Below are 111,500 nucleotides of genomic sequence, written 5' to 3' on the forward strand. Positions count from 1 at the left end.
GCGCTCCCAAGGAAGGCGAGCGCTACTTCGCACTCACCAAGGTCAGCCAGATCAATTACGACGATCCCGAGGCGGTCCGCCACCGCGTCAATTTCGACAACCTCACGCCGCTCTATCCGGATTCCAAGCTCGAGCTCGACCCCAAGGATCCGACAATCAAGGACAAATCGGCGCGCGTGATCGACATCGTCGCACCGCTCGGCAAGGGCCAGCGCGCGCTCATCGTCGCTCCTCCGCGGACCGGCAAGACGGTTCTTCTGCAGAATATCGCCCGGTCGATCACCGCCAATCATCCGGAGGTCTTCCTGATCGTGCTGCTCATCGACGAGCGGCCCGAGGAAGTGACCGACATGCAGCGCTCGGTGCAGGGCGAAGTTGTCAGCTCGACGTTCGACGAGCCCGCGTCCCGCCACGTCCAGGTCGCGGAGATGGTCATCGAAAAGGCCAAGCGCCTCGTCGAGCACAAGAAGGATGTCGTCATCCTTCTCGACTCCATCACCCGCCTCGGCCGCGCCTACAACACGGTCGTTCCGAGCTCCGGCAAGGTGCTGACCGGCGGCGTCGACGCCAATGCGCTGCAGCGGCCGAAGCGGTTCTTCGGCGCCGCGCGCAACATCGAGGAAGGTGGATCGCTGTCCATCATCGCTACCGCGCTGATCGATACCGGATCGAAGATGGACGAAGTCATCTTCGAAGAGTTCAAGGGCACCGGCAACAGCGAAATCGTCCTCGACCGGAAGGTTGCCGACAAGCGCATCTTCCCGTCGCTGGACGTCGGCAAGTCCGGCACCCGCAAGGAAGAGCTGCTGGTCGATCAGGGCGTGCTGTCGAAGATGTGGGTCCTGCGCCGCATCCTCATGCAGATGGGCACGGTCGACGCGATGCAGTTCCTCCTCGACAAGATGAAGGACGCCAAGTCCAACGAGGACTTCTTCGCCTCGATGAACCAGTAAGCTGAGCCGGCACACCGACGCGCTTCACGCGTGTCGGTGCGTGGCTCGAATGGTGCCAAGGAGCGTTCTCGGTTCTTCCATGCTCAGCGGGTTCAGCTTCTCCAGCATTGCGACCGCCGGCGGACTGGCCAAGCTCGGCCAGATCATCGTCGGCGACCTCACCATGGCCGGCGACAATGTCGTCATCATGGGCTCGCTCGCATCCGGCCTTCCGGAAAGGGATCGCAGGCGCGTCCTGATGCTGGGCGTCGGGATGGCGCTGGCTTTCCTGATCATCTTCGCCGTGCTCGCGACGCAGCTGTTGAAGATCACGGGCCTGGTCTTCGCGGGCGGTCTGCTGCTGCTCTGGGTCGCCTACAACATGTGGACGGAGCTGCATCCGCGCGAGGCCGTGATCGCGGACGATCCGGACACTGCGGAAGTCGAAGGCCCTACGCGGTCCAAGACGTTCCTGCAGGCCGCGATCCAGATCACGATCGCCGACCTCAGCATGAGCCTCGACAACGTGCTCCTCGTGGCCTCGATCGCGCGCGAGAATCCTGCGCTCCTCGTCGTCGGCCTGACCTTCTCGGTGCTCTTCATGGGCTTTGCGGCGAATTACGTCGCGCGCCTGATCCAGCGTTATCACTGGATCAATTACATCGGCCTCGCCGTCATTCTCTACGTCGCGTGCAACATGATCTACGACGGCTGGGTCGGCGGTGAGCACGTCCTTGGCTTGAGAAACGTTCTCGGCTTCATCTAAGCGGAACAAATTCCGCGGCTCGCACTTGGGCCAGGTAACTGGCGCCGCCCGAGGGGGACGAATTGCTCATACTCTTGCAGACGACGCTTGCGGCGGTAGCCGCTCACTACGGCGCGCCCGCCAATATCTGGGGCGCGATCGTCAACGACTTCTCGAACATCACCGAGCCGACCGCATTTGCAGCGTTCCTGCAGGTTCTGATGATCGACCTGGTGCTCGCCGGCGACAATGCGATCGTCGTTGGTGCGCTAGCGGCGGGCCTGACCGCGGACCAACGGCGGAAGGTCATCCTCATCGGCGTGCTTGCGGCTCTCGTGCTGCGCATAATTTTCGCGCTGATTGTCACCCAACTGCTTCAAATTATTGGACTAATCCTTGTAGGCGGACTGCTTCTGCTATGGGTCGCCTGGAAGATGTGGCGTGAGCTTCGCCACCACGGCGAATCCGCTGGCTCCGATGAAATCGTCGGAGACGAGCATTCCGGGCTGAGGCCGGCGCGGAGCTTCGGCTCTGCGGTCTGGGCCGTCGCCGTGGCCGACGTTTCCATGAGCCTGGACAACGTGCTGGCGGTCGCTGGCGCCGCTCGTGACCATCCCGGCATCCTGATTGTGGGCTTGGTCTTCGCGGTCATCCTGATGGGCGTCGCGGCCAATCTCATTGCCCGCTACATCGAGCGCTACCGCTGGATCGGTTATGTCGGCCTGCTAGTGATCCTCTACGTGGCCGCGAAGATGATCTACGACGGATGGGTGCATCCCGAGGTCGGGCTGGGCAGGCTGTTCGCCTGAGCTCCCAGCTGCGCTAAGCGCGGCGTGTGAGCATCGACACAATCTTCGCCCTTTCGAGCGGCCGCCCGCCGGCGGCGGTGAGCGTCATCCGCGTCAGCGGGCCGCTGGCCCATGCGGCGGGGCTGCAGCTCGCCGGATCACTGCCTGCAGCTCGGCAAGCTGCCCTGCGCACGCTCAGGGGAGAGGATGGCGGCATCCTCGATGATGCGCTCGTGCTGCGGTTCGATGGGCCTGCAAGCTCGACTGGCGAGGACGTGGTCGAGGTTCAGTGTCACGGGGGTAGGGCAGTCGTTGATGCTATACTCGGAGCGCTGGAGCAGATCGCTGGCCTGCGCGGGGCCCGACCGGGAGAATTCACGCGGCGCGCTTTCGAGAATGGCCGCATCGATCTCACCGAGGCGGAAGGCCTGGCCGACCTCATCGAAGCCGAGACCGAGTCTCAGCGAAAGGCGGCGCTCACACTGGCGGAAGGCGGCCTCAGGCGACAGGTCGAACAGTGGCAGGAGCGGTTGCTCCAGCTCTCTGCACGCTCCGAGGCAGCCATCGATTATGCCGACGAGGACGATGTCGGTATCGACCCGGCGCTGATCAGCGATTGCGCGGCTCTAGCGGCCGACTTGTCCGCTTGGCTTGAGCGCCCTCGGGTCGAGCCCCTGAAGGATGGCGTACGCGTCGTGGTCGCGGGCCCACCGAATGCCGGAAAATCCAGTCTTATCAATGCGATCGCCGGACAGGAGCGGGCAATCGTCACCGATATCCCGGGCACGACGCGCGATCACATCGAAGTTCCGCTCTCCCTGGGCGGAGTACCGGTCCTACTGACGGACACCGCGGGTTTGAGGGAGACGGAAGAGCCTGTCGAGCGCATCGGTGTTGAGCGGTCGCAGGTGCTGGTCCAGGCCGCGGATGTATTGCTCTGGTTGGGTGAGCCCGATCAGGCGCCGGTGCATCGACGCCTCATCCGTTTGCATCCGCGAGCCGACCAGTCTGGGCGGACCGCTGGACCGCCTGATACGCTGGCTGTCTCAGCGAAGACCGGCCTGGGTCTTGGCACATTGCTTGAGCAAACTGCGGAGCTCGCGCGGTCTGTTTTGCCGGCCGAAGACGCCGTCGCACTCAATCGCCGCCAGGCTCGCCATCTCGCCGAAGCCCGAGATGCTGTTGCAGCGGTTCAGACGGTTGATGACTTCGTGCTAGTTGCCGAACAACTGCGCGCAGCTCGAAGCGCGTTCGACCGCCTCACTGGACGTGCCGGAGTGGAAGACGTCCTGGACGCGCTCTTCGGCCGCTTCTGCTTGGGTAAGTGATGTTTCACGTGAAACATCGCGAGTCGTCTCAGACGATTTCCAGCGCAGCCGAAATCAACTAAGCGCCTGCCGATGTTCGACGTTCTCGTGATCGGTGCCGGCCATGCCGGGTGCGAAGCTGCGGCCGCCGCGGCTCGCCGCGGTGCGCGCGTGGGGCTGGTCACTTTCCGATCTGAGGACATCGGGCAGATGTCGTGCAATCCGTCCATCGGCGGAGTGGGTAAGGGGCACCTCGTGCGCGAGCTGGACGTTTTCGACGGCCTGATGGCTCGCGCCGCTGATCGCGCGGTGATCCATCGGCGCATGCTCAATCGGAGCAAGGGGCCTGCGGTCCAAGGACCGCGGTTCCAAGCCGACCGCAAGCTCTACCGCGCCGCCATGGCACAGCTGATGGCGGAGAGCGGCGTCGAGATCATCGTGGCGGAGGCCACCTCGATGCGCACTGATGGCGGGCGCCTTACCGGCCTTGAGACCAGCGGCGGCACCCTCGATTGCCGTGCGCTTGTCATCGCGACCGGCACATTCCTTGATGCGCGCATCTTCGTCGGTGAGGAGATCCGCGAGGGCGGTCGCCGAGGCGAGCAGGCTTCCGTCGCACTTGGTCAGCAGGTCCGGGAGATTGGCCTGGCGCAGGGGCGGCTAAAGACGGGTACACCGCCACGTCTCGACGGTCGCACCATCGATTGGTCAAAGCTGGAGCCGCAGCCCAGCGATCAAGATGCTTGGACGATGTCCGCCCTCGATGATGGGTGCCGCATCCCACAGCTCGCCTGCGCCGTTGGACGGACGAATGCCCGGACGCACGAGATCATTAGCTCCAACTTCGATCGGTCGCCGCTGTTTGCGGGTGCGATCGAGGGCAGGGGGCCGCGTTATTGCCCGTCAATCGAGGATAAGGTCAGGCGCTTCGCCGATCGGGACGGCCATCAGATCTTCCTGGAGCCCGAGGGCCTGGACGACCATCTCGTCTATCCCAATGGCATATCCACGTCGTTGCCGGCGGACGTGCAGCTCGACTTCGTTCGGAGCGTAGAAGGACTGGAGCGCGTCGAGATCGTACGGCCGGGCTACGCTGTGGAGTATGAGTTCGTCGATCCACGCCGCTTGAGATGGACACTAGAGGCTCGCGACCTCGAGGGTCTGTTTCTGGCGGGCCAGATCAACGGGACCACTGGCTATGAAGAGGCGGCTGCGCAGGGCCTGGCCGCCGGATTGAACGCCGCGGCCCACGCTCGCGACTTGGAGCCCGTCACCTTCGACCGCCGCACAAGCTACATCGGGGTGATGATCGACGACCTCACCTTGCAGGGCGTCAGCGAGCCCTATCGCATGATGACCGCGCGGGCTGAGTATCGGCTCGCCCTTCGCGCGGACAACGCGACAACGCGTTTGGGGGCGGCGGTGCTTGAAGCGGGCTGCGTGTCTGAACTCAGGCATATGGCGATAACAGAGCACTTCGAGCGACGCTCCAGCCAGGATTGGTCGAGCACCGGGGAAGGGCAAGCGGACGCGCTTTATGCCCCATACGTTGAGCGCCAAGAGCGGGAGTGGGCCGCCGTCCAGCGTGACACGCGCGTCGCGATCCCACCGGCGCTCGATTTCGCTTCTGTCCCAGGAATCTCGACGGAGATGGCTGAGCGTCTGGAGGCAGCGCGTCCGGAGACGCTGGACCAAGCATCCCGCATAAGAGGGGTGAGTCCCGCCGCCCTTTCGGCGCTGTACGTCGCCGCATCTCGCCGGGCCGCATGATCGAGCGCCTCTCGGCCGCCGCCGGCCGCGATGTTTCACGTGAAACATTCGAGCGACTGAAGGCTTATGCGAACCTTCTCCGTGAAGGTGCCGCGGAGCAGAACCTGATCGCTCTTTCGACGCTCGACACCCTCTGGGAACGCCACATCCTCGACTCCGCGCAGCTCGCACGGTTTGAGCCCTTTGCCGGCGCATCATGGGCAGACGTGGGTTCCGGAGCCGGCCTGCCCGGGGTCGTGCTCGCACTTCTAACGGAAGGGCCGATCACCCTGATCGAGCCGCGCCGTCTCCGCGCGGACTTCCTTCAGCACACCATTGAAGCGCTTGGCATCGCCGGTCGTGTGGAGGTGAAGCCCACGAAAGTGGAGCGAGTCGAGGGCAAGTTCGATGTCATCACCGCCCGCGCCGTCGCCAATATGAGCAAAATGCTGCAACTTTCCCAACATCTGTCCACAAGAAAAACCGTGTGGGCGCTTCCGAAGGGGCGGGGGGCGCTTGCGGAACTGGCCGAGGCGCAACGGGCGTGGCAAGGTGTGTTTCACGTGGAACAGAGCGTTACCGACGTTGATTCGTTCATCATCGTCGGCACCGGGGTGAGGGAAAAGACGCGATGATGAGGGTAGCGATCGCGAACCAGAAGGGTGGGGTCGGCAAAACCACCACGGCAATCAACTTGGCTACGGCGCTGGCGGCGATCGGCTGGAAGGTGCTGCTGGTCGACCTGGATCCACAGGGCAACGCATCCACCGGCTTGGGCGTGGGGCACGCTGGGCGCGAGCATACCAGCTACGACGTGCTGATCGGCAATGCGTCGCTCGGGGATAGCGTCGTGCAGACCCGCGTGCCTCGGCTGGAACTGCTCCCGGCCACGATGGACCTCTCCGGTGCTGAAGTTGAGCTCGTTTCCTTGACGGATCGCGCTCGCCGCCTCGAGCGCGCCCTCGATTCTGTGGGGTCAGGGCGGTGGGACATTTGTCTGATTGACTGCCCGCCCTCGCTTGGCCTCCTCACGGTCAACGCGCTGGTTGCGGCTAAGCATCTGCTTGTTCCTCTGCAGTGCGAGTTCTTTGCCTTGGAGGGTTTGAGTCAGCTGTTGCAAACGGTTGAGCGAATTCGCCTGGGTTTCAATCCGGATCTGCAGATCCTGGGCGTGGCGCTGACGATGTTCGACCGCAGGAACAAGCTCTCTCAACAGGTCGCAGACGACGTTCGAGCATGCCTCGGGCGGGCTGTCTTCGAGACGGTCGTGCCGCGCAATGTGCGCCTGTCCGAGGCTCCAAGCCACGGGCTTCCGGCGCTCATCTATGATCTCCGCTGTTCAGGCTCGGAGGCATACGTCCGCCTCGCACGTGAGCTGATGGCCCGTCTGCCGCGCGAGGCGGTTGCCGCATGAGCGCGAACAAGCCCAACTCCGGCCTCGGGCGTGGATTGCAGGCCTTGCTCGGCGAGGCGGCTGTTCCGGTCGCCGGCCAAGATGGTCCGGCTCCGCGGCCGGGGGGAGTTCGCGAAATTGAAATCGGACGCATTCGCCCGAATCCGGACCAGCCGCGTGTCCAGTTCACGGAGGAGGCGATCGACGAGCTAGCCGACTCCATTACGCAGCGCGGTGTGCTGCAGCCGATTTTGCTTCGCCCGCATGGCGAAGGATTTGAAATCGTAGCGGGCGAACGGCGCTGGCGCGCAGCGCAGCGGGCGAGGCTGCATACCATTCCCGCGATCGTGCGAGAGATCGACGATGCGACGACGGCCGAGATCGCGCTGATCGAGAACATCCAGCGCGAGGACCTGAACGCTATCGAAGAGGCCGAGGGCTATCGCCAGCTCATAGAAAAGCATCATCATACCCAAGACGGTGTTGCCAAGCTGGTCCACAAGTCGCGCAGCCACGTAGCCAACCTCTTGAGGTTGTTGGATCTTCCTGAGTTCGTCCGCCAATCGCTCTTGCGAGGCGATATCAGTATGGGTCACGCGAGGGCCGTTGCTACCGCTCCCGACCCGGACGAACTGACGAGGGAAATCGTCGCCAAGGGCCTTTCAGTCCGTCAGGCCGAAGCGCGAGCCCGCAAGGGAAAGCCCGGTGCCAGCACCGGCGTCGTTCGCGCGACTGGTTCGAGCGCGAAGATGCCGATCGATGCAGATCTGCTCGCGCTGGAACGTCAGCTCGGCGACATGCTCGGCCTGCGCGTCCAGGTGGCGCACAATGGGTCGAAGGGCACGGTCACACTAAATTACAGCAGCCTCGACCAGCTCGACATGATTTGCCAGCGGCTCAGCGGCGAGCCCATTTAGCTTCAGCGGCGTCGAGCCTGACGCGCGATCGTTAGGAGCTCTTCGCCTAGCGCTTCGCCTTCTGGGGGAGCGTCGCCTCGCATGAGGCTTCGCTCAAGAGCCCCGGCTCGTTCGGAAACTCGTGCCAGACCAGTTGAATCCCACATTCCCAACAACTTCTCGACCAAGGGTTTTTGCTTCCAGAACAAAGCCTTGCCTAATGACGTCATGACGGCTTGAGGGCTCTCGCCGGCGTCCACTCGCGTTCTCAGCGGAGCGAGCATCAAAAGTCTTCGCTGGAGCGACCGGAGCACGGGGATCGCGTGGTTGCCGCTCGTTTGAAGCCGAGCCAGTTCGTTAGAAAGGCCGCGGACGTCGCCGGAAAGCGCGAGATCGCCAATCTCCGAAAAATCGCCGCCCATGTCCGCTCCCACAGCGTCGAGAGCCTGTGCGTCCAAGTCCTTCGGCACTTCCGGCGAAGCATTGAGATACAGTGCGAGCTTCGAAAGCTCCGCGGCCATCATTCTGCGATCATTTGCGCAACTTTGCGCAATTCGCGCAGCGACACCCTGCTGCGGACGAAGGCCTTCCGTCCGAGCCATCTCGACAACAAGGCGTTCGGCATCGCGGGCGTCCAGCTCATAGGAGATTTGAGACAGAGCCAGCGGATGAGCGTCGGCCAGCTTCATAAGCGCCGAACTCTTCGACAACTTGCCGGCGATGGCGACGACCGGACTTTCCGCTGCGGCCGCCTCGAGCAGGGCCTCGACTGCAGGAACGACGTCCTCGGTTGCGGGCTGCACCCAGATAACCTTCGCGCCCCCGAACATGTCGATGGCACCCGCTTCGTCGGCCAGCAGAGCGGGATCGCCGCGCAGTACGCCTGGGGCAACGGACTGCTTGGAGGCCTTCAGCGCGGAGACAAGCCGCTCACCCAAGGCACTCGACTGCGCCTCATCGTCGCCGTGAAAGAGATAGAAGCGGATCCTGGGATCGGGCTCGTCGACCGAGCGGCCGATGCTGCCCTTCGCGGACTTCACCGGGCCTGCTGCGTTCGCGTCGCAAAAAGGCCGAGGCGCGAAATGATCTGGTCTGAGACGACTTCGGAAAGCCGCTCGGCCGCAGTCTGCTCGGCGGCAACGGTGGCATATTGTGAGCTGACGACGTCGATACCCGCGTCCGAGCCAGCGGTCGCGTCGAGCACGACCTGGCCGGTGCTTAGCTCGACCAGCTGGTACCGCGCACGCAGAGTCCTGCGCTCGCGCGTCACGGCACGGTCGCCGCGGATCCCGAGGCCGATGATGCTGTCGTCGAGAGTCACGTCGAGACGGTAGCGAGCCGTCGAAGCTTCGCCCGTCGCCATTCGCTCCTTGAGATTGTTGTAGACCAGCCAGCCGACCTGGCCCTCGATCGGCGCCACCGTGATTTCCGACAAGGTGGTTGCGACCGTCCCGCCCGAACCACCCGCATAAAGCGGTTGCAGCTGACAGCCGGAGAGGAAAAGCGCGGCCGCTGCGAAGGCGAGCGCCTGCTTCATGCGACGATGTTCACCAGCCGGTCGGGCACGACGATCACCTTGCGCGGCGCATTGCCGCCCAGCTGACGCTGCACCTTTTCAGACCCGAGCGCGAGCGCTTCGGCAGCGGCACGGTCGAGACCACGAGGGGCATTCAGCGTGTCGCGTAGCTTGCCGTTGATCTGGACCGCGAGCGTGACTTGATCGTCGACAAGCATCGACGGGTCGAACGCCGGCCATGCCGCGTCCACGACCATACCCTGCTCGCCCAGCGCGACCCAAGCTTCCTCCGCCAGGTGCGGTGCCGCAGGCCCTGTAAGCTTGACCAGCGTACGAATCGCTTCCGACCGTGTCTTCGACGGCTTGGACTTTTCGATCGCGCTGGTGAGCTCATAGAGCTGCGCGACGGCCTTGTTGAACTGTAGCCCTTCGAGCGCTTCGCCGACCGCCGCGACGGTGCGGTGCACCTTGCGGCTGAGCGCTTCGTCGACGCCTTCGGCGGCCTGGTCCGTCGAGGCCAACCGCCACACGCGCTGGACGAAGCGGGATGCGCCCTCGATTCCGCCTTCAGACCATTCTAGGTCGCGCTCGGGCGGACTGTCGGACAACATGAACCAGCGTACGGCGTCGGCGCCGTAGCGAGCAACGATCGGCTCGGGGTCGATCGTATTGCGCTTGGACTTGGACATTTTCTCGACACGGCCCGGCGTCACCGCCTTGCCGCTTTCGATGTGAATCCAGTCGTCGCCGTCGCGCTTGACCTCGTCGGGGCTCAGCCAGCTGCCGTCGCCTGCACGATAGGTTTCGTGCGTCACCATGCCCTGCGTGAAGAGACCCTTGAACGGCTCGCTCATGCCGAGCCGACCGATGCGATTCAGCGCGCGGGTCCAGAAGCGGGCGTAGAGCAGGTGCAGAATCGCATGCTCTACGCCGCCGATGTATTGATCGACGGGAAGCCATTGCTCGACCTCGCTACGATCGTAAGGGCGGTCCTCGGGCTCGCTGGCGAAGCGGATGAAATACCAGCTCGAATCCACGAACGTGTCGAGCGTGTCGGTTTCCCTGAGCGCGGTACCGCCGCAGGAGGGGCAGCTGACCTTCCGCCAGCCTTCGTGGCGATCGAGAGGGTTGCCAGGCTGATCGAAAGCGACGTCCTCCGGCAGCACGACCGGAAGCTGGTCGCGAGGCACAGGGACTGCGCCGCAGGACTCGCAATGGATGATCGGGATGGGCGTGCCCCAGTAGCGCTGGCGCGATACTCCCCAATCGCGCAGGCGGTAGGTCGTCGTTCCCTTGCCCCATCCGCCGGTCTCTGCCCGCCGGATGACCTCGGCGGTCGCCTGCTCGGTGGTGAGGCCGTTGAGGAAGCTGGAGTTGACCGCGATGCCATCCATAGGTTCGGCCTCGCCGACGATCGGCTGGCCCGCCTCTTCCGCGCTCGCCGCGACGACGCGCTTGATCGGCAGCTTGTACTTCGTCGCGAACTCGTAGTCGCGCTGGTCGTGGCCTGGCACGCCGAAGATGGCGCCGGTCCCGTATTCCATCAGCACGAAGTTCGCGATGTAGACGGGCAGGCGCCAGTCCGGATCCAAGGGGTGCACGGCCTTCAGGCCCGTGTCGAAGCCCTTCTTCTCCGCGGTTTCGATTTCGGCCGCGCTGGTTCCTCCGCGCCGGCAGTCGGCGATGAACTCGGCCACCTTGGGATCGCGTGCGGCGAGCGCTTCGGCGATCGGATGCGTCGGCGCAATTGCGACGAAGCTGGCGCCGAAGATCGTGTCCGGGCGCGTCGTGAAAACCTCGACCTGGTCGGTGCCCTCGATGGCTTCGGCAAGGCGGAATCGGAACTGCAGGCCGCGGCTCTTGCCGATCCAGTTCTCCTGCATCAGCTTGACCTTGTCGGGCCAGTTCTCGAGCTCACCGAGGCCCTGAAGCAGGTCCTCTGCGAAGTCGGTGATCTTCAGGAACCATTGGGAGAGGCGACGCCGTTCGACGGGCGCGCCGGAGCGCCATCCCCTGCCGTCGATCACCTGCTCGTTGGCAAGCACGGTGCAGTCGACGGGGTCCCAATTGACCTCGCTTTCCTTGCGATAGACGAGGCCCGCGTCGAACAGGTCGAGGAAGAGCGCCTGCTCATGGCCGTAATAGTCGGGCTCGCAGGTCGCGAGCTCACGGCTCCAGTCCAGGGCGAAGCCCAGGCGCTTCAGCTGGGCGCGCATGGTAGCGATGTTCTGCCGGGTCCACTCGCCGGGATGAACGCCGCGCTCCATGGCCGCATTTTCCGCGGGCATTCCGAACGCGTCCCAGCCCATCGGGTGAAGGACCTCGCGTCCCTGCATCCGGCGGTAGCGGGCCAGCACGTCGCCCATCGTGTAGTTGCGAACATGGCCCATGTGGATGCGCCCCGATGGATAGGGGAACATCTCGAGCACGTAGGTCTTGGGCTTCGCGCTGGACGTGTCGGCGGCAAAGCACTGCTGCTCGTCCCACCGTGCCTGCCAGCGGACGTCCGCAACGGCCGGATCGAAGCGGCCGGTCATAGTCGGGCCCCTACCTTATCCGCTGACGGTCGTGCGGCGGATGTCGCGGGCACGGGTGAGGATGATGTCCTCCAGCTTCTGCACGGTCGCGGCCGACACCGGAGCTTCCACCCAAACTCCGTTCTGCTGGACCTGCCGCGAAGCTGCGACACGAAGTGCATCGGCCCGAAGATCCTGGTCGAGGATCGTGACGGTCAGCTTGACCCGCTCGCCCGGCGAGTTCGGCGCGGCATACCAGTCGGTGATGATCACGCCCGTGTTGGCATCCGCCTGGAGAAGCGGGGCGAACGAAATGGTGTCGAGTGCCGCGCGCCAAAGGTAGGCATTCACCCCGATCGCGGTCATGCGCGACGGAGCGAGCTGGGTCGGCACTTCGCGGTTGCGCGAGCAGCCTGGGGTGGCCACCGCGATGACCAAAAGCGCAGCGGCGGCTATTTTCAGGCGGGACATCGGGAATCCTCTTGAGACGGTGGCAAGGTCGAAGGGGGCGTTATAGATACTGCGGAAGGAGCCGCAAGCGTCCCAAAACGGGGGGATTCTGTGTTTGCGCTGCAACAATTCGAGACGGAATCGATTCCCGTCATGGAACCTTCAGCTTCCTGTGACTATATCGGACTCGCAACAGGGAGTCGTTGGTGCTGAGTCTCAACCGGTCAAGGAGCGCTAAGCTGCTCGCCGCGGTGTCCGCGGTGGGCCTCTTGCTGTCTCCCGCGGTTGCAGCGCCGGCCAAGAAAGCTCCGGCAATCGCCGTCAGCTTCGATCCTCTCTCGACATTCACTCCGGCAGGCGCCGACCCCAAGCTTGCGGCTTCGTTCGCCAGCAAGGGTATGTCGTTGACGGACTTCAAGTTTACGCCTGCTGCCGCGAAGAGCCGGCCGTCGCAGGTTCGCGTCGCGATCCGTGCACGGCCCGACGCGCCGCTGCGCTCGCGCGTGGTCGACGCCAGCTCCGCTTCGCCGCTCACGGCGCTTACGCCGGCAACTTACAACCTGGGTGTTGCCGTCGGCTGGCGCCAGTTCGCCGTTTCGGGCGACGTCGCCAAGACCGAGTCGCGCGATCCCGCCGTCGGCAACAAGGAAAGCGCGGTCGTCGGCGTCAGCTACTCGCTCAACAAGTTCACCGGCCGCGTTGCGGTGGGGGCGGAGCGCGACAACGACCGCATCCCGGCTCTTAGGGATCGCGAGAATTATTCGCTCGATGTCGGCGGCGCGTACAACGTGACCCGCAACATCGCTCTGACTGGCGGCGTCCGTTACAACGTCGAGCGCGACCGGGCCGCGGTGGTCAGCGATACCCGCCGGGACAGCCAGGCCGTCTACGTAGGCACTGCCTTCAAGTTCTAAGCGTCTTCGCGTCGAGCCACGCGTCGATTCCCGCCCAGCCGTAGAAACCTTCGCGCTGCAGGCGCGCGGATTTCAGCGCGTCCATTCCGCCTAGCGCGATTGCCGGAGCACCGGCCGCCTTCGCGATCTTGAGGGCGGCTGGGCGATAGAGCGCTTTGTGGCCGGGGTGCGAGCTTGTCGGGTAAACCGGCGAGACGAATACTAGCGCCGCGCCCTCTGATCTCGCCGCCTCGGCTTCCACAAGGGAGTGGACTGACCGGGAAAATGGCATGCCGATCGAAAGCTCAGGCGGATTATGGACGAGGTCCGCACTCAAGGTGCGCGCCAGCTCCGCGTCCCCGGCAATCGCTAGCGTCAGGCTCCTCCGACGGCAGATCTCGGCAACTCGGCCGGCCAGCGTGGCGCGGACCTCGGGTGGCGATTGATAGTGGCGAAAGACGACCCCTGAATGCTTGATGGGCAGCCGATCGATGGCTTCCCACAGGCGCTCGCCCATGCGCTCATCGGTCATCAACCATTGGCGCGGCCAAGATCTCTGGCGGGAGGTCATGGTGCTTCCTATAGCCGCGGCCGATGACTGCTGCCGAGCGCCTTCAGGAAATCTCCGGCCAGATCGCCGCCGCTGCAAAGATCGCGCATAGGGAGGCTGCCGGCGTTCAGCTCATCGCGGTCAGCAAGACTCGGCCGGCGGAGGAGATCGAAGAGCTCGTTGCGGCGGGACAGCGCGACTTCGGCGAGAGCCGGGTCCAGGAAGCGTTGGCAAAATGGCCGGAGATCCTCGCGCGCAATCCCGACATACGCCTGCACTGCATCGGCCAGCTTCAGTCGAACAAGGCGGCCGAGGCGGTGAAGCTGTTCGATGTGATTCACTCGGTCGACCGCCTCTCCTTGTTGAGCGCCCTGGCGAAGGAAGCTGAGAAGGCCGGCCGCTCTCCGTCGGTCTACGTTCAGGTCAACATCGGCGAGGAAGAACAGAAAGGTGGATGCGCGATCGCCGAAGTCGCCTCGCTGGTCACCGCAGTTCGCTCTTCGCCTTTGCCGCTACTCGGCTTGATGGCCATTCCGCCGCTGGGCGTGGAGCCGTCGCCCTACTTCGCGCTCCTCGCCAAGCTTGCGCGGGAGAATGGTGTCGAAGGCCTAAGCATGGGCATGTCGGGGGACTTCCGCGCCGCCGTCATGCTCGGCGCCACGGCCGTCCGAATCGGAACGGCCTTGTTCGAGGATTGAGCGCGGCTAGGCTGTTGCGGTGCGCTGGATAGCCGCCCTGTTGCTGATCGCTGCGCCTGCGAGCGCAGCGGACATCGTCTACGCCGGCGGGGCTTGGGCCGCGCTTGATCGCGGCAGCAGCTGCGAGGCAGGGACGCGCGCGATCCGAATTGCCGAGAAGGGGAAGATACAGGCTCGCGCGGGATTCGCCTTCGATGCCACTGGTCCGAGGCGCGGGCAGTTCTTTGCCCAGTTGAGCCGCGTCCCGCGTAGCGGCTCTACCGCGATCCTGACTGTCCGCGATCAACCCTTCATGCTCGTGACCGGGGGCGGCTGGGCATGGAGCCGCAGTCCCGCGCAGGATGCGGCCATCAGCAGTGCGGCGCGCGCCGGCGGCGGGATGCGCATCGAGTCGCGCGACGAGGGCGGTCGACGTTTCATCGACCGCTTCCTGCTCGACGGCGCTCCGACGGCCATCGACGCCGCCGCGGCTCGCTGCGCTGGCAAAATCGCGCGACCTTAACTACATAGGCCGCCTGCCATGAGTGCCGACACCAACCTGATGCCGATTCCCGGCGCCATCGATCCTGTGCCTGTGCCACGGGCCGTGCCACCGCGCGCCGACGGCAAGGTCGAACTGGTCGGGCTCTCCAAGGACAAGATTCGCGCCGCCTTCGAGGAGGCAGGGCTGGAGCCGAAGCAGGCCAAGCTTCGCGCGAAGCAGGTCTGGCCCTGGATCTACAATCGCGGGGTCAGCGACTTCGCCGCGATGAGCGATATCGCCAAGGTGCAGCGCGGGTGGTTCACCGACCGATTCGCGATCACGCGGCCGGAAGTCGTCGAGGCCCAGGTCTCGTCGGACGGCACGCGCAAGTGGCTGCTCAGGACCCACGATGGTCACGATTTCGAGATGGTCTTCATCCCGGACGCGGACCGCGGAACCTTGTGCGTGTCGAGCCAGGTCGGCTGCACGCTCAACTGCCACTTCTGCCACACCGGCACGATGGCGCTGGTGCGCAACCTCGAGTCGTCGGAGATCGTCGGGCAGGTGATGCTGGCCCGGGACGCGCTCGGCGAATGGCCGAGCCAGCCCGAAGGCCGCATGCTCACGAACATCGTGATGATGGGCATGGGCGAGCCGCTCTACAATTTCGAGAATGTCCGCGACGCGTTGAAGATCGTCATGGACGGCGACGGGCTCGGCCTATCGAAGCGGCGCATTACGCTTTCGACCTCGGGCGTCGTGCCGATGATGGAGCGCGCGGGCGAAGAGATTGGCGTCAATCTCGCCGTGTCGCTGCACGCGGTGACAAAGGAAATCCGCGATGAGATCGTGCCGCTCAACCGCAAGTACGGCATCGAGCAGCTTCTCGAGGCCTGCGCGGCTTATCCGGGCGCGAACAATGCTCGCCGAATCACGTTCGAATATGTGATGCTGAAGGACAAGAACGACAGCGACGAGGATGCGCGCGAGCTCGTGCGGCTGATCCGTCATTACAAGCTGCCGGCGAAGGTGAACCTGATCCCCTTCAATCCTTGGGGCGGTGCGCCGTACGAATGTTCGACCGACGAGCGCATCAGGTCGTTCAGCAACATTGTGTTCGAATCGGGCATCTCTGCCCCGGTGCGCACGCCGCGCGGCCGCGACATCGATGCCGCTTGCGGACAGCTGAAGACCGCTGCCGAGCGCAAGCGCCGCTCGCAACGGGACGCGGAGGCGGCTTAGCCTCGACCATGTTCTCGCCCGTTCGTCGTGCGTTGGTGAGGCAGGTTCGGTCGACGTTCAACGATCAGTCGAAGGGTGAGAAGCCGGTCCCCGCATCGGATGAGGCCTTCTTCCCGCGCGGCTCCGTCATTCGGCGCGTGCATGGTGACGTCACGTCGATGATGGTCGGCGGCATTGCCGCTCTCCTGACGCAGATGCTGCACCCGAAAGCCCTAGGCGGGGTCTGGGATCACAGCGACGTTGCTGAGGACCAGCTCGGACGGCTCCGCCGTACGGCGCGCTTCATTGCCGTAACCACTTACGGTCATCGCGATGCTGCGCAGACGGCGATCGATAAGGTAAAGGCCATCCACGAGCACGTGAGCGGAGCGCTGCCGGAAGGTACCCCGTATCGCGCGACCGACCCGTGCTTGCTGGCTTGGGTGCATGTCGCCGGAGCAATCAACTTCCTCGACGGATGGCGGCGCTACGCCGAACCGCGCATGACGCGTGCCGACCAGGACACCTATTTCACCGAGAGCGGCGAAATCGCGCGGATGCTCGACGCCGATCCCGTGCCGCGCACGCGGGCGGAGGCGGAGAAGCTGATCTCGGAGTTCTGTTTCGAGCTTCGCGCGGACGACCGATCCCGAGCATTTCGCGATCTCGTGTTGAACGCGCCGCCGTCCTCGCTCGGCGAAGCGCCCGTCCAGCGACTCCTGTTCAACGCCGCAGTCGACTTGATGCCGCCGTTCGCGCGCGAGATGCACGGTCTCGACAAACCATTGCTCACGCCCGTCGTTCGCGGCGCAACCTACGGTCTGGCGAGCACGATCCGCTGGGCATTCGCCGGCGAACGGTATCGCGCTTCTCATTGATTTGCGGGCGGCCGCGCGTCGTGGCAATTCGTTCGCAGGTTGCAACGGAGTTTCGGAATGTCGCTGATCGGCCGGTTCATCGATCAAATCCTGCCTGTCGGCAGCATCACTCTCGTGCAGCCGGACGGAAGCCGTCAAACCTACGGGCCCGGCGGCGGCAAGCACGTGACGGTCCGTTTCCACGACAAGCGCGTTGGCCTCGAACTGTTCCGAAATCCGCGCCTGCGCATGGGCGAGCTTTACATGAACGGCCGGATCACCGTCGAAAACGGCACCATCCTCGACCTTCTCGAGCTGATCGTCGGTGCGAAGCCCTGGGAGCAGGGCAAACGCAAGGCGCTCGGCAAGGGCAAGTCCAAGTGGCTGAAGCGCTTCTTTCGCCGGAACGACCCGCGCAAGTCGAGGCACAACGTCGCGCATCACTACGACATCGGCAATCAGCTTTACGAACTCTTCCTCGATCGCGACCTTCAGTACAGCTGCGCCTACTTCACCGATATCACCAACACGCTCGAGCAGGCGCAGGAAGACAAGAAGGCTCACATCGCGGCCAAGCTCTTCCTGAAGCCGGGCCAGAAGGTGCTCGATATCGGCTGCGGCTGGGGCGGGATGGCGCTCTACCTGAACCGCGTCGCCGACGTGGAGGTGCTCGGGATCACTTTATCCGAGGAGCAGCTGAAGGTCGCCCGCCGCCGCGCGAAGGAAGCGGGAGTCTCAGATCGCGTTCGGTTCGAGCTAATCGACTACCGCCATCTCGACGGCCGTTTCGACCGCATCGTGTCGGTCGGCATGTTCGAGCATGTCGGTGCTGCTCATTACGAGGAGTTTTACGCCAAGTGCCGGGAGCTTCTGACCGATGACGGTGTCATGCTGCTGCACACGATCGGCAAGCTCGGCGGCGCCGGCCAGCCGGACCCGTTCACCGACAAGTGGATCTTCCCGGGCTACCATCTGCCCAGCCTGTCGCAGATGTGCTCCGCGACCGAGAAGGTGAAGATGATCGTCGGCGACGTGGAGACGCTTCGTCTCCATTACGCGTACACCTTGCGCGAGTGGCTGCGCCGGTTCACCGACGCCCGCGAAAAGGTCCTCAAGCTCTACGACGAGCGCTTCTTCCGCATGTGGGAATTCTATCTCGCCGGCGGAATCGTGATGTTCGAGAGCGGCGCCGCCTGCAATTACCAGGTGCAGTACATTCGCGACCGGAACGCAGTGCCCATCACGCGCGACTACATGGCAGAGGCGGAGGCGCGGTACCGGGAGTTCGGACCTCAGCCGGCCAAAAAAGCCGCTGTGCGGAAGACGCGTGCCGCCAAGGCGGCCGAACCCGCCAAATAAGAAAAGGCCCGACGCACCGGCGCCGGGCCTTTGTTTCACCGAGTTGGGAGGGCTCAGCCCTGGCGGGGCGCGCTCCTCATTCGTTGGTGCATCTGCATCCGCTCTTCCGGCGTGATCTGGCCGTCATGATTGGCGTCGACCATGTCGAAATGCTGAAGCGCCGCAGCCTGCGCCTCCTGCAAGCTCACGCGACCGTCGTGGTTGGCGTCGGCCATCTCGAACATGTGGCCGCCAAAGCCGCCCATGCCGCCGTGATGGAAGCCGGCCTTTTTCGACCCGCGGTCGCCACGGTCGGCGATGCGCTGCTCGCGCTGCGCCTGTCCAGCATCCCACTCACCGCGGCTAACGGCGCCGTCCTTGTTGGTGTCGAGCTTCTCGAACGTGCGGTCGCCGCCGCGTTCATCGCGACGTTCGGCCCACTTGGAGCGGAAAGCCTCCGACGCGGCATCCGCCTCGGCCTTGGTCACGAATCCATCGCGATTGGTGTCCATCCGCGCAAAGTATTCGGCGACCTTGGCCTGCGCTTCAGCCCGCGTCTGAACTTTCTGTGCGAAAGGCGCACGAGGCGCTTGCGGCGTCGGGGCAGGCGCGACCTGTGCGTAGGCGGCTACGGAGACGACCAGCACCGCTCCGCCAATCAAAAGCATCTTCATCCTACTGTCTCCATGGGCAAATCCCGGAGATTGTTAACTTGCTATAGCTGTACCGTGCTTGAATGCTGCGCTTATCCGGTGGCAAGGGGCCGCGCTTCAGCTAAGCGAGCAGGCTGGGAGCTCGCCGGGGGTCAGAGCACGAAGCCAATGCGGCGGGATAAATCATGCAACCGATGAGCGCTGCGCCCCCGCGCCCGCCCGGGCCGCGCCCGTGGTGGGAGACGCGACCGTTCGTCGCCTTTCTCATACTGCTGTCGGTCGTGCCATTGCTCTATCCCCCGGTGCCGCCGCTGGTGGATCTGCTTGGCCACATGGGTCGGTACCGGGTCCAGCTCGACATCCAGACGTCGCCGTGGCTTTCGCAATATTACGACTATCGCTGGCTCCTGGTCGGTAACCTCGGCGTCGATGCCTTGGTGCAGCTGCTCGCCCCGATCGTGGGGCTCGAGCCTGCGGTGAAGCTGATCATCATCTCGATCCCGGCAATGACGGTTGCGGGATTCCTTTGGGTCGCGCGGGAGGTGCACAATCGCTTGCCGCCGACGGCGCTATTCGCTCTGCCGCTGGCGTACAGCCATCCCTTCAACTTCGGCTTCGTGAACTTCGCGCTGGCGATGGCGCTGGCGTTCCTCGCTTTCGGCCTCTGGCTGCGGCTGGGGCGGTTGGGCAAGACTCGACTTCGCGCAGCGCTATTCGTGCCGATCTCCATCCTCATCTTCTTCGCCCATACGTTCGGCTGGGGGATGCTCGGTCTCATGTGCTTTTCGGCGGAAGCCGTACGGCAGCACGACAATGGACGGGGCTGGTTCCGCGCCGGCGTGCATGCCGCGCTGCACGCCTCGTGCCTGGCACTTCCGCTGGTATTCATGGCCGCATGGCGCAGCAGCGCGCCCGCGGGGCTGACGGCGGACTGGTTCAACTGGGGAGCGAAGCTGCACTGGATCGAGACCATCTTCCGCGACCGCTGGAAGCTCTGGGACTTCGCCTCCATGGTGATCACGTTCGTCGTGATCATGCTGGCGTTCGGGAACCCGCGCTTCGGCCTTTCCCGCAACCTCGGCTTCTCGGCCCTCGTGATCGTTGTCGTCTTCCTGGTGTTGCCGCGCATCATCTTTGCGTCGGCCTATGCCGACATGCGGCTCGCGCCGTACCTCTTCGCATTGGCGCTGCTCGCGATCCGTTTCCGCTCCGACACGCACAGGCGCACGGCGACCGTCCTCGCCGTGGTCGGCCTGATCTTCTACCTGGCCCGGATCGCGACCACGACGGCGAGCTACGCGATGGCTGCCGACGATCTGCGTGAGAAGCTCCAGGCGCTGAACCATGTGTCGATGGGCGCGAAGGTGGCGACGTTCGTCGGCCAGGGTTGCGCCGACTGGTGGTCGATGCCGCGCAACAGCCATCTCGGCGCGATGGTCATCGTCCGCCGCCAGGGCTTCTCGAACGACCAGTGGGACATCGTCGGCAGCAACCTGCTGAGCGTCCGCTACGACGCCGGCGCCTATTCGTCGGACCCGTCCGAGATCGTTCGCCCGACCTACTGCCGCATCCCGCGCGCATGGCGGATCGTGAACAACCGTTTGCGCGGCGACTGGCGGGTGGACGATGCTCTTACCGGCTTCCCGCGCGATAAGTTCGACTACATGTGGCTGATCGACGTGTCGCCCTACGACCCGCAATTGACGAGCGGGATGACGCCGGTCTGGAAAGGCTCGCGGTCAATGCTCTATCGTCTGCACTGATGACCGAACTTTCCATCGTCGTTCCCTGCTTCAACGAAGAAGCCTGCCTCCCCGAATTGCACCGGAGGCTGAGCGCCGCTGCCCTGTCTGCGGGAAGCAGCGACTATGAGCTCGTGCTGGTCAATGACGGCTCTCGGGATTCGACCTGGCAGGTGATGCGCGGCCTCGCGGACATGGACCCGCATGTTGTTGCCGTGAACCTCTCGCGGAACCACGGCCACCAGCTTGCTCTGACGGCGGGTCTCGATCTCTGCGGCGGCGAGACGATCCTCATCATTGATGCCGATCTCCAGGATCCGCCAGAGCTGTTGCCCGCGATGCTCGCAGCCATGCACGATCAGGATGCCGACGTGGTCTATGGCGTTCGTCGTAGCCGAGCCGGCGAGACGGCGTTCAAGCGCGCGACCGCGCACGGCTTCTATCGCCTGCTTTCGCGCGCGACGGAGATCGACATCCCCGTGGACACGGGCGACTTCCGCCTGATGAGCCGCCGTGCCCTCAATGCTTTGCTCGCAATGCCGGAACAGTCCCGCTTCATACGCGGCATGGTGGCGTGGATCGGCTTCCGCCAGGTGCCATTCCCCTATGATCGCGACCAGCGCTTCGCCGGCGAGACCAAATATCCTCTGCGCAAGATGATGCGCTTCGCCTTCGACGCGCTGACCGGATTCTCGTCTGCGCCGTTGAAGCTAGCGAGCCATGCGGGTCTTGCGCTGTCGTTCGGATCGCTGCTGATCCTGGCCTACATCGCCTACGCATTTCTCGCCGGCCGCAGCATCCAGGGCTGGACGTCACTGATGCTCGTCGTGGTCTTGCTGGGCGCGGTGCAGATGTTCGTGCTCGCGCTGATGGGCGAATATATTGGCCGCCTCTACAATGAGGCGAAGCGGCGTCCGCTCTACATCGTGCAGGAAGTCGCCGGAGGTGAAGCGAGGACGGGCGTGCGTCCGCTCGGTTACGTCGCCGACGCAATCGCGAAGAGCGACAGTCCTGGCGGAAGCGGAACTCGTCCGACCAGGCCGCGCTCGGCGGCGAAGACGCGTTCCAAAGCCTGATTCAAAGGCTTCGACGGAAGCGACAAGTCGGCGTCCTCCTTGCCGCGCAGCTTCGACGCGAGGCGCTCGGCCACCGCGACGGGGAACAGCAGGCTGTTGAAATAACCGATGGCTTCCAGTTTCAGCGGCGATGCTTCGATCAGGCGCTTGAGTCCCGATTTCGAATAGCGACGTTGATGGTGGTTCACGACGTCGTGCGCGGACCACATCCATTGGTGCGCAGGCACAGTGACGACCAGCTTGCCGCCCGGCTTGAGCAATTTCGCGATGCCGTCGAGCGCCGCCTTGTCGTCGGGGATATGCTCTACGACGTCGAACGCTGCGACCATGTCGTAATGCGCCTGCGGAATGCCGGCGAGCTCCGGCAACGGCGATGAGAAGACCTCGTGCCCCAGCCGCTTCGCCGCTATCGCGCGCGCCGTCTCGTCGACCTCAAGCGCATCCACCGAACCGAACGCGTCGAGCATCTCGAGGTTGTGCCCAGTGCCGCAGCCGATCTCCAGGATTCGCGCATTCGCGGGCGGCTTCACCCGGCGCCGGATCAGGTCGGATAGAACTTTACGACGAGCGACGTACCACCAGTGCTGCTGGTCGAGCGCGGCCATCTGATCGTAGACGACGCGTTCCATCAGCGAAACACCCACTGCCGGTTCAGCGTGAACGTCACCAGTGGCGTGACGAAGAGCATGGGTGCGATCGGCGCAGCGCGTCCGAGATCGAGATGGTTGAACAGCAACCAAACCCAGAAGCTGTTGAGCAGATAGCTGATGATGGAAACGACCGCGAAACGCACCTTCGTCGCATGCGTCCGCTCGCTGCCATGCCCGCGGAAGCTCCACTGGCTGTGCATGAAATAGCCGGTGGCGACAGCGACGACATAGGCGAGGAAGTTGCCCAGCTGCGGATGCCAGCGGAGGACCAGCGCCACCAACGCGTAGACGCCCACGCCCAGCGCGGTGACGAATGCGCCGGTAACGGCGAAGCGCGCCAGCTGCCCAAGCAGTCTGCGGCGGTCAGGATCGAGTGTGGAGATCATTGTTTAGGCGGTTAACTTGCTCTGTAGCCGTGCCCCGCTACAGCAGGGAACCCCTTAAGAAGAGGCAAGGCTTGAACCGCGTACTCGACTTCGTCGATCGGTATTGGAAATGGATCGTGGTCGGGGTGTGGATTGCCTTCTGCATCTACTTCCTGTTCCAGCGCTGGAACGGCATCCGCCTGTTCGCGCTGCCGGATACCGACGACAATATGCGGATCAGCCAGGTGCGCGCGTGGCTGCACGGCCAGGGCTGGTTCGATCTTCGCCAGTACCGCCTGAACCCGCCTGCCGGTGCTAACATTCACTGGTCCCGGTTCGTCGACCTGCCGATTGCTGGGATCATCCTCGCTGCCCGGCCCTTTGTCGGAGGCGCCGAGGCTGAGCGGGCTGCGGTGACCATCGCCCCAATGTTGCCGCTCCTGCTCCTGTTGTTTTCGGTGGCGTTGACCTCGCGCCGGCTGATCGATCGCCGTGCCTATCCCATCGCTTTTATCTGCCTGTTCTTCGCGGGCTCGACGCTGGCGATGTTCATGCCGCTGCGCATCGATCATCACGGCTGGCAGCTGGCGCTACTGACGCTCGCCATTGCAGGCGTCGCCGATCCCAAGCGCGCGCGTGGCGGTGTCGTTGTTGGCCTCGCTTCGGCGATGTCGCTGTGGATCGGCCTCGAAATGCTGATCTACATCGCGCTGCTCGGCATATCGCAGGTTATCTTCTGGGTAACGGACGCGAATGAGCGGCGGCGGCTTGCGGCCTATGCGGTGACGCTGGGCGGTGCCACCGCCTTCGGCTTCGCCGTGTTCACGTCCTACGCGAACCGCCTCGCAGTCTGCGATGCCTTGTCGCCGGTCTGGCTGTCGGATGTCCTGCTGGGCGCAGCACTCCTGCTCGGTCTCGCGATGTTCGTGAAGAGCGCTGACTGGAAGATCCGCCTGGGGGTCGCACTAGGCGCGGGTGCGGTCGTCGCCGGCTTCCACGTTCTCATGTGGCCACACTGCATTACGCGGCTCGAGGGCATCTCGCCGGAGGTCAACAAGCTGTGGTTGAGCCATGTGCGCGAAGCGCGGCCGCTCTATCGGCATGGTTGGCGCACCGCGACCGCCATCGCCTCGCTGCCGGTGACGGGAGTCGTCGGCTGGCTCCTCCTCTCATGGGTGCGTCGGCGCGATCCGAAGCTGCTTCGAGCAACGCTCGCCGCGACGCTACCGCCGCTTACAGCTACGCTCCTGCTCCTGTGGCAAACGCGTACTGGCCCTGCCGCACAGGCAATGAGCGTCGTCGGCGCCGCCGCGCTGACATGGATTGCCGTGCCGTGGGCGGCGAACTCGCGCTTCATGCTGATGCGGGTGCTGGGGACTTCGGTCCTGGCTGTCGTCGGCTTCGGCGCTGCCGTTCCGGCTGCGAGCAATCTGCTGCCTAAGGAGAAGAAGACGGCGACTGAAAAGGCCGTCGACAAGGCGAATTCGCAATGTCCGTCGCTGGCCGCTCTCAAGCCCATCGCGAAGATGCCCAAGGGGACGATCTTCACCTACGTGGACCTCGGACCGCGGATCATCACGGTCACGCATCACAATGCGATCGCAGGCCCTTATCATCGCAATGGCGAGCAGATCGCTGACGTCATGAAGGCATTCCGCGGTACCGAGCCACAAGCGCATCAGATCATTGCGAAATATCGCTCCGACTATCTGCTGATCTGCCCGAACATGTCGACCGCCACGATCTTCGCCGCCGAAGCGAAAGGCGGCTTTTATACGCAGATCGTGCGCGGGAAGGTCCCGGCATGGCTGCAGCCGATCTCACTGCCGAAAGGCTCGCCTTTCAGGATGTGGCGGGTCGTGAAGGCCTAGCGCTTCAACGCCTTCACGGCCGCCAGCGTCTTGGCGACGTGCTGGCTCCAGTCGAGGTCCGAGTGGACGTAGACGATCTTGCCGTCGCGGCCCATCACGTAAGACGTGCGGTCGGTCAGTTCGGGCTTCCGCTTGAGCGATACGTCATATGCCTTGATCACGGCCGGTGTCGCGGTCGCCACCGGGAAGGCGCTCCGGCATTCCTCGACGGAGAATTTCTTCAGGGTCGTGATGTCGTCCGCCGACATGCCGATGACCCGTGCTCCGGCCTTCTTGAAATCGTTCGAGGCTTCGCTGAACGCATGCGCCTCCAGCGTGCAGCCCTTGGTGAAGGCCTTGGGGAAGAAATAGAGAACGACCGGGCCGTGCTTCAGCTGCTCTGCCAGATGCAGCTTGAACTCCTTGCCGCCGACAGCACCGGCGGTCGTGAAGTCCGGCGCCTTTGCTCCGGTCTGGAGCGCGGCGCTTGCCGGCATGGCCACCAAGGCCGTTGCTGCTGCCACGATCAGCCAATTGCGCATGCGACTCTCCTTCGACGGATTTGCTGCTACCTAGCGCAATGCATGGGCAAGATGAACGGTAAGGCAATGGTTCGTTGGATCGCGGGTGCTTCGATCGTGATACTGAGCGCGTGCAGCGGGTCGACCGAGCAGTCGCCGCGGGCTGAACCCGTATCGTCGGCAGGCGCCTGTTTCGATCAGGACTCCCGACCAGTCACCGAGAAGATTAGGGCGGTCGGTACGGAGCCGTTCTGGAGCGCAGAGGTCAGCGGCCGCTGCGTTACTTACGCCACGCCCGATGACCAGAGCGGCACGAGGATCTGGACACGGATCACACAAATTGGCGGTGAGATGAGCTGGGATGGAGCACTGAACAGCAAGCAGTTCAAGCTCGTGGTAAAGCCCGCGAACGCCTGTTCCGACGGCATGTCCGACAAGGTTTATCCTTTTGAGGCGGTATTGAGGGTGAATGGAGAAACGCGCCGCGGATGCGCGGAGCGGAACTAGCCGCGCAGCAGCTCCAGCGTCTGTGCGTCGGGGCCGTCGAAGAAGGCGGCCAGCGCCTGGGCGAAAGATGCCTCGCCGGAGGTCTGCTGAAACAATGTGAGGCTGGAGCGAAGCTTCATCGCGTCGATCGACCCGAGGATTGCGACGGCGTCGCGCTTGCCCGCCCACGCCATCATGGCCTCTACGACCTGGTGATATCGCTGGTCAAGGAGCGGATGCGCCAGATAGGCGCGGGCCTCGTCGAGGGATCGAATCCCGTAGAATGTTGCGGTCAGGCTGCGGCCCAAGGCGCCAAGCTGCGGGAAGATGAACCACATCCAGTGGCTTCTCTTCTCGCCCGCCCGGAGTTCGCTGAGCGCGGCGTTGAAGATGCCTTCCTGGGCATCGACGAAACGCTGAAGATCGAACGGGTCATCAGTCATTTCTCTGAAGCGTAGCGAGTGTCGGCGGCCGATCAACGGTCTGCCGCCAACCACCCGGTCAGCACGTAGAACAGGAGAACCACGGGGCCGCTGATCAGCAGCGCTGCAACAAGCCCGAGGCGGACGAGCAGGACATCGAGGCTCATCCAGTCGGCAAGGCCGGCGGCTACGCCCATGACCTTGCCTTCGGATCGGTTGAGAACAAAACGGTTGTTCACTGACAATTCCTTGTTCTGGATTGTTAGGCGATCGGCAGCAGGCTGGTGGCGGAGCTGACGAAGAGCATCGCGGTGATGAAGGCGGCTGCGAAAGCAGTGGCGGTTTCACGACCCGGAGCGAAGATAGTAAGCATTTGAGGTTTCCCTTTTTGTATCGCGGCCCCCGATTGGGCCACGCCAGATACAATGCAGGGAGCGTGCCAAATGGAAAATGTCGTTGTTTTTCAGGGGCGCGGTGTGGAGCGTGCGAACTTAATGCTGCCCCACGCGCTCACAGTTGGGAAATTTCACCAAGCGAATTTAGCTTTGGGTCGTGTTCCCGCCGTCGGGGTGCAGGATCTGCCCGGTCATGTAGCTGGAATCCTCGCAAGCCAGGAACAGGAAGGACGGCGCAACCTCGTTGGGCTGGCCCGGCCGCTTCATCGGCGTGCTCTTGCCGAATTCGGGGATCTTCTCCGGCGGCTGTCCGCCTGAAGGATTGAGCGGAGTCCAGATCGGGCCCGGGGCGACGCCGTTCACGCGAATGCCCTTTTCGACCAGGTTCTTCGAAAGCGAGCGCGTGAAAGCGGTGATCGCGCCCTTGGTCGCGCTGTAGTCGAGCAGGCCGGGCGAGCCCTTGTACATCGTCTCCGACGTGCAGTTGATGATCGCGGAGCCTTCCTTCAGGTGCGGCATCGCGGCCTGGGTCAGGAAGAACATGCCGAAGACGTTCGTCTGGAAGGTCCGCTTCAGCTGGTCCTCAGTGATGCTCGTTATATCCTCGTCGTAATGCTGCTCGCCGGCATTGTTCACGAGGATGTCGAGCCCGCCGAGCCCATCGACGACCTGCTTGACCGCGCGCTCGCAGAATTGCTTGTCGCCGAGGTCGCCTGCGATGGTCACGGCATTGCGGCCTTCCTTCTCGACGATCTCCTTTGTCTTGGCGGCGTCGTCATGTTCGCAGAGATAGAGGATCGCGACGTCCGCGCCCTCGCGGGCGAAGAGCGCCGCAACCGCGCGCCCGATGCCACTGTCCGCGCCGGTGACCAGCGCGACCTTGCCCTCCAGGCGGCCGGAACCGGGATAGCGCGGCTGCCAATCTGGCTTCGGCTCGAGTTCGCTTTCGTGACCGGGGAGCTGATCCTCGTGGATCATCGGCTCCATGACGTCAGACATGAATTACTCCTTCGTCCCGAACAACTTACGCGTTCGGGCCAGGTTCCTGCGATGGTCTTGGGTTAGGAGCGGGCCGTCTAGCCCTTGAGGGCTACGATGAGCGCCTTCTCATGATCCTTCGAGGCTGCGGCCGGGCGAGCAGAACCCTTCCGGCACTGGGCGACGAGCGTTGGGAAATCGAGGTCGCTGTTCTTCATCAGCACGTCCTGCGTCGCCGCGGCGCACTCCGCTTCACTCGTATATTCGGTCGGCACGGTCGCAACCGGGGCGCATTGGACGGAGCCGTCCCCGCAGCCGAGAATTGCAATGACGTAATAGACCGGGCCCATCGCTTCGTTCCTGCTTCCTACTCACTCGAAAACCGAGATTTAACGAGACGGTTCCACTTGTTTCGCATGCGATGTTTGCGGGGCGGTATCGGCACTCCTACCTAAAGGCGGATGGCGGAAACCGCAGTTCAGGGGGCAAAAGCCAACGCGGGCTTCAAAACGCTCGTGCGCTTCCTGCCGATGCTCTGGCCCAAGGGAGAGTTCGAGCTGAAGGCGCGGGTGGTCGCCGCGGTCGTGCTGGTGCTCGCCGGCAAGGCCGCCACCCTGGTCATGCCCTTCGCCTACAAGGCGGTCATCGACCGCATGTCCGGGCCCGGCGTGGCTTTCGGCGTCGTCGCCATGCTCGTCGCTGCTTACGCCGTCGCGCGCTTCGCCGGAGTGCTGGCCGACAACCTCCGCAATGCCTTGTTCGAAAAGGTCGGGCAGAATGCTGCGCGGCGGCTCGCCGGTGAGGTCTTCCGCCACATCCACGACCTAAGCCTGCGCTTCCACCTGGAACGGCGGACCGGATCGCTCACCAAGATCGTCGAGCGCGGCACGAAGAGCATCGACATGATGCTCTACTTCATTCTCTTCAATATCGCCCCGACGGCGATCGAGCTGATCGCCATCTGCGTCATCTTCTTCGTGAAGTTCGGTGCCGGGCTCGTCGCGGCGACGCTGGCGATGGTCGCGATCTACATCACCTTCACGCGCAAGGTCACCGACTGGCGCGCGCAGATCCAGCGCGACATGAACGACGTCGACAACAAGGCCATCGGCCGTGCCGTCGATTCTCTGCTGAACTACGAGACGGTCAAATATTTCGGGGCCGAGGAGCGGGAGGCGAAGCGCTACGACGAGGCAATCGGCGCCTTCGCGAAAGCCGCCGTCCGTAACGAGACCTCGCTCGCTTGGCTCAACATCGGCCAGTCGCTGATCACCAATCTGATGATGGCCGGGGCGATGATCTTCACCGTCTGGGGCTGGAGCCGCGGCAAGTTCACGCCCGGCGACGTGGTGCTGGTCAACTCGCTCTTGATGCAGCTCTTCCGCCCGCTCGACATGCTCGGCTGGGTCTATCGTTCAATCCGCCAGGGCCTGATCGACATGGAAGCGATGTTCGGCCTGCTCGATACGCCGGCTGAGGTCGTCGACAAGCCTCATGCGCCGGCATTGAGCGTCACGCGCGGCAACGTCCGCTTTGAAGGCGTGCACTTCGGCTACGATCCCGAGCGCGAGATTTTGAAGGGTGTCGACCTGGACATTCCGGCGGGCACGAGCCTGGCGGTTGTCGGGCCGTCGGGGGCAGGCAAGTCGACGCTCGCGCGTCTGCTCTACCGCTTCTACGATCCCACGGAGGGCCGGATCCTGATCGACGGGCAGCCGATCGCGGAGGTCGACCAGCGCTCACTCCGCGCGGCCATCGGGATCGTCCCGCAGGACACGGTGCTGTTCAACGACACGATCGGGTACAACATCGCGTACGGCCGCAGCGAGGCGGCGACCGCGGACGTGGAAGGGGCGGCGAAAGGCGCGGCGATCGATGACTTCGTGAAGGCCCTTCCGCAGGGCTATGAATCGATGGTCGGCGAACGTGGGCTCAAGCTCTCCGGTGGCGAGAAGCAAAGGGTGGCCATCGCTCGGACGCTGCTAAAGAACCCGCCGATCCTGATCCTCGACGAGGCGACCAGCGCGCTCGACAGCCGCACCGAGCAGGCCATCCAGGAAACGCTCGAGCGGATCGCCCGCAACCGCACCACCATCATCATCGCGCACCGCCTGTCGACCGTCGTCGGCGCCGACCGGATTGCCGTGCTCGAGAACGGCAAGGTGGCCGAGCTCGGCACGCATGAGGAGCTGCTGCAGAAGGGGGGTCTCTATGCAGACCTCTGGTACCGCCAGGCCGCGGAGCGAGTTCTCGAAGAAGCTGCCGAAGCGGCCGAGTAGCCGTCGACAAGTCAGCCCCGGACCCTATTGGAAGCGTCGGTGAGTACGGTTCAGGAACTCCTCCACAGCGTCTTCGGCTTCGACCATTTTCGCGGCGTCCAGCAAGACGTAATCGAGCGCGTCATGGCGGGTCGACACACCCTCGCGGTCATGCCGACCGGTGCCGGCAAGTCGCTTTGTTACCAGCTTCCCGCGGTCGCACGTGAAGGCACGGCGCTGGTCATCTCCCCACTGATTGCACTGATGCACGATCAGATCCGCAGCGCGGACGCGATGGGCCTGCGCGCTGCATCGCTGACCTCGGCGGATGCGGACCGCGAGCAGACCGTACAGCGCTTCAAGGCGGGCGAACTGGACCTGCTCTATGTCGCGCCCGAACGCGCGACCGGTGAAGCGTTCCGCCGCCTTATCAGCCGCGTGAACCTGTCGCTGATCGCCATCGACGAGGCGCATTGCGTCAGCGAGTGGGGCCACGATTTCCGCCCCGACTATCGCCAGCTTCGGCCGCTGCTCGACGAGAACCCGGACGTGCCGCGTCTCGCGCTTACCGCGACGGCGGACAAGCGTACGCGCGCGGACATCCTGACACAGCTCGGCATTCCGCAGGACGGGCTGGTGATCGCTGGCTTCGACCGGCCGAACATCCGCTATCATGTCAGGCCCCGCGACGGCCTTAATGCGCAGCTGAAGACGCTGCTCGCGACACATTCCGGCCCTGGCATCGTCTACGCACCCAGCCGCGACAAATCCGAACGGATCGCGGAACAGCTGTCGAGCGGCGAACGCCGGGCGCTCGCCTATCACGCCGGCCTCGACCCGTCCGTTCGCTCCCGCAATCAGGCGGCATTCGTCTCATCCGAAGACATGGTGATCGCCGCGACCGTCGCTTTCGGGATGGGCATCGACAAACCCGACGTCCGCTTCGTGGCGCATGCCGGAATCCCCAAGTCGATCGAGGCCTATTACCAGGAGACCGGCCGGGCGGGCCGCGACGGGGAGCCCGCTGAGGCGTGGCTCTTCTGGGGCGCAGAGGATTTCGTTCGCGCCCGGATGCGCATCGAAGAGGTCGAGCCTAATCGCCGCGCCAGTGAGCGCGAACGGCTCAACGCGCTGGCCGGCTTTGTCGAAGCGTCCGGCTGCCGCCGCGCGATCCTTCTTCGACACTTCGGCGAAGACCCGGCGGAGAGCTGCGGCAATTGCGACAATTGTCTGGATCCGCCGAAGACGATCGATGCGACCGAGATCGCACGCAAGCTGCTGTCCGCCGCCTTTCGTACCGAAATGCGGTTCGGCGTCGGGCATCTCGCGGATGTTCTAGCCGGCAACGACAATGAGAAGGTGCGCAGCTTCGGCCACGACCGGCTATCCGTATTCGGTATCGCGTCGTCCGAAGAAGTCGCGCTCGTCCGGCCCGTCGCACGCGCGCTGATCGCGAGGGATGCGCTGCGGGCCGATGCTTACGGCGGGCTCAGCTTCGGCCCGGCGGCCAAGCCGATCCTCAAGGGCGAGCAGGAACTGACGATCGCCGTGCCACCGCCGCGCAGCCGCGCGTCGCGGAAACGCTATGACGGACCCGCCGATCCCTTGTTCGACGCCTTGCGCGAGGCTCGACGCAGGATCGCGTCCGACGCGGGCGTGCCGCCCTACGTCATCTTCCACGATTCCACCCTTCGCGAGATCGCCGAGAACAAGCCGCGCGACCTCGACGAACTGGGCCGCATCCAGGGGGTTGGAGCCGTGAAGCTCGCCCGCTACGGAGACGCCATGCTTGCGGCGCTCGCTGCGGGCGAATGACATTCAGGGTTGCGAAAGCCGCCATGCTCTTGGGAGCGGCTCAAATCAGCCTTTCATGAGGATTATCAGATGGTTCGTACGCTTCTGCTTGCCAGCGCAGCGCTGGGCATTGCGATGACTCCTGCCGTTGCGGCCCCGGCGCCGAAGAAGGCGACTTCCGCGACCTTGGCCGCGGCGAATCCCTTTGCCAAGCCGAGCACGCTGCCGTTCGAGGCTCCGGACTTCTCCAGGATCAAGGACAGCGATTACCTCCCCGCGATCCTTGCCGGCATGGCCGAGCAGAAGCGCGAAGTGGCGGCTATCGCCAACAATCCGGCGGCTCCGACCTTCAACAATACGATGGTTGCCTTCGAGCGGTCCGGCGCTCTTCTCGAGCGTGCGGAGCTAGCCTTCTCCGCCGTCAGCGGTGCGAACACCAACGACACGATCCAGGCGACCGACACGAAGACCGCGCCGCTGCTCGCGCAGCATCGCGACTACATCTATCTCAACGAGAAGCTCTTCAAGCGGGTCGAGACGCTTTACAACCAGCGCGCGAGCCTCGGCCTCAATGCCGAGCAGTCGCGGCTGCTCCAGGTCCAGTACGACGAGTTTGTGAAGGCGGGCGCCAAGCTCGATCCCGCCAAGCAGGCCGAGCTCAAGAAGCTCAACACGCAACTCTCGACGCTCGAGAGCAAGTTCAACCAGATGCTGCTCGCGGCCGCGAAGAATGGCGCGCTGCATGTGACCGACAAGGCCGCGCTCGCCGGCCTGTCGGAGGACCAGATCGCCTCGGCCGCCGAAGCCGCCAAGGAGCGCAAGGTCGCGGGCTACGTCCTGCCGCTGCAGAACACGACGCAGCAGCCGGCGCTAGAATCGCTGACCAACCGCGCGACCCGCGAGGCGCTGTACAACGCCAGCGTCACCCGCGCGTCGAAGGGCGATGCCAACGACACGCGTAGCCTCATCAGCGAGATCGCGCAGCTCCGCGCCAAGAAGGCAGGGCTACTCGGCTTCCCGAATTATGCGGCTTACACGCTGACCGACCAGATGGCGAAGACGCCGGAAGCGGCGCTGGGCTTCGTCAACAGGCTAGCACCAGCGGTAGCCGCCAAGGAGCGCGCCGAGGCCGCCGACATCCAGAAGTTGATCGATTCCCAGAACGGCGGTTTCAAAGCCAAGCCCTGGGACTGGAACATCTACGCCGAGCAGATCCGCAAGCAGCGATATGCGATCGATAGCGACCAGCTGAAGAACTATTTCGAGTTCAACAAGGTGCTCGAGGATGGCGTGTTCTACGCGGCGAACCAGCTCTACGGCCTGACATTCAAGGAGCGGAAGGACCTGCCGACCTGGAACCCGGACATGCGGGTGTTCGAGGTGCACGACGCCGACGGCAAGGAGCTGGCGCTGTTCTACATCGACCCGTGGAAGCGCGACAACAAGTCGGGCGGCGCCTGGATGTCGAACCTGGTCAACCAGTCGGCTCTGCGCGGCACCAAGCCGGTCGTGTTCAACGTCGAGAATTTCACCAAGCCGGCGCCGGGCAAGCCCGCGCTGATCAGCTGGGATGACGTGACGACGATGTTCCACGAGTTCGGCCACGCGCTGCACGGCATGTTCGCCTCGCAGACCTATCCGACCCTGTCGGGCACGAACGTGGCCCGCGACTTCGTCGAGTTCCCGTCCCAGTTCAACGAGAATTGGGCGCTCGATCCGAAGGTCCTGCCGAACTACGCCGTCCACTATCAGACTAAGCAGCCGATCCCGCAGGACCTCGTCGACAAGATCCTCAAGGCCCGCACCTTCAACCAGGGCTATGAGCTGGGGGAAGCGGTCACGGCCGCGAAGATGGACCTCGACTGGCACTCGCTGGCGCCCGATGCGCCGCGTCAGAACGCCGACGAGTTCCAGGCCAAGTCGCTGGCCAACGGCGGTTTCGACGTGGCTGACGTTCCGCCGCGCTACTTCTCACCCTACTTCCTGCACATCTGGAGCAACGGCTATTCGGCGGGCTACTACGCATACGCTTGGACCGAGATGCTCGACCACGACGTGTTCGACTGGTTCAAGCAGCATGGCGGCCTGACCCGCGAGAACGGACAGCGCTTCCGCGACATGGTGCTGTCGCGCGGCAACACGCAGGACTATGGTGAGATGTACCGCGCCTTCACCGGTCATGATCCGCGGGTCGAGCCGATGCTGGAATTCCGCGGGCTGACCCAGAACACGCAGGGCGAATGAACATGACGATCCGCCAGCTCGACGAGAAAGTCTTCATCGCGGGACAGCTCCGGCCGGAGGAAATCGCCGGGCTGGCGGAGCGTGGACTCACGCTGATCGTCAACAACCGGCCGGACGGCGAGGAGCCGGGCCAGCCGCTCGGGACCGAGATCGAAGAAGCCGCCAGCGCGGCGGGTATCGAGTACCGCTCCGTTCCGATCATCCGCGGCATCGGGCCTGCTGATGCGGATGCGATGAACGAGGCCATCGCCTCGACCGACGGCAAGGTGCTCGCCTTCTGCCGGACGGGCACGCGATCTGGACTGACTTGGGCGGTTGCGCAGTCAAACGAGGGCGTGGCGCGCGAGGAAATCGAACAGAAGCTGATCGGCGCCGGCGTCGACCCGACGCCGATCGCGCACCTGCTCTAGGGCACGGCGAGCAGGCGGCGCGCCTCCGCCAAATCTTCCTCGATCACCATCAGCCTGATCGGCATCAGCGGTCCCCAGCCGAAGCTGTTCATTTCCGCGTCGAACAGGACGGCGTCGAGGCCTTCCGATTCCAAGTTAATGCGAGCCAGTTCGGCTTCGATGCGGTTGTCGAACCGCCCGGCTTCGACGAGCCCACTCACCAGGGTGTCGGGTTGCTCGCAGCGATTTCGTCCGACCGCGATGCGCGGCCGAGCATCGCGTTGCGATGCGGAAAGCGCCCGAAACGCTCGATGATGGCGCGATGCTTCCGGGACGCATCGGCGAACACGTCGTTGCCAGTCGCCGTTTGCAGCAGGACCGACTGGTTCTGATCTGCAAGGCTCTCGCTGTGCTCGAACGGCATGTAGAGGAAATTGCGCTCGATCGGCTTCAGCTGCGCATCGTATTCGCGCGCAACGGCGGCCTTGCTAATTGCCAGCGCGAGATGGTCGGTCGCGAACTGATCGGCGTGGTCGCGGAACAGGTTCCGAGGGAATTGGTCGAACAGGATCACCGCCGCCAGCGCGGTAATCGGATCCTCGAGGAAAGAGTCGACCGGCAGTTCCCGCTTGCGCTCCCATAGCTGCAGGAAGCGATCCCGGATTTCAGCGTCGATTGCAGGGCCGCTCCGCCACCACTCCTCCGGCGTCAGGCCGAACCAGTAGGTGAGGACGTCGTGACGCCAATCGCTCACGCGGTTGCGGTTCCTCCGACGGTGAGACCGTCGATCAGCAAGGTCGGCTGACCCACGCCCGCGGGGACGGACTGTCCGCCCTTGCCGCAGATGCCGACGCCCTCGTCGAGCTCGAGATCGTTGCCGATGCCGCGGATCTTCGTGAGAACCGTCGGCCCATTGCCGATCAGCGTTGCTCCCTTGATCGGCTCGGCGATCCGGCCGCCGCGGATGCGATAGGCTTCGGTGCAGGAGAAGACGAACTTGCCGCTGGTGATGTCCACCTGCCCGCCGCCGAAGCTCTTCGCGTAGATCCCGTCCGGAACGCGGCTGACGAGTTCGTTCGGATCGTCATTTCCCGCGAGCATGAAAGTGTTGGTCATGCGCGGCATGGGCGCATGCGCGAAGCTCTCGCGACGGCCGTTGCCTGTCGGCTCGACGCCCATCAGCCGCGCGTTCAGCCGGTCTTGGATGTAGCCCTTCAGTATGCCGTCCTCGATGAGGACGTTGCGGCGCGTCGGCGTGCCCTCGTCGTCGATGGTCAGCGACCCGCGGCGGCTGCCGATAGCGCCGTCGTCGACGACCGTAACTCCGGGCGCGGCAACCCGCTCGCCGATGCGGCCGGAGAATGCCGACGTGCCCTTGCGGTTGAAGTCGCCCTCGAGCCCGTGGCCGATCGCCTCGTGCAGGAGGACTCCGGGCCAGCCCGGACCAAGCACAACGGACATCTCGCCCGCCGGTGCCGCAACGGACTCAAGGTTCGTGAGTGCCTGGGCAAGCGCGACGTCGATGGCCCGGTTCCAGGTCTCCGGCTTGAACAGGTCATCGTAGAGATAGCGTCCGCCGAGCCCGTGATAGCCCGTCTCCCGCCGGTCTCCGTCCTGCGCGACGATCTGGACGTTGAGGCGCACCAGCGGACGCACGTCGTGTGCAACGAACCCGTCGGCGCGGACGATGTCGATGACGCTCCAACTCGCGGCGAGCGAGACGGCGACCTGCGCCACGCGCGGATCGCGCGCCCGTGCCGCAGCGTCGATCGTCTGGCACAAGGCGACCTTGTCGGCGAAGGGGATAGCCGAGAGCGGATCGTCGCTAGTGTACATCGCCTGGTTGGTGCGCGCGGGCGGCGGTGCGGGTTGGCCTTTTGCCGGATCGAGCAGTTTCAGCGTCGCGGCCGCACGGTCGATCGCGGCCGCGCTGATCTCATTCGCATGGGAGAAAGCGGTCGTTTCGCCGGCAACTCCGCGGAGACCGAAGCCAGAGCCCGTGTTGTAGTCCGCGGTCTTCAGCCGCCCATCGTCGAAGCCGAACGCCTCGCTGGCCGAATATTGCAGGTAAAGCTCGCCGTCATCGCAATGCGCGAGATGCTTCGACGCCAGCCGTTTCGCTTCCTCGGGATCGAGGCTCCTATAAAGGAATTTGCGCGGGTCCAGCATCAGACTGGCTGATCCGCCGGTCCCCCCTCAAGGACAAAGCGCCGGTCGCAATAGCCGCACTCGACGAAGCCGAGGTCAGGCTCGATTCGCAGAAATACGCGCGGGTGGCCGAGCGCGGGGGCCACTTCCCCCGATCCGTCGCAGGCAACCTGCAGCGTGTGCACCTTGAACACTTCGGGCGGCGGCAGTGCGTCGGCGGAATTTGCGTCCTGATCCATCGGGCTCAGGTAGCAACCGCGGCCGCCTGCTTCAATGCGGGCGGCGATTGAATCCCAAAGGTTTAGGGGGCGGAAACCTCTTCAATTGTATTGAAGGTCGACGTCGAACGTGCCGACGTAAGTGCCCTCGGCCTGGTTGGCGTTGACGCGGAGCGTGCCGCCGACGCTGAACGCGAACGGCTCTTTGGCCACTACGTTACGGTTTGCGGCCCCTGAGATGGTGAAGGTATCCACGATCATCGTTTCCGTGCCCCCGACGCGAGTGACGACGATCGACGCCCTTGGGACGCGGATGTGGACGACCGACTTGGTGGGGGCGACCGCTTCGAACATCGCCGAATAAGGCGTACCGCCGACCCAAGTCACACCGCCCGTAGTCGTCATCACGTCCGTATTCGGATTGACGGTCGCCGTGCCCGCAGCGACCACACCGAGCGTAGCGAAGTTCAGGTCCTGAAGCTTGCGGACCGCAATTGGCGGCAGGATGTCGACGACGGCCTTCGCCTGCTTGTTCGCAGTCACGGGCGCGGCAAAAGCCGGCGCGGCCGACCCCATGATCAGCAGCCCAACAACGACAAGGAAGGTACGACCCACTCGGCTCATCCTGCCATGGGGCGTAAACCTTTCTTCTCAAGATGAATCTTACGGGCAGGGTAAAGATCGCATTTACCCATTCGATTTGCGCCTCGCTTGTCCGCGGGGCTCGCCTGCCGCTATGCGCCGATCAATGGACAGCCAGGCCGCCATCCGCATCGAATCGCTGTGCAAGACCTATGCGGGCGGGAAGCGCGCGCTGGACGGCGTCAGCTTCGACGTTCCGCGCGGCCAGATCTTCGGCCTGCTCGGCCCCAACGGCGCCGGCAAGTCGACGCTGATCAACATCCTTGCCGGCCTCGTCGTGAAGAGCAGCGGCAAGGCGAGCATCTGGGGCTTCGACATCGACGAGCATCCGCGCAACGCGAAGCGCTCGATCGGCATCGTCCCGCAGGAAATTCTGTTCGATCCGTTCTTCACGCCGCGCGAGGCGCTGGAGATCCAGGCCGGCCTTTACGGCATCCGTCCCGAGCAGCGCCGGACGATGGAATTGCTCGCCGCGATGCACCTGACGGACAAGGCGGAGGCCTATGCGCGGACTCTCTCAGGCGGAATGAAGCGGCGCCTGCTCGTCGCCAAGGCGATGGTGCATTCGCCGCCGATCCTCGTGCTCGACGAGCCGACCGCAGGCGTGGACATCGAGCTTCGCCGGCAGCTGTGGAATTACGTCCGCGAGCTCAACCACAACGGCGTGACGGTTGTTCTGACGACGCATTACCTGGAGGAGGCCGAGGAGCTCTGCGATCGCATCGCGATCATCAATCACGGTAAGGTCGTCGCTAACGAGCCGACCCGGACGCTCGTGGCCAAAGCGCAGGAGAAAGCGGTGGTCGTTACGTTCGACCACGACCTTGACTCCGTACCGACGCACGACTGCTTCGAGAATATCCGCCTGGTCGACGAGCGGACGATCGAGATCACCTACCGCAAGGACAAGTGCAACGCCGGCGACGTTCTCTCCGCAGTCCAGCGGGAAGGCTTCTCCATCGTCGACGTGCGGACGCGCGATCCCGACCTGGAGGACGTTTTCCTCAGCCTCGTCGCGGAACAGCAGGCGGCGTGAGCGTCACTGCCGACGTCCTCGTCGTCGGATCCGGCGCGGCCGGTCTGACGGCGGCTCTCAACCTTGCCGAGCACCGCAAGGTTGCCGTTATCGCGAAGGGCGCACTCGGTGAAGGCGCGACCGGATGGGCGCAGGGCGGCATCGCGGCAGTCCTCGAGGAGGGCGACAGCTTCGAAGCACACATCAACGACACGATCATCGCCGGCGCGGGTCTGAACGATCCCAAGGTCGTCGAGCATGTGGTCGAATCCGCCCCTCGCGCTATCGCCCGACTGATCGAGCTGGGCGTTCCCTTCGCAACCGAAGGCGATGCGCTGCACCTCACTCGTGAAGGCGGCCACAGCCATCGGCGCATCGTCCACGTCGCCGACGCCACCGGAGCCGCCGTCCAGCAGGCACTCGAGTCCGCCGCGCTCAAGCACCCGAACATCACGCTGGTGCCGGACATGGTCGCGATCGACCTCATCACCGGGCGCCACGCGGCGAACTTCTCGACGAGCGGGGCCGTGCACGGGCTTTACGCCTACAACCGTGCGAGCAGGCGCGTCGAAGCGCTCACCGCACGAGCGACTGTCCTGGCGACAGGCGGCGCCGGCCGCACCTACCTTTATTCGACGGCCCCGCGGGGGGCGACCGGCGATGGCATCGCCATGGCGTGGCGTGCAGGATGCCGCATCTCCAACATGGAGATGATGCAGTTCCATCCGACCTGCCTCTACAATTTGCAGGTCAAGAACTTCCTGATCACGGAGGCCGTCCGCGGCGAGGGCGGACATCTGAAGATTCCCGGGACCGGCGAGCGCTTCATGCCCCGCTTCGACGAGCGCGCCGAGCTCGCTCCTCGCGACATCGTGGCGCGCGCCATCGACCATGAGATCAAGCGGCTCGGGCTCGACTTCGTACATCTCGATATCTCGCATCGCGATCCGGATTTCGTCCGCGGCCACTTCCCGAACATCTATGAGAAGCTCCTGACGCTCGGCGTCGACATGACCAAGGAGCCGATTCCGGTGGTGCCGGCGCAGCATTACACCTGCGGCGGAGTCCTCATCGATCTCGACGGCAAGACCGATGCGCCCGGCCTGTACGCGGCCGGCGAAGTGACGCAGTCGGGCCTTCACGGTGCCAACCGGCTCGCTTCGAACAGCCTGCTCGAATGCCTGGTCTTCGGCGAAGCCGCAGCCCGCGACATCCTCGCCAATTGGGACGGGCTGGGAGACGTGCCCGACGTCCGCGCGTGGGATGAGAGCCGGGTCACCGATTCGGACGAAGAAGTCGTGATCCATCAGATCTGGGGCGAGATCCGCCGCTTCATGTGGAATTATGTCGGCATCGTCCGGACCACCAAGCGGCTCGAACGGGCCAAGCGTCGCATCGATATGATCCGGCAAGAGGTTGCCGACTACTACAGCCACTTCCGAGTGGCGCCGGACCTCATTGAGCTACGCAACCTGGTCGAGGTGGCGGACCTCATCATCCGCTCGGCGCTGTCGCGACACGAGAGCCGCGGCCTTCACTACACGCTCGACTTCCCGAAGACCTTGCCGGAGCCGAAGGACACGATCCTCGTCCCTTGAGGTCAGTGCCCACGCAGGAAATGCAGCAGCTGGCTACGCTGCGCATGGCCATACACACCATCTTGTCGGCGCCGTTCGGCCCCTCGCAGATACTCGTTTACAATGAGGGGCATCGGCAACTGCAACTCGCCGAGCAACTGGCTCGACAATCCGGCCACATTCTGCCAGTCGACGGCGCCGTCGCCCTCTTCTTCTGCGAGGATTTGGCCGAGCCGCAGCTTCAGCTCGTCGATCTTCACGCGCGCATCCTGATACAGCAGTGGCAGCGCGTCGTAAACCTGGGTTAGTTTGCCTACTGCACGGCTTCGGTGCGCGTCCCCAGCCCGTACGACTCATAGAAGGCTGGCAGCGCCGGCGTTTCCTCGGCCGATGGCCGGATACGCGCAAAGCGAGAGCGATATGCCGCCGGGCTAACGCCGAGCCGTTTCGCGAAAGCCTTGCGCATCGCCTCGTAGCTCGAATGGCCGGACTTGTAGGCGACCTGCTCGACCTTCTCGGATGTCTGCTCCAGCAATCTCTTGGCGATCTCGACGCGAGCGGTCTCGACCCAGTCGGCAGGCGACGTTCCTGTCGCGGCCTCGAATGCCCGGTAGAAATTGCGCAGGCTCATGTTTGCGCGGTCTGCCAACGCCTCGGTTCGCAGGTCCTCGCACGGATTCTCGACAATCCAGTTGAGGAGCGACGAAAGCGGGCCTTCGGCGGTCTGCGATTGCAAAGGTGCGCTGAACTGCGACTGCCCGCCGGGACGCTTCAGGAAAACGACGAGATTGCGCGCCACCAGCAGCGCCAGGGCGTGCCCATAATCCTCCTCTATCATGGCCAGTGCCATGTCGATTCCGGACGAGATACCTGCAGCGGTCCAAAGGCGACCGTCCTGGACGTAAATGCAGTCGGGCCGCACCTCGATGTCCTCGAACTCGGCCTGCAGCCGCGCACAATCTTCCCAGTGAGTGGTCGCCGGGTGGCCGCTCAGAATCCCGGCCCCGGCCATCAGGAATGCGCCGCAGCAGACGGACGCGATCCGGCGCGGCTTGTCGTGGTTCCTGGATATCCAGTCGATGAGTCGCGGATCGCAGGTCCTGTGATCGACCAGCCCGCCCGTCACGATTACCGTGTCGAATTCTCCGGGGGCCAATTTGGGAGCCTTGGCGGTCTCGATGCCGACGCCCTGCATGGTGTGGATCAGGCCGCCATCGATCGACAGCGGTTCTATCCGGTACAGGAGAGTGTCGGCTTGGCCGGTCCGGATGAGGTGCCGGGCGGCCGAAAAGAAGGTGGATGACGGACCTGCGAAATCGAGCAGGTCCGACCCTTCGAAGAGTAGCATTCCAACGCGCTTCAATTGCCGATCCATGACGGTTCTCCGTCCTTGCGGCTCTGTCGCTGCGCACCCGGCGGGTGACGGCCAGGAAAATGCCACCCGCCGGGCCTTGAGTCGATTCACCGTGCGGCGACCTTGATCGCTCCGCTGGAGGCGAGCTGCTGTTTGCTGTCCGCAATCGCCCGGTCGAGCTGCGCCTTGGCGCCCATCATCGCGCTGTCATAACAGCGCGACCATGCGACCCGAGTGGCCAAGTCGGTGCGTCCATCCGCAAAGCAGATGCGCGAGGCCGCGCGATGGATGCGCCCGCTCAGCGTCGCAAGGCCGCTCGGAGATCCGATATCGAGATCCGCAAAGGTGACGACGGCGGTCGGAACTCCACCCTCGACGACGACGGGGCTTTCACCCTGGGCGAACGCGGGCGCTGCAACCAGCGCGACACTCATGAGAGCTGCTTTGACCATCTGCATCTTGCGTCTCCTCGGAATGAACGATCGCCATGACCGTCCATTCCCGAAAGCTAAGCCCATGGTCTTCCGTCCAAAATGACAGAACCACCTCGATTCGTGCCAAAGTCGGGCGCAACACTGGCGGTTCCCGCTTCACAGCGCAGGGGAATTGGCGGAAGCTGGCCTCCAGGGGGAGATCCGATATGCCTGTCGAACTGCACATTGCCGCTTGGGGAGCGATCCTGCTCCTCGTTCACATCTTCGCCGCGGTTCACCTCAAGACGAAGCAGTACGGCCGCGACTGGAATGTCGGCGCCCGTGACGAAGCCGTTCCGCCGCTCAATCCTGTGGCCGGCAGGCTCGCGCGGGCGCAGGCGAACTTCCTCGAGACATTTCCCATTGCGATCGTCGCCTTGCTTGGCGTCGTCATCGCCGGCCGGACGAGTGCCTGGACGGCCCTTGGCGGGTGGATATGGCTGGGCGCGCGCACTATCTATCTTCCGCTGTACGGCTTCGGTGTGCCGGTCGTGCGCACGGCGGTTTTCGTGATCAGCCTGGTTGGCCTGCTGATGGTGCTGAAACCGCTTCTGCTGGGCTGACCCGCTCGGCCGCTGGCATCCACCCAACAGCCTGCTAGACCCGCTCGTTCATGTCCGAAATCGAAACTGCCGAAGCGCCCGCGACCGAGAAGACGGTCACCAATCACCTCTACCTCGTCGACGGGTCGAGCTACATCTTCCGTGCCTATCACCGCCTGCCGCCGCTGACCAACCGGCACGGCATGAACGTCGGCGCGGTCTACGGCTATACAGCGATGCTGTGGAAGCTGGCGGACGGGCTGAAGCAGGCCGAGGGCCCGACCCACATGGCCGTCATCCTCGACGCGTCGGAGCATACGCACCGCAACGAGATGTACGACCAGTACAAGGCGCACCGCCCGCCGCCGCCGGAAGACCTCGTCCCGCAATTCCCGCTGATCCGTGTCGCGACGCGGGCCTTCTCGATCCCTTGCATCGAAAAGGCAGGGCTCGAAGCCGACGACATCATCGCCTGCTACGTGATGGCGGCGAAAAAGGCCGGCTGGAAGGTGACGATCGTCAGTTCCGACAAGGACCTGATGCAGCTCGTCGAGGATGGCGCCGTAGACATGCTCGACACGATGAACGACCGCCGGATCGACGAAGCCGCGGTGCATGACAAGTTCGGCGTGGGTCCCGAGAAGGTCGGCGAAGTCCTCGCACTGATGGGCGACAGCGTCGATAACGTCCCGGGCGTTCCAGGCGTTGGTCCGAAGACGGCGACCCAGCTGATTCAGGATTACGGAAGCGTCGAGGGCGTGCTGGCCGCGGTCGAGGAGATCAAGAAGCCGAAGCTCAAGCAGAACCTGATCGAGCACGCGGAAGCGGCGCGCCTGTCTCGCGAGCTCGTTCGGCTGGTCTGCGATGCACCGCTTCCGGAGCCGCTCGACGAGCTGATCTTGAAGGGCATTCCGCCGGAGCCGCTCAAGGAATTCCTAGAGGACCAAGGGTTCAAGACCCTGCTCAACCGCATGGTGGGCGGCGGTCCGACGAACACCGGCGCGACCGTTCGGAATGACGTCATGGCGGCGCTCGACCGCAGACCGGCGTCCAAGATTACCGAGCCGGACGCGCCCGAGAAGATCGAAGTGGACGTCTCTAAATACGAGACGGTGACCGACGAAGCCGCGCTCGACCGCTGGATCGCCGAGGCGCGCGCGCAGGGCTATGTCGCGGTCGACACCGAAACCGATTGCATCGACTGCATCATTGCCAAGCTCGCGGGCATCAGCCTTGCGACGGGGCCGAACCGCGCCTGCTACATTCCGGTGGGACATGTCGGCGGCGACTTGCTCTCCGAAACGCCGAACCAGCTTCCCCTGCAGCTCGTGCTCGACCGGCTCAAGCCGCTCCTCGAAGACCCGGCGGTCCTGAAGATCGGCCACAATCTCAAGTACGACTGGGTGATGTTCGACAAAGCGGGCATCGACGTCGCACCATACGACGACACCATGCTGATGAGCTTCGATCTCGATGCGGGGCGCAGCTTCGGCCACAACCTGACCGACCTCGCGAAGTCGCAGTTCGAGCATGAGTGCATCAGCTTCAAGTCGCTGTGCGGGACGGGCGCGAGGCAGATCACCTTCGACAAGGTGCCGCTGAAGGAAGCGACTGAATATGCGGGCGAGGACGCGGACATCGCGCTGCGCCTCTGGCATCGCTTCAAGCCGCGCATGACCACTGAAAACGCCGAGCGCGTCTACAAGCGGGTCGACCAGCCGCTCATCCCCGTGATCGGGCGGATGGAACGGCGCGGCGTGAAGGTGGACCGCGACTATCTCGCGGGTTTGAGCAAGACATTCTCGGAAGAGATTTCGAAGCTCGAGGAGCGGATCTACGAAGCTGCCTGCGGTCCATTCACCATCGGCTCGCCGCAGCAGCTCGGCGACGTGCTCTACGGCCGGCTCGGCCTGAAGGGCGGGCGCAAGGGCAAGAGCGGGCACTATTCGACCGACGTGAACGAGCTCGAACGGCTCGCGAGTGAAGGCGTCAATTGCGCGCGGCTGGTACTCGACTGGCGCCAGCTGACGAAGCTCCGCTCGACCTACACCGAGGCACTGCAATCGGTGATCAATCCCGAGACGGGTCGTGTCCACACCAGCTTCAGCCTCACCGGCGCGCAGACGGGACGGCTCTCCTCGAACGACCCAAACCTGCAGAACATCCCGATCCGCACCGAGCTGGGCCGCAAGATCCGCGACGCCTTCGTTGCCGAGCCCGGTTACGTGCTGATGAGTGCCGACTACAGCCAGATCGAGCTGCGCATCGCCGCGCACATGGCCGACGTGCCGCAGCTGAAGGAGGCGTTCCGCGAGGGCGCGGACATCCACAACATCACCGCGGAGGAGCTGTTCGGCTCTGCCGATCGTGAGAACCGTAACAAGGCGAAGACGGTCAACTTCGCCATCCTCTACGGCGTCTCCCCTTGGGGACTCGCGTCACGCATGGGCGTCCCGAAGGAGGAGGGGCAGGCGATCATCGCCCGCTACTTCGAGCGCTTCCCGGGCATCCGCCAATATATCGATGACACGCTGCAGTTCGTGCGGTCGCACGGCTACACGAAGACACTGTTCGGCCGGAAGACGCACTTCTATCCGAACATCAAGTCGCCCAACCCCTCCATCCGCGGCGGGGCCGAGCGCGCGGCGATCAATGCTCCCATCCAGGGCACCAGCGCGGACCTCATCAAGCGGGCCATGACGCGTATGGATGGCGCATTGGCAGAGGCGGGTCTCGATGGTGTCCGCATGCTCTTGCAGGTGCACGACGAACTCGTCTTCGAAGTGCCCGACGGGCGGGAGCAGGAAGCGGCCGAAGTGGTTCGGAGGGTCATGGCCACCGCCGCCGAGCCCGCGATCAAGCTGGACGTCCCCCTCGATGTCGAAGTGGGTTGGGGCGAGCATTGGGGCGCGGCGCATTGAGCACAGCGCCTGCAACCGCCCCCGCACCAGCCGCTGACCTTGCAGCGCTGGCCCGTGGAGGGCGGATCAACTTCCTGGGGTTTTGCGTAAGGCTGGCCGCGCGCCTGCCGTTCCTTTTCATCGCGGGCCGCATCTATGGCGCAGCGGTCCTGGGACGCTTCGCTTATGCCATCCTGATCGTCGAGTTCGCCGCGCAGCTCGCGACGCTCGGCCTGAAGCGCGGACTCGCGCGCCAGCTCGCGGAGACCGACAAGCCGCATGCCTGCGTCGCCTGGGACGCCCTGGTCGTTTCCGCCATTGGCGCGGCGATCGCCATGGCCGTGCTGATGCTGTTCCCGCAGGCGATGTTCCCGAACAGCCAGGTCACGGGACTCGACTGGCTGCTGCCGATCACGATCATCGCTCTGGCCTGGTCGGACATCATGTTGGCCGCGCTCGCCTATCGCCATGACGTCACGTCGACCGTGCGCGCCCGCGCGATCGTCGAGCCGATCACGATCAGCGCGGCGGCCTACATCTGGTCGTTCTGGTCGCTAAGGGACGGGCTGATCATCGCCTACGTCCTGTCGATGATCGCCGCGCTCGTCGCCTCGATCATTCCGTTCGTGCGCACATACGGCGTCCCGCATGGCTGGACGCTCAATCCGCGTACTTTGTGGAAGATGGCGAAGCGGAACATCCCCGTCGCGGCTGCCGACGCCGTCGAGTGGGGATCGCGGCGCATCGACATCGCCGTCCTCGGCCTCTTCTTCTCGCCGACGGTGGTCGGCATCTACTACGTGGCGCAGAACGTCGCGTCGCTGCCGGCCAAGCTCAAGACCAGCTTCGATCCGATCCTCGGACCCGTGATCGCCCGCAACCTCCAGGAAGGCGACAAGGCTGCCGTCGCGAAGCAGGTCCGCCAGGTAGGCTTCTGGGTGATCGCCGCGCAGCTCGGCGTCGCGCTCGCCCTGGCGATTCCCGGAGAGGCAGTTATGGGTCTGGTCGGTCCGGCGTTCGTATCCGGCACGGCGGCGCTGGCCTTCTTGCTGGCGGCCGAAGTCGTCGCGGCCATGGCTGCCGTTAGCGAAGCTGCTCTCATCTACGTCGCGCGCCACCGGAACATGCTTGTCAGCCTCGCCATGCTGGCACTCGAAGCCATCTTCGCGATTGCATTGATCGTCGGCATGCGCGCGTTCGACTGGCCCGTCATGTTCCAGGCGACGGGCCCAGCGATCGGCCTGATGCTCGCGCTGGGATTCGCAGCAGTGGTCAAGTCGAGGATGCTTTGCCGGATTCTCGGCGAGCGAGTGAACGGCTGGCGCTGGCCGCTCATCTGGGCGGCTGCCGCGGGCACGCTTGTCGGTTGGCTCGCGACCTTCCTGCCCGAATGGGCCGAGCTGGTCTTCGGCATCCCCGCGATCCTGCTGGCGTTCGGTGCCGTGCTCTGGACCAAGGGTTTCGGGCCCGAAGACCGCCAGCTCTTCCGCCTCTCGAAGGAAGACGTCGAAGAGCTTCAGGTCCCCGCGCCCGGAACTACGGGGGACGCCGTCCGCTAGTGGCGGAAGTGGCGCATGCCCGTGAAGACCATCGCCAGACCGGCCTCGTCGGCAGCGGCGATCACTTCATCGTCACGGATCGATCCGCCGGGCTGAATGACCGCGGTTGCGCCAGCCTCAACCGCAGCCAGCAGCCCGTCCGCGAAGGGGAAGAACGCGTCCGACGCGACGGCTGATCCGACCGTGTGCGGCTCCGCCCAGCCGTGCGTTTCAGCCGCTTCTCGGGCCTTGGCGGCTGCAATGCGCGCGCTGTCGCGGCGGTTCATCTGGCCGGCGCCGATCCCCGCAGTTGCGCCGTCCTTGGCGTAGACGATCGCGTTCGACTTCACGTGCTTGGCCACAGTCCAGGCGAACATGCAGTCGCGAAGCTCCTGCTCGGTCGGCTGCCGTTTGGTGACGACTTTCAGATCGTCCGGGGCAATAGCGCCGTTGTCGCGGTCTTGAACCAGAATGCCCCCGGCGATGACTGCGACGGTCTGCCCGCCCCGCTTCGGATCGGGCAGCCCGCCCGTCAGTAGCAGGCGCAGGTTCTTCTTCTTCGCGAAGATCGTCTTCGCATCCTCGTCCGCGTCGGGAGCGACGACGACTTCGGTGAAGATCTGCGTGATCGCTTCGGCCGTCGCTGCATCGAGCGGCCGGTTGGTCGCCACGATGCCGCCGAACGCCGAGACGCTGTCGCACGCGAGCGCTTCGTTCCACGCATCGAGCAGTGTGTCCGCGCTCGCTACGCCACACGGGTTCGCATGCTTTACGATGACGACCGTCGGCGGCGCATCGCGGAACTCGGCGACGAGCTCCAGCGCCGCATTGGCGTCGTTGAGATTGTTGTAGCTGAGCTCCTTGCCCTGCACCTGCTCGGCCTGGGCGATGCCGGTCGCATGGGGTCCGACGGGCAGATAAAGCGCCGCCTGCTGGTGCGGATTCTCGCCGTAGCGGAGCGGCATCTTCAGCTTGCTCGCCCGCGTCCACAGCGGCGGGAACCGCTCGCCCTGGTCGGCGAAGGCGAACCATTGCGAGATGGTGGAGTCATATGCGGCCGTCAGCGCATAGGCCTTGGCCGCCAGCCGCTTGCGGAACTCGTATGACGTCGCGCCGCCATTCTCGTCGAGTTGCTTCAACAGCTCGGCATAGTCCGCCGGGTCGGTGACGATGGCGACGAACGCGTGGTTCTTGGCCGCCGAGCGGACCATGGAGGGGCCGCCGATGTCGATATTCTCTATGATCTCATCGCGAGCCGCTCCGCGAGCGACCGTCGCTTCAAACGGATAAAGGTTCACGACGACGAGATCGATGGACCCGATCCCATGCTCCTCCATTGCTGCCGCATGTTCGGGATTGTTGCGGACGCCGAGCAACCCGCCGTGGACCTTCGGGTGGAGCGTCTTCACCCGTCCGTCCATCATTTCCGGGAAGCCCGTGAGGTCCGAAATGTCGCGGACCTGGTGTCCGAGCTCGCGCAGCTTCGCGGCCGTTCCTCCCGTCGAGACCAATTCGACGCCGCGCTTCGAGAGGCCTTCGGCCAGCGCGTCGAGCCCGCTCTTGTCGGAAAGGGAGATGAGCGCCCTTTTGACGGGGACGAGGTCGGTCATTCGAATTCCTTCTTTATTCAGCTCGAGCGGCGGAACTGCCAGGCCACGTCGCCGCCGATAGCCGCGACTTCGCCCTGAATCACCAAATGAGTCGTTGGAACGGGCTGGCCGCGCCCGTCGATCACCAGGCTTTCCTCGATTCCGAGGTTCGCTCCGCGGCAGCGAAAATTCCAAGGAGGGGCGCCGGGCGAGCGGAGGATCGCGCCCATTCCGTCGGCGGTCAGGGTTGGTTCGACGCCCGGAGCGAGATGGAAGCGAATGGCGTATGGGGCGGCGTCCTTGATCTTCCGCCGGCCCTTCGGAAGCATCTGGTCGGCGCCGCGCAGCTCCTTGCCGTCATTGCCGAGCATGAGGCTGCGCTTGTGGACGAGCCCAAAGGCACGGGCGTATCCATCGTGAGTAGCTTCGAGGCGGCTGCAGTCATTGTCTTCGCTGCGGTCGACGCTGACGTCCTCGACGCCCTTGCCGAGTGATCCGTCGGTCAGGATCGCCGTCGAGTTCGTATCCGATAACACGAGCGTGCTGTGCGCGGCGGTCGACCGCAGTGCTTCGGTCAGCTCCTCGGGAAGGCTTGTCGGGAGGGGCGCGGGGCCGCCGCAATTGACGACGAGCCGCTGCGCTCCGTCCGAAAGTTCAAACGCCAATGTGGAGGCGCACCCCCTCGGCGCCATCTTCGCCGGTGGAGGCGGAGCCGCGTCGATCACCAGCACAGTGCCGAGAGCCGACATGCGGTGATAACCCCATCCTCGTGCCTGCCGGAGGGGCCGCGCACGGATTCCACAGCCTTCGACGAGCGCGTGCAGGCGAGCGGCATCGCCGGGATTGCCGCCTTGCCAGCTCGACAGTGCGCCGTCGCCCATCGTGACCCCATGAAGAGCGGCCAAGGCGGCGGCGATGGCGGCCTCGATACTTTCGGGCAGGCTTTGCTTGGCGGCGGAATAGGTCGCGCGAAGAAGCTGGAGCCGGTCAACCAGCCGGACCTGCTCGTAGGGCGTCCGGCTGATCAGTCCGCCGTCTTCGAATTGAGCCGTCGACAACGCTCGCGCCAATCCGGATTCGCCGCGCGCGACGCGCGAAACGCCGCCCTGGATAAGCATGCCCGCGGCGACGCTGCCCGCCCAGGCGGTGATCCGGGGCAATCCTGGGAGCGCCTTCTCCGCGTTGGCGTCGAGGTGCCGGGCGCCACGCACCATCGTGTTGAGAAGGGCGGAGCGATACCCGGCGTCGCGGCTTGAAAGGATGTAGGGCGCGTAAGCCATCCAATAGAGGATGCGCTCGCCCCAAAGGTCGGGCCTCCAGGCGTCGTCGACGCGCGTTCCATGGGATAGCAGCCAGCGGCCGGCGAGCGCTTCGGCGACGCGCGCGCCCTTCTCGCGCGATGCGGCCGCGGCTAGGTCGCGGAGCCAGGAGAAGCCCTGCAACTCCCTGCCAATTGGGCTGTCGACGCCGAGATGCGCAAAATCGAGGTCGGTCAGCGAAACGCTTTCGTTGCCCAGCACGAAGCGGCCGGCGAGGATCGCCTCGCCTCGCTGCCTTTCGCCCTGCACATGGTCGCGCGGTACAGCGACGAGCTTTAGCGGCTGCCGGCCCGAGGCGAACAGACGCGAAAGGAGCGGACGCTTGGCAAGCTTGCGGACGACCGCCGCGGCGTCAGCGCTCATCCGTCTCCCCTAAGGGCGGCGATGTTGGCGGCGTAATCGTTCGGTCCGCCACGGAAAACGGCCGTGCCCGCGACGAGAGCGGTCGCGCCCGCATTCACGGCCTGACGCGCCGTAGTCGTGTCGATCCCACCGTCCACCTCGAGGGTAACGTTCAAGCTCTCCTTGGAGATGCGGTTGGCGATCGCCTCAATCTTGCGCAGCTGGCTGGTGATGAACTTCTGGCCGCCGAAGCCCGGGTTCACGCTCATCACGAGGACGAGGTCGATCTCCTCGAGGACGTAGTCGAGCACCTTTGCCGGCGTTGCAGGGTTGAGCGACACGCCCGCTTTCTTGCCCAGCCCTTTGATGCGCTGGATCGTGCGGTGGAGGTGCGGCCCGGCTTCCGGATGGACGGTGATGATATCGGCCCCGGCCTCCGCGAACGCGTCGAGGAACGGGTCGATCGGCGAGATCATCAGGTGGACGTCGAAGGGCTTGGGCGAGTGCGGCCGCAATGCCTTCACGACGCCCGGCCCGATCGTGATGTTCGGCACGAAATGGCCGTCCATGACGTCGACGTGGATCCAGTCGGCTCCCGCCTCGTCGATCGCGCGCACTTCTTCGCCGAGCATGGCGAAGTCGGCGGACAGGATGGACGGAGAGATGACGGGGTGAACCATGGTCCCGATTAAACGCTAAGTTGCCGTGCGGACAAGGCGCGCGACAAAGAAGCCGTCGAGACCGCCCTGCTCCTCGATCAGGCCGGGGAGGATTCGCACCCAGCCCTCGGGCGATGGCGTCACGAAGTCAGGCAGCTCGCCGGGCTGTGGCGGGTCCGTCCGAAAGGCGGAATCGCGGGCGAGGAAGTCGCCGATTAGCTGTTCGCCTTCGTCCGGCTCTAGCGAGCAGACGGCGTAGACCAGGCTACCTCCTGGTTTCAGCCAGGAGGTAGCGCGCGTCAGCAGTTCCTTCTGCAAGTCCACGCTGTCGCGGATGATCTGCGGGCGCGCCCGGTAGAGCACCTCAGGGTGACGCCGAAACGTGCCCGTGGCGGAACATGGCGCGTCGAGAAGGATGGCATCGAACTGTCGGCTTGGCTTCCACTTGGTCGCCTCGGCGGCGACCAGCTTCGCATCCAGGTGCGTGCGATCGAGATTCTCCCGAAGCCGCTTCAGGCGCAATTCGGCTTGGTCGACCGCCGTGACCTCATGACCGGCGGCGGCAATCTGCATCGTCTTTCCGCCCGGCGCAGCGCAGAGATCGAGGACCTCGCCTGTTGCTTCCGGAATCAGACGTGCAGGCAGCGACGCCGCGAGATCCTGCACCCACCAGCGGCCCTCGCCGAATCCCAGCAAATCAGTGATCGCGCCGGCGTCCGTGAGCCGGACGTGCCGTTTGGCGAGCGAGACGCCGCCCGCTTCCTGAGCGAAGGCCTTCGCGTCGTCGTCGCTGGCAAAGCTCAGGTCGAGCGCGGGGCGCTTGGCGATCTGACGCCGCGCGGCCTCGACGGCTTGATCGCCCCACGCGGCCGACCAGCGCTGTTCAACGGCATCGGGCAGATGCGGAGCGTCCATCGTCGGCAGGCCGCGGCGCAGCAGCGTTCCCAGCACGCCGTGCACCAGCCGTCGCGGGCCGCCGTCCACCAGCGGAAGCGCCGTCGCCACGACCGCGTGCTCGGGAGTGCCGAGCCCGATCCGCTGCGCGAGGGCGATCCGCAGCACCAGTCGCGCCTTGCTGTCGTCCGGCAGCCGTTGACGCGTCGCGCTGTCGATAAGGGCGTCGATGTCGGGCAGGCGTCTCAGCGCCTCTCCCGCAATCGCGACCGCGAGGCCTTGATCCTCAGGCTTGAGGCCCTTCGAGCCCTGCGCCGCCGCGTCCAGCGTCCGCCCACGCCGAAGCACGGCGTCGAGCATTTGCAGCGCCGCCTGGCGCGCAGGGAGTCCCTCAGTGCTTGGCATGACCGGCCCCAATGCTCATCTTGCGGTCATGAACAAGTCGAAGCGGCCCAAGGCTCCGCCCTATCTGTCGAAATCGCCGCCGGTGCCCAAACCGGAAGGGCAGAGTGACGCCACTCCGCCAGCCGGCGAAGAGCAGAGGCTCGATCCCACTCGCTACGGCGATTGGGAAAAGAAGGGCATCGCGATCGATTTCTAGTGCGCCTCGGCCCGCGGCGGTCGCGACAGAAGCTCCTGGAGAACCTCGTCGACGTTGGCCTCTCCTGAAAGCAGCTTGGCGACGGAAGCCACAACAGGCATTTCGATCCCCATCTGCTCAGCCAGCCTCGCCAACACGGGCGCCGTAAACGCGCCTTCCGCGACGGTCTTGCGGTCGCTCATCAGTTCTGCCGCCGAGCGACCTTCTCCGATGCCTTTGCCGAGCGAGAAATTGCGCGAGCTCGTCGACGAACAAGTCAGCACCAGGTCGCCCATGCCGGACAGACCCACGAGGGTCTCACGACGCGCGCCGTTGGCGAGACCGAACCGCGTCATTTCCGCGAAGCCGCGCGCGATCAGCGCTGCCCGCGCATTCTGTCCCAGACCTTTGCCGTCCACCACGCCGCAGGCGATGGCGAGGACGTTCTTCACCGCGCCGCCGATCTCCGCACCCGCAACATCGTCGCTCAAATAGATTCGGAATGTCGGACGGGCGATGCGATCCCGAAGGAACTCAGCAAGGCCTGGATCCTCAGCAGCGAGAGTGACGGCGGTCGGCAGTCCGGCGGCAACTTCATGCGCGAATGTCGGCCCTGAGAGAACTGCGACCGGCGCGCCTGAACGCGCTTCTACGGCGACATGATGCAGAAGTGATCCGCTTCGCTCCTCGATACCCTTGGAGCACAGGACCAGCGGCACCTCGCTTCTTGGGGCCGCTTCGAGCACCGAGCGCATATGCTGAGCCGGAGTGACGACCAGCCAGGCGCTGCACTGGGCGAGATCGGCAAGGTCGCCGGTTGCGCGGACGGTCTCGTGGAGCTTCGAGCCCGGCAGGAAGACGGCATTCTCGTGCTGGCCGTTGATGGCTTCCACCACGTCCGGCTCCCGCGCCCAGAGGAGGACTTCACGCCCTTCGCTCGCGGCGACCTGCGCAAGCGCGGTCCCCCAAGCGCCACCACCGATAACGCCGATCACGCCTTCACTCCGGCGCCGCGCACCTTGTCGGCCGCGGGATCGAGCGGCCAGCGCGCGCGTGCCGGTGCATCGAGCGGATCAGTGAGGCCGCGCGTGAACCGTTCGGCACCCGCCCATGCAATCATCGCTGCATTGTCGGTGCATAGCCATGCGGGCGGCACGCTGAACTGACGTCCCTCACTCGCTGCGAGCTTCTGAAGCGCCTCGCGAATGGCGCGGTTGGCAGCGACGCCTCCCGCGACGACCAAGGCCGGCGCATCGCTGCGGCCAAGCGCCAGCCGGGTGCGATCGACGAGGCAATCGACGACGGCCTGCTGGAACGACGCTGCGATGTCCGCCGGGCGGTACGCGTTGCACTGCACCGCCCGCTGAACTGCGCTCTTGAGGCCTGCGAACGAGAAGTGCGGCTCGCCGGAACCAACGAGCGGCCGAGGCAGCGGGACGGCCTTCGGATCGCCTTCAGCCGCGAGCCGTTCGATTGCCGGACCGCCGGGATAGGGCAGTCCGAGCAGTTTGGCGGCCTTGTCGAACGCCTCGCCGGCGGCATCGTCGATCGTCGTCGCGAGGCGGCGATATTCGCCCACGCCCGCAACTTCGAGCAGCTGGCAATGCCCGCCGGACACCAGCAGCAGCAAATAGGGAAAGCCGAGATCGGGATCGACGAGCCGAGGGCTCAGCGCGTGGCCCTCGAGATGATTGACCGCGACAAGCGGCTTCCCGGTCCCGAGCGCCAGACCCTTCCCCGCGAGCAAGGCTACCATCACGCCGCCGATCAGGCCGGGACCCGCGGTGGCGGCGATTGCGTTCACGTCGTCGATGCTCTTGCCAGCTTCGCCAAGCACTCGACGTATGAGATCGGGAAGGATCTCGACGTGGGCGCGCGCGGCGATCTCTGGTACGACGCCCCCGAACGGCCGATGGGCTTCGTTTTGGCCGACGATCGCCTGCGCTAGGATGCGCCGGTCGCTCGTGACGAGCGCCGCTGCGGTATCGTCGCAGGAGGATTCGAGGCCGAGAATGAGAGCCATCAGCCGCGCCTTTGCCGCACGAAGCCGCGCTCCGCTAGTGGCGGGCAGGGTTTAGGGCTAGCAGGGCGCCATGGAACGGTCTCCGATTCTCGGTACGCGTGGTTCGCCTCTGGCCTTAGCCCAGGCCCATAAAGTGGCTTCAGCGCTGGAGGTCGGTAACCGCTGGCCGGCCGATTTCGTCCAGATCCAGACGGTCGAGACTTCCGGCGACCGCATCCAGGACCGACCGCTGGCAGAATTCGGCGGCAAGCAGCTGTGGACCAAGGAGCTCGACCGGGCGCTTATGGAGCATGAGGTCGATTTCTGCGTCCATTCGCTCAAAGACGTCGAGGCGATCCGGCCGCGCGACATCAACATTGCGGCCGTCCGCCCGCGCGGCGACATGCTTGAGCGCCTGATCGGTGCGGAATCCATCGATGCTCTGAAAGAAGGTGCCGTCGTGGGCACGTCCTCGCCGCGCCGCAAGGCGCAGCTGCTGTCGCTTCGCCCCGACCTCAAGATCGTGCCGATCCGCGGCAACGTGCAGACGCGATTGGCCAAGCTGCAGTCGGGCGAGGTGGACGCGACCCTTCTCGCCGGCGCCGGCCTCCGCCGCTTGGGCATCAACAATGTCGGTACGCCAATCCCACTCGAGGTCATGCTTCCCGCGCCGACGCAGGCGGTGATCGCCATCGAGTGCCGCGCGGACGACGCGGTCACTCAGTCCTTCCTGACCATCGTCGACGACCGGACGACCCATACGCTGGTCAGCATCGAGCGCGCGTTCACTGCGGCGCTCGGCGGCAGCTGTCATTCCCCGGTCGCCGCTTATGCGGAAATCGTCGAGGGCAAGGTGCGCTTCCGCGCGCAGCTCCTGTCCGAGGATGGTCGCGATCAGGTCTTCGAGGACGTGACCTTCGAATGCGCCGACCTCGATACGCCCACGAAGCTCGCGCGAGCCATGCTCGACAGATCACCGGATTCTATCCGTTCCCTTTTCACGGCGGGATGAGGCGCCTCTTCGTTTTCCGCCCGCAACCGGCCGCGGGCCAGAGCGTGGAGCGGGCGAAGGCGATGGACCTCGACGCAATCGCAATTCCTCTGTTCGAGCTGGAACCCGTCGACTGGGCGGCGCCCGACCCGGACGATTACGACGCGATCCTCCTCACCAGCGCCAACGCCGTGAACATGGCCAGCAGCGAATTGGGAAAGCTCCGCGAGCTGCCGGTTCATGCCGTCGGGGAGGCGACGGCCGTCGCCGCTGAGGTGGCCGGGTTCGGTGTTGCAAGCAAAGGAACGGGCGGCGCTGACGACCTGCTTCGGTCGATCGATCCGACGCTCCGTTTGCTTCATCTGTGCGGTGAGGATCGTCGCACGCCCCGCGATCCAGCCCAGGCAATCACTTTACTGACGGTGTACCGGGCTCGGGCCCTCTCCGCGCCCGCAGACCTGACGAAGCTAAAAGGTCAGGTCGCGGTCCTTCACTCCCCACGTGCCGCCCGGCGGCTCGCCGAACTCGTTCCTGAGGCGGATCGCAGGGATACGCTGATCGCTGCTATCAGTGCCGCCGCCGCGGATGCGGCCGGGTGCGGCTGGGCGGAGGTTCGAACCGCAGCCAAACCCAACGACGCGAGCCTTCTGGCCCTTGCCGCCCGGCTGTGCGAGACTTGAGGCGAATGGCGACGGCTTCGAACAGTGCAGGGCTAGGCTGGGGCGGGCGATTCCTGATCGCGATCGCCCTGATCATTGCTGGTGCCGCTGGGGCAGCGTGGGGCTTGGCGCATTACGATCAGGCCGCGCGGTTCCTCGGGGTCGCGCCGGCACCGGTGGTCACTCGTCCGGCCCAACAAGCCATCGCTCAGCCGGAAGCTCCCCTGCCGCCGGAGGCGATCGCGGAGGAAGATGCGCGCCTCGGCCAGCTAGAGCAGCGCCTTTCGCGCGTGGAGCGCTCGACGCAGCGGGTCGAAGGCTCCGCCGGCCGTGCCGACGCGCTGCTTGTCGCCTTCGCGGCCAGGCGGGCGGTGGATCGCGGCGTGGCGCTGGGATTCCTCGAACCGCTCCTGGTCGACCGTTTCGGCGATACGCATCAGCGCGCCGTCGCCACGATCATCACCGGCTCGCATTCGCCGGTGCAGCTGAACGATCTCATTTCGGAATATCGTAACCTCGGCCCTGAACTACGCTCTTCGAAGCTGGAACAGGGCTGGTGGACCCAGTTCCAGAACGAGCTTGGATCTCTGGTCCAGGTCCGCCGCGCCGATCGCCCGTCGACACAGCCGGACGCACGCTATCTGCGCGCTTTGTCGATGCTTGAGGACGGAGAGGTCGATGCGGCGCTGGCCGAGACGATGCGGCTCCCCGGCGCCCCGCATGCGCAGGCATGGATCGCCCGGGCGCGGCAATATGTCGGCGTCCACCGTGCACTCGACGAGATCGAATCCGCGGCCTTGCTTGGGAAAAGCGGCTCCACAGCCTCTTAAAAGGGTTGGCAAACTCGGTTGAGGATGCGATTCTTAAAGTCGCGCCGGGTGGAACAGCCTGCGTTCAGCAAGAACCGCTAAGCTGCTGGCGCTATGGGATATTTCGTGGGGGAAGTGCCGTCATGACGTCACGTTGGCCGCTCAGCATTGGCCTCGCCGTGCTTGCTCTCGGTCAAACCGGATCCAGCGCCATGGTTCAGACGGGCGCGCCGCAGCCGCGCATCGGTTCCGCGCCGCAGCGTGTGCAGCCGGTGCGTCCGCCGAAGGCTCCGCTTTATATCGCCGATCGCGTGGATGACCTTGGCCGCGGCTTCAACGGCCGCGTTGGAATCGCCGTCCGTTCCGTGAATGAAGGCTGGTCGACGAGTTGGAACGGTAACGAACTCAACCCGCAGCAGAGCGTGAGCAAGCTTTGGGTCGCGATCACCGCGCTGGACGCCGTCGACAAGGGACGCGTCAGCCTGAACGACAGGGTCACCCTCACACGCACCGACCTGACCCTGTTCCATCAGCCCATCGCCGCGAAGATCCTCGGCGGCGGCACGACAGTGAGCCTTGGCGACTTGATGTTTCAGGCGCTGACCAAGAGCGATAATACCTGCAACGACAAGCTGATGCGCTCGGTCGGCGGCCCGGAAGCCGTTCGCGCCATGATCCGCGCAAAGGACCTTGGGGCCATTCGCTTCTATGAGGGCGAGCGCTCGCTCCAGAGCCGCATCGCCGGCCTGACGTGGAGCCCGAGCTATTCGATCGGCAACGCCTTCTACCAAGCGCGCGACGCCTTGCCGATGTCGGTCCGCAAGGCCGCCTTCAACCGCTACGTCGAGGATCCGTACGACGGCGCCTCTGCCAACGCGATCGTCAACGCGCTTGCCCGGTTGAAGGCTGGGGAACTGCTGTCGCCGGCTTCGACTGCGCGGCTCCTGACTATCATGAGCCAGACCTCGACCGGCAAGAACCGGCTGAAGGGCGGGCTCAAGCCCGGCTGGTCGCTCAGCCACAAAACGGGCACCGGCCAGATCCTCGGCGCGACCCAGGCCGGTTATAACGACATCGGGATCCTCACCGCGCCCGACGGCCGCAGCTATTCGGTTGCCGTGATGATCAAGAAGACGTCCGTACCGCTTCCGGTGCGCATGACGCTGATGAACAATGTGGTGCGCGCAGTGATCAACCAGCACGAGATGCGCTACAGCCCGAGCACGACGCTATAGCGTGGACGGGCCCGCACAGAGGCTCGCCCGAACACCGGGTGTCCAGCGGGTCCCGAGCCGGGAACTCGAGCTGTTCGTTGTGCGCGATTTCCTCGACGAGGAGACATGTGTCGCTCTGATCGAGCGGATCGACGCCCAGCGCCGTCCGTCCACGATCGCCGACGACAGCGGGATTGCCAATTTCCGCACCAGCGAAACCTGCGATCTGGATCCTAAGGACGATCTCGTCGCGAAGGTCGACCCGAAGTTTGCCGAACTGCTCGGTTTATCGCTCGAAAATAGCGAGCCGCTTCAGGGGCAGCGCTACGCCCCGGGCCAGGAGTTCAAGCCGCACACCGACACCTTCAATCCGGGCGGCTACGATTTCTTTCTGCACACGGCTGACCAAGGACAGCGCACCTGGACCGCAATGGTCTACCTCAACGAACCGGAGGATGGCGGTGCGACGCGGTTCAAGAAGATCGGCAAGACGATCCAGCCCGAGCGCGGCAAGCTCTTGACCTGGAACAACCTACTTCCAGACGGCTATCCGAACCCCTCGACCATTCACCAAGGCATGAAGGTTCGGCGCGGGACGAAATACGTCCTGACGAAGTGGTTTCGCGAACAGCCGGTGGGCTGAGCTACTCGGTCCGGTTGTCTCCGCCGTGGCCCAGCGGCTTCACGTGCACCGTCTTGATGTTGACGAACTCGCGGATGCCGTAAGCCGAGCATTCCCGGCCGTATCCTGAATGCTTCACGCCGCCGAACGGGGCGCGCGGGTCGGAACGGACATTCTCGTTCACGAAACTCATCCCCGCCTCCAACTCCTCAGCGGCAATGCGCCGGCCGCGATCGAGGTCCGACGTCAGAACGCCAGACCCGAGGCCGAACTCGCTCGCGTTCGCGATGCGGATGGCATCCTTCTCGTCCTCCGCGGCGATGATCGCGGCGACCGGGCCGAAGACTTCCTCATCATGCGCGGGCTGGCCAGGCAGCACGTTGGTGAGGACGGTTGCCGGATACCAGGCGCCCGGCCGGTCTGGGATCTTGCCGCCGAGCAGCAGGCGCGCGCCGTTACGGATACTGCCGTCGACCTGCTTGTGGATGTCGTCGCGAGCGTGAACGCTCTGCATCGGGCCGAGCTTCGTGCCTTCCTTGCGCGGATCGCCCATCTCGAATGTGCGCATTGCGTCGACCAAGGCCTTCTCGAACGGCTCGAGAATAGAGCGGACGACGATGAAGCGCTTGCCGGCGATGCAGCTCTGCCCGCCGTTCACCATCCGCGCGGTCGCCGCCACCTTGGCCGCCGCCACGACCTCAGCGTCTTCCAGGATGACGTAGGCGTCGGAGCCGCCGAGCTCGAGCACACACTTCTTAAGGACCGAACCGGCGGCCGTGGCGACGCTTCGTCCCGCTCCGACGCTTCCCGTCAGCGTGACGGCCGCAATGTGATCCTCCTTGATCAGCGCCTCGACGTCGCCGCTGCCGATCAGGAGCGTGCGGAACAGGTCATGCGGCACGCCTGCCTGGTGCAGCACCTCCTCGATCGCGAGCGCGCAGCCAGGCACGTTGCTCGCATGTTTCAGGAGCGCGCCATTGCCGGCCATCAGCGCAGGAGCGACGAACCGGAAGACCTGCCAGAAGGGAAAGTTCCACGGCATCACGGCGAGGACGACGCCGATCGGATTGAAGGTGACGAACGCCTCCTCGCCACCGAAGTCGACGGGCTCGTTGGCGAGATAGCCCTCAGCGTTGTCGGCAAACCAGTCGCAGTGAAAGGCGCACTTCTCGACCTCGGCTCGGCCGTCGTCGAACGTCTTGCCCATTTCGTCGGTCATCAGGCGAGCGAACTCGTCCTTGCGGGCGCGAAGAATCTCGGCGGCCTTGCGAATCACGTTAGAACGCTCGCTGAAGGACGTCCGGCGCCACTGCAGGTAAGCCTCGTGTGCCGCCTTCGCCGCGGCATATGCATCGTCGATCGTATGCTTCTCGTAGGACCGGCCGGGTTCTCCGGTCGCGGGATTCACCGTCTGGAGCTTGTCCCGACTTTCCTGGCGAGTGAGTTCGGCCTGGTCCGACATCGGCGTCCTTTCGAGCTGGGCCAAGGCACATAGGCGCGAATCATCCGCCGCACCAATGCGCGCCGGACAAGTCGCTTCTCGATTGAGACAGCTGGAGCGGGCGAAGGGATTCGAACCCTCGACCCCAACCTTGGCAAGGTTGTGCTCTACCCCTGAGCTACGCCCGCTCTGAGCTTGAGCCGCAGTAAGCGCCGGGTGGCTGCTTCGCGGCAGGGTGGCGGGCGCCTAGCATGGCAAAATCGATTCCTGCAAGGCGATTCCCGCAACGCGTGCCGCTTATCTTGTGGCGCGCGTCTCATCCGACCATATGGGGCGCATCATCGGCAGCAGCAAACGGAGTACAGGCGAGCGTGGCCACCCTTGGCTTGAGTGAGGCGGAACGCGAGGCAGTGGAGCGCTTGCAGCGCGACGTCATAGAGCCGTCGATGACCAGCCTGGTGATCCTCGATTTCTGGGCGGAATGGTGCGGGCCCTGCAAGCAATTGGGTCCGATTCTCGAAAAGCTCGCCGCCGAATATGCCGACAAGGGCGTGAAGCTGGTGAAGATCGACGTCGACCAGGAAAAGGTCATCGCGGCCCAGTTCCGAATCCAGTCGATCCCGACCGTCTACGCCTTCTTCGGCGGGCAGCCGGTCGCGGACATCACAAATTATCGCACCGAGGGACAGCTCAAGCGGGTCCTCGATCAGCTGATCTCGCAGCTGGGTGTGAAGGGTGCGGCGGACGAGCAGCAGGCGGAAATCGAGCCGCTGATCGCCATGGGCGAGCAGGTTCTGGCCGAAGGCGATGCGCCTCGCGCCGTTTCCATCTTCCAGCAGATCCTCGACATGGCGCCGGAAGATCCGACCGTCATCGGAGGTTTGGCGCGCGCCTTGCTCGCCGCGGGTGAGGCCGACGAAGCAAGGGCAGTGCTCGATGCCGCGCCTGCCGATGCGGCCAACCACGCCGAAGTCAGCCGCGCCCGCGCCGCGCTGGAGCTCACAAAGGCCGCGCCCGAATCGGATACGTCCGAGATCGAGGCCCGAATCGCTTCCAACCCCGACGATTTCGAAGCCCGGTACGAACTGGCCGGTGCGAAGATGGCCGCAGGGGACCGCGACGGCGCTGCCGACGCTTTGCTCGACCTCATCAGCCGGGACCGCGACTGGAACGAGGGCGCCGCTCGCCAGCGATTCCTCCAGCTGATCGAGGCCCAAGGCCTGGAAGATCCGTGGGCGCGGACGCAGCGGCGGCGGCTTTCGGCGCTGCTGTTTACATGAGCGCATCGCGCCTGCTCCGGATTCCGATCTTCCCGCTGCCCGGCGCGATCCTGTTCCCGCGCTCGCAGCTTCCGCTGCACATCTTTGAGCCGCGCTATCGCGAGATGGTCCGCGATGTCCTGGAGGGTGCCGGCCGGATCGGCATGGTCCAGCCGACGGCACCCGAAGAGGAGGGCGCACCGCTCCATCCCGTCGGCTGTGTCGGCGAGATCGTGAACGTCGAGGAGCTGGAGGACGGCCGGTACAACATCGTCCTCCTCGGCACGAATCGCTTCCGGCTGATCGGCGAGACCGACATGGACACGCTCTACCGTAATGCCGAGGTCGAGCTCGACGGCTTCGACGATGAGGAGCCGGGGCCGCTGTCGATGACGCTTCGCGCCGAGGTCGAGAGGGAAGCCAAGCGTCTCGGCGATGCCATGCGCCTGTCCGTGGATTGGGCCGCTGTTCGCCGCCTCGACGACGAGATGCTGGTCAACGCCATCGCCCAGGTCGCGCCCTTCGACACCGGCGCCAAGCAGGCGCTGCTCGAAGCGCAGTCACTGGACGATCGTGCCGACCTTCTGGTCCAGCTGATGCAGTTCCAGCGCGCGGCCGTAACTGGCGCCGAAGTTCAGCCGACGCTCCAGTAGCTAGATCGGCAGCCCGCGCAAAAGCAGCGGAAGCTCGCCGCTCGTCCCGCGCGCCTCGCTCATCAGGCGGTTCTTCATCGGCGAGACGCGGTCGATCAGGCCCATGCCGAAGCGGCGGACCGCGGAAGCGGTCTTGCCAGGAATGCCGTAAATCCGCGTCAGGCTGTCCGTGGCGAAGGCCACCGACAGCGCATCGATGGCCCGCCAGCGCTGGTAGCGGTCGAGCAACTGCTTGTCGCCGAGATCGAGGCCCAGGCGCGCACCCTCTGCGAGCACCTGCGCAAGGGCGGCGGCATCGCGGAAGCCGAGGTTGAGGCCCTGTCCGGCGATCGGATGGATGGCGTGGGCTGCATCCCCCACCAGCGCGAGCCGTTCGCCCGTGATCTGCGCCGCGTGGTGGAAACCCAGCGGATAGGTCGAACGCGGAGCGGCCATCTCGATCTTGCCCACGAAGCCGCCCATCGTCGCCTGCGCCTCGCCCGCGAACTGCTCGTCGGTCAATGACAGCCAGGCGTCGGCATCCTCCTTGGGTACCGACCAGACGATCGCGGAACGATGGCCTTCGTCGTCGTCCGTCATCGGCAGGAGCGCGAAGGGCCCGGCGGGGAAGAAGATCTCGTAGGCGATATTGTCGTGCGGCCGCTCGTGCCGAAGGGTGGAGACGATCGCGCTATGATCGTATTTCCAGCGGGCGATCGGAATTCCCGCACGTTCGCGCATCGGAGAGTTGCGGCCATCCACCGCGGCGAGAATCGGCGCACTGAGCTTGCGTCCGTCCTCCAGCGAAACGACCACCCCATCCGGCCCGCGGTCGACCGATTTGGGCGCAGATCTCCACAGCAGCCACAGATTCTTGCCGGCCTCCGCCCGCGCGAGCAGCGCCGCGCGCAGGTTTCGGTTCTCGTGCATGACCCCGAGCGGCTCATCATCGTCGGGTTGAAAGGCGAGGCCGCCCGGCTGAAGCCCATCGGCGACCTGGATGGTCCGGATGGGACAGCCGGGCACGGGAAAATGGCCGGCAACTCCGATCGTCTCCAGCATGCGCATGGAGCTGGAGGACACAGCGCTGGTGCGTCCATCAAAAGCCTTGCTCGTTCGCTCGCCGGGGTCGGCCGGATCGACAAGAATCGCGGAAATGCCGCTCGAATCGAGCGCCGATGCCAGCGCCAGGCCGACCAGTCCGCCGCCGAAGATGAGAACGTCCGCGCGATCCATTTGCGAGCGCACTAACCTTCCGTCGCATTGACGCCAAGGCATCGCTTGACCGCGGAGTCCGCGAAGAGGCAAACTGTACAAGGATTTGGGTGGGGATGGATTGATGGCAACCGCAGCCGTGCGGACCTCAAAAAGGGAGCTCGAGCCTCACTGGCGCGATGCGTTAAGCGCGTCGGTGAAGCGTCTTGCTCTGCGCACGTGGGGAGCCTTGCTCGTCGCGGTGGCGATCGGCACGTCGCTGGCGCTCGCTACCCACAACACCACCGACCCATCCTTCAGCACCGCCGCGGGCGGACCGCCCTCCAACTGGATGGGCAGCTTCGGCGCCTACGCGAGCGACGCCTTGCTGCTGCTGTTCGGGATGGGCTCCGTGCTGTTCATACCGGTGGTCGGCCTCGCCGGCCTGCGGATGATGCGGCTTGAGCCCGCTGGCCGCATCGGCCGCGCGCTTTTCGTCGCGGGGATCGGCGCGATCCTCGTCGGCATCGCGCTCAGCCTCACGAGCGCTTCGTCCGTTTCGGGCCTCCCGGGCGGCTGGGGCGGAGCGATCGGCCTCGCTGCCGCTCATGGGGTGAGCGCGGGCATCGACCTCATCCCGAACGACGCGATAGCGGGACCGGCGCATCTCGCCGCGCTGATCATCTTCGCGCTCGCCGGTCTGTTCCTCGGCTATCTGGCGCTTGGCCTGCAGCAGGATGAGAAGGCGTGGGTCGGCGGGATCTTCCGCCGCAATCCTCGTCCGAAGATCTCGGCACCGCGCCGCCAGACGGAAATCGCGGAGGAGCGCCTCCCGAGCGCTGCGCCGCCGAAGTCGCGGCCGGCTGTCGCGGTTGCCGAGCCTCCGAAGCCGATCGCGCCGGCGGGCAGCGCTCGTGGTGGAAAGCGCGCCCCAGCGACTCAGCAGAGTCTCGCGCTCGGCGACAATTACCAGCTGCCGACGCTCGAACTGCTCGCCGCCCCGCCCGAGAAGGGGCGGTCGCAGATCGACCGTGCCGGGCTGGAGCGGAATGCCCGCCTGCTCGAATCTGTCCTCGAAGACTTCCACGTGCGCGGCGACATCGTCGAGGTTCGTCCGGGCCCCGTCGTCACCATGTACGAGCTGGAGCCCGCCAGCGGCATCAAGGCCAGCCGCGTGATCCAGCTCGCCGACGACATCGCCCGCAACATGTCGGCGCTGTCGGCTCGTGTAGCGACGATCCCCGGCCGCAGCGTCATCGGCATCGAGCTTCCCAATCCGAAGCGCGAGACGGTCAGTCTGTCGGAGCTGATCGGCAGCCAGGCGTTCGAAGACCAGAACATGTCGCTGCCGCTGATCCTCGGCAAGAACATCGCCGGCGATCCCGTCATCGCAGACCTCGCGCCGATGCCTCACCTTCTGGTCGCCGGCACCACCGGCTCGGGCAAGTCGGTCGGCCTCAACTGCATGATCCTGTCGCTGCTCTACCGGCTGACCCCGGAAGAGTGCCGTATGATCATGATCGATCCGAAGATGCTGGAGCTCAGCACCTACGACGATATTCCGCACCTGCTGTCGCCGGTTGTCACCGAGCCGTCGAAGGCCATCCGCGCCCTCAAATGGACGGTCGAGCAGATGGAGGAACGCTATCGGATGATGGCGAACCTCGGCGTTCGCGCGCTGCCGAGCTTCAACCAGAAGGTCCGCGATGCGAAGGCCAAGGGCTCGAAGCTCGGCCGCCGGGTCCAGACGGGCTACGACGCCAGCTCGGGCCAACCGATCTACGAGATGGAGGAGCTCGAATATGACGTGCTCCCGCAGATCGTCGTTGTGGTCGACGAGCTCGCCGATCTCATGATGACCGCCGGCAAGGAGGTGGAATTCCTCATCCAGCGCCTCGCCCAGAAGGCGCGCGCGGCCGGCATTCACCTGATCATGGCGACGCAGCGCCCGTCGGTCGACGTCATCACCGGCGTCATCAAAGCCAACCTGCCCACGCGCATCAGCTTTCAGGTCACCAGCAAGATCGACAGCCGCACCATCCTTGGCGAGCAGGGTGCCGAGCAGCTGCTCGGCAAGGGCGACATGCTCTACATGCCCGGCGGCAAGCAGATCATCCGCGTCCACGGCCCCTTCGTCACCGACGAGGAGGTCCGCTCGGTTGCCGAGCATTGGCGGCGGCAGGGCGTGCCGGACTACATCCAGGCCGTCACCGAGGAGCCGGAAGACGGCGGCTACATGTTCGACGGCCAGCCGACGGGCGAGGACGATGCGGAGACGCAACTCTACCGCAAGGCGATCCAGATCGTCGCGGAAAGCCAGAAGGCATCGACCTCCTACCTCCAGCGCCAGCTCCGGGTCGGCTACAACAGCGCCGCGCGCCTGATCGAGCGGATGGAGAAGGACGGCCTCGTCGGGCAGCCCGACCATGTCGGCCGCCGCGAAGTGCTGATCGATTCGGACGGGCACCCGATCTGAGCCGGCGCGAAGCTGAACAAGCGGGAACCGGCGGGTTCAGACCGCATTCAATGCCGCAACGCCACACCGGCATCCAAATCCCAGGAGTTTGGTAGATGAGCTTTTCGACGAATCTTGCGCGCGCCCTGGCGCCGATCGCCATTGTTGCGGCGGCAGTCCCCGCGCAGGCGCAGACCAACGACATTGCCAAGGTTGAGGCGCATCTGGCGGCGGTACAGTCGATGACCGCGAACTTCCGCCAGACCGACGCCAAGGGCCGTAGCGATTCCGGCACTCTGCAGCTGAAGAGGCCCGGCCAGATCCGCTTCCAATATCAGGGCGGCGATTTGCTGCTCGTGGGCACCGGCGGCAAGCTGTGGTTTCTCGACTATTCGGTCGGCCAGGCGAACAGTTGGAGCCTGAACAAGACGCCGCTCGGCATCCTGCTCGGCGCCAACCCCGACATCGGACGCATCGCGAAGATCGTGCCGCAGAGCGATCCGCGCATTCTGGTCGTCCGCGCCCGTGATGCCCGTCGTCCCGAGTTCGGAACGCTGATCCTCGCCTTCGCGCGCAACCCTTCTGCGCCCGGCGGATTGATGCTGGAGGGCTGGACCGCGATCGACGCACAGAACAAGCGCACGACCATCAAGCTGGACAACCAGCGATACAACGTCGCGGTGTCCGACGGCGCCTTCAGCTTCAAGATGCCGACGAAGCGCGGATCATGAAACTTGCGTAGCTAAACAAAACTGTTCATCAGGGCGTCAGGTTCGGGTGGTAAAGAGCGCATTGATCCTGCGGATCAGCCTGGGGTTTCCCCCTGTTACCCGGGCCCGCTTGATCGCCTTGCGTGACGAACGCTTGGTCGGCCCTCGCTCCATGCCCCCGGAGCGGGGGCCTTTCCTTTGCCAAGCGCCGCGAAGGAGCTAAGCGCGTCGGCGTGAACAAGACGATGAAGATCGCTTCCTGGAACGTGAACTCGGTCCGCGCGCGGATCGGCATCGTCGAGCGCCTGCTTCGCGAGGAGCAGCCCGATGTCCTGTGCCTTCAGGAGACAAAGGCTACCGACGACATCTTCCCGCGCGAGCTGTTCCACGAGCTTGGCTACAAGCATTGGGCGCTCAAGGGTCAGAAGATGCACCACGGCGTCGCGATCATCAGCAAGGTCGAGATCGGCGAACACGGCAGCCATGATTGGCAGGACAATGGCGAGGCGCGCCATGTCGGCGTCCGGCTTCCGTGCGGGCTGCGGGTGGAAAACGTCTACGTCCCGGCGGGCGGCGACATTCCCGACCGCACGGTGAACCCGAAGTTCGGCCAGAAGCTCGACTTCATCGAGCGGATGACCCGCTGGTCCGAAGGTCTGCGTGAGCCGACCCTGATCGTCGGCGACTTCAACGTCGCGCCGCTGGAGTGCGACGTCTGGAGCCACAAGGCGCTGCTCTCGGTCGTCAGCCACACGCCGGTCGAGGTGGACGCGCTTACCCGCCTCCAGCAGGCGCACGACTGGATCGACATCGGCCGGACGTTTGTGCCCGCTCCGGAACGCAACTTCACCTGGTGGAGCTATCGCTCGCCCGACTGGACGAAGAACGATCGCGGCCGTCGGCTCGACCACATGTGGGTCTCGCCGGAAGCGAAGGGCCGTGTCGTCTCGCATCGTGTGCTCGAGCCGTGCCGCAGCTGGCACCGGCCGTCTGACCACGTTCCCCTCATCTGCGAGGTCGCCGTTTGAGCCGCCGCTCCGCGGTCGAACGGGCGATCGCCGCACTGCGCACGGGCCGCGCGGTCCGCATCGAAGGCGCGGAGCCGCTGACTTTCCTGTCGATCGAGACGGCGACGCCGGAGCTGCTTCAAGCCGTGGATCCCGAGAACAAGGCGCCGCTGCTCCTGAGTGGCCGCCGCGCTGCCGCATTGTCGCTGGCCAGTGAGCGCGATGCGGCCGACCCCGCCCGACCGGTCCTCATCGAACGACAGGCCTGGCTCGATCCATCCGCCGCTCTGACGCTAGCCGACCCGGCGCAGGACTTTGCCCGCGCGCCGATCGGCCCGCTCAAGCCGCTGCATCTCGAAGCCAATGCGACGGCCGAAGCCGCTCTGGATTTGGCGCGGGCGGCGGGCCTTCTGCCTGCGGTCTGGCTCATCCCGCCTAACGCGGCGGCCGTGGACGTACCGCTCGAAGAGCTGTCCGGAGATGCGTTCCGTCCGGAAGTGACGCTGCTCGCGCGAGCGCGCCTGCCGCTGGAGGACATGCCGGAAACGCAGATATTTGCCTTCCGCGGCTCCGACGACGGTCAGGACCATGTCGCGCTTCTCGTCGGAGCGTTTGGCGGAAAGCCGCCGCTGATCCGCCTTCACAGCGAGTGCCTGACCGGTGACGTGTTCGGCTCGCTCAAGTGCGACTGCGGGCCGCAGCTGAAGGAAGCGCTGCGTCTGATCGCGGCTGCTGGCGGCGGTGTGCTGCTCTACCTGCGGCAAGAGGGGCGCGGAATCGGCCTCGCCAACAAGCTCCGCGCCTATGCCCTGCAGGATCGCGGCCTCGATACCGTCGAAGCCAACTTGCGCCTCGGCTTCGGCGACGACGAGCGGGACTATGCGCATGCTGCGGCGATCCTCCGCAAGCTCGGCATCGAGGAAGTACGGCTGCTGACGAACAATCCGCGCAAGGTCGAAGCGCTGGAGGCTGAAGGCATCAAGGTCGCTGAACGGGTGGCGCATCACATGCCCGCGAACCCGCACAATGCCGATTATCTACAAGTGAAGCGGGCGAAGAGCGGACACCTGCCCTAGCCGGCGAGACCTACCGCCGTCGCAAGGCCAAGGAAGGCCAAAAAGCCGATCGAATCCGTCATCATGGTCACGAAGACGCTGCTCGCCACCGCGGGGTCGGCGCCGAAACGCTCCAGCGTGAGCGGAATCAGGACGCCCGCGAGACCCGCAACCATGATGTTGAACAGCATGGCTGCGGCAATGACCGCGCCGAGGCCGCTGCTTCCCAGAACGAGGGTCACGCCAACGCCGATCAGGACCGCAATCGTGAGTCCGTTGAGCAACGCTACGCGGATCTCTCGCCCAACGGCCCGCCAGCGGTTTGAGCTCGTCAGCTGGTTTGTGGCGATCGCGCGAACTGTCACCGCGAGGGTCTGGGTTCCGGCATTGCCCCCGACGCCCGCGACGATCGGCATTAGCACCGCTAGAACCGCCATTCGCTCGATCGAATGTTCGAACTGCCGAATGACGAAAGCCGCGACCAGCGCCGTCAGCAGGTTCGCGACAAGCCAGCGGACGCGCGACTTGTAGCTTTCCGTGACCGGCTCGTTGATGTCGCCTTCGTCACCGGCGCCCGACAGCAGCAGAACGTCCTCGCTCGCCTCTTCTTGGATAATGTGGATGATGTCGTCCACGGTGATCATGCCGACGAGGCGGCCGCTCTCGTCGACCACTGCCGCCGACACGAGCGCGTACTTCTGGAAGCGCAGCGCGACGTCTTCCTGGTCCATGTCGACCGGGATTAGAGTCTGCTCCTTGGCCATGATGTCGCCGACCAGGGTCGAGCGCGGGCTGCGGAGGATGTTCGAAAGCTTGCAGGTGCCGACCGGATGGTGATCCGGGGAGACGACGAAAACCTCCCAGAAATCGTCGGGAAGGTCCTTCTCCTGCCGCAGGTAGTCGATGACCTGGCCGACCTTCCAGTGCGCGGGAACGGCGCACAGGTCGCGCTGCATGACCCGGCCGGCGGATTCTTCAGGATAGCTAAGCGCTTCTTCGACCGCGGCGCGGTCGTCCGGCTCCATCTTCTCGAGGACGGCCTGCTGCTCGTCCTTGTCGAGGTCTTCGATCAGGGCGACGGCGTCGTCCGTCTCCATCTGGCCCGCGAGGTCGGCGACCTGCTGCGGCTCCATCTCGTCGATCAGGTCTTCGCGGACGTGATCGTTGAGCTCTGCGAGCACGTCCGGGCTGATGATCCCGGCAAGCGCCTTGACCAAGCCTTCGCGCTCGTCCCTTCGAGCAAGTTCGATGAGGTCCGCCACGTCGGCGGGGTGGAGCGGGCCGACCAGCTCGCGGGCCGTTTCGTCATCGCCCGCGTCGACGGCATCGAGCACGCGTTCGACGAACTCCGGCCGCAGCCGGTCCTCTTCGTCCATCACCGCATGGTTTTCGGAGCCGAGATCGACAGAGGTGGCGGTGGCGATGTTCTCGCTCTCGCTCATGCCCTTCACCCCTATCTTCGACCCGTGAGCCGTCCTATTGCCGCACCCGCACTGGCGCAACCCGCCTCGCACGCCTAAATCGCCGCCAACTTCCACTTCTTGCCGGAGCAAACCGATGGCCGACGACGACCGCCTTGTATTCAACCTTTCCAGCGGCGGCGACGTCGTCATCAAGCTTCGCCCCGACCTCGCGCCCGACCACGTGGCCCGCATCACCGAGCTGACGAAGAGCGGCTTCTACGACGGCGTTCCGTTCCATCGCGTGATCCCCGGGTTCATGGCCCAGGGCGGCGACCCGACCGGCCGTGGCACCGGCGGCTCCGACCTCCCGAACCTGAAGGCCGAATTCAGCCGGGAACCGCACGTCCGCGGCGTATGCTCAATGGCCCGCACCAACGATCCGAACAGTGCGAACAGCCAGTTCTTCATCTGCTTCGACGAGGCCCGCTTCCTCGACAACCAGTACACCGTCTGGGGCGAGGTCGAGAGCGGCATGGAGCACGTCGACGCGCTTCCGAAGGGTGAGCCGCCCGCAAACCCGGGCAAGATCGTGAAGGCAGAAATCCGGCCCGCTAGCTAGCATGAAGCCGGTCGCGTTGATCACCGGAGCCTCTGCGGGGCTCGGTGCGGAGTTCGCCCGGCAACTTTCCCGAAAAGGACATCGGCTGGTCCTTGCCGCACGGCGCAAGGACCGACTCGATGCGCTTGCCGCCGAGCTCGGCAATGCCCGAACGGTGGAGATCGACCTCGGCAAGTCCGGAGCTGCCGCAGCGTTGGTCCGGGATGTCCAGGCGGCGGGCGAGCAGGTCGACCTGCTGATCAACAATGCGGGCTTCGGCCTGCGCGGGCGCTTCGTCGAACTGGACGCCGCCCGCGAGCGCGAGATGATCGACCTCAACTGCGGCGCGCTGACGGACCTGTGCCGAGCGGTCGCTCCGCAAATGATCGAGCGCCGCTCAGGCGGCATTCTCAACGTCGCCTCCACCGCGGCCTTCCAGCCGGGCCCAAAGATGGCGGTCTATTTCGCGACGAAGGCTTTTGTCCTCTCGTTCACCGAAGCGCTCCACGAAGAGCTGAAGCCGCATGGCGTGAAGGTCAGCGCTCTATGTCCCGGCCCGACCCGGACGGAGTTCGGCGAGGTCGCGGGGATCGGGACGCTCGGCCAGTTCGAGCGGCTCTCGATGGATGCTGAACCCGTCGTTCGTGCAGGCATTGAAGGCCTTGAGCGCAACCGCGCGGTCGTCATTCCGGGCGCGATCAACAAGGCGGGAGCCTGGTCGACACGCTTCGCCCCGCGCTCAATCGTGCGAAAGATTGCAGGGTCGCTGAAGTTTTGACGAACCTTTTCTCCGGGCTTGGGTTCACCACATTGAACTCGTAAGACCCGCAGCCGTTACGCGTGCGGTACGAATCTGAGAGGAAAGTGCGTGGCCGAAACCGAAACGCTTGAGCGGACCACCAACGTGAAGCTGCAGGTCGCCAACCTCCCGCCGATGGAGGGTAGCCGCGGCTTCGCCCGCCTCCCGGATTCGGCAATGAAGGCTCTCGGCCTCAGCGAAGGCGACGTGATCGAAATCGTCGGCAAGCGGTCGACGACCGCCCGGGCGCTCCGGCCTTACGCAGAGGACGCCGGGCTCGACATCATTCGCCTCGACGGCCTCCAGCGGTCCAACGCTCGCGTCGGGTCGGGCGATTTCGTCCACATCCAGAAGGCGCAGTCGAAGTCGGCAACTCGGGTCGTTCTCGCGCCGGCGCAGGACAATATCCGCCTGCAAGGCTCCGCGACGGCGTTGAAGCGCAGCTTTGCCGGCCGCCCGATGGTCGAAGGCGACGTGGTGGCGACGACCGGTCACCAGCGCATCGACTCCAATCTGCCCGAAGAAGTGCGCCAGATGCTGAGCGCGCCGGCTTTCGCTCTTCAGGAAGTCCGCCTGACCGTCGTCAGCACGACGCCGAAGGGCATCGTCCACATCGGCCCGGAAACACAGATCGAGCTTCTGCCTGAATATGCAAAGGGCGACGGCGAGCGCCGCGCGGACGTCACCTATGACGACCTGGGCGGCATGCGCGACACGATCGACGCATTGCGGGAGATGGTCGAACTGCCGCTTCGCCATCCCGAACTGTTCCAGCGCCTCGGCGTCGACCCGCCCAAGGGCGTCCTGCTGCACGGCCCGCCCGGGACCGGCAAGACGCGCCTCGCGCGCGCGGTGGCGAACGAAAGCGACGCCAAGTTCTTTCACATCGCCGGCCCCGAAATCATGGGATCGGCCTATGGCGAGAGCGAGAAGCGACTGCGCGAGCTGTTCGAGCAGGCCGCGCAATCCGCGCCCTCGATCATCTTCATCGACGAGATCGATTCGATCGCGCCGAAGCGGAGCCAGGTCACGGGCGAGGCTGAAAAACGCCTGGTTGCGCAGCTGCTGAGCTTGATGGACGGCCTGGAGCCGCGCCAGAATCTCGTCGTCATCGCGGCCACCAACCGGCCGGAAGCGATCGACGAGGCGCTCCGTCGCCCCGGCCGCTTCGACCGCGAGATTGTCGTCGGGGTTCCGGACGAGAAGGGTCGCCGTGAAATCCTTGGCATCCACACGCGCGGCATGCCGTTGTCGCCCGAAGTCGATCTCGATGAGCTTGCACGTCAGACTTACGGCTTCGTCGGCGCCGACCTTGCTGCGCTGACCCGCGAGGCTGCTCTCGAGTCCGTCCGCCGGATCATGCCGAAGCTGAATCTCGAAGAGGAGACGATCCCGACCGAGATTCTCGACGCCCTCGCGGTCGAGCCGCGCGACTTCATCAATGCGCTTAAGCGCGTGCAGCCGTCCGCCATGCGCGAAGTGATGGTCGAAACGCCGTCCGTCAGCTGGGACGACATCGGGGGCGTCGACGAGGCCCGCGACCGGCTGAAGGAAGGCGTCGAACTTCCGCTCAGGCATCCCGATGCGTTCCGCCGCCTTGGCATCCGTCCGGCAAAGGGCTTCCTGCTCTATGGCCCGCCGGGGACCGGCAAGACGTTGCTGGCCAAGGCGACCGCGCGTGAAAGCCAGGCCAACTTCATCGCGACCAAGTCGTCCGACCTGCTCAGCAAATGGTACGGCGAGAGCGAGCAGCAGATCGCCCGTCTCTTCGCCCGTGCACGTCAGGTCGCGCCGACGGTCATCTTCATCGACGAGCTCGACAGCCTCGTGCCCGCGCGCGGCGGTGGTCTCGGCGAGCCGCAGGTTACCGAACGGGTCGTCAACACGATTCTCGCCGAGATGGACGGTCTCGAAGAGTTGAACAGTGTCGTGCTGATCGGGGCCACGAACCGGCCGAACCTGATCGATCCCGCGCTGCTTCGGCCTGGCCGGCTAGATGAGCTGATTTATGTCGGCACCCCCGACACGGCAGGCCGCCGCCGCATCCTTGCGATCCACACCGAGGAGATGCCGCTGGCCGCGGACGTCGATCTCGAAGCGCTGGCCAAGCGGACGGACCGCTTCACGGGTGCGGACCTCGAGGACCTCGTTCGTCGGGCTGGCTTGACCGCCCTTCGCCGTGGCATGGACGCGGACAAGGTCACCATGGCGGACTTCGAGACCGCGCTTACGGAAAGCCGTGCTTCGGTCACGCCCGAGATGCTCGAAGAATATTCGCGCATCCAGGAGACGCTGAAGAGCGATGCCGTTCGGCCCACGGGCATCGGCTTCGTCGTTCCCGGCATGCTCCGGTCGCGGGGCGGCGACGGCAAGGGCCCGAACGGCTAGAGCGTCGGCAGGCCCTTCCGCGCGAAGTACGCAAGGCCGAGCAGCAGCAGCGCACCGATGGCGAACGGCAGGTTGGGATTGGCGAGATAAAGCGCCATGCCCAGGCCCGGCGCCGCCACCCAGCTGATGCCGTTGGCTGACGTGATCATTCCTGCAACGGAGCCCTGCTCGCTCATCGGTACCGCAAGCGACGCGCCGGCCGTGAAGCCCGGGCGGACGAAGCCGAAGCCGAGCGATGCCAAGGCGAACGACAGCGTGATGCCGTAGAGGTCAGTCGCCAGGGTAGTCCCCGCCAACCCGACTGCAGCGATCATGACTCCCGACAAAATCAATGTGCGCGGGCTAAGGCCAAGCCGCGGAATCAGGCCCCATTGCGCAGCCAGCGTCGCGGAAGCGCCGGCCATCATAACGATGGCGATCGACGATTCCGATCCGTGTGGCTGCAGATGCAAGCGATCGATGACGAAGAAGCCGACGCAGGTCAGGGTCGCGGCTTGCGCGTGCCCGGAAGCGACGCCCGCCAGGATCCACGAGCGAATGCGCGGGTCGTTCCACTTGAGCCGTCGGCCCCTTGGGGACGTGGCGGCGACGACGCTCGCGCCTGTGGGCTGCGAAGCGATCGACGGATAGCTCATCGCTGCGCCTCGACCGATGCGGCGGCCGTAGCGGTCGTTCGGCAGCCACAGGAACACGGCCGCCAGCACCAGCAATCCGATCAGCGAGAAGGCGAACAATGGCCCGGACAGTCCGACGACGGGCAGCACGAACAAGGGCGCGATGGCCGGCCCAATGATCGTGCCCAAGCCGAACGAGGAGGACAGCGCCGACAGGGCCGCGACGCGCCCGCTCCGGCGCGTCTTCGCCGCAAGATAGGCTTGCGTGGCTGACGGCGTCGCGCACCCGAACGTCCCGTAGATCGCGCGGAAAATGCCGAAGAGACCGAAGGTCACTGCTCCACCGATTGCGCCGATCAGGCCGAGGTGCAGCACGATGCCGCATAGCAATGTCGAAACGACGAAGCCGGAGAGCCCTACGAGAGTGAGCGCCTTACGCCCGTGCCGGTCGCTCTTTGCGGCCCAGTATGGCGCCAGCAACACCCACAATACCGCCGACCAGGTGTAGGCGACCGCGACCCAGAAATCGGAAATACCGATCTCCCGGCCGATCCCCGGCATGACCGATTGCAGCGCCGTATTCCCCGAAGCGGCTACCAGCATCGCCGAATAGAGCAGCAGGAAATGCGCTCGCGTCAGCGCGGTCGCGCCCACCTTCTGCCGTGTCGATTGCTGCAGCACGAACCCACTCTAGCCGTCCGAAGCCCGGCGGAAACTCCGGAACGGATCAATCTTGAAGAACAACCGATGTTGTGCAATCCCAACGGCGCTCGGTCTGTTGTGTTGGGGTAATTCGATGATTCGAGCGTCTTCTTCGTCACGCGCGCAGCGCTCCCCCGCCTAAACCCTCGACACCCGACAGTCATGACAGCCGCGGACGCCTTGGCGCGCACAGCCGCCGAACTCGCGCTCTTCGCCGGGGCAGGCTTCCTTTTGCTCGGCCTCAACGATCTGGCCGTCGACATCATCTATTTCACGCGCCGGCTGTGGCGTTCGACGACCGTCTACCGCCGGTATCGTCGGGCCTACGCCAGCTTCTACGTCTTCAAGAAGGATCCTGGATTCATCGCGGTCTTCGTTCCCGCCTGGGACGAGGCGGCGGTCATCGGCGCCATGCTCAAGGCGGCCGTGAAGCGAATCGACTACCCCAATTACCGCATCTTCGTCGGGCATTACCGGAACGACCCCGCGACCGCTAAGGCGATTGCAACGGTGGCGGACGAGCGCGTGCATCCGGTCCTCGTGGACGTCGATGGGCCGACGACGAAGGCCGATTGTCTCAATCATCTTTACGACGCGCTGGTCGCCTACGAAACGGACACCGGGAGCAAGGCAAAGGCGGTCGTGCTCCACGACGCCGAGGATGTCGTTCATCCATTCGAGCTCCGGATTTTCGACGGCCTGATGGACAAGGCGGCCGTCGTCCAATTGCCCGTGATCCCCCTCGTGGACCCGAAGTCGCGCTGGATCAGCGGTCACTATTGCGACGAGTTCGCCGAGGCGCACATTAAGGAGCTGGTTGTGCGCGAGGCGGTCGGCGCCGCCATTCCCCTTGCAGGGGTCGGATGCGCAATCGCCCGGCGGCCGCTGGCGATGCTGGCGGCCCAGCATGAGGGTCGGCCCTTCGCCGGAACGAGCCTCACCGAAGATTACGAGATGGGCCTGAGGATCGGCGCGCTGGGGCTGCGAACCATCTTCGTCCGGATCCCCTCTCAGCCCGGCGAACGAGGCGTGGTTGCGAGCCGCGGCTATTTCCCGGCGACGCTCGGCGCATCGGTTCGGCAGAAGGCGCGCTGGCTCGGCGGGATAGCGCTGTCGGGTTGGGACCGGCTGGGATGGAGTGGCGGCCTGGGCGAGCGTTGGATGCGCGTTCGGGATCGTCGCGGCCCGCTCGCCGCGCTGCTCATCGTCTGCGCCTACCTCGCTGCCTTGCTGTGGAGCCAGCTTTGGCTCGCCGAAGCGCTTGGCGCGCCTGTCGCGGTGCGCGTCGATCCGGCGCTCGCGCTTTTGCTCAAGATCAACGCCTGGCTCCTCGCCTGGCGAGTCCTCATGCGCGCGGGCTTCACCGCGTCCGTCTACGGCCTGGAGGAGGGCCTGCTGTCCATGCCTCGCTTGTTCGTCGGCAATCTCATTGCCGTCCTGTCTGCGTTTCGCGCCGTTTCCCTGCACCTCAGCGGCCGCGCTGTCCGCTGGGACAAGACGGCCCACATGTTTCCGGCGGAGGCCGCGCGATGAGCGCTCCAGTTCGCTTCCTGGCCGTTGCCGTCGCCGGCTGGACGCTGTTCCGCGGCGTGACCGCCGGAGTGCTTCCGGGCGTGGAGGTCTTATCCCTCGGAAAAGCGGAGGCTGCGCCAGCGCCCATCCCCGCGGCGCAATTTCCGCCGATCACTCCGATTTAACACGAAGCGCCACCCCCGGAAGCCTACGCATCGGCGCCGCCGCAATATTACCCCGCTTATTATCCGCCGCAGCCGACCTACCCTGCGTACAGCGGCTACCCGCCCCCCTATCCCCAGCCGCGCTACATCCCAATCCCGGTCTATTATCCGTCCCCGCGCATGGCGGTCGCTTCCCTCCCGCCACGCCAGTCCGTGCCCGCGGAGCAGCAAGCGCCGCCCGAATTCTACGCGCCCATCCCCAAGCTCGAAGAATGGCAGTCGGCGTCGAACGAGCCGCTGGAGATGCCGAGCTGGCGCGGCCCCGTCAGCAAGCCGGCGCAGGCGCAGGTCCCCGTTCCCTCTTTCATCCCACGCAAGATCCTCGATCGGCTGCAGCTCGACGCCTGGGCCATGTATCGCGGCACACCGGGAACCGGCTCGCTCGCCAGCGGCGGCACGCTCGGTGGGAGCCAGGTCGGCGGGCGGCTGACCTATGCGATCAATCCCGCGCTCGCCGCCTCGCTACGCTGGAGCTCGCCGATCGGCAGCGTTCGCGGCGGCGAGGCCGCGGCCGGCATCCGGTGGAAGCCGATCGCCTCGATCCCAATCGCCATCACTGCGGAGCGGCGCCAGGCGGTGGGCCGGTACAGCACGGGCCGGTCCGACTTCGCTTTGTTCGCGGAAGGCGGCCTTTACGAACGTCCGATCGGCTGGAACCTGATGCTCGACGGCTATGCGCAGGCGGGTGTCGTCGGCCTGCAGACCCGAGATCTCTTCGCAGACGGCGGCTTCGCGGTTTCGCGCCCGGTATGGGGCCGTTTTTCCGCGGGGCTAGGCGCCTGGGGAGGATATCAGCCCGGGCTCTACCGGATCGACGCCGGTCCTCGCGTGTCGATGCGCGTTCGGCAGAACGTCAGCGTGCACCTCGACTGGCGGCAGCGGCTGGCTGGGACCGCAGAGCCCGCATCCGGACCCGCCTTGACCGTGGGAGCCAATTTCTAGGCGCATAACGACCGTACGGCTTGGCCAGCGGACGACTTTGCCGCTAGTCCTTCTGTCCGCCGATGAACATCTACCTCCCCATCGCCGGCCAGTCCGTGAATGCGCTGCTCATCATCGCGCTCGGCGGCCTCGTCGGTGTCCTGTCGGGGATGTTCGGCGTCGGCGGCGGCTTCCTTACGACGCCGCTGCTGATCTTCTACGGGATTCCGCCGACGGTGGCCGTTGCTTCGGCGACGACGCAGATCACGGGAGCGAGCGTGACCGGCGTGATGGCGCATGCGAAGCGCGGCGGCGTCGACCTGCAGATGGGCGGAGTGATGGTCGTCGGCGGCATGATCGGTTCGCTCGTCGGCGCGGCCATCTTCCGCGCCTTGCTGGCCAGCGGTCAGATCGACGTCGTCATCGGCTCTCTATACGTCCTGCTGCTCGGCTACATTGGCAGCCTGATGCTCAAGGACGCGGTCACCGCCTTGGGCTACGTGAAGGCCAAGAAGCCTGCAGCGAGGCCGCGGCATAACCGCTGGGTCGCCTCGCTTCCGCTGCGTTGGCGCTTCTACGCCTCCGGCCTCTACATCTCGCCGCTTGCGCCGCTTGCGCTCGGCTTCGTCGCCGGCATTCTGACGATGCTGCTGGGTATCGGCGGCGGCTTCATCCTCGTTCCCGCGATGATCTACATCCTCGGCATGCCCGCTCGCGTCGTTGTCGGGACGTCGCTGGCGATCATCCTCGTCATCAGCGCTGGTACGACGATGGTCCACGCGCTGACGACCCGGTCGGTCGACATCGTGCTCGCCTTTCTGCTGCTGATCGGAGGCGTGGTCGGCGCCCAGTACGGCGCTGTGCTCGCCACGCGGCTGAAGCCCGATTACCTCCGTTTCGCGCTGGCCATCGTGATCCTGCTCGTCGGCCTGCGAATGGCGCTGGGCCTCGCCTGGCGGCCGGACGAAATCTTCACGGTCGAATATCTGTGAGGCTGCTCCGGGCCTCGGTGTTGGGGCTTCTCTCCCTAGCGTTGATGGCTCAGGCAAAGCCGGTCCTCGTCCCCGACGTCTCGGCGCGGCGTATCGACATCCAGTACAGCTTCCGAGGCGCGCAGCTGCTGCTCTTCGGCGCGATCCTTTACCCGCGCGGCCGCGTACCCGCGCACGATCCCGACATCGCCGTCGTCCTGCGCGGCCCCGTCCAGCCGATCCTCGTCCGCGAGAAGCAGAAGATCGCCGGCATCTGGATGAACGCGGATTCCTCGCGCTTCCGTTCGGCGCCGGCCTTCTACGGCGTGGCCTCGTCGAAGCCGATCAAGGACCTGCTCGATGAGCGCACGGCCGGCATCTACGAGATTGGCCTTCACAACCTGCAGCTATCACCAGGCTCCGGCGCACTCCCCGATAAGGCGAGGCGGTTCGAGGCCGGCCTCATCGACCTGCGCAGGCGCCGCGGCGTCTATTCCGAAGACCCTCATGGGGTGGAGATCACCGAGGGCGTGCTCTACCGCGCTCGCATCGTCATCCCCAGCAAAGTGCCGGTCGGCACTTACACGGCGGAAACCTTCCTCGTTCAGGACGGCCGCGTGCTCGCAGTCGCGACGAAGGACATCTACATCGGTAAGAGCGGCTTCGAGCGCTGGGTCTCGCTCGTGGCGCGCCGTCACGAGGGGCTGTACGGCCTTGCCGCCGTGTTCATGTCCGTTTTCCTGGGCTGGGCCGCCGCGATGATCTTCAGGCGCCGCTTCTAGTCTCTTAAGCCAAATCTTAACTGGCATCGCTTAATGGCTTTGCTCGACACCGGGTTAACGTAGTCGAGGCGAAGTGATGGACGAACAGTCGAACCTGCAGAGTTTCGTAAGGGAAATCAGCAGCTTCAGCGATGAAGCGGGAGCGCCCACGCCGCAGGCGGCGCCTGCGGCCAAGCTGGAGCCCATCGGTTCAGTCGTCGAAATCGCTGGCTCCGGCTCGCAAATCCGCATGGATGGCGCCGCTCTCGCAGCGATCCACGACCATTCCGATCCGTCCGTCGCCATGTCCGGCCAGGTCGGCAGCCAAGTGAAAATGGCCGTCGGCAAGAGCTGGCTCATCGCCAACGTCCGCACCATGAAGAGCGGCGAGAACGGCGAAGTCCTCGCTGCGATCGACTTCCTGGGCGAAGGCTCGCGGGACGCCAACGGCGGCATGTCCAGCTTCCGTCGCGGTGTGACCCGCTACCCGATCCCGGGCGACAAGGTCATTCCGGTCACCACGCAGGATCTGCGCTCGGTGTTCGCAGCCAGCGACGAGCCGCACATCGAGATCGGGACCGTCTATCCGACCGACGACATCCGCGGCGCGCTCTACGTCGACCCGATGCTGTCCAAGCACTTCGCGGTCCTGGGATCGACCGGTACCGGTAAGTCGACCTCGGTCTCGCTGATCCTTCACCGCATCTCGGAGCTCAGCCCCGAGGGTCACATCGTGATGATCGACCCGCACGGCGAATATTCCGCCGCGTTTAAGGACTGCGGAGAGCTCTTCAACGTCGACAATCTTCAGCTGCCGTACTGGCTCATGAACTTCGAGGAGCATTGCGAAGTGCTCCTGACGACCGATGGCGCCGAGCGTCAGCGCGATGCCGACATCCTCGCGAAGTGCCTTCTCGCTGCGCGCACCAAGGGAAAGATGGCCGAGCAGTTCGGCAAGGTCACGGTGGATTCGCCGATCCCGTATCTGCTGACCGACCTCAACGGGATCATCGTCCACGAGATGGGCAAGCTCGACCGCGCCGGCGACACGACGCCTTATGCCCGCCTCAAGAACAAGCTCGACGAGCTCAAGGCCGATCCCCGCTACACCTTCATGTTCTCGGGAATGATGGTCACGGACTCGATGGGCTCTTTCGTGTCCAAGCTGTTTCGCCTCCCTGCCAACGGCCGTCCGATCTCAATCGTGGACGTGTCGGGTGTTCCGTCGGACATCACATCGGTCGTCGTCTCGGTGCTTGCACGAATGGTGTTCGACTTTGCGATCTGGTCGCGCACCGAACCGCAGCGCCCGATCCTGCTCGTCTGCGAAGAGGCGCACCGCTACGTTCCGAAGGACGAGAACGCCGCCGGCCAGGCCGTTCGCCGCATTCTTGAGCGTATCGCCAAGGAAGGCCGTAAGTACGGCGTCTCGCTGGGTCTGATCACGCAGCGTCCGTCCGACTTGGCCGAAGGCGTGCTTTCGCAATGCGGCACGATCATCTCGATGCGTCTGAACAACGAGCGAGACCAGGCCTGCGTCCGTGCAGCCATGCCCGAAGGCGCCCGCGGCTTCCTCGACGCGATCCCGGCTCTCCGCAACCGCGAGTGCATCGCCTGCGGTGAAGGTGTCGCCATTCCGATCCGCGTGCGCTTCGACGACCTCGAGCCCGAAAAGCGGCCGGCCTCGGCCGATCCGAGCTTCGCCGCCTTGTGGCGCGAAACCGGCGGCGAAGAGGGAATCATCCAGCGCACCATCAAGCGCTGGCGCGGCCACGGCCGCTAAACCCGCATCCGCGTCCACTCGCTAAGCTCCTGAAAACAGCAGTTCCATCGCGCGCTCGACGAGCGCCGCTGGAATCTGCATTGTGCGCCGCACGCGGCAGGAGCGTCGAATGCTTTACGAGACTCCCTCTCTCGTCATCATCGGGCTCTTGCTCCTTGCGACCATTGCGGTCGTCGAGGCTGGAATCCTGGTTGGCAGGAAGTACGGCCGCAACACCTGGAACAATGCGCAAGACATCCACACGGCGCTGACGGCGGCAGTGCTGGCGCTGATGGCCCTGATGCTCGCGTTCACCTTCAGTCTGTCCGTTACGCGCTTCGATCTGCGCAAGAACCTGATCGTCAGCGAGGCCACGGCGATCCAGTCGGTGCGGAACGGCATGGATTATCTCGCTCCCCAGCCGAAGGCTCAGGCCCTCGCGCTGCTCGGCAGCTACCTGGAGCAGCGCATTGCGTTTCTCGAGGTCGGCAATGATCCTCCCCGTGAGCGCGAGGCCATCGCCAAGTCGCGTTCGCTGCACACCGAGATGTGGAAAATTGCCACGGATAGCGCAAATTACGAAGCGCCCGATGCCGAAGTCCGCTCGGTGCAATTTTCGGAGCTGACCGAAGCGCTCCTCAAGCTCAACGAAGTTTCACGCCAGCGCGAGGCGGCGCGTGAGCGAAGGGTTCCCCAGGCGGCCCTCTTGATGCTTTTCGCCCTTTCACTCGGTTCGGGAGCGGTACTGGCGTACATTTCCGGTGCGTCCGCCCACCCTGACCGCCTCCCGACCTACGTGGTTCTCTGTCTGGTGTGCCTGGTCATATACCTGATCATCGATTTCGATCGGCCTCGCCGCGGATTGATGCGTCTGGATTCGGGTCCGCTGAGAGAGCTGGTCACCTGACCGGACAGCTCGCGTCAATTTCCTGATAGGATGTGACGCAAGTTAACCCTTTCTAAGAATTGCCGGGCGCAAAACCCTCTCCGGGGAATTCAAGGCAGAGGGTCGAATGGGAGCTTCCGTCTCCGGTTTGCAGGCAGCTAGTGATTCATCGGCTGAGACGTTGCTCAGCGGATTCAACGACATTGCGGCACCCGAGCGGCGCCGGCATGCGACCGTTTTCAATTATTGGCTGTCCATCCGCCGCGACCGGCAGTTCCCGCCGATCCGCGATCTGGACCCGCTGGAGATTTCAGACGCCGGCCCATGCAGCGTTCTGCTCGAGCTGATTGGCGGCGGCGAAGATGCCGACATCCGCCACCAGGGTCAGGCCATCAAGGACGGGCCGAAGGTGGAGCGGATCAGCGAGGCGGCCTGCCCCTCGCTCCTGTCCTGCATCGCCGAGCGGCTCCCCGAAGTATCCCGGTCCAAGCAGGCGCTCGCTTTCGCCGACGAATTCGAGGGCTCTGCCGGCCTGACACGCTGCTGGGTCACGCTCCTGCCGTTCAGCTCGACCGGAACCTATGTCGATTACGTCTATGGTTTCGTTAGCCTGGGCGCCGGTGCGGCCGAGGGCGAGGCAGAGGCCGAGCCCAAGGTTGCCGCCGAGGCTGAGGCCGCGCCTGAGGCTGAGGCGGCGCCGGAGGCTGAAGTTCAGCCCGAGGGGCCGGAGGCTTACGAGCTAGAAGACGTCGTCGAGGCCGAGGCGGCGATCGAAAACGAATTCGTTGAGACCGATCACGCGGACCTTCCGGAGGTGCCGCTCGGCCGCCTCGACGAGGACGAGCCCGAAGCCGAGCTCGAGGCACCCGTCGAGGAAGTTGAAGCTAAACTCCCTGAGCAGGCCCCATCGGTCTTCGATGAAGCGGAGGATGAGCCCACTCCGGAAGTGGAGCTCGAAGCCATCCTCGAGGACGAGGTGGCTGAGGCCGCTCCCGAGCCTGAACATGTTTTCGAAGAAGCGGTTGCGGAAGCGCCCGAAGAGAAGCGTCACGGCTTCTCGGCGAAGCTGCTCGGCAGCCTCGCCACGGTCGGCGGTTTCTACGGCAAGGTCGTCGAGGTCGGCGCGAACGAGCCGGCCGCGCCGGAACAGCAATTCGAAGAGAATCTGGAAGAACCCAATCAATCGGTGGAGGGACCCTTGCAGACCAAACTTGCAGACGTCCGTGCGAAGGCCGACGAGGCGCGCATGGCAAAGTTGCGGAGCAATGCCGCACTCTATGAAGGCCTGAGCGCTGCTTACGACTTCGCGCTCGACGCGGAGGACAAGCCCGAGGAATATCTGAAGCTGGTCGAAGAGCAGGGGCTGAAGATCCAGCTCCGCTCGCCGATGCAGCCGGTCGTGAAGCTCGCTTTTGGCGGCCTTTGCGACGATGCGACCATTGCGCAGCTCGAGGCAGTGCTCGCTTGGGCGCTGAAGCAGGATCTGCCGCGCGGTACGCTCGCCGAGCATATCGAATCGCAGGGCGGCCTCGGCCAGATCCTCAACGGATCGACCCGCGCAGCCGCCTGAACGATCGTATTTCCGGTGGAATGAGAAAGGGTCGGCCTCGCGCCGGCCCTTTTCTTATTGGGGCTTTTTCGCCTGGGCCGCTTCCGCCTCGCCCAGCCGCAGGCCTTCGACGACCGCTTCGACGGCGCATTTGCGCGAAAGCTCGGCGAGGGCCTCGGCCTCTTCGTCGCTCTTCTTGCCGGCGAGACGGTGCGTACGGGCCGCAATGTCGCGCAGCTCCTTCACCGCCTTTTCCGACAGGACCTTCTGATCCTGAAGCAGCCGCTCCAGCACTGCCTCGGCGAGCGGAGTCGCAAATTCCAGACCCGCGAACTCCGACGCGCGCCAGACGACGCGGCAATATTGGGTCTCGATGCCGGCGATGCTCAGCCACAGCCAGGTGTCCGCCGAAGCGCCCGAAGTCGCCTCGATCCGGCAGCCGTGAGTGGAAATATCGATGACGCGGACGCTTGCACGGCTGCGGCCTTGCTCGCGGACGGTCGCGCTCAGACGCAATGCTGCCCGGTTCGCGCGTCTACGATCGGGCTGGTCCTCAATTTTCAAGACGGATGCGCTCATTTGCGTCCTCCGCCCTCTTCATTGCGCAAGGGAGTGAACAAATGGTTGTTTCGAAGCCTACAATGCGGCGGACGGAGCGGGGCCGCGCGGCGTCATTGGAATCGACAGCAGGTCCTTCAACCGCGCCTTGAACGCTGCCAGTTGGGGCGCTTCGACCGTCGGCCTGCTCACGAGACGTGCGGTTAGCGGATTTACCGGCTGGCCGTTGATACGGACCTCGAAGTGCAGGTGCGGGCCCGTGGCGAGCCCGCTTGAGCCGACATAGCCGATCACCTGGCCCTGGCGGACCTGGAGGCCCGGAGAAGCGGCAATCGAACTCATGTGCGAATAAGTGGTCACGATTCCGGTCGAATGGACGATGCGAACCTGTCGCCCGTAACCCCCGGCATAGCCGGCCGCGACGACCTGCCCGTCCGCTGCAGCCACGATTGGCGCTCCGGTAGGCGCGCCAAAGTCGATACCGGCGTGGAGCCGGCCGAAATGCAGGATCGGATGAAAGCGCCAACCGAAGCCGGAGGTGATGCGGCCCGCAACCGGCGCCATCAGCCCGGCCGAGACTTGCGGCGCAGCGCTGCCGTCGAACCAGCTCGACTGGCCCTTATTGTTCCATTTCAGCAGCTTCACGTCGTCGTACTGCGCGCGATCGATGCCGGCGTAGATCAGCTGGTCCGGCTTTCCGTCGGCGCCCTTGGCAATGGCGAAGTCGAAGCGGTCGAAGGGCGCGACCTCGCCCACGTCCATGTGCGTCGCGATGGCCTTGAGATATTCCGTGGCGATCGTCGGCGAAGCGCCGGCCGCGCGAAGCGACCAGTAGAGGCCCTCGGTGACGTCGCCGCTGATACGCTGGATCGTCCCGCGCGAGCCCATCTGAACGCCCGCGACTTTCGGCATGGCCGGTGCTTCGGCCTCCTGCGGAAGCTGCCCGGCGGCAAGCTCGCTGAGCGGGACCGTCTTGATGATCTCCGGTGCCCTGGACTTTGCGGGAACGAGGCTGGCCGGATTAAAGCTGGGCGAAAGAAAGATGGCCGTGCAGCACAGGCCCGCGAGCGTCGCGGCGCCGCGGAACCAGCGCGGGCCGATGTCTTCGGCGTGCAGATCGACCAGAAGATCGATACGCTTGGGCTCGCGGCGTCCGAATTCGCGGGGCGCTTCGACCGGGCTGCGCGGAAAGGCGACGACCTCGCCACCCTCGCGGTCTTCCAGCCAGTCCTTGCGCGCCTGAAGCAAATTCCGCCCTTTCAGGGCCGTGATGCGCAGAACACGGTTAACGACCATTTAAAAATCCGCCGTTCGTCGCAGGAACCTTGCGTTCCCTCCGCGCGCTGCCACATTCGTGCTTGTGACGCGCCGTTCTGACGCTCCGGTCCGGGCCATTCTGGGTCCGACCAACACCGGCAAGACTCATCTCGCCATCGAGCGTATGTGTGCGCATTCCTCGGGAGTCATCGGCTTCCCGCTTCGGCTCCTGGCGCGCGAGGTCTACGAGCGCGTCGTCGCCATCAAGGGCGAGAAACTGGTGGCGCTGCTGACGGGCGAGGAGCGCATCGTTCCGCCGAACGCGCGCTACGTGCTGTGCACCGCGGAATCGATGCCGGTGAGGACTGGCCGCGACGACCGTCCCAAGGAGGGGCCGTTCCCGGAGCAGTTCGCCTTCGTCGCCATCGATGAAGCCCAGCTCGGCATCGACCCGGAACGCGGCCACGTCTTCACCGATCGCATGCTTCGCGCTCGAGGCCGTGAGGAAACCCTCATCCTCGGCTCGGACACCCTGAAGCCGATCGTCCGCGAGTTGCTGCCGGAGGCTGAGATCGTTAGCCGACCGCGCTTTTCGACGCTCCGCTACGCCGGCAACGTGAAGCTGTCGCGGCTTCCCCCTCGGTCCGCAGTTGTCGCCTTCTCCGCCGAGCAGGTTTACGCGCTGGCGGAGATGCTCCGTCGCTTCCGCGGCGGCGCGGCCGTGGTGATGGGCGCTCTGTCGCCAGCCACCCGCAATGCGCAGGTGGCGATGTTCCAGCGCGGGGAGGTCGACTACCTCGTTGCCACCGACGCCATCGGCATGGGCCTCAACATGGATGTCAGCCATGTCGCCTTCGCCGGTCTCGAAAAGTTCGACGGCCGCCGCGACCGCCGGCTCAGCATCGCCGAAATGGCGCAGATCGCCGGGCGTGCGGGCCGCCACCAGCGCGACGGCACGTTCGGAACGCTGGGCTTCGGCGAGAGGGAAAGCACCTCCTTCAGCGACGAGGAAATCACGGCGATCGAGGAGCACCGCTTCCGCCGCCTCGACTTCGTCTACTGGCGCAATCCGGAGCTCGATTTCACCGACGTCCGAGCGCTGATCGCCAGCCTCGAACGCAAGAGCGACGACCCGATCATCCGCCCGGCGCCCGAGGCCATGGACCTGTCCGTGCTCAAGCTGATCGCCGAGGATCCCGCCATCGCCGCGAAGAAGGGACTGGCGGCCCGTCGGCTGTGGAACGTCTGCGGCCTGCCCGACTTCCGCAAGGTCGGGCCGATGCACCACGCCCGCATGGTCCGCCGCCTCTTCACCTACATCGGCGAGGGCGGCCACATCCCGCACGAATGGTTCGCGGCGGAAGTCACGCGTCTCGACAATGTCAGCGGCGACATCGAGGCGCTGGCCGATCGCCTCGCCGGCATCCGCAGCTGGGCTTACATCGCGCATCGCGCCGACTGGCTCGCCGATCCCGCGAAATGGGCGGAGCGCACTCGCGAGGTCGAAGCGCGCCTGTCGGATGCGCTCCATGAACGCCTGACGCAGCGCTTCGTCGATCGCCGCACCGCCGTGCTCGTCCGCGACATTGGCGCGCGCGGCTCCAGCGCGCTTCCGGTCACCGTCGCCGCGGATGGCGAGGTCAGCGTCGGGCCCGAGCCGATCGGCCATCTCTCCGGCTTCGATTTCCGGGTCGATCCGAACGCCCGCCTCGCCGACAAGCGCCTGCTTCTCGCCGCCGCCGAGCGCCGCTTGGGCGAAGAGCTCGACCGGCGCGCGAAGTCGCTGATCGAGGCGCCCGACGATACCTTCCAGCTGCACGTCGAGGACAACGGCATGCTCGCCGTCGCATGGCACGGGAACGTGCTCGCACGTCTCGCGCCGGGCCGTTCGCTGCTCGAGCCGGCTCTGCGGACCAGCAGGGCGCTCGACCAACTCTCGGCCCAGCGCCGCGCGGAGTTGCGGGCGCGGCTGGAAGCCTGGGTCGATGCACAAGTCGACCGCCATGTCCGGGCCCTCAAAAAGCTGGCGGCCGCTGCCACCGATCGTTCCAGCTCGCCCGGCGTCCGCGCGCTTGCCGCCATGCTGACCGATGCCGGCGGTGTCCTTCCGCGGCGCGCCCTGGTCGGCGCGATCGCCGCGCTCGAACAGCAGGACCGTCAGACGCTGCACAAGCTCGGCATCCGGCTCGGCCCGCTCGACGTCTTCGTCCACGCGCTGCTGAAGCCATCGTCCCAGCAGTGGCGTGCAGCGCTGGTCGCAGTCCGGACGAACGCATCGATGCCCAAGCTTCCGCAGCCGGGCGCAGCGGCCTTGGGCAGCGATGCCGACGCGCGAGGAGCATCGCTTGCCTATCGCAGGATTGGCCCGCAATGGCTGCGCATCGACCTTGCCGACCGCCTCGCGAGCCACGCGCACAAGGTTCGCTCGGCCGGCGGCGAGGAGCCGGTTGATCAGGAACTTGCCACGTCGGTCGGCCTTGAACCCGCAGCGCTTGCCAAGCTGATGGAGGAAGTCGGCTTCACCCGGGCGGGCGAAGCCTGGCGCTGGCGTGGGCGCCGTCCGCCGAAGACCGATCGTCGCACCACGCAGTCGCACGCCTTTGCGGAGCTCGCGAAGCTAAAGCGCTAGCCTTGCGGATCGATCGCTACCTCTTCTTCATCCGGCTTCTGAAAAGCCGCACGCTCGCCCAGAGCGTCATCGATGAAGGCCATGTCCGCATCGACGGCAAGCGCGTCGAGAAGACGAGCGACCAGGTCCAGGTTGGAAGCGTCATCGCCATGCCGCTGAGAGGCGAAGTGCGGGTGCTGCGCGTTCTCGCTCTGCCGGAGCGCCGCGGTCCCGCCAGCGAGGCGCGCCTCTGCTACGAGGAACTGGTCGCTAACTCCGGCGATTGACGAGGCTCGCGCTCGCTCTTAGCGAACGGGGTCAAAGGGAGCTCTCGCACATGACCTACGTCGTCACCGACGCCTGCATCCGCTGCAAATATATGGACTGCGTCGAGGTCTGTCCGGTCGATTGTTTCTACGAAGGCGAGAACATGCTCGTGATCAATCCGAACGAGTGCATCGATTGCGGCGTGTGCGAGCCCGAATGCCCTGCCGAGGCGATCCTTCCCGATACGGAGAGCGGCCTCGAAAAATGGCTGGAGGTCAATTCGACCTATTCCGCCGAATGGCCGAACATCACGCGCAAGAAGGACAGCCCAGCCGACGCCGACGAGCACAAGGGCGAAGAGGGCAAGTTCGACAAATATTTCAGCACCGAGCCCGGTCAGGGCGACTAAACTGCCGCAATAACGATGTTTTTCCCGCTGTTGGGATGAGGGCGGAACTGGCCTACGATGAGGTCGTTCGGCAACCGAACCAAACAGGGGGTTCGCAGATGCGTGTCAGTCTTATGTTGGCGGCGGCCGCCGCTCTTCTGTCGTCTCCAGCGCTTGCTCAGTCGGCCGACCAGCCGCTTCCCGATCCGAACGACCGGTCGGACACGTTCACGGTCGGTGGCGGCGCCGGTATCATCCCTGACTACGAAGGCTCCAACGATTACATGTTCATCCCCGTCGGCTTCGCTCGGGGACGCGTCAGCGGTTTCGATTTCTTCACCCGTGCCACCTGGCTCTACGTCGACCTGATCAAGCGCGGCGAAGGCCAGACCGACTTCGATCTCGGCCCGATCGCCGGCGTTCGCCTGAACCGGCGCAAGAATGTCGATGACGAGTTTGTCGATCGGCTGCCCACACTGGACGCGGCGATCGAAGTGGGCGGATTCGCAGGCGTCAGCTTCCACGGCCTGACCAACCCGTACGATTCTCTGAGCTTCCGTGTAGACGTTCTCCACGACGTCGGCGGCGCCCACAAGTCGACGCTGATCACGCCCACCGTCGATTTCGGGACTCCGCTGTCGCGCACGACCTATGTGGGTGCGTCGTTCAGCATGGAATGGGCCGGGGGCGGATACGCCAATTACTACTACAGCATCACGCCGACCGAGGCTCTTGCCAGCGGTCTGCCGGCCTATGATGCCGATGGCGGACTGAAGCATTGGCGCCTGGGCCTCATCGCCAACCAGTCGTTGACCGGCGACCTGACTGGCGGGCTCTCGCTGTTTGGTGCGGGCGGTTACACGAAGCTGACCGGCGACTTCAAGGACAGCCCGATCGTCGACCTGCGGGGCAGCTCCAGCCAGTGGTTCGGCGCGCTGGGCCTCGCTTACACCTGGTAGGCTAGCGCCGCTTCAGTAGCTCCTCGACGATGCGGTCCGCGGCTTCGTCTGCGGACATCGTCAGCGTGTCGATGACGATTTCGGCGTCGTCGGGCGCCTCGTACGGGCTGTCGATGCCGGTGAAGTTCTTGATCTCACCCAGCCGCGCCTTGGCGTAGAGGCCCTTGGGGTCGCGCTTCTCCGCCTCGGCAAGCGGCGTGTCGACGAAGACTTCGATGAATTCGCCTTCCGGCAGCATCTTGCGCACCATTTCGCGCTCGGCGCGGAAGGGCGAAATGAAGGCGGTGAGCACGATCAGACCCGCATCGGCCATCAATCTCGCCACCTCGCCGACGCGGCGGATGTTCTCGATGCGGTCGGCCTCGGTGAAGCCAAGATCGCGGTTGAGGCCGTGCCGGACGTTGTCGCCGTCGAGCAGGAAGGTGTGCCGTCCGCGCGCCGCCAGCCTCTTCTCGACGAGATTGGCGATGGTCGATTTGCCGGAGCCCGACAGTCCGGTGAACCACAGCACCGCCGGCTTCTGGCCCTTGAGGCCGGCATGCGTCTCGCGGCTGACTTCCAGCGGCTGGCGATGGATGTTCATCGCCCGCCGAAGCGCGAAGTGCAGCATGCCTGCAGCAACCGTCGCGTTGGTCAGCTTGTCGATCAGGATGAAGCCGCCGAGCGCGCGATTGGGCGAACCGCGCTCGACCGCATAAGGCTCGAAGACGACCTCCCGATCGGTGGCGATCTCGGCAATGCCGATCGAGTTCAGCTCGAGCGTTTTGGCTGCAAGATGCTCGAGCGTGTTGACGTTGATCTCATATTTCGGGTGGTGAACGGTCGCCGTCACCATCTGCGTCCCGAGCTTCAGCCAGTAGCCGCGGCCCGGAAGCATCTCGTGCTCGTCCATCCAGACGATCGTCGCTTCGAACTGGTCCGCGACCTCTGGCGGTGAGTCAGCGGCGGCAATCACGTCGCCGCGCGAGCAATCGACCTCGTGCGAGAACGTCAGGGTCACGGACTGCCCAGCAACGGCCGTTTCCAGATCGCCGTCGGCCGTCACGATGCGCTCGATCCGCGTCGTACGGCCCGAAGGCAGAACGCGAATGTCTTGTGACCGCGTCACCGACCCCGATGCGATCTGACCTGTGAAGCCGCGGAACGACAGGTTTGGCCGGTTGACCCACTGCACCGGCATCCGCAGCGGCTTCTCCGCATCCGCCGCCGCGTCCAGTGGAACGATGTTCAAATGCTCAAGCAGGCTGGGCCCGTCGTACCAGGGCGTGCGCACGCTGCGCTCGCCGATATTGTCCCCGCCGAGGCCGGATACGGGGATGCCGACCCAGTCCCTGATGCCGATCTCGTCCGCGAAGGTCCGGTAGTCCGCGACGATCGCGTCGAAGGCCGCTTGGTCGAAATCGACGAGGTCCATCTTCGTCACGGCCAATACGAAGTGCCGAATGCCGATCAGCTTCGCGAGATAGGAGTGCCGACGCGTTTGGGTGAGCACGCCCTTGCGCGAATCCACCAGCAGCACGGCCAGGTCGGCGGTCGACGCGCCGGTGACCATGTTGCGCGTGTATTGCTCGTGCCCCGGCGTGTCGGCGACGATGAACTTGCGCTTGTCACTGGCGAAGAAGCGGTAGGCGACGTCGATGGTGATGCCCTGCTCGCGCTCCGCGGAAAGCCCGTCGACGAGCAGCGCGAAATCAATGCCTTCGCCTTGCGTCCCGTGCCGCTTGCTGTCCGCCTCGAGCGCGGACAGCTGGTCGTCGAAAATCTGCTTGGTGTCGTAGAGCAGCCGGCCGATCAGCGTCGACTTGCCGTCGTCCACGCTCCCGCAGGTGATGAAGCGCAAGAGCTCCTTGCGCTCCTGCTCGGCAAGCCAGGCGTTGATGTCGACAGGAGCGTTCAAAAGTAACCCTCCTGCTTCTTCTTCTCCATGCTCGCTGCGCCGGCGTCGCGGTCAATGGCACGGCCCTGCCGTTCCGACGTGGTCGTGACGAGCATCTCGGCGACGATCTCCTCGACCGTGCTGGCGCTGCTCTCGACAGCGCCCGTGAGGGGGTAGCACCCCAATGTCCGGAACCGCACGCGGCGCATCTCCGGCTGCTCGCCGTTCAGCGGGATGCGCTCGTCGTCGACCATCAGCATCAGGCCGTCGCGTTCGACCACCGGCCGCTCGTCCGCGAAATAGAGCGGCACGATCTCGATCTTCTCGCGCAGGATGTATTGCCACACGTCGAGCTCGGTCCAGTTCGACAGCGGGAAGACGCGGACGCTTTCGCCCTTGTTCTTCTTGACGTTGTAGAGCGACCAGAGCTCCGGCCGCTGCCGCTTCGGATCCCAGCGATGGTTGCGGTCGCGGAAGCTGAAGATGCGCTCCTTCGCACGGCTCTTTTCCTCGTCGCGCCGCGCGCCGCCGAACGCCGCGTCGAAGCCGTATTTGTCGAGCGCCTGCTTCAGCCCTTCGGTCTTCCACATGTCCGTGTGCACGGGGCCGTGATCGAACGGATTGATGCCCAGCCGCTCCGCCTCCGGGTTCGTGTAGACGATCAGATCTACCGCGGGATCCGCCGCCACCTTGTCGCGCAGTTCGTACATGGCGCGGAATTTCCACGTGGTGTCCACGTGCAGCAGTGGGAAGGGCAAAGGCGCCGGGAAGAAGGCCTTCTTCGCCAGGTGCAGCATCACCGCCGAATCCTTGCCGATCGAATAGAGCATCACCGGCCGTTCGGCCTCCGCGACCGTTTCGCGCAGGATGTGGATGCTCTCGGCTTCCAGCCGGTCGAGATGCGTGAGCGCTCGCATGCGCGCTCTGATGCCGCCCCGCGCTGGATTATGAAAGTGCCCTCGCAAGTTTCCCGGGGGTGACTCCACCGGCCCGCGGGTTCATCATGGAGCAAGGGCGGATGCAACAGACCGCTTGAGTTCAATGATTTAGCAGGAGGCTGAAGTGTTCACGCGCCTAACTTTCGCAACGGTTTTCCTCGCAGCCACCGCGGTTGCTGCGCAGGCGCAGGCGCCCGCAGCTCCTGAGGCCGCCGTTCGCACCGAATTCGTCAAGAATCTCGAGGCGAGCTTCGACAAGGCCGACGCCAACAACGACGGCTTCATCACCGCTCAGGAAATGCAGTCGATGGAAGCGAAGGGCATCGCCGCGGCCCAGGAAAAGGTCGACGCGCAGGTGACGGCGCAATTCCAGAAGCTCGACACCGACAAGAACGGCTCGCTGAGCCTCGCCGAGTTCAAGGCCGTCGCCAAGGTCAAGGCGAACGCGTCGCCGCAGGACCTCCTAGCCAAGTTCGATACCAACAAGGACGGCAAGGTCAGCAAGGCCGAATATCAGGCCCTTCCGCTCGCCGCCTTCGACCGCGCCGACACCAACAAGGACGGCAAGGTCACGCGCGAGGAGCAGGCGAAGGCCGCCTCGCGCTAAGGCCAATCGCAGGCTGGCGTGTCCAGCCCCGTGGGCCTAAGGACGACTCTTCCCTGGGGGAGCGCTGATCGGCGCTTGAGAGGTTCGCACGAGCGGACGACCCATCGAACCTGATCCGGTTGAGACCGGCGTAGGGAGAAGGAGAGTCCTATGGGCGACGCGCCCGCACGCACCGAGCTTAAAGTCACCACCGGCGCCATTCGCGGCAGCCGCAAGATCCACGTCGGCCCCCTCGGCGTCGCCATGCGCGCCGTCGATCTGGAGCCCTCGTCCGGCGAGCCGCCGGTCGTCCTCTACGACACCAGCGGTCCCTACACCGACCCCGCACAGCGGATCGACATCATGGCCGGCCTGCCCGAGCTGCGCCGCGACTGGATCCGCGGACGCGGCGACGTCGAGGAAATCGCCCAGCGCGAGGTCCGCCCGGAAGACAACGGCCAGCTCGGCCCCGATCGCAGCGGCGGTGTCCAGCCTTTCCCGAACGTCCGCAAACGCGTCCTCCGCGCCAAGCCCGGCGCCAACGTCACGCAGATGCACTATGCGAAGCGCGGCATCGTCACGCCCGAGATGGAATATGTCGCCATCCGAGAGAACCTCGGCCGCGAAGCCGCGCTGAACGCACCGCGCGACGGCGAGGACTTCGGCGCCTCAATCCCCGACTTCGTCACCCCCGAGTTCGTCCGCGACGAGATCGCCCGCGGCCGCGCCATCATCCCCAACAACATCAACCACCCGGAATCCGAGCCGATGGCGATCGGCCGCAACTTCCTGGTCAAGATCAACGCCAATATCGGCAACAGCGCCGTCGCCTCCGACGTCGCGTCCGAAGTCGACAAGATGGTGTGGGCGATCCGCTGGGGCGCCGACACGGTCATGGACCTGTCGACCGGCCGCAACATCCACGACACGCGCGAATGGATCATCCGCAACTCGCCCGTGCCGATCGGCACGGTGCCCATCTACCAGGCGCTGGAGAAGGTCGGCGGCATTGCCGAGGACCTGACGTGGGAGATCTACCGCGACACGCTCATCGAGCAGGCCGAGCAGGGCGTCGACTATTTCACCATCCACGCCGGCGTCCGCCTGCCCTACGTGCCCCTGACCGCCAAGCGCGTTACGGGCATCGTCAGCCGCGGCGGCTCGATCATGGCCAAGTGGTGCCTCTCCCACCACAAGGAGAGCTTCCTCTACGAACGCTTCGACGAGCTCTGCGAGATCATGAAGGCCTACGACATCGCCTTCTCACTGGGCGACGGCCTCCGCCCCGGAAGCATCGCCGACGCCAATGACGAGGCGCAGTTCGCGGAGCTCTACACGCTCGGCGAGCTGACGAAGAAGGCGTGGGAGCACGACTGCCAGGTGATGATCGAGGGCCCCGGCCACGTGCCAATGCACAAGATCAAGGAGAATATGGACAAGCAGCTGGAAAGCTGCGGCGAGGCGCCCTTCTACACCTTGGGCCCGCTGACCACCGACGTCGCGCCGGGCTACGACCACATCACCAGCGCGATCGGCGCGGCGATGATCGGCTGGTTCGGAACGGCGATGCTCTGCTACGTCACGCCGAAGGAGCACCTCGGCCTCCCCGACCGCGACGACGTGAAGGTCGGCGTCGTCACCTACAAGCTCGCCGCCCATGCGGCCGACCTGGCGAAGGGCCATCCGGCGGCGAAGGCGCACGACGACGCGCTTTCACGCGCGCGCTTCGAATTCCGCTGGCGCGACCAGTTCAACCTGTCGCTCGATCCGGAAACGGCGGAGCAATATCACGATCAGACGCTGCCGGCGGAAGGCGCCAAGACCGCCCACTTCTGCTCAATGTGCGGCCCGAAATTCTGCTCGATGAAGATCACGCAGGAGGTCAGAGACTTTGCGCGGATGCAGGAGCAGAAAGCGGCCTCAGCGGATGCCGACGAAGGCATGGCCGAGATGAGCAAGCGCTTCCACGAGGAAGGCGGCGAGATTTACGTGCCAGCGGCGGAGTAATCGCCGAAAAAGATTACGGGATTTGACAAGACTAGCAGTCTCTATACCTTCCTCGTTGCTCGGGGGAGGTCAGGTTGACGCGCACTGCCCAAGAGTTTGGAGACGAGCACACTAAGAAGAAGCTCGAAACGGTCGAGGCATATCTTCGTGCTTTTACGATCGCCCTGAAAAGGCAAAATTTCACGCTTTATTACGTGGATGCCTACGCTGGTTCGGGAGCTTCTGTGTCGAAGCAATCGCGAACGCGAACTGACACCATTTCTAATCAAGTCGCGCTTGGAATTTCGCCGGAAATTGTCGACACGGACGAAATCGTCCAAGGCTCGGCCACCAGAGCTCTATCGATCAATCCACCGTTTGATCGATACCTATTCAATGATGTTAAGCGCTCTAACGTCCGATCTCTTGCGGAGATCGTCCGCAATCGATTCCCTCATTTGCAAGATCGCGTGGAGATAACCCAGCAGGACGCGAACGCGAAACTTCGAGCCCTATGCTCCTCTGTCGATTGGAAATGCTCGCGAGCGGTAGTCTTCCTTGATCCGTTCGGTTTGCAGATCAAGTACGATACGCTTTGTGAGCTAGCCCGGACGAAGGCCGTTGATCTTTGGTACCTGGTCCCGGTTTTCGCGATGTATCGTCAGATAAGGACCGACGGCCAAGTCATTGCCGACGGCGGACGGAGCGTGGACGAGGCGCTCGGGACTGATGCTTGGCGCGAAGTTGTTGTCGACAAAGGACCGGTTCAAAATTCTCTTTTCGGCGAGCCCGTCGAACTTACCTCGAGGGCCGTAGATATTGCTTGGTTCGAGAAGGTTGCGAGAGAGCGTTTGAATGTCGCATTCAATGGGCGCGTAGTAGATCGCGCATTGCCACTGGGTCGCAACGGACTTCACGAATTCTCATTGATGTTCGCTTCGGCCAATCCTAGCGGCCCGGCTTGGGCCTTGGCCTCAAAACTAGCAAAAGCGGTGCTAAAGTAATGGCTGGCGTCTCGGAAATTGAATGGACGGACGTTACGTGGAACCCAGTCGCCGGGTGCACCTTGGCGTCGGCCGGCTGCACCAATTGTTATGCGATGCGTATGGCTGCTCGCCTGCAGGCCATGGGCCACGACAAATACAAAGGTACAACGCGTAAGAGCGGCGGGCGATACGTTTGGACGGGCCGGGTGAATGTCGATTATTCGAGCCTGTCAGCACCTTTGGAATGGCGACGCTCGAAGCGCATTTTCGTCAACTCCATGTCCGACTTGTTTCACGAGAACGTGCCGGACGATTTCATTGAAAGGGTTTGGGAGGTGATGGCGGCATGCCCCCAACACCACTTCCAGATTTTGACGAAGCGTCCCGACCGTATGGCTCAAATGATCCGCAAAGGTCGGCTCGCTGTTCTCCAGAATGCCTGGTTGGGAACTTCCGTTGAGAGCTCGGAAGTCGTCAATCGCGTTGAGCACCTAGCTAGGATCCAGCACGCCACCCTTTTCGTGTCCTTCGAACCCCTAATCGGTCGGATTGACGACCTCGACCTGCGGCGAGTTCATTGGGCAATTGTTGGCGGGGAGTCCGGTCCCAGGGCTCGAGCCATGAAAGAAGAGTGGGTGGATCGCCTTCATGAAATTTGCCGACGAGACGACGTCGCGTTCTTCTTCAAACAGTGGGGTGGTCAGAACAAAAAGGCTGCAGGCCGCGAATTGCATGGCCGGACTTACGACGAGTTCCCGCTTGAACTCGAGGCCTAGTCCGAACCTCTAAGTGGTCGAACTGAGCAGACTAAGCTCGCTCCAATCGCACCAAAACCTGATCCAGCGCCTGCAGGAATTGCGACCGGTCCGCTTTCGCGAACGGTGCCGGCCCGCCAACGATGTCGCCGCCCGCGCGCAGGTCGGCCATGATCGCGCGGGTCGCGAGGGCGCCGCCGATGCTCGCCGTCGTGAACGGCTTGCCGTTGTGCCCGATGACGGTGGCGCCCGCCTTCAGGCAGCGATCGGCTAGCAAGATGTCGCCGGTGATCACCACCGTCCGGGCATCGGCCTCGCCCGCGATCCAGTCGTCGGCGGCGTCGAAAGCGTCTGAAACGACCACCCGCTCGATCAGGGGATGGGCGGGCACGCGCAGGTAGCTGTTGCTGACCACGCGCACCGGCACCTCGCGCCGGAATGCGACACGATAGATCTCCTCCTTCACCGGGCAGGCGTCGGCGTCGATCAGGATGCGGATGGGTCCGCTCATGCGCGGGCTAGTCGTTCTTCAGGTGCTCCATAGTCTCCAGCCCGCGCGCACCGCCCTTCTGCGACGGGTTCGCCGCGCTGGTCTTCGGCTTTTCCTTCTTCGGCTTGCGCGCTTCCTTGTTCGATCGCACCTGACCCTTGGCCATCGTCATTCTCCTCCCAGGCGCCGCAGCGCCGCGTGGCCTACGTGTAGGCGGAGTGAGACTTCGCTGACAGTGCTCTCAGATGGAAATCGGGGTGGGCCGTCACGGGAGTGAATCCCGTGACGTCGGTCCTGTCGTCCCGGACATCGTCCGAGACGCAGGCCGTCCGGCTTGCACCATCTCTTCGCGCTGCTCCGGCGACCCTGCGGGCCGGCGTCGCTGCGCTCGGTGGTGCTAGCAAAGCCCACCCCGCGCGTTTTAGCCGCCCTGCTGCTCCATACCCTCGACGGCCTTGCTGACGAGGATATTGACCGCGACGCGGCGGTTCTGGGCCTTGCCTTCGGCGGTCGTGTTGTCCGCCGCCGGGTCCGCCTCGGACATCCCCGTAGGGGTCAGCATGCGATAGGGCGCCCAGCCGCAATGCTGCTGCAGATAATTGACGACCTTGGCGGCGCGCCGTTCGCTCAGGACCTGGTTATAGTCCTCGCCGCCGACCGCATCGGTATAGCCAACGACCAGCAGCAGCGCGTTGTCCATCGCCTTGGCCTGGGCCGCGGCCGCGCAAAGCTGCGACTCCTCGTCACGCGACAGCGCCCACTTCCCAGTGTCGAAGTAGATGTTCGTCGTGCCCTTGACGTTATACTTGTCGATGTCGCCCACGCGCCCGCGCAGCGCCTCGGTCGCCGCCGCATTCTGGGCAATCGCCGTATCGTGCTCGCCGAAGCGCTGCGCAGTGCCGTTGCGGATCATCGAAGCGGTCGCGAGGTTCTTGTTGCTGAGCCTCACCTGGCTCGCCACCAGGCCGCCGCTCCATTGCACCGTCTTGACGGTGACCGGCAGCCCGTTGAGCAGCGAGTCCGCGCCAAGCCTGTTCTTGTCGAGGCCCAGAAAGCCTCCGCTCGACCGGATGTCGGTCGCCTGGGAGACAAGGATCGCCGTGTTGCTGCCGTCGGCGGTAGTCACCTGCATCTGCCCGCCCTTGCGCGCGGACATGATGCCCTTGACCTCAGGTCCCTTGGGCAATCCGGCGAGCTCGGTCGGCATCTGGCCAGTCACGGTAATCGCATTCGGGTCCTGCACCTGCGCACAAAGGCCGCTCCAGGCCGGCACCGCAGCCGCGGCCAACAGCAGGGGAACCGTCGATCGTCCAAGAATTTTCATTGATTTTGCTCCTTCAAATTGACCGGCTCGGCGCGTTCGCGCCTGTTCGTCCGGCCGCCTTGGTCATGGCGTGTCGGGCGGTCAGAACTTCATTCAACTCACTGAAAAGATTGCGTCACGCAGCCCGCCCGAACGCCCCCGAGGGCGCCGACTGTTCACCCCAACCTTGCTGCCAGATGAACGAATTCGGGCACCGTTTAGGCACGATTAAGTTTACGGGCGATCCGGGCGGGTCGCGCGGCGGGCCGTTGCAGGCGCTGTCCTCATCAACGAACGCGGATGATCGTTTCCCCCGGCCTTCGCTGCGTCGGATTGAACGCCGCGATGGCATCGTCGAGAGTTGCCACGATGCCCTATTCGAATTTCGCTGTGGGCGATGGGCGCGGGCCCGCCGACGGGACCCGCGCCGAAGTTGACCAAGGTGACAGAAGACCGATCGCAAGCGCCGCGGCGGAGGGGGCGGCGTTCCGCCTCAAGCCCGCGGCACGGTCAACCTTGTGACCGGCCCTAGCGAAGCCCGCCGCTCGCGGTGAGCTTCTCGCCCGTCAGCCAACGTGCGTCATCGGACGCCAGGAACACGGCGATGTCGCCGATGTCGTCGGGACGGCCGGTGCGGCCGAGCGGCGTCTGCGCAATGGCGCCGGACTCGAACTCGGACCCGATGACCCCAGCCGCAACCGAGCCCTCGGTTTCAACCACGCCCGGGTTGATGGCGTTAACGCGGATCTTGCGCGGGCCGAGCTCATTGGCGAGCACGCCGGTGATCGCGTCCACCGCGCCCTTCGTGCCCGTGTAGACGGCGGACTCGGGCATGAGCACGCTCGTGACCGCGGAGGAGATGTTGATGACGCTCGCGCCTTCCTTGAGGTGCGGAACGGCGGCCTTGGTGGTTAGCAAGGTGCCGAGCACGTTGACGTCGAACATCTTGCGATACTGTTCCTCCGTCGTCGTCTCGATCGGCGCGAACTCATAGACGCCGCTGTTGTTGACGAGGATGTCCAGCCGCCCGAATTCGTTCAGCGCAGTGTCCACGACGGTCTTCGCCTGCGCTTCGTTGGACACGTCGCCCTGGACCGCGACGGCCTTGCCGCCTGTCTCTGTGATGGCCTCGACCACCGCGTCGGCGCCCGACTTGCTCGATGCGTAATTGACCACGACGGCCGCTCCCTCGGCGGCAAGCGCCTTGGCGATTCCCGCGCCGATGCCCTTCGACGCACCCGTGACGACGGCGACCTTGCCTGCAAGTTTCGACATTGTTGATTTCCTTCGATGGGTGGCAGCCGAGGGGCTGTCTTCTCCCATAGTTCAGGAATATGGAACTATTGAACCTGCGTTCAAGGCCCCCTATCTCGAAAATCGATGAGGCCCTTGTTTCACCCCTCTTCGGAAGACCTCCGCCCGGAAGCGATCCTGCATGCGCTCTCGGATCCCGAGCGCGCGGCCATTTTCGCCGGAATAGCCGGGGCAGAATGCGTCCAGCGCTGTTCGGTGCTTGCGGACACCGGCGCGCGCATCATTCCGAAATCCTCTTTGTCGCAGCACTTCAAGGTGCTTCGCGAAGCCGGGCTCATCCGGTCCGAGCGGCAAGGCGTGGAGATGCGCAATTATTCGCGCTGCCAGGAGATCAACGACCGCTTCCCGGGACTGCTCCCCGCCATCATGGGCGCTTACGGACTGGGAACGGCGGCCGCCTGACCGGCTGGACTTCAGTGCGAGTGGCGGCGCCGGTATCCACTATTGTTGATTTGGGTTACGCGAACGGCCTCCGGGCGCGCGTTCGAGTCGCGTAGGGATATCGCGCCGGGCTCCCTCTGTTGCTGGAGTGCCCATGTCTTTGCGTCCTGCGATCTTAGCGCTTTCCCTCGCTGTCGCCGTACCCGCCAGCGCCGCCGTTCCGCCTTACCCGGCCGCGTTCCACACGCAGGAAATCGAGACCAACGGTGCGACGATCCACGTCCGTGTCGGCGGCAAGGGACCGGCGGTCGTGCTCCTCCACGGCTATGGCGAGACCGGCGACATGTGGGCTCCGCTCGCCGCCGAGTTGGTCCGCGATCACACGGTGATCGTCCCCGACCTGCGGGGGCTCGGCCTTTCCTCAAAGCCCGCCGGCGGGTTCGACAAGAAGACGCAGGGTGAGGACGTCGCCGGAGTGCTCGACCGGCTGAACGTCAAGCAGGCCGATGTCGTCACGCACGACATCGGCAACATGGTCGGCTTCGCCTTTGCGATGGAGCATCCGGACCGCGTCCGCCGCTTCGTGCTGATCGACGCTCCGGTTCCTGGCGTCGGACCGTGGGAGGATATCCTAAAGAACCCGCTGCTCTGGCACTTCCGTTTCGGCGGGCCGGACATGGAGCGGCTGGTGAAGGGTCGGGAGCGCATCTACCTCGACCGCTTCTGGAACGACTTCTCGGCCGACCCCAAGCATTTCGACGAGGCGAGCCGCGAGCATTACGCGAAGCTCTATGCCTTGCCCGGAGCGATGCATTCCGGGTTCGAGCAATTCCACGCCTTCGACCAGGACGCGATCGACAATCGCGCCTGGCTCGCGGGCAAGGGCAAGCTCACCATGCCCGTCCTCGCGCTCGGCGGAGAAAAGAGCTTCGGCGACCAGATGGCCGTGGTGATGCGCGCCGGGGCGAGCAACGTCACCGGCGGGATCGTGCCCGGTTCCGGCCATTGGATCATGGAAGAGAATCCGGCGGCCACGACCAGGCTCGTCGTCGATTTCCTGGCCAAGCCCTGACGCCGTCGCCATGCCGCTGCTCTTCTCCTACGGCACGCTCCAGCAGCCTGAGGTGCAGCGGGCCAACTACGGGCGGCTGTTAGACGGCGCGCCGGACGCGCTGGTCGGCTATCGGCTAGAAGCGCTGGCGATTACCGATCCGGAAATCGTCCGCGTATCGGGCAAGGCGGTCCACACGATTGCGCGTTACACCGGCGACCCGTCGGACCGGATCGAAGGCATCCGTTTCGAACTGACCGAGGCCGAGCTCGCCGCCACCGACCGATACGAAGTCGATGCCTACGCCCGCGCCGACGTCATCCTCGAAAGCGGCGCCCACGCCTTCGTCTATGTCGGCCTGGACCGCGCCTAGATGTGGCGCAGGCCGAAGAAATCGCTGATCCCGGTGAGGAGGAATTGCATCCCGATGCAAATGATGAGGAAGCCGAAGATACGCGTCATCGCATCTATGCCGCTCTGCCCCAGGAAACGGACCATTGAGCTGGCGGCGCGGAGGACCAGCAGGCAGATTCCGATGGTGATCACCATGCCGACTATGACAGCAACGTAGACGGCGACGAGGTCGTCCGGATGTACGCTCCTGATCTGAGGAGTGGCGGTCAGCACGACTGAGATGGATCCGGGTCCCGCGAGACTTGGCATCGCGAGCGGAGTGAAAGCGATTTCCACTCGCTGCTGCTTGGCGTCGGGTGTTGCCGTCATTGGGGCGGCCGGTGTCGAGAACAGCATGCGAAAGCCGATGACGGACATGATCAGTCCGCCAGCCGTTCGAAGTCCGGGAATCGAAATGCGGAAGAAGTCGATGATCGCCGTTCCCAGAAGCAGGAACACCACCAGGATTCCCAGCGCATAGAGACAAGCGAGCAGCGCCTGGCGATTGCGCGCTTTCCGATCCATCCCGGCCGTCAAAGCGACGAACAAGGGAGCGGTGCTGAACGGATTCATGATCGGCAGAAGGGCGCCGATCGTGAGCGCAATAGCTTCCTGGAATAGCTCGATGGGAGTCCTCCCCCGACTTGCGCCGTCCCGACCAAACTCGCGGAACCCTTTGCTTCCAATCGGGACCGGCCCCCCAAAAGCAGGTCAGAAAACCCGCACGTCAGTTTGGGCGGAACTCTGGCGAATCTCATCGATTCACTCCGCATGACTCGCATCATCTTCCGCGACTTGCCGCCCGTTGCGACGGTCGAGCGCCAGCTTGCGCTGCACGCTCGCGAGCGCCTGTTCGACGATGATGTCGAGGAACTGCCCCACCTGATCGACGATGCGTCGGTCGAACTGTTCGGCATCACGCAGAGCGACACCTTCTACTGGAAGCTGCCCGATCCGGTCCGCGCCCGTTTCGGCCGCGCCGAGTGGGAGGAGAATTTCGACGTGCTCGGCCACTACACTCGCGATCCGAACGCACACTGGGGCACGTTCGACCTCGATCTTCGCTGCCCGGAAGGCGGCCGGCTGCACTGCGTCGAGGTGTTCGAGCGGCAGCTTATCTGCGCGCTCAACGGGCTTCATCCGCAAGCCGTCTTCGCGTTCGCCGAACGCAAGGCCGCCGAAGCCGCCTGACCCTCGACCTGCGGGCCGCCGGGTGCATAAGTCGCCCGATGCTCCAAGCGGTTATTCGATGTGCAATCCGGTTCCTCGCGATCGCCGCCTTCGCTGCGTGCAGCCCGGCCGTGGCGTCCCACCTCGTCACCGGCAACGGCTTCGGCTTCGCGGTCGTCGCACCTGAGCAGGGCGCGCTGACCAAATTCTATCCGCATCCCCACAGCTACGTACGCCCGGATCCTGCGAACCCACTCGGCGAGGGGATCGAGACGGCCAACTTCATCAAGTCGCTGAGTTGGGGCGGAAGCCGCGGCAAGGTCGCCGCGGACTATGTCAATGACTCACACGTCATACGCATGCGCGGCGCGACGGGCACCGCGACGGCCTTCATGCCCTTCGCTCTGAACCGTCCCGCGCTGATCATCTCCCGGGAAGACACGCAGGCCTCCGGCTGGCGCGCGCAGTGGAACCAGCCACTGCGATCCCGAGCAGCGCTGAGGAACGGCGCGCAGCTCTTGCGCTTTGAAGGGATCGACGAGCCCCTTCTGCTGGTGCCGCTGACAAGGAGCGGAAGTTCACGTTCGCCCGGCCCGCTGGCCGGGAGTTCGGCCTGGGCTCTAGTGCCGCTGGAGCGGGTGAGCGAAGCGCAGGGGGCCATCACCGAACTCAACCGTTGGCGGGCCGGACTGTCGCCGCAGCAACTCTTGGAGCGCGAGCTCGCCGAGTTCGAACATTGGCGAGCCAGGCCTTCGGTGCATTTCAAGAGTGAACAAGAAAGGCACCTCTGGCGGCAAAGCGAAACCATGCTCCGCATTGCCCAGAGTCGCGAGCCGAACCGCTCCGGCCGTTATGGCAACGGCCTCATCGTCGCTGCTTTGCCGGATGTCTTCTCCACGCCCTGGGTGCGCGACATGGCCTGGGCGACGGTAGCCCTGATCCGCATGGGTCACCAGGCGGAAGCGCGGGCAGCGCTGCTCGCTTATTTCAATGCCCGGCCTACGGGAAAAATGCGCGCCGAGGTGAACGGCGCCGACTATCAAATATCGGTCGTGCGCTACTGGGGCGACGGAGCGGAGGAGCCCTTCTTCACGCAGGAAGGGAGCACCAACATCGAATTCGACAATTGGGGCGAAGTATTGTGGATGCTGGGCGAATATCTGCGCAAGTATGATGACCCGGGCGTGCTGGGGACCGCCACCTATCGCGGTCCGCTCTACGACAGCGCGCGCGATTTCATCGTGCAGCCGCTGATGGCGAATACGGAGAAATATGGCGACGGCCTGATCGTCGGCGCCGACACCAGCATCTGGGAGGAGCGGCAGAAGGACAAGAAGCACTTCGCCTTCTCGACGGCCATGGCGATAGTAGGTATCCGCGAGTTCGCCGACGTGGCGAAGCGGGCGGGCGACCCGCGGGCGCATGAACAAGCGCTCCAAGACCTGGCCCTTCTCGAAAGGGGCTTTGCCGGTGCCTTCATCCGAACCGGGAAGCTACGGGGCACGCTCGAGGACGGCGTGAAGAACGACATCGACGGCGCGCTCATGCCCATCATCAATTTCGGGGTCGTGCGCGATCCCGAAGTCGTTCGCGACGCGGTTGAGCGGATGGAACTGCTGAAGGTGGCCTCGGGGGGATATCGGCGGGTGCGCGGTACCTACACGGACCCGAAGATCTTCGAATATTGGTACGAACAGCAGGAGTTCCTGTTCGTCGACTTCACATTGGCCGAACTCTACCGGCGGATCGGACGGTCTCGGGAGGCTGACGCGATGCTTGCTCGCATCGTCGACAAGGCAGCGGCCGACCACAACATCATTCCCGAAATGTACGTCGCCGTCCCGTGTGAGCTCTTTCCCGGAAAGATCGGCGATCCGACCGGCGCCATGCCGATGGTCGGGTACGGTGCCGGAGCGTTCGTCCTGCACGTGCTGGAACGCGAGGGCATGACATCAAAACCGTGACGGCCGGTCGAAGGCTTCGCCCGTCCGTCGACTGCCGCATGGAATAGGGTCCGCCCTCGAATAGGCGTATGATGCACCGCCTGGAGGAGGACGGATGTCCGCTCGTCGCCTCGTTGCCATTGCCGCGTTCGGGCTCTCGGTCGCATGCCTGACGCGCGATGCGGGCGCCACCGCCGAGCCGCCCCGCATCAGCAAGCCGCGGCCCGCGCCCGACGTTCCGGCCGACGTCCCGCCGCTTCCGCCGGCGTACTTCGATCCGAGCCTCGCCATCGGCGGGCAGGACCTCAAGGCGCGGAAGATAGAGACTCGCCTCAGCGTCGAGGTGATGGTCAACGGGACCGGGCCCTATCGTTTCATAGTCGATAGCGGCGCGGATACCTCCGTGGTCGGCCTCCGCATCGCCCAGGGACTGCAGCTACCGGTCGGCCGGCCCGCGACGCTTCACGGGATGACCTCTCGCGACATCGTCGATCGCGTGAAGGTCGACCAGCTCACCTTGGGGACCGCCACCATCCGCAACCTCCTTCTCCCCGCGCTGAGGGAGGGCGACCTGGGCGGCGAGGGCATGATCGGCATCGACGCGCTCAGCCAGCAGCGGCTGATGATGGATTTCGAGAAGCGCACGGTGAAGGTGGAGGACGCCGCTTTGCCTGAGCGGAGCCTTCCCGGGGACATCGTCGTCATCGCACGGCGGCAGCGTGGGCAGCTGATCCTGACCCACGTCCGCGCTGCCGGCTTCCCGCTCGACGCGGTGATCGATACTGGATCCGAGATCACGATCGGCAATCTCGCTCTCCGCGACAAATTGATCCGCAAGAACCGCGACAAGTTCATCACCGTGCCGGTGACGGGCGTGACCGGCGAGGTCGCCAAGCTCGAGCTGGCGAAGATCGCGGAGCTTCAGCTCGGTCCGGTGACGCTCCACGATGTGCCGATGGCCTTCGCCGACGTGCCGCCGTTCAAGCTGTTCGGTCTGTCCGACCAGCCGGCGCTACTCCTGGGGACCGACCTCCTGGAATCGTTCCGGCGCATCTCGCTCGACTTCAAGGCCCGCAAGGTCCGCTTCCAGCTGCGCAGCTGCAAGACGCAGGGCGTCCTGATCAGCACGTCCCCGACCGCCTTCACGCGGCTCTCCTCGACCGGCACCCCGGACGTGTGCGGGCGTTAAGCCCAAACAGCTGTTTAACATAGGTCAAACAGGGTAATTCACTCGCACCCATAATCGAGTCGAGGAGTTCCCAATGAGCGACGCAGCGACGAACCCGGCCACTGAGCAATGGCTCGACGGGACCGGAGGTCGGATCTTCACGCGTCACTGGGAACCCGCGGGAACCCCGAAGGCCAATCTCGTCATCTGTCACGGCGTGAACTCACACGGCGGGCAGTATGCGCGGGCGGGCGAGATATTCGCGGACCGCGGCTTTGCCGTCACCGCGCTCGACCTGCGCGGGCGCGGCCGTTCGGATGGAGAGCGCTTCTACACCGAAAGCGTCGACGACTATGTCTCCGACCTCTCACTTGCGGTGGAGCTGGGCCGGTCGAAGCACCCGGACTTGCCGCTCTACCTGCTGGGTCATAGCGCCGGCGGGGTAACTTCCGTCGCGTATACGCTGGACTATCAGGACCGGATCGACGGGCTCATCTGTGAGAGCTTCGCCTTCCGCGTCTACGCTCCCGACTTCGCGCTGAAGGTGCTGGAGGGCGCCAGCCACATCGCGCCGCACGTCCACGTGCTCAAGCTCAAGATGGCGGACTTCTCTCGCGATCCGGACTGGGTTGCGCAGCTCGAGGCGGACCCGCTAACGCTCGACGAAGTGCAGCCGGTCCAGACCGTCGCTGCGCTCGCCCGGGCCGGCGAGCGGTTCGAGCGCGAGTTCGGGCGGATCACCCTTCCGGTGCTCATCCTGCACGGTACTGCGGACAAAGCGACGCGGCCCGACGGCAGCAAGCAGTTCTTCGATGAGGCGAACTCGGCCGACAAGACGCTGAAGCTCTACGAAGGCTATTATCACGACCTGCTGAATGACCTCGGCCGCGAGCAGGTCTTCGACGACATCACTGCATGGATCGACGCCAGGCTTCCGGCAAAGGCCGATGTTGCCATGCGGATGCCGGAGGTGCCTGCGGCTTAGGAGGACGGCAGATGCCCAACGACGACGTGCCTTTGGCCAAGCTCGAGCTGGCCTACCGCAACTGGCGCGAGAGCAAGGGCGGCAACTTCGAAGAGGTGCTCGACCTGTTCGACGACCAGATCGAAATGCATTCGGTGCTCGAGGAGCCGAAGCTCAATCATGAGCTGGCGAGGGTGCAGCGCTCCCGCGACGACACTCGCAACTATTTCCGCGAGCTCCTCGACAATTGGGAGATGATCGATTTCCCACAGGAGAAGATCGTCGCGGACGGGGACACGGTCGTGTGGATCGGCCGCTGCCACTGGAAGAACAAGCACGACCAGAGCGAGCTGAACACGCCGAAGATCGACGTCTGGACCTTCCGCAACGGCAAGGCCGTCCGCTTCTTCGAGATGTTCGACAGCCTGGGCTTCGCGCGAGCCGCGAGCCTGCTCTAAGCGCCGAACAGGAAGCTGTTGATCGTCAGCCGCCCGTCGCGGGGGCTCGCCGGCAGTGGCAGGCCAGCCGGGATTTCCGCGCAGTGCAGTGATCGGCTGCGATAGATGAGCCCGCGGTTCGGGCGCCCCTCATAGCTGGCGATCTTCTCGTAGAGCGGCGTGTCGCCGGAGATGTAGGCCGGCGAGGGCAGGCCATGCTCGGCAATGCCCGCGCGCAAGGCGGCCTCGAATTGCAGGTAGCGGTCACGGTCGAGCGTTTCGAAACCGGTCGCGCGCTGGCGATAGAAGGCGGTGCCGCCCATCTCCGCGCCGGACAGATAAATGAGAATGGCGATGCGGCCCGGCTCCAGCCCGTCCACGTGCGGCAGGCGCTGTATCGGCGCGAGCGCTTCGGGCGGGGTGGTGACGATTGAGAAATAGCATTCGAGGACCGGCGGCACGGGATCGAGCGCGAACGTCTCGCGGACTAATTTCTCAAGTTCGTCCCGCATGGCGTTCGACTGTGCAGGCGGCACGGGCGCGCGCAGTCCGGGATAGTGCGGTCCGATGCGGCTGTAGCTGAGCTGCTCCGCCGTTGCTCGCCACCAATCCAAATCGCAAAGCATGTCGTCGATGACGATGACCGGCTGCTGCTCGCGGCCCTGCCGGACGACGTTCGTCTGTGCTGTCGGGTTAAGTACCGGGGCCGCCATGACTCCATCTTCCACTGCTGCTAGGTCGCGGCAAGTGCGCCAGCAGGAGTGAAGCGATGGATGGGACGGAAGCCGAATCTGCCTCCAGCCTGATCGACGCGAAGCTTGCTTCCATGACCGACTGGCGCGGAGCGACGCTCGCAAAGCTGCGCAGGCTCATTCGCGAGGCCGACCCCGAGGTCGTTGAGGCGGTGAAGTGGCGCAAGCCCTCCAATCCGTCCGGCGTCCCTACGTGGGAGCATGCCGGCATCCTCTGCACGGGCGAGACCTACAAGGATAAGGTGAAGCTGACCTTCGCCCGTGGTGCGTCGCTTGACGATCCGAAGGGCTTGTTCAACTCCAGCCTCGACGGCGGGACGCGCCGAGCGATCGACTTCCAGGAGGGCGACGAGGTGGACGAAGCGGCGTTCAAGGCGCTGGTCCGCGAAGCCGTCGCGGCCAACGTCGCGAATGCCTAGGCAGAGGCGTCCCACCAGTAATTTACGAGGATGTTGAAGCGCTCGAGTGCCTCGACATGATGGTACCAGTCGCGCGGGATGAAGATGGCGTCGCCCGGTGACAGCTCCGCGGATTCTGCGACCTTGAGTGCCTCCTCGAAGCGAGGATAGCGGTCGAAATCAGGCGCGGTGACATGGACCATGCTGACCGGCGTACCGGCGGGCGTGGGGTGCTCCGGACCCATGTACAGGTCGGGCTCGGCACTCGGCGGGAAAAGGGTGAAGCGGCGCCTTCCGGCAGCGACGACTGCGATGTTGTCGACCGGGTCGTTGTGCGTCGCGACCTTAGCGGCATTGCCGATCCACAGCCGAGGCTCCGCTGAGGCGGGCACAAGCGGCAGCGGATGCGATGTGGGGAAGCCGGGCACATGCCGTTCTGCGACGAGGCCCTGCACCACGAGTGCGTGCGGCTCCTCGGATCGAGACTCTGCATCCAGCGCGCCGAGAAACGCCGAAAGGTTCCCGCGCCCGCGGATGAAGTTTAGCGAGCGGCCGTCGGCGGAATAATGAAAGCGGCCTTGCTCGCCAGGATCGGCGCGGAGCACTTCCACCGGCGCGTCGCTTGCGTGCGCGGACAGCATCGCCATGCACTCGCGAGGGTCGTGACGGGCCGCCTGGACCAAGGGCCAGCTTCGCACCACTTGGCGAAGCACCGCCGGTCGTGCTGTTGGCAGAATTTCGGCGCGGAAGACCTCGACCGACGGGGCGGTCCATTCCGGAATCGAACGCATGCTGGCATGGTGCCCGCGATCAACTCGCGTTGAAAGCCCAGCCAGAGGACGTTCGAATGAAGCACTTCCTCCTCTTCTACGAAACGAGCCCGGACTATCTCGAGCGCAGGCCCGAGTTTCGCGGGGCGCATCTGAAACTGGCCTGGGAAGCTGCGGAGCGAGGCGAGATCATCGTTGCGGGAGCACTCGCCGATCCCCCAGATGGCGCCGTGCTGATGTTCCAGGGCGAGGGCCGCTCTGTTGCCGAGACATTCGCGCAGGCCGACCCCTATGTTCAGAACGGCCTGATTACCCGCTGGCACGTGCGGGAATGGACGACCGTGATCGGAGATATTGCGGCCACGCCGGTGCGTTAGCGTCAGGGTTCAGGTCGCTTGAAGGAGTTTGGGGCCGCGTCCGTAAGGAAGCGGCCCCTTACTTTTAGCAGCTGCAGTTCTTGCAGGTGCACGGCTTGCAGGTGCAGCCGCGATGGGCGGCGATCTTCGCGGCCTGAACCTGCTGTTCGGTCAACTGAGTCATGTCCAATCTCCTCTTGCCCGGGAGTGGGCTCGACCCATATGGCGTCCGTACCATGGTACGGAATCAAGTGAAAAAAGCAGACACGATCGGAGCGCTTGCGAAAGCCGCCGGTGTCGGCGTCGAAACCGTCCGCTATTATCAGCGTCGAGGGTTGCTGCCGGAACCGCCCCGACCACACGGGGAAGTCCGGCGCTACAGCGACGACGACGTGCGGCGTCTGAAATTTATCCGCTCGGCGCAAGCGGCCGGGTTCACGCTGACGGAAATCGCCGAACTGCTGGACCTCAGCGCGTCGGATGACCGCGACCGAGCACGCGCTCTCGCGCAGGCGCGGGTGGCTGCGCTCGAGGACAAGATCCGCGAGCTTCAGGAAGCCAAGGAAGCGCTGTCCGGGCTCGCTACGGCCTGCGCGAATGAGCACGGCGGACCCTGCCCGATCCTTTCGGCCTTCGACCGCGGATAGAAAAGGGGCGCCCGCCAAACGGCAGGCGCCCGACATCCGGCGAATTTACGCGGCGGGATTAAAGGCTGTTGGTGGTGTTCGTGGTGGACGTATTGTCCATCGGATTGGCGGTCCCGTTCATGTCGGTCGTGCCGTTCATGTCCGTCGTGCCAGCATTCATGTCCGTGGTCCCGGCATTCATGTCGGTGCCCATGTTCATGTCGGTCGTGGTTGTATTCATGTCGAGGCTGGTGTCGGCATTGACCGCATTGTCCTCGGCACTGTTACCGCCGCAGGCCGCGAGTGCGGCGCAGCCAACCATCGTCGCGATCGCGATCTTGAACTTCATCTTGTCTTCCCCTGAAAAGTGAAAGGGCGGCCCTTCAGCGTTCCTCGCGTCGTTCGGCTCCTACGGCTGATCGTGCGCTCAGCCCGATGAGCCGTTGCTAGTGGCCCCTCTTCATGCTCTCTTTTCCCCATCATCGAGTTGGGGAGAGCCATGATGAAGTTGAGGAGTTTGGCGGCAGCGATGCTGCTTGCCGCCGCTGCCGTGCCGCTTCGGGCGCAGGCCAATGACGACCTGGCGAGCAAGATCGTCAACGATCCCGGCAACCCTCAGGTCAACGGAGCCAAAGCGTCTCTGCGCGACGATGCGAAGGTGCAGGGCGGAAAGGCGCTTCGCATCCAGGTCCCCAAGAAGGGCGCGAACCCGTGGGACTCCACGGCCGAGAGCACGCTTACCAAGCCGGTCAAGGCCGGAGACAAGCTGGAGTTGATCTTCTGGGCGCGGCTGGAGAAGGGCGATGGAGGTGCGACCTCGTCAAGCCTCGCCTTCGCGGGAATCCAGGTCAATGCGGCCCCTTACACGTCCGTCGTGCAGCAACAGCCCGTAGAGGTGGGCCCCGAGTGGAAGATGGTCGAGATCAAGGGCAAGGCCGACCGGAACTATCCGGCAGGGGGCCTGAAGGTGTCTATCCACCTGGCCAATGCGAAGCAGACGATCGACCTCGGGCCGATCGTCGTCCTCGACCTCGGGCCGGGCGCCTAGCCGGGGTTACTGGCTGTTCGAGCTATCGTCGGCCGCGTTGGCCGATTCCGCGTCGCTCTCGTTGAGCTGATCGAGCTGGTTGCCGAGCGTGTCGGTGCCAGCCTGATTGTCGGTGCCCGGCAGCACGCTTTCGTTCGCGGTCATCGTCGGAGCGGATTCCATGTTCTCCGCGGCCGCGGAATTGTCTTCGCTCTTCACGGTGCAGGCGCCGACCATGGCAAAGCCTGCCGCTGCGACGAAGATGGGGGTCGTCTTCATTAATACGGTTCCGTAGCAATTTGGTTTGAGGGTCCAGCGCGTGAATGCGCGGGCGGTTCCCCTAGGTGAGAACCGCCGGGAAGCTCTGCTTGAGCCCGTCCACGATGAACTGAGCCGCCAGAGCGGCGAGAATCACGCCGAGGATGCGCGTGATCATTGCTTCCAGCTTCTCGCCGACCAGGCGCATGATCGGTCCGGCGGCAAGGAGCGCGAGGAGCGTCAGGACGATCACGACGCTGATGGCTGCGAGGATGGTCGCGATCTGGGCCGGGTTCTCGGCGCGAGACACCCACAGCATGGCGCTGGCAATCGAGCCCGGGCCCGCGATCATCGGAATGGCCATGGGAAAGACCGAAATGTCCTCAGCTTCAGGCGTGCCTTCGATCTCGTGCGCCCGGTTCTCGCGCCGCTGGGTCCGGCGCTCAAAGACCATGTCCAGCGCGATCATG

The 111,500-nt window shown here is 64.9% G+C and carries 115 protein-coding genes, 1 tRNA gene and 1 riboswitch (2 of these 117 running past the window's edge); of the genes, 70 read left to right on the forward strand and 46 right to left on the reverse strand.

Features of this window, described 5'->3' with window-relative positions:
* The 8 genes from rho to LZ016_RS12265 all read left to right on the forward strand — a co-directional run.
* Positions 1–953: the 3' portion of a transcription termination factor Rho gene (rho, locus tag LZ016_RS12230; RefSeq protein ID WP_241447744.1), read on the forward strand. The gene continues 304 nt to the left of window position 1, outside the view; only the last 953 of its 1,257 coding nucleotides appear in the window; its start codon lies off the left edge, out of view; its stop codon occupies positions 951–953.
* A 79-nt stretch (positions 954–1,032) separates the two neighbouring features.
* On the forward strand, positions 1,033–1,698 hold the full coding sequence (locus tag LZ016_RS12235; RefSeq protein WP_241447745.1) for a YjbE family putative metal transport protein: 666 nt from the start codon (positions 1,033–1,035) through the stop codon (positions 1,696–1,698).
* Between the two features lie 68 nt (positions 1,699–1,766).
* Positions 1,767–2,486: a YjbE family putative metal transport protein gene (locus LZ016_RS12240; protein ID WP_241448369.1), complete on the forward strand. Its 720-nt coding sequence runs from the start codon at positions 1,767–1,769 to the stop codon at positions 2,484–2,486.
* 26 nt (positions 2,487–2,512) lie between these two features.
* Complete coding sequence (gene mnmE / locus LZ016_RS12245; protein ID WP_366512921.1) at positions 2,513–3,793, forward strand: tRNA uridine-5-carboxymethylaminomethyl(34) synthesis GTPase MnmE; 1,281 nt, start codon at positions 2,513–2,515, stop codon at positions 3,791–3,793.
* 72 nt (positions 3,794–3,865) lie between these two features.
* A complete protein-coding gene (gene mnmG, locus LZ016_RS12250) occupies positions 3,866–5,542 on the forward strand; it encodes a tRNA uridine-5-carboxymethylaminomethyl(34) synthesis enzyme MnmG (RefSeq protein ID WP_241447746.1) in 1,677 nt (558 codons plus the stop codon).
* Complete coding sequence (gene rsmG, locus LZ016_RS12255; protein ID WP_241447747.1) at positions 5,539–6,156, forward strand: 16S rRNA (guanine(527)-N(7))-methyltransferase RsmG; 618 nt, start codon at positions 5,539–5,541, stop codon at positions 6,154–6,156. The genes mnmG and rsmG overlap by 4 nt, the downstream gene beginning before the upstream one ends.
* On the forward strand, positions 6,153–6,935 hold the full coding sequence (locus tag LZ016_RS12260; protein WP_241447748.1) for a ParA family protein: 783 nt from the start codon (positions 6,153–6,155) through the stop codon (positions 6,933–6,935). The genes rsmG and LZ016_RS12260 overlap by 4 nt, the downstream gene beginning before the upstream one ends.
* Positions 6,932–7,831, forward strand: a complete 900-nt coding sequence (locus LZ016_RS12265) for a ParB/RepB/Spo0J family partition protein (protein ID WP_241447749.1) — start codon at positions 6,932–6,934, stop codon at positions 7,829–7,831. Before LZ016_RS12260 ends, LZ016_RS12265 begins: the two co-directional genes overlap by 4 nt.
* 2 nt (positions 7,832–7,833) lie before the next feature.
* On the opposite strand, the gene holA is transcribed toward LZ016_RS12265, so the two are convergent.
* The 4 genes from holA to LZ016_RS12285 are packed head-to-tail and all read right to left on the reverse strand — an operon-like array spanning position 7,834 to position 12,313.
* Positions 7,834–8,850: a DNA polymerase III subunit delta gene (gene holA, locus LZ016_RS12270; RefSeq protein WP_241447750.1), complete on the reverse strand. Its 1,017-nt coding sequence runs from the start codon at positions 8,848–8,850 to the stop codon at positions 7,834–7,836.
* Entirely contained in the window at positions 8,847–9,347 is a 501-nt protein-coding gene (gene lptE, locus LZ016_RS12275) for an LPS assembly lipoprotein LptE (protein WP_241447751.1), read from the reverse strand. The genes holA and lptE overlap by 4 nt, the downstream gene beginning before the upstream one ends.
* Positions 9,344–11,863, reverse strand: coding sequence for a leucine--tRNA ligase (gene leuS, locus LZ016_RS12280; protein ID WP_241447752.1), 2,520 nt, complete (start codon positions 11,861–11,863; stop codon positions 9,344–9,346). The genes lptE and leuS overlap by 4 nt, the downstream gene beginning before the upstream one ends.
* A gap of 15 nt (positions 11,864–11,878) precedes the next feature.
* The gene (locus LZ016_RS12285) at positions 11,879–12,313 is read right to left on the reverse strand and encodes a DUF3576 domain-containing protein (protein WP_241447753.1); all 435 of its coding nucleotides are present in this window, start codon (positions 12,311–12,313) and stop codon (positions 11,879–11,881) included.
* A 185-nt stretch (positions 12,314–12,498) separates the two neighbouring features.
* Between LZ016_RS12285 and LZ016_RS12290 the strand changes: the two genes are divergently transcribed.
* A complete protein-coding gene (locus LZ016_RS12290) occupies positions 12,499–13,206 on the forward strand; it encodes a porin (protein ID WP_241447754.1) in 708 nt (235 codons plus the stop codon).
* On the opposite strand, the gene LZ016_RS12295 is transcribed toward LZ016_RS12290, so the two are convergent.
* The gene (locus LZ016_RS12295; RefSeq protein ID WP_241447755.1) at positions 13,196–13,756 is read right to left on the reverse strand and encodes a thiamine phosphate synthase; all 561 of its coding nucleotides are present in this window, start codon (positions 13,754–13,756) and stop codon (positions 13,196–13,198) included. The two genes, LZ016_RS12290 and LZ016_RS12295, sit on opposite strands and share 11 nt — an antisense overlap.
* 23 nt (positions 13,757–13,779) lie before the next feature.
* On the opposite strand from LZ016_RS12295, the gene LZ016_RS12300 reads away from it, so the two are divergent.
* The 5 genes from LZ016_RS12300 to LZ016_RS12320 are packed head-to-tail and all read left to right on the forward strand — an operon-like array spanning position 13,780 to position 18,333.
* Entirely contained in the window at positions 13,780–14,433 is a 654-nt protein-coding gene (locus LZ016_RS12300; protein ID WP_241447756.1) for a YggS family pyridoxal phosphate-dependent enzyme, read from the forward strand.
* A 19-nt stretch (positions 14,434–14,452) separates the two neighbouring features.
* Positions 14,453–14,935: a hypothetical protein gene (locus LZ016_RS12305; RefSeq protein WP_241447757.1), complete on the forward strand. Its 483-nt coding sequence runs from the start codon at positions 14,453–14,455 to the stop codon at positions 14,933–14,935.
* A gap of 18 nt (positions 14,936–14,953) precedes the next feature.
* Positions 14,954–16,138, forward strand: a complete 1,185-nt coding sequence (rlmN, locus tag LZ016_RS12310; RefSeq protein ID WP_241447758.1) for a dual-specificity RNA methyltransferase RlmN — start codon at positions 14,954–14,956, stop codon at positions 16,136–16,138.
* Positions 16,139–16,146: 8 nt separating this feature from the next.
* Positions 16,147–16,995 carry an oxygenase MpaB family protein gene (locus LZ016_RS12315; RefSeq protein ID WP_241447759.1) on the forward strand — a complete coding sequence of 283 codons (849 nt, stop codon included), beginning with the start codon at positions 16,147–16,149 and terminating at the stop codon, positions 16,993–16,995.
* 57 nt (positions 16,996–17,052) lie between these two features.
* Positions 17,053–18,333 carry an SAM-dependent methyltransferase gene (locus LZ016_RS12320; RefSeq protein ID WP_241447760.1) on the forward strand — a complete coding sequence of 427 codons (1,281 nt, stop codon included), beginning with the start codon at positions 17,053–17,055 and terminating at the stop codon, positions 18,331–18,333.
* Positions 18,334–18,386: 53 nt separating this feature from the next.
* Here the strand turns inward: LZ016_RS12320 and LZ016_RS12325 are convergent, their stop codons facing one another.
* Positions 18,387–18,986 carry an EF-hand domain-containing protein gene (locus LZ016_RS12325; protein WP_241447761.1) on the reverse strand — a complete coding sequence of 200 codons (600 nt, stop codon included), beginning with the start codon at positions 18,984–18,986 and terminating at the stop codon, positions 18,387–18,389.
* Between the two features lie 173 nt (positions 18,987–19,159).
* On the opposite strand from LZ016_RS12325, the gene LZ016_RS12330 reads away from it, so the two are divergent.
* Together LZ016_RS12330 and LZ016_RS12335 are read left to right on the forward strand one after the other, a co-directional pair.
* Positions 19,160–20,728, forward strand: a complete 1,569-nt coding sequence (locus LZ016_RS12330; RefSeq protein ID WP_241447762.1) for a hypothetical protein — start codon at positions 19,160–19,162, stop codon at positions 20,726–20,728.
* Positions 20,728–21,783 (forward strand): glycosyltransferase family 2 protein, encoded by a 1,056-nt coding sequence (locus LZ016_RS12335; RefSeq protein ID WP_241447763.1) that lies wholly within the window; start codon positions 20,728–20,730, stop codon positions 21,781–21,783. The genes LZ016_RS12330 and LZ016_RS12335 overlap by 1 nt, the downstream gene beginning before the upstream one ends.
* On the opposite strand, the gene LZ016_RS12340 is transcribed toward LZ016_RS12335, so the two are convergent.
* Entirely contained in the window at positions 21,684–22,412 is a 729-nt protein-coding gene (locus LZ016_RS12340; RefSeq protein ID WP_241448371.1) for a class I SAM-dependent methyltransferase, read from the reverse strand. The genes LZ016_RS12335 and LZ016_RS12340 overlap by 100 nt on opposite strands.
* Entirely contained in the window at positions 22,412–22,819 is a 408-nt protein-coding gene (locus LZ016_RS12345) for a GtrA family protein (protein WP_241447764.1), read from the reverse strand. The genes LZ016_RS12340 and LZ016_RS12345 overlap by 1 nt, the downstream gene beginning before the upstream one ends.
* 71 nt (positions 22,820–22,890) lie before the next feature.
* Between LZ016_RS12345 and LZ016_RS12350 the strand changes: the two genes are divergently transcribed.
* Positions 22,891–24,669, forward strand: a complete 1,779-nt coding sequence (locus LZ016_RS12350) for an AcrB/AcrD/AcrF family protein (protein ID WP_241447765.1) — start codon at positions 22,891–22,893, stop codon at positions 24,667–24,669.
* Here LZ016_RS12350 and LZ016_RS12355 read toward each other — a convergent pair.
* Entirely contained in the window at positions 24,666–25,190 is a 525-nt protein-coding gene (locus LZ016_RS12355; RefSeq protein ID WP_241447766.1) for a peroxiredoxin, read from the reverse strand. The genes LZ016_RS12350 and LZ016_RS12355 overlap by 4 nt on opposite strands.
* A gap of 66 nt (positions 25,191–25,256) precedes the next feature.
* Here LZ016_RS12355 and LZ016_RS12360 point away from each other — a divergent pair, with 66 nt between their 5' ends.
* The gene (locus tag LZ016_RS12360) at positions 25,257–25,676 is read left to right on the forward strand and encodes a COG3650 family protein (RefSeq protein ID WP_241447767.1); all 420 of its coding nucleotides are present in this window, start codon (positions 25,257–25,259) and stop codon (positions 25,674–25,676) included.
* Here LZ016_RS12360 and LZ016_RS12365 read toward each other — a convergent pair.
* From LZ016_RS12365 to LZ016_RS12380, 4 genes are all read right to left on the reverse strand, one after another.
* Positions 25,673–26,098: a DUF1810 domain-containing protein gene (locus LZ016_RS12365; protein WP_241447768.1), complete on the reverse strand. Its 426-nt coding sequence runs from the start codon at positions 26,096–26,098 to the stop codon at positions 25,673–25,675. The genes LZ016_RS12360 and LZ016_RS12365 overlap by 4 nt on opposite strands.
* Positions 26,099–26,130: 32 nt before the next feature.
* Positions 26,131–26,316, reverse strand: a complete 186-nt coding sequence (locus tag LZ016_RS12370; RefSeq protein WP_241447769.1) for a PspC domain-containing protein — start codon at positions 26,314–26,316, stop codon at positions 26,131–26,133.
* A gap of 300 nt (positions 26,317–26,616) precedes the next feature.
* The gene (locus tag LZ016_RS12375) at positions 26,617–27,471 is read right to left on the reverse strand and encodes an SDR family oxidoreductase (RefSeq protein WP_241447770.1); all 855 of its coding nucleotides are present in this window, start codon (positions 27,469–27,471) and stop codon (positions 26,617–26,619) included.
* 77 nt (positions 27,472–27,548) lie between these two features.
* Entirely contained in the window at positions 27,549–27,800 is a 252-nt protein-coding gene (locus LZ016_RS12380; protein ID WP_241447771.1) for a hypothetical protein, read from the reverse strand.
* A gap of 111 nt (positions 27,801–27,911) precedes the next feature.
* Between LZ016_RS12380 and LZ016_RS12385 the strand changes: the two genes are divergently transcribed.
* The 4 genes from LZ016_RS12385 (at position 27,912) to LZ016_RS12400 (ending at position 34,156) form a co-directional block, all read left to right on the forward strand.
* On the forward strand, positions 27,912–29,729 hold the full coding sequence (locus LZ016_RS12385; protein WP_241447772.1) for an ABCB family ABC transporter ATP-binding protein/permease: 1,818 nt from the start codon (positions 27,912–27,914) through the stop codon (positions 29,727–29,729).
* Positions 29,730–29,768: 39 nt separating this feature from the next.
* Entirely contained in the window at positions 29,769–31,523 is a 1,755-nt protein-coding gene (gene recQ / locus LZ016_RS12390) for a DNA helicase RecQ (protein ID WP_241447773.1), read from the forward strand.
* Positions 31,524–31,592: 69 nt separating this feature from the next.
* Positions 31,593–33,746, forward strand: coding sequence for a M3 family metallopeptidase (locus LZ016_RS12395; protein ID WP_241447774.1), 2,154 nt, complete (start codon positions 31,593–31,595; stop codon positions 33,744–33,746).
* A gap of 2 nt (positions 33,747–33,748) precedes the next feature.
* Positions 33,749–34,156 carry a protein tyrosine phosphatase family protein gene (locus LZ016_RS12400; RefSeq protein WP_241447775.1) on the forward strand — a complete coding sequence of 136 codons (408 nt, stop codon included), beginning with the start codon at positions 33,749–33,751 and terminating at the stop codon, positions 34,154–34,156.
* Here LZ016_RS12400 and LZ016_RS12405 read toward each other — a convergent pair.
* From LZ016_RS12405 to LZ016_RS12425, 5 genes are all read right to left on the reverse strand, one after another.
* Positions 34,153–34,356, reverse strand: a complete 204-nt coding sequence (locus tag LZ016_RS12405) for a putative signal transducing protein (protein ID WP_241447776.1) — start codon at positions 34,354–34,356, stop codon at positions 34,153–34,155. The two genes, LZ016_RS12400 and LZ016_RS12405, sit on opposite strands and share 4 nt — an antisense overlap.
* A complete protein-coding gene (locus LZ016_RS12410) occupies positions 34,353–34,889 on the reverse strand; it encodes a DUF924 family protein (RefSeq protein WP_241447777.1) in 537 nt (178 codons plus the stop codon). The genes LZ016_RS12405 and LZ016_RS12410 overlap by 4 nt, the downstream gene beginning before the upstream one ends.
* Positions 34,886–36,304, reverse strand: a complete 1,419-nt coding sequence (gene tldD / locus LZ016_RS12415) for a metalloprotease TldD (protein ID WP_241447778.1) — start codon at positions 36,302–36,304, stop codon at positions 34,886–34,888. Before tldD ends, LZ016_RS12410 begins: the two co-directional genes overlap by 4 nt.
* The gene (locus LZ016_RS12420; RefSeq protein WP_241447779.1) at positions 36,304–36,522 is read right to left on the reverse strand and encodes a zinc-finger domain-containing protein; all 219 of its coding nucleotides are present in this window, start codon (positions 36,520–36,522) and stop codon (positions 36,304–36,306) included. The genes tldD and LZ016_RS12420 overlap by 1 nt, the downstream gene beginning before the upstream one ends.
* Positions 36,523–36,603: 81 nt before the next feature.
* Positions 36,604–37,116, reverse strand: coding sequence for a DUF4402 domain-containing protein (locus LZ016_RS12425; protein ID WP_241447780.1), 513 nt, complete (start codon positions 37,114–37,116; stop codon positions 36,604–36,606).
* A gap of 133 nt (positions 37,117–37,249) precedes the next feature.
* Between LZ016_RS12425 and LZ016_RS12430 the strand changes: the two genes are divergently transcribed.
* Together LZ016_RS12430 and nadB are read left to right on the forward strand one after the other, a co-directional pair.
* On the forward strand, positions 37,250–38,179 hold the full coding sequence (locus tag LZ016_RS12430) for an ABC transporter ATP-binding protein (protein ID WP_241447781.1): 930 nt from the start codon (positions 37,250–37,252) through the stop codon (positions 38,177–38,179).
* Complete coding sequence (nadB, locus tag LZ016_RS12435; protein ID WP_241447782.1) at positions 38,176–39,756, forward strand: L-aspartate oxidase; 1,581 nt, start codon at positions 38,176–38,178, stop codon at positions 39,754–39,756. Before LZ016_RS12430 ends, nadB begins: the two co-directional genes overlap by 4 nt.
* A 2-nt stretch (positions 39,757–39,758) precedes the next feature.
* Here nadB and LZ016_RS12440 read toward each other — a convergent pair whose 3' ends face one another.
* The 3 genes from LZ016_RS12440 to LZ016_RS12450 all read right to left on the reverse strand — a co-directional run bounded on the left by LZ016_RS12440 (position 39,759) and on the right by LZ016_RS12450 (position 41,547).
* On the reverse strand, positions 39,759–39,995 hold the full coding sequence (locus tag LZ016_RS12440) for a hypothetical protein (RefSeq protein ID WP_241447783.1): 237 nt from the start codon (positions 39,993–39,995) through the stop codon (positions 39,759–39,761).
* 53 nt (positions 39,996–40,048) lie between these two features.
* Positions 40,049–41,110 (reverse strand): GlxA family transcriptional regulator, encoded by a 1,062-nt coding sequence (locus LZ016_RS12445; RefSeq protein WP_241447784.1) that lies wholly within the window; start codon positions 41,108–41,110, stop codon positions 40,049–40,051.
* A gap of 86 nt (positions 41,111–41,196) precedes the next feature.
* Positions 41,197–41,547 carry a UrcA family protein gene (locus LZ016_RS12450; RefSeq protein ID WP_241447785.1) on the reverse strand — a complete coding sequence of 117 codons (351 nt, stop codon included), beginning with the start codon at positions 41,545–41,547 and terminating at the stop codon, positions 41,197–41,199.
* Between the two features lie 182 nt (positions 41,548–41,729).
* On the opposite strand from LZ016_RS12450, the gene LZ016_RS12455 reads away from it, so the two are divergent.
* Genes LZ016_RS12455 through LZ016_RS12465 form a run of 3 tightly spaced genes read left to right on the forward strand, consistent with a single transcriptional unit; the run spans position 41,730 to position 46,563 of the window.
* Positions 41,730–42,125: an MAPEG family protein gene (locus LZ016_RS12455; RefSeq protein WP_241447786.1), complete on the forward strand. Its 396-nt coding sequence runs from the start codon at positions 41,730–41,732 to the stop codon at positions 42,123–42,125.
* Between the two features lie 50 nt (positions 42,126–42,175).
* Positions 42,176–45,025: a DNA polymerase I gene (gene polA, locus LZ016_RS12460; RefSeq protein WP_241447787.1), complete on the forward strand. Its 2,850-nt coding sequence runs from the start codon at positions 42,176–42,178 to the stop codon at positions 45,023–45,025.
* A complete protein-coding gene (locus tag LZ016_RS12465) occupies positions 45,022–46,563 on the forward strand; it encodes a lipopolysaccharide biosynthesis protein (protein WP_241447788.1) in 1,542 nt (513 codons plus the stop codon). The genes polA and LZ016_RS12465 overlap by 4 nt, the downstream gene beginning before the upstream one ends.
* Here the strand turns inward: LZ016_RS12465 and purH are convergent.
* From purH to LZ016_RS12485, 4 genes are read right to left on the reverse strand one after another with little or no spacing between them, the layout of a single operon-like run.
* A complete protein-coding gene (purH, locus tag LZ016_RS12470; RefSeq protein WP_241447789.1) occupies positions 46,560–48,152 on the reverse strand; it encodes a bifunctional phosphoribosylaminoimidazolecarboxamide formyltransferase/IMP cyclohydrolase in 1,593 nt (530 codons plus the stop codon). The two genes, LZ016_RS12465 and purH, sit on opposite strands and share 4 nt — an antisense overlap.
* Positions 48,153–48,169: 17 nt before the next feature.
* On the reverse strand, positions 48,170–49,813 hold the full coding sequence (locus LZ016_RS12475; protein WP_241447790.1) for a heparinase II/III family protein: 1,644 nt from the start codon (positions 49,811–49,813) through the stop codon (positions 48,170–48,172).
* Positions 49,810–50,472: a ribulose-phosphate 3-epimerase gene (gene rpe / locus LZ016_RS12480; RefSeq protein WP_241447791.1), complete on the reverse strand. Its 663-nt coding sequence runs from the start codon at positions 50,470–50,472 to the stop codon at positions 49,810–49,812. The genes LZ016_RS12475 and rpe overlap by 4 nt, the downstream gene beginning before the upstream one ends.
* A gap of 15 nt (positions 50,473–50,487) precedes the next feature.
* A complete protein-coding gene (locus LZ016_RS12485; RefSeq protein ID WP_241447792.1) occupies positions 50,488–51,750 on the reverse strand; it encodes an RsmB/NOP family class I SAM-dependent RNA methyltransferase in 1,263 nt (420 codons plus the stop codon).
* Here LZ016_RS12485 and LZ016_RS12490 point away from each other — a divergent pair.
* Positions 51,749–51,946 carry a DUF1674 domain-containing protein gene (locus LZ016_RS12490; RefSeq protein WP_366512940.1) on the forward strand — a complete coding sequence of 66 codons (198 nt, stop codon included), beginning with the start codon at positions 51,749–51,751 and terminating at the stop codon, positions 51,944–51,946. The two genes, LZ016_RS12485 and LZ016_RS12490, sit on opposite strands and share 2 nt — an antisense overlap.
* Here LZ016_RS12490 and LZ016_RS12495 read toward each other — a convergent pair.
* Both LZ016_RS12495 and tsaD read right to left on the reverse strand, forming a co-directional pair.
* Complete coding sequence (locus tag LZ016_RS12495; protein ID WP_241447793.1) at positions 51,943–52,920, reverse strand: NAD(P)H-dependent glycerol-3-phosphate dehydrogenase; 978 nt, start codon at positions 52,918–52,920, stop codon at positions 51,943–51,945. The two genes, LZ016_RS12490 and LZ016_RS12495, sit on opposite strands and share 4 nt — an antisense overlap.
* A complete protein-coding gene (tsaD, locus tag LZ016_RS12500; protein ID WP_241447794.1) occupies positions 52,917–53,948 on the reverse strand; it encodes a tRNA (adenosine(37)-N6)-threonylcarbamoyltransferase complex transferase subunit TsaD in 1,032 nt (343 codons plus the stop codon). The genes LZ016_RS12495 and tsaD overlap by 4 nt, the downstream gene beginning before the upstream one ends.
* Before the next feature lie 70 nt (positions 53,949–54,018).
* On the opposite strand from tsaD, the gene hemC reads away from it, so the two are divergent.
* The 5 genes from hemC to LZ016_RS12525 all read left to right on the forward strand — a co-directional run bounded on the left by hemC (position 54,019) and on the right by LZ016_RS12525 (position 58,243).
* Positions 54,019–54,939 (forward strand): hydroxymethylbilane synthase, encoded by a 921-nt coding sequence (hemC, locus tag LZ016_RS12505; protein WP_241447795.1) that lies wholly within the window; start codon positions 54,019–54,021, stop codon positions 54,937–54,939.
* Positions 54,936–55,598 (forward strand): uroporphyrinogen-III synthase, encoded by a 663-nt coding sequence (locus tag LZ016_RS12510; protein ID WP_241447796.1) that lies wholly within the window; start codon positions 54,936–54,938, stop codon positions 55,596–55,598. Before hemC ends, LZ016_RS12510 begins: the two co-directional genes overlap by 4 nt.
* Before the next feature lie 5 nt (positions 55,599–55,603).
* Positions 55,604–56,407 carry an MICOS complex subunit MIC60 gene (locus LZ016_RS12515; RefSeq protein WP_241447797.1) on the forward strand — a complete coding sequence of 268 codons (804 nt, stop codon included), beginning with the start codon at positions 55,604–55,606 and terminating at the stop codon, positions 56,405–56,407.
* Between the two features lie 122 nt (positions 56,408–56,529).
* A complete protein-coding gene (locus LZ016_RS12520) occupies positions 56,530–57,621 on the forward strand; it encodes a serine hydrolase (RefSeq protein WP_241447798.1) in 1,092 nt (363 codons plus the stop codon).
* 1 nt (position 57,622) lies between these two features.
* Complete coding sequence (locus tag LZ016_RS12525) at positions 57,623–58,243, forward strand: prolyl hydroxylase family protein (protein WP_241447799.1); 621 nt, start codon at positions 57,623–57,625, stop codon at positions 58,241–58,243.
* 1 nt (position 58,244) lies between these two features.
* Here LZ016_RS12525 and LZ016_RS12530 read toward each other — a convergent pair whose 3' ends face one another.
* Both LZ016_RS12530 and LZ016_RS12535 read right to left on the reverse strand, forming a co-directional pair.
* Complete coding sequence (locus tag LZ016_RS12530) at positions 58,245–59,684, reverse strand: NAD-dependent succinate-semialdehyde dehydrogenase (protein ID WP_241447800.1); 1,440 nt, start codon at positions 59,682–59,684, stop codon at positions 58,245–58,247.
* A gap of 92 nt (positions 59,685–59,776) precedes the next feature.
* Positions 59,777–59,851: transfer RNA gene (locus LZ016_RS12535), tRNA-Gly, on the reverse strand.
* Between the two features lie 198 nt (positions 59,852–60,049).
* On the opposite strand from LZ016_RS12535, the gene LZ016_RS12540 reads away from it, so the two are divergent.
* Together LZ016_RS12540 and LZ016_RS12545 are read left to right on the forward strand one after the other, a co-directional pair.
* Positions 60,050–60,943 carry a tetratricopeptide repeat protein gene (locus LZ016_RS12540; RefSeq protein ID WP_241448373.1) on the forward strand — a complete coding sequence of 298 codons (894 nt, stop codon included), beginning with the start codon at positions 60,050–60,052 and terminating at the stop codon, positions 60,941–60,943.
* Positions 60,940–61,575, forward strand: a complete 636-nt coding sequence (locus LZ016_RS12545) for an LON peptidase substrate-binding domain-containing protein (protein WP_241447801.1) — start codon at positions 60,940–60,942, stop codon at positions 61,573–61,575. Before LZ016_RS12540 ends, LZ016_RS12545 begins: the two co-directional genes overlap by 4 nt.
* Here the strand turns inward: LZ016_RS12545 and LZ016_RS12550 are convergent, their stop codons facing one another.
* Positions 61,576–62,790 (reverse strand): FAD-dependent monooxygenase, encoded by a 1,215-nt coding sequence (locus LZ016_RS12550; RefSeq protein ID WP_241447802.1) that lies wholly within the window; start codon positions 62,788–62,790, stop codon positions 61,576–61,578.
* Positions 62,791–62,893: 103 nt separating this feature from the next.
* On the opposite strand from LZ016_RS12550, the gene LZ016_RS12555 reads away from it, so the two are divergent.
* From LZ016_RS12555 to ribA, 4 genes are all read left to right on the forward strand, one after another.
* Positions 62,894–65,224, forward strand: a complete 2,331-nt coding sequence (locus tag LZ016_RS12555; protein ID WP_241447803.1) for a DNA translocase FtsK — start codon at positions 62,894–62,896, stop codon at positions 65,222–65,224.
* Positions 65,225–65,319: 95 nt separating this feature from the next.
* The gene (locus tag LZ016_RS12560) at positions 65,320–65,934 is read left to right on the forward strand and encodes a LolA family protein (protein WP_241447804.1); all 615 of its coding nucleotides are present in this window, start codon (positions 65,320–65,322) and stop codon (positions 65,932–65,934) included.
* A 212-nt stretch (positions 65,935–66,146) separates the two neighbouring features.
* Positions 66,147–66,941, forward strand: coding sequence for an exodeoxyribonuclease III (locus LZ016_RS12565; protein ID WP_241447805.1), 795 nt, complete (start codon positions 66,147–66,149; stop codon positions 66,939–66,941).
* Positions 66,938–67,996, forward strand: coding sequence for a GTP cyclohydrolase II (ribA, locus tag LZ016_RS12570; protein ID WP_241447806.1), 1,059 nt, complete (start codon positions 66,938–66,940; stop codon positions 67,994–67,996). Before LZ016_RS12565 ends, ribA begins: the two co-directional genes overlap by 4 nt.
* Here the strand turns inward: ribA and mgtE are convergent.
* Positions 67,993–69,417, reverse strand: coding sequence for a magnesium transporter (gene mgtE / locus LZ016_RS12575; protein WP_241447807.1), 1,425 nt, complete (start codon positions 69,415–69,417; stop codon positions 67,993–67,995). The two genes, ribA and mgtE, sit on opposite strands and share 4 nt — an antisense overlap.
* A gap of 115 nt (positions 69,418–69,532) precedes the next feature.
* On the opposite strand from mgtE, the gene LZ016_RS12580 reads away from it, so the two are divergent.
* The 3 genes from LZ016_RS12580 to LZ016_RS12590 all read left to right on the forward strand — a co-directional run bounded on the left by LZ016_RS12580 (position 69,533) and on the right by LZ016_RS12590 (position 73,163).
* Positions 69,533–69,997 carry a peptidylprolyl isomerase gene (locus LZ016_RS12580; protein ID WP_241447808.1) on the forward strand — a complete coding sequence of 155 codons (465 nt, stop codon included), beginning with the start codon at positions 69,533–69,535 and terminating at the stop codon, positions 69,995–69,997.
* 1 nt (position 69,998) lies between these two features.
* Positions 69,999–70,754 carry an SDR family NAD(P)-dependent oxidoreductase gene (locus LZ016_RS12585; RefSeq protein WP_241447809.1) on the forward strand — a complete coding sequence of 252 codons (756 nt, stop codon included), beginning with the start codon at positions 69,999–70,001 and terminating at the stop codon, positions 70,752–70,754.
* Positions 70,755–70,844: 90 nt separating this feature from the next.
* Positions 70,845–73,163 carry a CDC48 family AAA ATPase gene (locus tag LZ016_RS12590; RefSeq protein WP_366512922.1) on the forward strand — a complete coding sequence of 773 codons (2,319 nt, stop codon included), beginning with the start codon at positions 70,845–70,847 and terminating at the stop codon, positions 73,161–73,163.
* Here the strand turns inward: LZ016_RS12590 and LZ016_RS12595 are convergent.
* A complete protein-coding gene (locus tag LZ016_RS12595; RefSeq protein WP_241447810.1) occupies positions 73,160–74,458 on the reverse strand; it encodes an MFS transporter in 1,299 nt (432 codons plus the stop codon). The genes LZ016_RS12590 and LZ016_RS12595 overlap by 4 nt on opposite strands.
* A gap of 183 nt (positions 74,459–74,641) precedes the next feature.
* Here LZ016_RS12595 and LZ016_RS12600 point away from each other — a divergent pair, with 183 nt between their 5' ends.
* From LZ016_RS12600 to LZ016_RS12640, 8 genes are all read left to right on the forward strand, one after another.
* Positions 74,642–76,012, forward strand: coding sequence for a glycosyl transferase family protein (locus tag LZ016_RS12600; RefSeq protein ID WP_241447811.1), 1,371 nt, complete (start codon positions 74,642–74,644; stop codon positions 76,010–76,012).
* Complete coding sequence (locus LZ016_RS12605; protein WP_241447812.1) at positions 76,009–76,176, forward strand: hypothetical protein; 168 nt, start codon at positions 76,009–76,011, stop codon at positions 76,174–76,176. Before LZ016_RS12600 ends, LZ016_RS12605 begins: the two co-directional genes overlap by 4 nt.
* A 159-nt stretch (positions 76,177–76,335) precedes the next feature.
* A complete protein-coding gene (locus LZ016_RS12615) occupies positions 76,336–77,157 on the forward strand; it encodes a hypothetical protein (protein WP_241447813.1) in 822 nt (273 codons plus the stop codon).
* A 62-nt stretch (positions 77,158–77,219) separates the two neighbouring features.
* Positions 77,220–78,128 (forward strand): sulfite exporter TauE/SafE family protein, encoded by a 909-nt coding sequence (locus LZ016_RS12620; RefSeq protein WP_241447814.1) that lies wholly within the window; start codon positions 77,220–77,222, stop codon positions 78,126–78,128.
* A gap of 44 nt (positions 78,129–78,172) precedes the next feature.
* The gene (locus LZ016_RS12625) at positions 78,173–78,889 is read left to right on the forward strand and encodes a TIGR02186 family protein (RefSeq protein WP_241447815.1); all 717 of its coding nucleotides are present in this window, start codon (positions 78,173–78,175) and stop codon (positions 78,887–78,889) included.
* Between the two features lie 76 nt (positions 78,890–78,965).
* Positions 78,966–80,651: an ATP-binding protein gene (locus LZ016_RS12630; protein ID WP_241447816.1), complete on the forward strand. Its 1,686-nt coding sequence runs from the start codon at positions 78,966–78,968 to the stop codon at positions 80,649–80,651.
* A gap of 109 nt (positions 80,652–80,760) precedes the next feature.
* Complete coding sequence (locus LZ016_RS12635; RefSeq protein WP_241447817.1) at positions 80,761–81,537, forward strand: bestrophin-like domain; 777 nt, start codon at positions 80,761–80,763, stop codon at positions 81,535–81,537.
* A 160-nt stretch (positions 81,538–81,697) separates the two neighbouring features.
* Positions 81,698–83,086: a PAS domain-containing protein gene (locus tag LZ016_RS12640; RefSeq protein WP_241447818.1), complete on the forward strand. Its 1,389-nt coding sequence runs from the start codon at positions 81,698–81,700 to the stop codon at positions 83,084–83,086.
* Between the two features lie 54 nt (positions 83,087–83,140).
* On the opposite strand, the gene LZ016_RS12645 is transcribed toward LZ016_RS12640, so the two are convergent.
* On the reverse strand, positions 83,141–83,644 hold the full coding sequence (locus tag LZ016_RS12645; protein ID WP_241447819.1) for a PilZ domain-containing protein: 504 nt from the start codon (positions 83,642–83,644) through the stop codon (positions 83,141–83,143).
* A 57-nt stretch (positions 83,645–83,701) separates the two neighbouring features.
* Positions 83,702–84,919, reverse strand: a complete 1,218-nt coding sequence (locus tag LZ016_RS12650) for a M23 family metallopeptidase (RefSeq protein WP_241447820.1) — start codon at positions 84,917–84,919, stop codon at positions 83,702–83,704.
* 64 nt (positions 84,920–84,983) lie between these two features.
* On the opposite strand from LZ016_RS12650, the gene LZ016_RS12655 reads away from it, so the two are divergent.
* The 4 genes from LZ016_RS12655 (at position 84,984) to LZ016_RS12670 (ending at position 89,102) form a co-directional block, all read left to right on the forward strand.
* Entirely contained in the window at positions 84,984–87,509 is a 2,526-nt protein-coding gene (locus LZ016_RS12655; protein ID WP_241447821.1) for a helicase-related protein, read from the forward strand.
* Between the two features lie 2 nt (positions 87,510–87,511).
* Complete coding sequence (locus tag LZ016_RS12660) at positions 87,512–87,775, forward strand: RNA-binding S4 domain-containing protein (RefSeq protein WP_241447822.1); 264 nt, start codon at positions 87,512–87,514, stop codon at positions 87,773–87,775.
* A gap of 50 nt (positions 87,776–87,825) precedes the next feature.
* On the forward strand, positions 87,826–88,164 hold the full coding sequence (fdxA, locus tag LZ016_RS12665; protein ID WP_241447823.1) for a ferredoxin FdxA: 339 nt from the start codon (positions 87,826–87,828) through the stop codon (positions 88,162–88,164).
* Positions 88,165–88,262: 98 nt separating this feature from the next.
* Complete coding sequence (locus tag LZ016_RS12670) at positions 88,263–89,102, forward strand: MipA/OmpV family protein (protein ID WP_241447824.1); 840 nt, start codon at positions 88,263–88,265, stop codon at positions 89,100–89,102.
* Position 89,103: 1 nt separating this feature from the next.
* Here LZ016_RS12670 and cysN read toward each other — a convergent pair whose 3' ends face one another.
* Together cysN and cysD are read right to left on the reverse strand one after the other, a co-directional pair.
* Positions 89,104–90,999, reverse strand: coding sequence for a sulfate adenylyltransferase subunit CysN (gene cysN / locus LZ016_RS12675; protein WP_241447825.1), 1,896 nt, complete (start codon positions 90,997–90,999; stop codon positions 89,104–89,106).
* Positions 90,996–91,895, reverse strand: coding sequence for a sulfate adenylyltransferase subunit CysD (gene cysD / locus LZ016_RS12680; protein ID WP_241447826.1), 900 nt, complete (start codon positions 91,893–91,895; stop codon positions 90,996–90,998). Before cysD ends, cysN begins: the two co-directional genes overlap by 4 nt.
* Positions 91,896–92,040: 145 nt before the next feature.
* On the opposite strand from cysD, the gene LZ016_RS12685 reads away from it, so the two are divergent.
* The 4 genes from LZ016_RS12685 (at position 92,041) to LZ016_RS12700 (ending at position 96,250) form a co-directional block, all read left to right on the forward strand.
* Positions 92,041–92,523, forward strand: a complete 483-nt coding sequence (locus tag LZ016_RS12685; RefSeq protein WP_241447827.1) for an EF-hand domain-containing protein — start codon at positions 92,041–92,043, stop codon at positions 92,521–92,523.
* 45 nt (positions 92,524–92,568) lie between these two features.
* Positions 92,569–92,678, forward strand: a riboswitch (TPP riboswitch).
* Complete coding sequence (thiC, locus tag LZ016_RS12690) at positions 92,674–94,509, forward strand: phosphomethylpyrimidine synthase ThiC (RefSeq protein ID WP_241447828.1); 1,836 nt, start codon at positions 92,674–92,676, stop codon at positions 94,507–94,509. Its footprint overlaps the riboswitch before it by 5 nt.
* Before the next feature lie 74 nt (positions 94,510–94,583).
* A complete protein-coding gene (gene tcmP / locus LZ016_RS12695; protein WP_241447829.1) occupies positions 94,584–95,492 on the forward strand; it encodes a three-Cys-motif partner protein TcmP in 909 nt (302 codons plus the stop codon).
* A complete protein-coding gene (locus tag LZ016_RS12700) occupies positions 95,492–96,250 on the forward strand; it encodes a DUF5131 family protein (RefSeq protein WP_241447830.1) in 759 nt (252 codons plus the stop codon). The genes tcmP and LZ016_RS12700 overlap by 1 nt, the downstream gene beginning before the upstream one ends.
* Before the next feature lie 31 nt (positions 96,251–96,281).
* Here LZ016_RS12700 and LZ016_RS12705 read toward each other — a convergent pair whose 3' ends face one another.
* The 4 genes from LZ016_RS12705 to LZ016_RS12720 form a co-directional block, all read right to left on the reverse strand.
* A complete protein-coding gene (locus LZ016_RS12705; RefSeq protein ID WP_241447831.1) occupies positions 96,282–96,740 on the reverse strand; it encodes a YaiI/YqxD family protein in 459 nt (152 codons plus the stop codon).
* A gap of 7 nt (positions 96,741–96,747) precedes the next feature.
* Positions 96,748–96,891: a hypothetical protein gene (locus tag LZ016_RS12710; RefSeq protein WP_241447832.1), complete on the reverse strand. Its 144-nt coding sequence runs from the start codon at positions 96,889–96,891 to the stop codon at positions 96,748–96,750.
* Between the two features lie 249 nt (positions 96,892–97,140).
* On the reverse strand, positions 97,141–98,043 hold the full coding sequence (locus LZ016_RS12715) for an OmpA family protein (RefSeq protein WP_241447833.1): 903 nt from the start codon (positions 98,041–98,043) through the stop codon (positions 97,141–97,143).
* A 507-nt stretch (positions 98,044–98,550) separates the two neighbouring features.
* Positions 98,551–99,297, reverse strand: a complete 747-nt coding sequence (locus LZ016_RS12720) for a glucose 1-dehydrogenase (RefSeq protein WP_241447834.1) — start codon at positions 99,295–99,297, stop codon at positions 98,551–98,553.
* A 114-nt stretch (positions 99,298–99,411) separates the two neighbouring features.
* On the opposite strand from LZ016_RS12720, the gene LZ016_RS12725 reads away from it, so the two are divergent.
* From LZ016_RS12725 to LZ016_RS12735, 3 genes are all read left to right on the forward strand, one after another.
* The gene (locus LZ016_RS12725) at positions 99,412–99,738 is read left to right on the forward strand and encodes an ArsR/SmtB family transcription factor (RefSeq protein WP_241447835.1); all 327 of its coding nucleotides are present in this window, start codon (positions 99,412–99,414) and stop codon (positions 99,736–99,738) included.
* A 133-nt stretch (positions 99,739–99,871) separates the two neighbouring features.
* A complete protein-coding gene (locus tag LZ016_RS12730) occupies positions 99,872–100,789 on the forward strand; it encodes an alpha/beta fold hydrolase (RefSeq protein ID WP_241447836.1) in 918 nt (305 codons plus the stop codon).
* 10 nt (positions 100,790–100,799) lie between these two features.
* Positions 100,800–101,141 (forward strand): gamma-glutamylcyclotransferase family protein, encoded by a 342-nt coding sequence (locus LZ016_RS12735; RefSeq protein ID WP_241447837.1) that lies wholly within the window; start codon positions 100,800–100,802, stop codon positions 101,139–101,141.
* Here the strand turns inward: LZ016_RS12735 and LZ016_RS12740 are convergent.
* Positions 101,138–101,848, reverse strand: coding sequence for a MarC family NAAT transporter (locus LZ016_RS12740; protein WP_366512941.1), 711 nt, complete (start codon positions 101,846–101,848; stop codon positions 101,138–101,140). The two genes, LZ016_RS12735 and LZ016_RS12740, sit on opposite strands and share 4 nt — an antisense overlap.
* Positions 101,849–101,932: 84 nt before the next feature.
* Here LZ016_RS12740 and LZ016_RS12745 point away from each other — a divergent pair, with 84 nt between their 5' ends.
* The 5 genes from LZ016_RS12745 to LZ016_RS12765 all read left to right on the forward strand — a co-directional run bounded on the left by LZ016_RS12745 (position 101,933) and on the right by LZ016_RS12765 (position 106,864).
* Entirely contained in the window at positions 101,933–102,352 is a 420-nt protein-coding gene (locus LZ016_RS12745; RefSeq protein WP_241447839.1) for a hypothetical protein, read from the forward strand.
* Positions 102,353–102,462: 110 nt separating this feature from the next.
* Positions 102,463–104,295 carry a glycoside hydrolase family 15 protein gene (locus tag LZ016_RS12750; protein ID WP_241447840.1) on the forward strand — a complete coding sequence of 611 codons (1,833 nt, stop codon included), beginning with the start codon at positions 102,463–102,465 and terminating at the stop codon, positions 104,293–104,295.
* Between the two features lie 94 nt (positions 104,296–104,389).
* Complete coding sequence (locus LZ016_RS12755; protein ID WP_241447841.1) at positions 104,390–105,463, forward strand: retroviral-like aspartic protease family protein; 1,074 nt, start codon at positions 104,390–104,392, stop codon at positions 105,461–105,463.
* 73 nt (positions 105,464–105,536) lie between these two features.
* The gene (locus LZ016_RS12760; protein ID WP_241447842.1) at positions 105,537–106,427 is read left to right on the forward strand and encodes an alpha/beta hydrolase; all 891 of its coding nucleotides are present in this window, start codon (positions 105,537–105,539) and stop codon (positions 106,425–106,427) included.
* An 11-nt stretch (positions 106,428–106,438) separates the two neighbouring features.
* Complete coding sequence (locus LZ016_RS12765; protein ID WP_241447843.1) at positions 106,439–106,864, forward strand: nuclear transport factor 2 family protein; 426 nt, start codon at positions 106,439–106,441, stop codon at positions 106,862–106,864.
* Here the strand turns inward: LZ016_RS12765 and LZ016_RS12770 are convergent.
* Positions 106,861–107,556 carry a DUF6445 family protein gene (locus tag LZ016_RS12770; RefSeq protein WP_241447844.1) on the reverse strand — a complete coding sequence of 232 codons (696 nt, stop codon included), beginning with the start codon at positions 107,554–107,556 and terminating at the stop codon, positions 106,861–106,863. The two genes, LZ016_RS12765 and LZ016_RS12770, sit on opposite strands and share 4 nt — an antisense overlap.
* A 56-nt stretch (positions 107,557–107,612) precedes the next feature.
* On the opposite strand from LZ016_RS12770, the gene LZ016_RS12775 reads away from it, so the two are divergent.
* A complete protein-coding gene (locus tag LZ016_RS12775) occupies positions 107,613–108,014 on the forward strand; it encodes a DUF1801 domain-containing protein (RefSeq protein WP_241447845.1) in 402 nt (133 codons plus the stop codon).
* Here LZ016_RS12775 and LZ016_RS12780 read toward each other — a convergent pair.
* Positions 108,011–108,784 (reverse strand): cupin-like domain-containing protein, encoded by a 774-nt coding sequence (locus tag LZ016_RS12780; protein ID WP_241447846.1) that lies wholly within the window; start codon positions 108,782–108,784, stop codon positions 108,011–108,013. The genes LZ016_RS12775 and LZ016_RS12780 overlap by 4 nt on opposite strands.
* 56 nt (positions 108,785–108,840) lie before the next feature.
* On the opposite strand from LZ016_RS12780, the gene LZ016_RS12785 reads away from it, so the two are divergent.
* Both LZ016_RS12785 and LZ016_RS12790 read left to right on the forward strand, forming a co-directional pair.
* A complete protein-coding gene (locus LZ016_RS12785) occupies positions 108,841–109,140 on the forward strand; it encodes a YciI-like protein (RefSeq protein WP_241447847.1) in 300 nt (99 codons plus the stop codon).
* Positions 109,141–109,370: 230 nt separating this feature from the next.
* Positions 109,371–109,766, forward strand: coding sequence for a MerR family transcriptional regulator (locus LZ016_RS12790; RefSeq protein WP_241447848.1), 396 nt, complete (start codon positions 109,371–109,373; stop codon positions 109,764–109,766).
* A gap of 58 nt (positions 109,767–109,824) precedes the next feature.
* Here LZ016_RS12790 and LZ016_RS12795 read toward each other — a convergent pair whose 3' ends face one another.
* Positions 109,825–110,094 (reverse strand): hypothetical protein, encoded by a 270-nt coding sequence (locus tag LZ016_RS12795; protein ID WP_241447849.1) that lies wholly within the window; start codon positions 110,092–110,094, stop codon positions 109,825–109,827.
* Positions 110,095–110,244: 150 nt separating this feature from the next.
* Between LZ016_RS12795 and LZ016_RS12800 the strand changes: the two genes are divergently transcribed.
* Positions 110,245–110,793, forward strand: a complete 549-nt coding sequence (locus LZ016_RS12800; protein WP_241447850.1) for a hypothetical protein — start codon at positions 110,245–110,247, stop codon at positions 110,791–110,793.
* A gap of 6 nt (positions 110,794–110,799) precedes the next feature.
* Here the strand turns inward: LZ016_RS12800 and LZ016_RS12805 are convergent, their stop codons facing one another.
* Entirely contained in the window at positions 110,800–111,051 is a 252-nt protein-coding gene (locus tag LZ016_RS12805; protein ID WP_241447851.1) for a hypothetical protein, read from the reverse strand.
* 61 nt (positions 111,052–111,112) lie between these two features.
* Positions 111,113–111,500, reverse strand: the 3' portion of a protein-coding gene (locus LZ016_RS12810; RefSeq protein ID WP_241447852.1) for a MarC family protein. 245 nt of this gene lie beyond the right edge of the window; only the last 388 of its 633 coding nucleotides appear in the window; its start codon lies beyond the right edge, outside the window — the gene reads right to left on this strand; it ends in the stop codon at positions 111,113–111,115.

It is taken from the genome of Sphingomonas telluris (assembly GCF_022568775.1).
GTDB classification, from domain to species: Bacteria; Pseudomonadota; Alphaproteobacteria; order Sphingomonadales; family Sphingomonadaceae; genus Sphingomicrobium; species Sphingomicrobium telluris.

Excerpts from the sequence above, each read along its gene's own strand:
- LZ016_RS12545 (WP_241447801.1), top strand. The coding sequence starts at position 60,940 with ATGAGCGCATCGCGCCTGCTCCGGATTCCGATCTTCCCGCTGCCCGGC.
- LZ016_RS12795 (WP_241447849.1), bottom strand. The coding sequence starts at position 110,094 with ATGAAGTTCAAGATCGCGATCGCGACGATGGTTGGCTGCGCCGCACTC.
- LZ016_RS12400 (WP_241447775.1), top strand. The coding sequence starts at position 33,749 with ATGACGATCCGCCAGCTCGACGAGAAAGTCTTCATCGCGGGACAGCTC.
- rsmG (WP_241447747.1), top strand. The coding sequence starts at position 5,539 with ATGATCGAGCGCCTCTCGGCCGCCGCCGGCCGCGATGTTTCACGTGAA.
- LZ016_RS12300 (WP_241447756.1), top strand. The coding sequence starts at position 13,780 with ATGACTGCTGCCGAGCGCCTTCAGGAAATCTCCGGCCAGATCGCCGCC.
- LZ016_RS12770 (WP_241447844.1), bottom strand. The coding sequence starts at position 107,556 with ATGGCGGCCCCGGTACTTAACCCGACAGCACAGACGAACGTCGTCCGG.
- rlmN (WP_241447758.1), top strand. The coding sequence starts at position 14,954 with ATGAGTGCCGACACCAACCTGATGCCGATTCCCGGCGCCATCGATCCT.
- LZ016_RS12555 (WP_241447803.1), top strand. The coding sequence starts at position 62,894 with ATGGCAACCGCAGCCGTGCGGACCTCAAAAAGGGAGCTCGAGCCTCAC.
- LZ016_RS12745 (WP_241447839.1), top strand. The coding sequence starts at position 101,933 with ATGACTCGCATCATCTTCCGCGACTTGCCGCCCGTTGCGACGGTCGAG.
- LZ016_RS12345 (WP_241447764.1), bottom strand. The coding sequence starts at position 22,819 with ATGATCTCCACACTCGATCCTGACCGCCGCAGACTGCTTGGGCAGCTG.
- LZ016_RS12710 (WP_241447832.1), bottom strand. The coding sequence starts at position 96,891 with ATGACGATGGCCAAGGGTCAGGTGCGATCGAACAAGGAAGCGCGCAAG.
- cysD (WP_241447826.1), bottom strand. The coding sequence starts at position 91,895 with ATGCGAGCGCTCACGCATCTCGACCGGCTGGAAGCCGAGAGCATCCAC.
- LZ016_RS12260 (WP_241447748.1), top strand. The coding sequence starts at position 6,153 with ATGATGAGGGTAGCGATCGCGAACCAGAAGGGTGGGGTCGGCAAAACC.
- LZ016_RS12585 (WP_241447809.1), top strand. The coding sequence starts at position 69,999 with ATGAAGCCGGTCGCGTTGATCACCGGAGCCTCTGCGGGGCTCGGTGCG.
- mnmG (WP_241447746.1), top strand. The coding sequence starts at position 3,866 with ATGTTCGACGTTCTCGTGATCGGTGCCGGCCATGCCGGGTGCGAAGCT.
- LZ016_RS12635 (WP_241447817.1), top strand. The coding sequence starts at position 80,761 with ATGCTTTACGAGACTCCCTCTCTCGTCATCATCGGGCTCTTGCTCCTT.
- LZ016_RS12315 (WP_241447759.1), top strand. The coding sequence starts at position 16,147 with ATGTTCTCGCCCGTTCGTCGTGCGTTGGTGAGGCAGGTTCGGTCGACG.
- LZ016_RS12720 (WP_241447834.1), bottom strand. The coding sequence starts at position 99,297 with ATGTCGAAACTTGCAGGCAAGGTCGCCGTCGTCACGGGTGCGTCGAAG.
- LZ016_RS12785 (WP_241447847.1), top strand. The coding sequence starts at position 108,841 with ATGAAGCACTTCCTCCTCTTCTACGAAACGAGCCCGGACTATCTCGAG.
- mgtE (WP_241447807.1), bottom strand. The coding sequence starts at position 69,417 with ATGAGCGAGAGCGAGAACATCGCCACCGCCACCTCTGTCGATCTCGGC.
- LZ016_RS12365 (WP_241447768.1), bottom strand. The coding sequence starts at position 26,098 with ATGACTGATGACCCGTTCGATCTTCAGCGTTTCGTCGATGCCCAGGAA.
- LZ016_RS12515 (WP_241447797.1), top strand. The coding sequence starts at position 55,604 with ATGGCGACGGCTTCGAACAGTGCAGGGCTAGGCTGGGGCGGGCGATTC.
- leuS (WP_241447752.1), bottom strand. The coding sequence starts at position 11,863 with ATGACCGGCCGCTTCGATCCGGCCGTTGCGGACGTCCGCTGGCAGGCA.
- LZ016_RS12235 (WP_241447745.1), top strand. The coding sequence starts at position 1,033 with ATGCTCAGCGGGTTCAGCTTCTCCAGCATTGCGACCGCCGGCGGACTG.
- LZ016_RS12615 (WP_241447813.1), top strand. The coding sequence starts at position 76,336 with ATGGCGGTCGCTTCCCTCCCGCCACGCCAGTCCGTGCCCGCGGAGCAG.
- LZ016_RS12620 (WP_241447814.1), top strand. The coding sequence starts at position 77,220 with ATGAACATCTACCTCCCCATCGCCGGCCAGTCCGTGAATGCGCTGCTC.
- LZ016_RS12510 (WP_241447796.1), top strand. The coding sequence starts at position 54,936 with ATGAGGCGCCTCTTCGTTTTCCGCCCGCAACCGGCCGCGGGCCAGAGC.
- LZ016_RS12735 (WP_241447837.1), top strand. The coding sequence starts at position 100,800 with ATGCCGCTGCTCTTCTCCTACGGCACGCTCCAGCAGCCTGAGGTGCAG.
- LZ016_RS12375 (WP_241447770.1), bottom strand. The coding sequence starts at position 27,471 with ATGTCTGACGTCATGGAGCCGATGATCCACGAGGATCAGCTCCCCGGT.
- LZ016_RS12265 (WP_241447749.1), top strand. The coding sequence starts at position 6,932 with ATGAGCGCGAACAAGCCCAACTCCGGCCTCGGGCGTGGATTGCAGGCC.
- fdxA (WP_241447823.1), top strand. The coding sequence starts at position 87,826 with ATGACCTACGTCGTCACCGACGCCTGCATCCGCTGCAAATATATGGAC.
- LZ016_RS12385 (WP_241447772.1), top strand. The coding sequence starts at position 27,912 with ATGGCGGAAACCGCAGTTCAGGGGGCAAAAGCCAACGCGGGCTTCAAA.
- LZ016_RS12645 (WP_241447819.1), bottom strand. The coding sequence starts at position 83,644 with ATGAGCGCATCCGTCTTGAAAATTGAGGACCAGCCCGATCGTAGACGC.
- LZ016_RS12455 (WP_241447786.1), top strand. The coding sequence starts at position 41,730 with ATGCCTGTCGAACTGCACATTGCCGCTTGGGGAGCGATCCTGCTCCTC.
- LZ016_RS12420 (WP_241447779.1), bottom strand. The coding sequence starts at position 36,522 with ATGGATCAGGACGCAAATTCCGCCGACGCACTGCCGCCGCCCGAAGTG.
- LZ016_RS12730 (WP_241447836.1), top strand. The coding sequence starts at position 99,872 with ATGTCTTTGCGTCCTGCGATCTTAGCGCTTTCCCTCGCTGTCGCCGTA.
- LZ016_RS12625 (WP_241447815.1), top strand. The coding sequence starts at position 78,173 with ATGGCTCAGGCAAAGCCGGTCCTCGTCCCCGACGTCTCGGCGCGGCGT.
- LZ016_RS12530 (WP_241447800.1), bottom strand. The coding sequence starts at position 59,684 with ATGTCGGACCAGGCCGAACTCACTCGCCAGGAAAGTCGGGACAAGCTC.
- LZ016_RS12550 (WP_241447802.1), bottom strand. The coding sequence starts at position 62,790 with ATGGATCGCGCGGACGTTCTCATCTTCGGCGGCGGACTGGTCGGCCTG.
- LZ016_RS12600 (WP_241447811.1), top strand. The coding sequence starts at position 74,642 with ATGACAGCCGCGGACGCCTTGGCGCGCACAGCCGCCGAACTCGCGCTC.
- rpe (WP_241447791.1), bottom strand. The coding sequence starts at position 50,472 with ATGGTTCACCCCGTCATCTCTCCGTCCATCCTGTCCGCCGACTTCGCC.
- LZ016_RS12380 (WP_241447771.1), bottom strand. The coding sequence starts at position 27,800 with ATGGGCCCGGTCTATTACGTCATTGCAATTCTCGGCTGCGGGGACGGC.
- LZ016_RS12340 (WP_241448371.1), bottom strand. The coding sequence starts at position 22,412 with ATGGAACGCGTCGTCTACGATCAGATGGCCGCGCTCGACCAGCAGCAC.
- LZ016_RS12485 (WP_241447792.1), bottom strand. The coding sequence starts at position 51,750 with ATGCCAAGCACTGAGGGACTCCCTGCGCGCCAGGCGGCGCTGCAAATG.
- LZ016_RS12295 (WP_241447755.1), bottom strand. The coding sequence starts at position 13,756 with ATGACCTCCCGCCAGAGATCTTGGCCGCGCCAATGGTTGATGACCGAT.
- LZ016_RS12445 (WP_241447784.1), bottom strand. The coding sequence starts at position 41,110 with ATGGATCGGCAATTGAAGCGCGTTGGAATGCTACTCTTCGAAGGGTCG.
- LZ016_RS12580 (WP_241447808.1), top strand. The coding sequence starts at position 69,533 with ATGGCCGACGACGACCGCCTTGTATTCAACCTTTCCAGCGGCGGCGAC.
- LZ016_RS12755 (WP_241447841.1), top strand. The coding sequence starts at position 104,390 with ATGTCCGCTCGTCGCCTCGTTGCCATTGCCGCGTTCGGGCTCTCGGTC.
- LZ016_RS12715 (WP_241447833.1), bottom strand. The coding sequence starts at position 98,043 with ATGAAAATTCTTGGACGATCGACGGTTCCCCTGCTGTTGGCCGCGGCT.
- LZ016_RS12320 (WP_241447760.1), top strand. The coding sequence starts at position 17,053 with ATGTCGCTGATCGGCCGGTTCATCGATCAAATCCTGCCTGTCGGCAGC.
- LZ016_RS12560 (WP_241447804.1), top strand. The coding sequence starts at position 65,320 with ATGAGCTTTTCGACGAATCTTGCGCGCGCCCTGGCGCCGATCGCCATT.
- tldD (WP_241447778.1), bottom strand. The coding sequence starts at position 36,304 with ATGCTGGACCCGCGCAAATTCCTTTATAGGAGCCTCGATCCCGAGGAA.
- LZ016_RS12490 (WP_366512940.1), top strand. The coding sequence starts at position 51,749 with ATGACCGGCCCCAATGCTCATCTTGCGGTCATGAACAAGTCGAAGCGG.
- LZ016_RS12760 (WP_241447842.1), top strand. The coding sequence starts at position 105,537 with ATGAGCGACGCAGCGACGAACCCGGCCACTGAGCAATGGCTCGACGGG.
- hemC (WP_241447795.1), top strand. The coding sequence starts at position 54,019 with ATGGAACGGTCTCCGATTCTCGGTACGCGTGGTTCGCCTCTGGCCTTA.
- purH (WP_241447789.1), bottom strand. The coding sequence starts at position 48,152 with ATGACCGACCTCGTCCCCGTCAAAAGGGCGCTCATCTCCCTTTCCGAC.
- polA (WP_241447787.1), top strand. The coding sequence starts at position 42,176 with ATGTCCGAAATCGAAACTGCCGAAGCGCCCGCGACCGAGAAGACGGTC.
- LZ016_RS12450 (WP_241447785.1), bottom strand. The coding sequence starts at position 41,547 with ATGCAGATGGTCAAAGCAGCTCTCATGAGTGTCGCGCTGGTTGCAGCG.
- LZ016_RS12670 (WP_241447824.1), top strand. The coding sequence starts at position 88,263 with ATGCGTGTCAGTCTTATGTTGGCGGCGGCCGCCGCTCTTCTGTCGTCT.
- LZ016_RS12325 (WP_241447761.1), bottom strand. The coding sequence starts at position 18,986 with ATGAAGATGCTTTTGATTGGCGGAGCGGTGCTGGTCGTCTCCGTAGCC.
- LZ016_RS12780 (WP_241447846.1), bottom strand. The coding sequence starts at position 108,784 with ATGCGTTCGATTCCGGAATGGACCGCCCCGTCGGTCGAGGTCTTCCGC.
- LZ016_RS12475 (WP_241447790.1), bottom strand. The coding sequence starts at position 49,813 with ATGAGCGCTGACGCCGCGGCGGTCGTCCGCAAGCTTGCCAAGCGTCCG.
- LZ016_RS12630 (WP_241447816.1), top strand. The coding sequence starts at position 78,966 with ATGGACGAACAGTCGAACCTGCAGAGTTTCGTAAGGGAAATCAGCAGC.
- LZ016_RS12360 (WP_241447767.1), top strand. The coding sequence starts at position 25,257 with ATGGTTCGTTGGATCGCGGGTGCTTCGATCGTGATACTGAGCGCGTGC.
- LZ016_RS12650 (WP_241447820.1), bottom strand. The coding sequence starts at position 84,919 with ATGGTCGTTAACCGTGTTCTGCGCATCACGGCCCTGAAAGGGCGGAAT.
- LZ016_RS12285 (WP_241447753.1), bottom strand. The coding sequence starts at position 12,313 with ATGTCCCGCCTGAAAATAGCCGCCGCTGCGCTTTTGGTCATCGCGGTG.
- LZ016_RS12805 (WP_241447851.1), bottom strand. The coding sequence starts at position 111,051 with ATGAAGACGACCCCCATCTTCGTCGCAGCGGCAGGCTTTGCCATGGTC.
- LZ016_RS12355 (WP_241447766.1), bottom strand. The coding sequence starts at position 25,190 with ATGCGCAATTGGCTGATCGTGGCAGCAGCAACGGCCTTGGTGGCCATG.
- LZ016_RS12605 (WP_241447812.1), top strand. The coding sequence starts at position 76,009 with ATGAGCGCTCCAGTTCGCTTCCTGGCCGTTGCCGTCGCCGGCTGGACG.
- lptE (WP_241447751.1), bottom strand. The coding sequence starts at position 9,347 with ATGAAGCAGGCGCTCGCCTTCGCAGCGGCCGCGCTTTTCCTCTCCGGC.
- LZ016_RS12775 (WP_241447845.1), top strand. The coding sequence starts at position 107,613 with ATGGATGGGACGGAAGCCGAATCTGCCTCCAGCCTGATCGACGCGAAG.
- LZ016_RS12705 (WP_241447831.1), bottom strand. The coding sequence starts at position 96,740 with ATGAGCGGACCCATCCGCATCCTGATCGACGCCGACGCCTGCCCGGTG.
- LZ016_RS12335 (WP_241447763.1), top strand. The coding sequence starts at position 20,728 with ATGACCGAACTTTCCATCGTCGTTCCCTGCTTCAACGAAGAAGCCTGC.
- LZ016_RS12395 (WP_241447774.1), top strand. The coding sequence starts at position 31,593 with ATGGTTCGTACGCTTCTGCTTGCCAGCGCAGCGCTGGGCATTGCGATG.
- LZ016_RS12330 (WP_241447762.1), top strand. The coding sequence starts at position 19,160 with ATGAGCGCTGCGCCCCCGCGCCCGCCCGGGCCGCGCCCGTGGTGGGAG.
- LZ016_RS12520 (WP_241447798.1), top strand. The coding sequence starts at position 56,530 with ATGACGTCACGTTGGCCGCTCAGCATTGGCCTCGCCGTGCTTGCTCTC.
- LZ016_RS12800 (WP_241447850.1), top strand. The coding sequence starts at position 110,245 with ATGATGAAGTTGAGGAGTTTGGCGGCAGCGATGCTGCTTGCCGCCGCT.
- LZ016_RS12765 (WP_241447843.1), top strand. The coding sequence starts at position 106,439 with ATGCCCAACGACGACGTGCCTTTGGCCAAGCTCGAGCTGGCCTACCGC.
- thiC (WP_241447828.1), top strand. The coding sequence starts at position 92,674 with ATGGGCGACGCGCCCGCACGCACCGAGCTTAAAGTCACCACCGGCGCC.
- tsaD (WP_241447794.1), bottom strand. The coding sequence starts at position 53,948 with ATGGCTCTCATTCTCGGCCTCGAATCCTCCTGCGACGATACCGCAGCG.
- LZ016_RS12430 (WP_241447781.1), top strand. The coding sequence starts at position 37,250 with ATGGACAGCCAGGCCGCCATCCGCATCGAATCGCTGTGCAAGACCTAT.
- LZ016_RS12700 (WP_241447830.1), top strand. The coding sequence starts at position 95,492 with ATGGCTGGCGTCTCGGAAATTGAATGGACGGACGTTACGTGGAACCCA.